A 115012-nucleotide genomic window follows, 5' to 3' on the forward strand; every position below is an offset into this window, starting at 1 on the left:
CGAAGAAGTCGAGGGAGTACAGGCCGATCTTGGCGGCTTCCTGGATCACCGGCCAGGGGGTCTCCTCGCGCTCGTCCCACTCGGCGCCGGCGGGGCGCACGACGGTGGCGGCGAACTCGCGCACCCAGTCGCGGACCTCGCGCAGCTCCCCGCCGATCTCCGGGCAGAAGGCGAAAGCGCTGTCGGCCATTCTCGATAACTCCTCAGGGCGGTCAGGAGCCGATGGGACGGACCGGCTGCCGATGGGGCGCGTCGCCGCGCCCTCGACGTTACCAACGGTAACACCGTCCGCGTGATCCTTCCGCAGGTGGCGGGCGGGCCGCGACAGCGGTGAGGAAGGTTAACCGGAAGGAAACACCGCAGGCGCGGGCCGGACGTGCGGGCGCCCCCGCCGTCCTTCCGGCCGGCGGGGGCGCCCCTGGGCTGTGCGGCGTCAGTCGTCGTCGCTGCCCCAGAACCAGCCGCCGTGGCCGCGCTCACGGTAGGAGGTCTGGGTCTGCGTGTTCAGACGGTCGGAGCGGACCTTCTTGGCCGGGTCCGTACGCCGATCGTTGATCTTGATGACGTCGAAGCCCTTGTTGAAGTCGCTCGCGTAGATGTAGCCGTTGTAGTAGTACGCGGACCAGAACCCGCCGCCGCCCTCGGAGGCCGGGCCGCGCTCGAAGTACCCGATCTCCTTCGGGTGCCTGGAGTCGGTGAAGTCCCAGATCGAGGCGCCGCCCTGGTACCAGGCCTGCACCATGATGTCCTTGCCCTTGACCGGGATCAGCGAGCCGTTGTGCGCGACGCAGTTCTCGGAGTCGGCCTGGTAACGGGGGATCTTGAAGTAGCTCTTGAAGACGAGCTGACCGCGGGTGATGTCGTAGATGGCGTCCGCGCCGTGGGTGGGGCCGACGGCCTCGTTGCAGGTCGCGGCGCCGCCGCCGCCCAGCTCGTCGGTGAAGACCACCTTGGTGCCGGAGTTGTTGAACGTCGCCGAGTGCCAGAACGCGAAGTTGGGGTCGGTGACGCGGGCCGTCACCCTCGGCGCCTCCGGGTTGCGGATGTCGAACAGCACGCCGTCGCCCATGCAGGCGCCCGCGGCGATGCCCTTCTCCGCGTACACGGTGATGTCGTGGCAACCGCTGGTGGGAACCAGCAGACCGGGCTGGGTCTCGTTGCCGCCGTCGGGGAACACGACGGGGGTGGCCACGACCGCGGCGGCGGTCGGGTCGTGCAGCGGCACCTTGACGATCGAGATCTTGTCATGGGGCGGCTGGCAGTCGGGGAAGGTCGGCTGCGGCGAGTACGAGGAGACGTACAGGTAGACGTTTCCGCGCTTCTTGTCCGGCAGCAGCGTGTGGGTGTGCGAACCGCACGCCGTCTCGACCGACTTGATGTACTTCGGGTTGGCCTTGTCGCTGACGTCGAAGATCCGGATGCCCTCCCAGGACGTCTTCTCCGAGGCAGGCTGCGCGACGCTGCTGCAGGAGTCGTTGTTGCGGGAGGAGTCCACGGAGGCGAACACCAGGTCGCCGTAGACGGAGATGTCCATCTGCGAGCCCGGGCAGACGACCGAGCTCACGACGGAGGTCTTCTTCGGGTTCTTGATGTCGTAGATGGAGAAGCCGCCGTAGTTGCCCACGTAGGCGTAGTCACCCTGGAACGCGATGTCGGTGTTGATGGTGGCCGCGATGGCGGCCGGCTTGGGGACGTTCGTCACGTGCTCGACGTTCGGGCTCATGACGATCTGGTCGGTGCCCGGGATGTCCGCTGCCTGAGCGGGCGTCGCCGACAGCATCAACGCCGTCACCGACCCCACCAGGATGAGGAACCGGCTCGCCTGGCCGCCTCTGCGGGGGATGGACAACACTCAGGAACCCTCCTTGGTGCTTACTGCCATAGGAGAACACAGTCGGGCAGATTTTCTCCCAGACCAGAACTGTTAGCTATAGGTCACAATGTCAGCAAAACGTTCCGACATGCCGTCTTTACTCGTACGTCAACGACGAGCTAGGGTGCACGCGCCCAGTGGACATCCCCTAGGAGGTCGGGTGCGCGCCGCGCTCCACGTCGTCATCGCCACGGCCGCCCTCGCCGCGCTGGCGGCCTGCTCGGGGTCGCCGGCGACCCCGTCGGCCCAGTCCACGGCCCCGGTCATCGCCCCGGGAAGGCCCGGCGAGACGGCCAGGACCCTCGGCCCGGACGAGGCCGTCACCGCCGTTCCGAGCCTGTCCGCGAACGCCGCCGACATCCGGTTCATGCAGGACATGGTCGTGCACCACCGCCAGGCGCTGGACATGAGCACGGCGGCGCCCGCACGCGCCGCCTCCGACCAGGTGAAACGGCTGGCCGCGCGGATCTCCGCCACCCAGGGGCCCGAGATCAACGCGATGATCCGGTGGCTGCGGCAGGAGGGCCAGCGCGTCCCCGACCATCACGCCGACCATCACGACATGCCCGGCATGGCGACGCCCGAGCAGCTCACGGAGCTGAGGGCGGCGACCGGCGCGGAGTTCGACCGGCTCTACCTGAAGCTCATGACCGCACACCACATGGGGGCGCTCACCATGGCCGCCGAGGAGATGGAGAAGGGCACCCACGCCATCGCGCAGGAGCTGGCGCAGGACATCTCGGTCACCCAGGCGGCGGAGATCAACCGCATGCGCCGCATCGACGTCACCGGCTGACCACACTGCGTCACCACGTCCGATTATCGGACCTGCCGAATTCGATCACCTGATGCCGGCTTTACACGCCGTCTGATCGCCCCCGGGACGGGGAACGCGCGGGCGGTCGTTACAGTGATCTCGTGGACCTCGCGGCGTTGCCCCACCCCATCGTGCAGGCGCCCCTGGCGGGCGGGCCGTCCACGCCCGCGCTCGCCGCGGCGGTCTCGGCCGCCGGCGGGCTCGGGTTCCTGGCCGCCGGCTACCGCTCCCCCGACGACGTGCGGGCCGACATCGCCGCGGTGCGGGCGCTGACGGCGGCGCCGTTCGGGGTCAACCTCTTCGTCCCCTCGCCGGAACAGGCCGACCCGGCCGCCGTGGACGCCTACGCCGCCCGGCTGGCGGGCGAGGCGGAGCGGCTGGGCGTGCGGCTCGGCGTCCCGGCGGACGACGACGACGCCTGGCGGGCCAAGCTCGCCGTCGTCGCCGAGGAGCGTGTGCCGGTGGTGTCGTTCACCTTCGGGCTGCCCTCGGCCGCGACGATCGCGCGGGCACGCGCGGCCGGGGCCTACGTCCTGGTGACGGTCACCACCCCCGAGGAGGCGTCCGCCGCTCACGAGGCCGGAGCCGACGCGCTGGTGGCTCAGGGCATCGAGGCCGGCGGGCACCGGGGCGGCTTCACCGACGACGCGGGAGACTTCGGGCTGCTGGCGCTCGTGCGGCTGGTGCTGCGCCGCACGCCGCTGCCCGTGGTAGCCGCCGGCGGGATCTCCGACGGCGCCGGCGTGGCCGCGGTGCTCGCGGCCGGGGCGGTGGCCGCGCAGGTCGGCACCGCGTTCCTTCGCACCCCCGAGGCCGGCACGAACGCCCCGCACCGGGCGGCGCTGGCCGCCGGCGACCGGACGGCGGTGACGCGGGCCTTCACCGGCCGGCGGGCGCGCGGGCTGGTCAACCGCTTCCTGGAGGAGCACACCGCCGAGGCGCCGGCGGCCTACCCGCAGGTCCACCAGCTGACGGCCCCGCTGCGGGCGGCGGCCCGCCGGGCGGGCGACGCCGGCTCGATCAACCTGTGGGCCGGGCAGGCGTACCCGCTGGCTGACGAGACGCCCGCCGGAGAGCTGGTCGCGCGGCTCGGCGCGGACGCGCGCCAGGCTCTCGCCGAGACCGCCCGCCGGCTGTCCGGCGGTCACCGGTAGGCGTCGAGTCCCAGCTTCACCGCGACCGCGATGCCGCAGAGCGCCGCCACGACCCGCAGGGTCTGTCCGGGCATGCGGCGGACGATGCCGGGGCCGAGCCAGCCGCCGGCGAGGAAGCCGGTCGCGAGTGGGACGACCACGGCCCACTGCACCGGCCCGAACACCGCGAAGCCGGCCGCGGCGACCAGGTTGGCCAGCGCGGTGAGCACGTTCTTGAAGGCGTTCAACCGGGCCGGCGGCTCGCCGATTGCCGAGGAGAGCAGAGCGAACATCATGAGGCCGCCCGCGGCGCCGAAGTAGCCGACGTAGACGGCGACCGCGGCCACCCCGGCGCGCAGCGCCCGGTCGCCCGCGCTCCTCGGCTGCGCCGGGACCTCGCCGGGCGCGCGTGGGCGCCGGAACAGAGCCAACGAGGCGAGCCCGATGAGCCACGGCACCGCCAGCTCGAAGACCCGCGACGGCGTCAGCAGCAGCAGCGCCGCCCCGGCGGCCCCGCCCAGCACGCTGCCCCCGGCCAGGCGCAGCACCTGGACGCCGTGGCCGGACAGCTCCGGGCGCGAGCCGGCGGCCGCGCCGAGGCCGGAGAACACCAGCGAGACGGTGTTGGTCACGTTCGCGGCGAGCGGCGGCAGCCCGAACGCGAGCAGGGCCGGATAGGAGACGACCGAGGCCAGGCTGACGACCGAGCTGACGACGCCCGCCACGAGCCCGACCCCGATCAGCCCGAGCACCTCGACGACGGTCACGGCGTCGGCGCGGCCGCGCGGGCGGACGCCGTGCGCGCCGGGGAGGGCCCGGTGCCGGAGATCGCCGGGTTTCCGGACGTCAAAGGTGCAGCAGGCTGCCGTGGTGGTCGATGTGGTCGGCGGTGTCGTCGTCGAACCACATGCCGCCGGTCGCAAGGTAGCGGAACCGGTGGACGCCCTGGGGCAGGATGACGGACACGGTGCGGGTGCCGTTGCGGCGGCGGCGCAGCTCGTGGCGGCCGGGGTTCCAGCCGTTGAAGTCGCCGACGACGCTCACGACGCCGTAGGGGTGGTCCAGCGGCAGGGCGAAGGTGACGCGGGTCTTCCTGCCGAACAGGGTGTTGCGCTTGAGCATCGAGAGTTCTCCCGGGGGAAGGGTGGCGGTCCAAGCCTTCCGCAGATCCACCCCTTCCGGGCATATGGACACGCCCGGCGTTACATACTTTTCATCAGCGTTAACCGGCCTGTAGGTATATGCCGCACTGCCGGGGGCTCAGGACGCGGCGTGGCGCTCCAGGAACGTGTAGACGTCGGCCTCGTCCACGCCGGGGAAGGACCCGGGGGGCAGGGCGGCGAGCACGTGGGAGTTGGCGCGGGCCGAGGGCCAGGCGTACCCCTCCCACCGCTGCGTCAGCTCCGTGGGCGGACGGCGGCAGCAGTCGCCGGAGGGGCAGTTCGACTTGGTCCTGGTGGTGGTCTCGCGGCCGCGGAACCAGCGCGACTCCCGGTACGGCACCCCCAGCGTGATCGCGAAGTCGCGCTCGCCGGAGGGGTCGACGTGGGCGACGCAGAAGTAGGTGCCGGTGGGTGAGTCGGAGTACTGGTGGTACACCGAGAAGCGGTCGGGCGAGCGGAACACCTGCCGTCCCGACCAGTGCAGGCACATGCGCTGCCCCTCGATGGCACCCTGCTCGTCGGCGGGGAACACGATGCCGTCGTTCTCGTAGGCCTTGTAGATGATGCCCTCGGCGTCGTTGCGCACGAAGTGGCAGCTCAGGTCGAGGTGGTGGGTGGCCAGATTGGTGAAGCGGTGCGCGGCCATCTCGTAGGAGACGGCGAAGACGTCCCGCAGGTCCTCCACCGACAGAGCGCGGTCCTGCTTGGCCTCCTTGAGGTAGGGGACGGCCGTCGCCTCGGGGATGAGCACCGCGGCGGCGAAGTAGTTGGCCTCGGTGCGCTGGCGCAGGAAGTCGGCGAAGTCGCGGGGCTTGTGGTGGCCGAGCGCCAGGTGCCCGAGGGTCTGCAGCAGGATGGTGCGCGGCGTGTGCATGCCGAGCTGCTCGTGTTTGACGTAGATGCGGCGGTTGCGCAGGTCGGTGATCGACCGCACCGACCGCGGCAGGTCCTGCGCGGTCTGCACGGCGAAGCCGAAGTGGGTGACCAGCGCCTGCACGGTGCCCTGCGACAGCGCGCCGGTGCGGTAGCCGACCGCGGACAGGGCCTCGGCCGCGGCGGCCTCGATCTCGGCGAAGTAGTTGCCCTGCTCGCGCTGCTTGCGGCGCAGCTCGGCGTTGGCCGCCCTGGCCTCCTCGGGTGTCGCCGTGCCCTTGGCCTGGCGGGAGCGCAGCTCCTCGTACAGCCCGAGGATGTGCTCCAGCACGTCGTTCGGGACGCGGGCGGAGACCTTCAGCCGGGGCAGGCCGAGGCCGGCGTAGAGCGGGTCGCGCTGGGCCTCCTCCAGGGCGATCTCCAGCTGGGCCCGGCGGTTGGGGGCCTGCCTGCGCAGCAGCTCCTCGACGGGAACGGCCAGCGCGACGGCGAGCGACTTCAGCAGCGACAGCTTGGGCTCGCGCTTGCCGTTCTCCAGCAGCGACAGCTGGCTGGGCGCCCTCCCCACCCGCTCGCCGAGCTCCGACAACGTGAGCCCGCGCTGCTTGCGCAGGTGCTTCAGGCGCTGGCCGAACGCCAGGAGGTCGAGCTCCTGCGTCAAAGACAGCGGTTCTTCTCCCACCAAGGAGGCCATGAGGCGATCCTAAGCGCAAATTCGACACATCTTCCAGTAGCGCGGCCGCCGGAACGCCGCGCGCCGCGTCCGCCGGACGGGGCGAGGGTTTCCGGCCGGTGCGGCGTGAGCTGGATCACACGAATTGGTCTAGGCCATATAGAAAAGTTTGCATTTCTTCTAGGTGTAATACTGGCGAGTATTCACTTAAGGCGAAAACTATCCCGATTTTTCATGATCCAGGCCTTTGCATATCGCCTGAGGCGGCACAGACTCGAAGCAAGCGCCCAGAGGACGCCAAAGGAGTCAACAAAATGAAAGATCGCCTCAAGGGAGCTGCAGACGAGCTGCGGCAGGAGTGGGAGATCGACCCGCGCTGGTCGAACGTCGAGCGGACCTTCACGGCCGAAGACGTCGTTCGGCTGCGCGGCTCCGTACAGGAGGAGCACACTCTCGCCCGCCTCGGCGCGGAGCGGCTGTGGTCCCTGCTGCACAGCGAGGAGTACGTGCACGCGCTCGGAGCCCTGACCGGCAACCAGGCCGTGCAGCAGGTGAAGGCGGGGCTGAAGGCGATCTACCTGTCGGGCTGGCAGGTCGCCGCGGACGCCAACCTCGGCGGCCAGACCTACCCCGACCAGAGCCTCTACCCGGCCAACTCGGTGCCGGCGGTGGTGCGGCGGATCAACAACGCGCTGCTGCGGGCCGACCAGATCACCTGGTCCGAGGGCGACGGCGGGGCGCCGCACTGGCTGGCGCCGATCGTCGCCGACGCCGAAGCCGGGTTCGGGGGCGTCCTGAACGCCTTCGAGCTGATGAAGGGCATGATCGCGGCCGGTGCCGCCGGCGTGCACTGGGAGGACCAGCTCGCGTCGGAGAAGAAGTGCGGCCACCTCGGCGGCAAGGTGCTGATTCCGACGGGCCAGCACGTCAAGACCCTCAACGCCGCCCGCCTGGCGGCCGACGTGTGCGACGTGCCCTCAGTGATCATCGCGCGGACCGACGCCCAGGCCGCGACGCTGCTGACCAGCGACGTCGACCCGCGCGACCAGCGGTTCACCACCGGTGAGCGCACGGCCGAGGGCTTCTACCGGGTGCGCAACGGCATCGAGGCCTGCATCGCCCGCGGCATCGCCTACGCGCCGTACTCCGACCTGCTGTGGATGGAGACCTCCACGCCCGACCTGGACGTGGCCCGACGCTTCGCCGAGGCGGTCAAGGCCGAGTACCCCGACCAGCTGCTCGCCTACAACTGCTCGCCGTCGTTCAACTGGAAGCAGCACCTGGACGACGCCACGATCGCCAAGTTCCAGCGCGAGCTCGGGCACATGGGCTACCGCTTCCAGTTCATCACCCTGGCGGGCTTCCACTCGCTGAACTACTCGATGTTCGACCTCGCGCGCGGCTACGCCGAGGACGGCATGACGGCGTACGTCGGGCTCCAGGAGGCCGAGTTCGCCGCCGAGTCCCGCGGCTACACCGCGACCCGCCACCAGCGGGAGGTCGGCACCGGGTACTTCGACCTGGTCAGCACGGCCGTGGCGCCGGACTCCTCGACGGTGGCGCTCAAGGGCTCCACCGAGGCCGAGCAGTTCGCCGAGACGCGCTGACACCACGTCCCCGGCGCGGCGCCGGGCACCCCACGAGCCCGCGGGCGCGTCCGGCAACATCCGCTTTGGGCAGCGGCCCCCTCCGGACGCGCCCGCGTTCCACGTCCCCGGCCGGGGGCGTGGAGGGACGCGGCGGGCCCCGGGATCGGCGACGATCGCGGGGCCCGTCCCGTCAGCGGGCTCGTCACCGGCCGGAGCGGTTCACGGACGCCCGGGCGCTCAGGTGATGGGCGTCTCGACGGCCGTGGGGGTGGGGGGCGGCACCGTCGGGGAGGGGGTCTCCTCCCCGTCGCCCCACTCGGGGATCTGGGTGATGCTCACGGTCGGCTTGGGCTTGGTGCGGGTGGGCCGCGGCTCCCCGGTGGGGCACGGCTTCTCCTTGCCCTTCTTGTTGGTGCACGTCTCGGGGCCCTCGGGCGTGGACGGCTGCGTGGGGCGCCTGGTGGGCGACGGGATCGGCGTCTGCCAGGGGCTGCGGCTGGGCGTGCCCTCCGAGGGCTCGCCCGGGCGCGTGGAGCCGGCCGTCGGCGTGGAGGTGTGGGTCAGTCCGGGGGGATGGACGACGCCGCCCGAGCGCCGCGGGCCGGACGCGGCGACGACCGCCCCGCCGGTGCCGGCGTCCGCCCCGGGCGCGGGCGTCTTCTGGAACGGCATCACCACCGGCACGCGCTCCTGCGGGCCGCCGGAGATGGCGTCGATGGTGCCGGCGCCGTTGCCGCCCGCCGCCACGACCGTCACCGCGGCGATCGACACCGTGGCCAGGGCGGCGAAGCCCGCGTGCGAGGCGTGGCCGCGCCGCGCCGCCGACCGTCGGGCGGCCCGGGCCCCGGTGGTGCCCGTGGCGGGCGCGTCGACGACCGCCTCGCCTCCGGAGTCCACCAGCCGCAGGCGCCCCCCGGCCGAGGCCGGGTAGGGCACGGGCACCCAGATCTCCTCAAGGACCGCCGCGACCGCCTGCCGCGGGTCCCAGGAGCGGTCCACGCCGCCGGCGTTCAGCAGCCACGCCAGCAGCGTCGCGGCGTCCGGCCGCTCGTCGGGCTCCTTGGCCAGAGCGGCCGAGACCGGGCCCCACAGCAGTTTGGGCACCGAGGCCAGGCGCGGTTGCTCGACCAGGATGCGCCGGGTCAGCACCTCGGCGTCACCGGTGCCGAACGGGTGGTGGCCGGTCGCCGCGTAGGCGACCAGGCAGCCCCACGCGAACACGTCGGAGGCGGGGATCGCCGGGCCGCCGGTCAGCCGCTCGGGGGCCACCCATCCGGGGCTGCCCATGACCTGGCCGGCCTGCGTGTGGGCGACGGCGGCGTCGACGTCCCTGGCGATGCCGAAGTCGATGACCCTCGGGCCGTCGGGCGACAGCAGCACGTTGCCGGGCTTGAGGTCGCGGTGCACGAGCCCCGCCTCGTGGATCGCCACCAGCGCCGCCGCCGAGCCCAGCGCCACCCCGTACGCCAGGTCGGAGGTGAGCGGGCCGCGCGCCTTGATCACCTGCGAGAGGGACGGCCCGGTGATGTGCTCGGTGACGAGATACGGGCGGTCGCGGTCGGTGCCGTCCTCCAGGACCGGGGCGGTGCAGAACGGGACCACGCGCCGGGAGAAGTCGACCTCCTCGGCGAACCGCGCCCTCAGCGTCGGGTCGGCGAGATGGACCGGGTGCGGCGTCTTGAGCGCGACGAGGCCGCCCCCGGGGCGCTCGGCGAGGTAGACGACCCCCATGCCGCCCGCGCCGAGGCGGCCGAGCAGGAGGTAGCGCCCGATGATGACCGGGTCGCCGACCGTCAGCGGCCGAACCCCTGGAGGCGTCCCGCCGGGGGCGCCCGATCCGCCACGTGCCATCCGGGATGACCTCTCTTCGAGTGGTGCAGCACAGGCCACTGTGGCGCTCCAGAAGGGCATTCGGCGCGTACTAGTTCGAAGTGGCATGGCAGGTAAGGCGACTGATACCAGGAGGTAAGTAACTGCAGTGTCACGTGTGACGTGACGTGGCGGAAGTGACCACGACTCGGACGCCCCTGCCTCGGCGATCCCGCCGTTGACGGACGCGCGACGGGCCGATGACGAATTACGGTCAGGCCCTGCCGGGGCCCCGCGTCGATGACCGGCCCGGTCCGCGAAGCCCTCCGAGTAACGCGCCGTACGGCGGCGCCGGCTTCACCGACCCCCTTCTCACCGACGCGGCGCCGGAGATGGGCACTTCGTGAGCGAGGGAGAGATCCGCGGGCTGGGCGGGGGCGCCCTGGAAGGCGTGCCGGAGGCGTCGTTTCCGGAACGGGGGACGGTTGAACCGCGGGCGGTGGCGCGGAGGAAGGCCCCGCCTGTGCGCCGGCGGGGGCGGGGTTATGGTCAGGCCGCGTCGCTGGCGGCGGGGGCGGGGGCTGCGGCCGGTCGGGTTCCGGTCGTCGCCTCCTCGACGGCGTCGACGAAGCGCTGGATGTGGCGGAAGACGAGCCGGGCCTCGGGGACGACGTCGGCCAGCATGGCGAACACGTGCGGCATGCGGGGCCACTCCTCGTAGGTGACCGCGACGCCGGCCTCGCGGGCGCGCAGGGCGACCCGGCGGCCCTCGTCGCGCAGCACCTCCGTCGAGCCGGTGACGATCATGAGCGGGGGCAGGCCCTCGTAGTCGCCGTAGACGGGCGAGACCAGCGGGTCGCGGCAGTCCAGGCCGGCGGTCCAGCGGCGCGCGAGCCATTCGACCCGGCCGGCGGACAGCATCGGGTCGACCCAGGTGTTGGCCCTGCGCGGCGTGTCGGACAGGTCGGTCCAGGGCGACAGGCAGACGGCGGCGGCGGGCTGCGGCAACCCCCGGTCGCGCAGCGCGAGCAGGGTGGCGAGGGTCAGGTGGCCGCCCGCGGAGTCGCCGGCGAGCACGATGTCCGAGGCGGCGTACCCCTGGTCGAGCAGGCCCTGGTAGGCCTCCAGGGCGTCGTCCAGCGACGCGGCCAGCGGGTGGGTCGGCCCCTGGCGGTAGTCCAGCGCCAGCACCGGGCGCCGGGTGGCCGCCGACAGGCGCCAGGTGATCGGCCGGTGGGTCGCCGGGGAGCAGAAGAAGTAGCCGCCGCCGTGGAAGTAGAGCACCACCTTGCCCTCGTCGACGTCCTGCCCGGCACGCACCCACTCCGCGCCGCACGCCCCCGAGCCTTCCTTGACGATGGACACGGCGTCGGGCACGGGGATGGGAAGCGGCAGCCGCTCCCCCATGGAGACCAGGCGCGCGAACAGCGTGACCGCGACGCCGTGCCGCAGCAGCAGCGCCGACATCGGCTTGGTCGTGCCGCGCAGGAGCGCGTTCAGCGCGGTGGCCTGCCAGCTCATGGGATAGGACGTGGTGACGTCCACGTCGATCTCCTGCTGCATGCGCCGGACCTCCATACCCAGGTCAAGCCGAACCGTGTTCTATCTACCGACGGGTATACCCCGGTTTACACGCGTGTTACATGCTTTGTCGAGGGTAGGGGGAGATATTTGACCTGGTGGGGGGCTTCCAGGGCCCTCCGCAGGGGTTACCCGGAGAAAACAAGAGGCCCGCCGCGAGGGCGGCCGATAGGATGCGGACTCCGCCGTCCTGGAGGTGTCCGACCTTCTCGCTCTATCTGACGATCTTCAGGTACGGCTTCCGCCGCCACGCCGCCTACCGGGCCGCGGCCGTCGCCGGAGCGTTCACCAACACCGTCTTCGGCATCCTGCGCGCCTACGTGCTCATCGCCCTGTGGCAGGCGCGCCCTGGGCTCGCGGGCTACGACGTCGCCGACGCGGTCACCTTCTGCTTCCTCACCCAGGCGTTCATCGGCCCCATGCAGGTGTTCGGCGGCACCCTGGACCTCGCCCAGCGGGTGCGATCCGGCGACATCGCGCTCGACCTGGTGCGCCCGGGGTCGCTGCTGCTCTGGAGCCTCGCCGACGACCTCGGCCGAGCCGCCTACCTGTTCCTCCTCAGGAGCATCCCGCCGACGCTCGTCGGCGCCGTGCTGTTCGGCATCCGCTTCCCGGCGGAGGCGCTCACCTGGGCGGCCTTCGCGCTGTCGGTGGTCATCGGCGTCGTCGTGAGCTTCGGGCTGCGCTACCTGGTCGCGCTGTCGTCCTGCTGGCTCTTCGACGACCTGGGCGTCCAGTCGCTGTCGCTGGTCATGACGACCTTCTTCAGCGGCATGATCCTGCCCCTGGTGATCTTCCCGGGGTGGCTCGGCACGCTGGCGCGCGCGCTCCCGTGGGCGGCCATGGTGCAGGTGCCGGCCGACGTCTTCCTCGGGAAGGCCGACCTCGCCGGCGCGCTGGCCTTCCAGGCGCTGTGGGCGGCGGCGCTGCTCGCGGCGGGCGCCCTCGCCACCCGGGCCGCCCGTCGCAAGGTGGTGATCCAGGGTGGGTGAGCCGTAGATGACCGACCTCGTGCGCACGTACGTCCTGCTGGCCTACACGTGGGTGCGGGCCGCCGCGCAGTACCCCGTGTCACTGGCGATCACGACCGTCGCCGCCTTCCTGGTCACCGCGCTGGACGTGGCGGCCATCGCGGTGATCTTCACGCACACCCGCTCGCTGGCCGGCTTCACCCTGCTGGAGGTCATGTTCCTCTACGGGACGGCCGGCCTGTCGTTCGCCATCGCCGACCTGCTGTTCGGCAACGTCGACCGGCTGAGCCAGCACGTGCGGGCGGGAACCTTCGACGCGATGCTGATCCGGCCCGCGAGCCCTTTCGTCCAGATGGCGGTGGAGCGGTTCGCCTTCCACCGCGTCGGCCGGATCGCCCAGGCGGGCGTCGTGCTCGCGATCGCCCTGCCGGGGCTGGAAGTGCCCTGGCGGCGCGCGTGGATGATCCCGGTGATGGTGGTGTGCGGCATCGTCATCTTCACCGCGCTGTGGACGCTCGGCGGGGCGCTGCAGTTCCTGCTCACCGACGCGCCGGAGGTGGCCAACGCGTTCACCTACGGCGGCGGGCAGCTCACGCAGTACCCGCTGAGCGTGTACGGCGACGACCTGGTGCGGGGCGTCACGTTCATCGTCCCGCTGGCGTTCGTCAACTGGCAGCCGGCGCTGTACGTCCTGGGCCGCCCCGACCCGCTCGGCCTGCCGCACCTGCTGCGTTTCCTGAGCCCGGCGGCCGCCCTCGCCCTGGCCTGCGTCGCGGCGCTCGCGTGGCGGGCCGGGCTGCGCCGTTACCGATCCACCGGGAGCTGACATGATCGAGCTCGACGGCGTCGGCCGTTCGTTCACGGTGCGGCAGGGGCCGCGCTGGCGGCGCCGCGGGGGCCCGCGTGTCGTGCACGCCGTCCGCGACCTGTCGTTCCACGTGGCGGCCGGGGAGTTCGTGGGATACCTGGGGCCCAACGGCGCGGGCAAGTCCACGACGATCAAGATGCTGACCGGCATCCTCGCCCCGACCAGCGGCCGCATCCAGGTGGCCGGGCTCGACCCGTCACGGCGGCGCGCGGTGCTGGCCCGGCGCATCGGCGTGGTGTTCGGGCAGCGGACGACGCTGTGGTGGGACCTGCCGCTGCGCGACAGCTTTCACCTGGTCCGCCACCTTTACAAAGTAGATCGGACTGTGCACGCGGCCCGGCTGGCCGAGCTGTGCGAGGTGCTGGAGCTGGGCGGCTTCCTGGACACGCCGGTCCGGCAGCTCAGCCTGGGCCAGCGCGTGCGCGGCGACATCGCGGCGGCGCTGCTGCACGACCCGGCCGTGCTGGTGCTGGACGAGCCGACGATCGGGCTGGACGTGGTGAGCAAGGCGGCGGTGCGGGAGTTCCTGCGGACGCTGAACGCCGAGCGCGGCACCACGGTGCTGCTGACCACCCACGACCTCGGCGACATCGAGCGGCTCTGCCGCCGGGTCATGCTGATCGACCACGGCCGGCTGGCCTTCGACGGGACCGTCGACGAGCTGCGGGCGACGGCGCCCGGCGAGACGTCCATCGAGGACGTCGTGACCCGCCTCTACACGCGCCCGTCGCCGTCGTGACGGCGCCGGGCGCCGCCCCGGTCAGTAGTAACCGGCGGGCTCGGGGTTCTCCTCGTACTCCTGCTCGCGGCGGCGGCCGCGCGAGGCCCACCGGGACGGCATGAGCACCGGGACGAACAACGCCAGGCCGGCCAGCGCGAAGACGCCCGTGCCGAGCAGGTCCTGCATGCCCCTGCCGGCCTGGACGATCATCGGGTCCAGCGAGGCCCCGGTGGGGGCCAGGCTGAGCGCGCGGCTGACGTCCAGCGCGTAGACCACCGTCCACGCCAGCAGCACCATGGAGGGCACGAACGTGGCCAGCGGCGAGACCCTGCCCGCCAGGACGAGACCCAGCACGAGCCCGGCCACCAGCATGCCGCCGATGCCGACCAGCGCCCGGGTGTCCCGCACGGGGTCGACCGCGTTCGCGGCCCCGCTCGCGACGCTGACCAGACCCCGCGCGGCGTCCTGCGAGGCCCACCCGGCGCCGGCCAGGAGCACCGCCGTCACCACGACGCCGAGCAGCAGCCCGAGAAAGTGCCGCATGGTCACCACCTCGCTCATCGCGCATGTGAAGTGCGGCAAACAGTAGCGACAAAACCCCTATGGCGGCAGATGCCGCCCGGGCACCGTGCTGACGCGGCCGAGACACGGCGGCCCGGCCGTGACACGATGTGGGGCGTCATGAATGCCCGGCTCCCCCTGCGCCTCGTGCGGGCGTCCGCCTTCGCGGTCGTCTGCGTGACGCTGGCCGTGCTCGGGCACCGGGTGGCCGGCGGGGCCGGGCCGCCCGAGTGGGCGACGACGGCCGGCGTCGCCGGGGTGGCGCTCGCGGCGGCCTGCATGGCGGGGCGCGAGCGGTCGCCGCAGACGATCATCGGCTCGCTCGCCGGCGCGCAGGTGGCCCTGCACCAGCTCTTCGACCTGTCCTCGGGGGGCGGCGGCTCGGTCCTGAGCCTGCACCCCGCGCACGCGGAGGGCCTGGGCGCGGGCATCGGCATGATCGTGGCCCACCTCACCGCCACGCTGCTCACCGGCTGGTGGCTGGCCCGGGGCGAGTCGGCCCTGTGGTCGGTGCTGCGCCGGGCGGGCGCACGCGCGGCCGTCCTGCTGCGCCGCCTGCTCGGCGTGCCGGGCGGCGGCGCGGACGGCCCGCGCCGGCCCGGCGCCCTCGTGTTCCGGTGTGACACCCCGCTTCCGGCACGGCGGGAGCTGCGCCATGCCGTCCGCAGGCGCGGCCCTCCACTTCCCGCCGCCTTCTGAAGAACCCGGCCGCGAGCCCCCGCCGACGGGGGCGCTCCTCGCGGCGCCCGGCCCCGCGCGCGTCCCGCCCGGGCCCGGCTCGGACGTTCCCTTTTCGCGGATGAAGTGGAGATCCCCATGTCGTTCAGCTCTGCCGGCCGCCGCGCGGCCGTCGTCCTCGCGGGCGCCCTCGCGCTCACCGCCGGCCTCGCCCTGCCCGCGCTCGCCCACGTCAGCATCAACCCCGGCACCGCCGAGAAGGGCGGCTTCACCAAGGTCGCCTTCCGCGTGCCCAACGAGCGGGACGACGCGTCCACGACCCGGCTCGTCGTCGACTTCCCCAAGGACCACCCGCTGCCGTTCGTGTCGGTGCGGCCCGTCTCGGGGTGGAAGGTCGAGGTGACCGAGAGCAAACTGCCCAAGCCGGTCACGACCGAGTACGGCGAGATCACCGAGGCGGTCACCCGGGTCACGTGGTCGGGCGGGAAGATCGACGCCGGCCAGTTCCAGGAGTTCGAGGTGTCGATGGGCATGATGCCCGACGACACCGACCAGCTCATGTTCCCCGCGGAGCAGACCTACTCCAGCGGGGAGGTCGTGAAGTGGGCCGACCCGCCGAAGGCCGACGGGTCGGAGGCCGAGCACCCGGTGCCGACGCTCAAGCTCGTGGCCCCGGCCGCCGGCGGGGACGCCCACGGCGCCGCTCCCTCCGCCACGCCCACGCTGGCCGTCCAGGCGCAGCCGGCCGGGCACGCCGAGGCCGCCTCCGCCTCCGACGGCACGGCCCGGGTACTCGCGGGCGTCGGCATCGCCGTGGGCCTGGCGGGCGTCGCCGCCGCCGTCGCCGCCCTGCGCCGCGGGCGCGGCGCGCCGCAGGCCTGACCGGTCACCGCCCGGCCGGGGCCCGGGGTGCCGTCACGGCGCCCCGGCCCCGGGGGGCGACGGTCAGCTGGTGATGTCCCGGCTGGTGAAGCGGCCCCAGGCGATCGCGCCGGCGATCAGCGCGTAGGAGGCGAAGGCGAACAGGCCCTGGGTCATCACGTCGGTGGCGACCGGGTCGCGCATGGCGCCGTCGAACGTGCTCCACCAGGTGGTCAGCAGGTACGGCCTGATCGGCTCCAGCTGCGGGATGAGCGAGAAGACCTGGAAGAACACCACACCCACGACGCTTCCCGCGACCGCGCCGATGGGCACCTCGGTCATGGTGGAGACGGCGATGCCGATCGCCCCGAAGGCCGCCATGCCCGCGGCGCAGTAGGCGACGACCAGCAGGAGGCGCAGCAGCCCGTCGAACAGCGGGATCGTCGTGCCCGACAGCAGCGTGACCGGGCCGACCGGGAACAGCGCGAAGCCGGTGACCAGCGCGGCCAGCGCCACCACCGCGCAGGCGGCCAGCGCGAAGACGGCCATGTTGGCGAACTTCACCAGCAGCAGCCGGGTGCGACCGGCCGGAGCAGTGAGCAGGTACCTGAGCGTGCCGCCGCCCGCCTCCCCCGCGATCGACTCGCCGGCGACGACCGCCACCGCCAGCGGGAGCAGGAGCTGGATCAGCATCGACATGGCCACGAAGGTGAGCATCACGCCGTTGCCGGCCACCTGGGTGACGATCGACGGGGTGTCCTCGTCCATGCCGACCACGCGCAGCACGACGCCCATGATCACCGGCACGACGGCCAGCACGACCAGCATCGCGATGTTGCGCGGCCTGCGGAAGGTCAGCCCCAGCTCCGACCGGAGCAACCGCCCCGTCGCCCGCAGCGGCCGGGGCCGCATGGGCTCCGCGAACGGCCCGCCGGCCCCCGCCCAGGCGGCCGTTCCAGCCGCCCGCCCGGCGCCGGCCGGCCTCCCGTCCTGGTCGGCGACGCGCCCGGCGGCCCGCCCGTCCACGAGGCTCCCGGCCCCGCCGGAGACGGTTCCATCCGCCCGCCCGTCGGCCGCGCCGGAGACGGTTCCATCCGCGCGCCCGTCCACGAGGCCCCCGGCCGCGCCGGAGGCGGTCGCACCGGTACGGCCGGAGGGCTTCCCGGCGTCCGGCCGGGCCGAGCCCGCCGAGTCCCGGGTGGTTCTAGCCGTCGACATCGAAGCCCTCCCCTGTCAGGTCCACGAAGACCTCCTCCAGACTCGGCCGCAGCACGGCGAGCCCCCTGACCGCCACGCCCGCGCCGACCAGCTCGGCGCAGACGCGCTCGGGCGGGACGCCGCCGATCTCGGCGGACACCTCGCCGTCGGCGGCGCGTACCCCGGCCAGTTCGAGCCGGTCGAGCACCGCCGCCGCGCGGGCGGCGTGCGGGGTCTCCACGCGAAGGCGGGCGGCGTGCCCCGCCGTCAGCTCGGCGATCGGCCCCTGGGCGACCAGCCGCCCGGCGCGCATCACGCCGATGTGGGAGCACATCTGCGCCACCTCGGCCAGCAGGTGGGAGGACACGAACACCGTGGTGCCGTCGGCCGCGATCTCCTTGATGAGCGACCGCACCTCGCGGGTGCCCTGCGGGTCGAGGCCGTTGGTCGGCTCGTCGAGCACGAGCAGCTCGCGCGGGCCCAGCAGGGTGGCGGCGATGGCCAGCCGCTGGCGCATGCCCAGCGAGTACGCCCGGTACCGCTTGCCGGCCGCGGCGCCGAGCCCCACCCGGTCGAGCGCGGCGCCGACACGCGCGCCCACCGTGCGCGGGTCGGCGAGCGGGTCGGCGGCGTCGTACCGGCGCAGGTTCGCCTCACCCGACAGGTACGGGTAGAAGGCGGGCCCCTCGACCAGGGCTCCCACCTTCGGCAGCGCCTCGGAGAGCCCCGCGGGCATGGGCCGGCCGAGCACCTCGCACGCGCCGCTGGTCGGCTGGACCAGGCCGAGCAGCATGCGGATGGTCGTGGTCTTGCCCGACCCGTTCGGGCCCAGGAAGCCGAAGACCGAGCCGCGCGGCACCGTGAGGTGGAGGTCGTCGACGGCCACCTGGCCGCCGGCGAAGCGCTTGGTGAGCCCGCGCGACAGGATCGACGCCGGCTCCGTCGAGGCCCCGGCCGGGGCGCCCCGAGGGGACGCCGCCTCGGGCGCCCCCTCCCCCGTCATGGTCGTCATCCGCGGCCGGCCGCCTCTGCCAGCGCCTCGGGGGTGACGGCCCCGACCAACAGCCTGCCGTCGTCGGTGAACAGCGCCGACACCAGCTTGGTGCGCAGGACCTTGCCGCTGCCCCACGGGCCGGAGATCTGCTTGGCCGACTTCAGCACGGAGTTCACGAGCCGGCCGGGGTCGGCGGCCTCGCCGTGGCGCCCCCCACCGGCGGGCGACGCGGTCAGCTCGGCCAGGGAGAACGGCAGCTCCGCGACCGTCGTCCAGCCGCTGCCGAAGGTGCGCGGCGCGCCGGCGTGCTTGGCCGCGTGGTCACCCGCGCCCTCGCCCCACGGCGTTGCCCCGGCCTCGGAGGCCGCCGAGCCGAGCTCCTGCGTCTCCACCTTGGCCCCCGCCGGCGGGGTGAAGGCGAAGTTCTCCGGGGCGGGCGTCGAGAACGACACCTGGGTGAAGCCGACCTCGAACGCCGGCTCGGCCGTGCCCTTGGCGTAGACCTGGACGCGCAGCGGCATGTAGTTCTCGCCGTCCAGGGCCACCTTGACCCGCTCGACCAGGGACTTGGCGTCCTTGGGCGCGAGGACGAGCTGGTAGGCGGCGCGTCCGGCGACCGTCTGGCCGTTCTCGACGGTGACGGCGGTGTCCTCGCCGGCGGCCTTGAGCAGCTCGGCGGCCGCCGCGTCCGGGGTCAGCGCCGACGGCAGGGCCGACCGCGCGGTGCCGGGCGTCCCGGCCTCCGGCTTGGCCGGCAGCTTAATGCGGGTGGCGGTGTTCTTCTCGCTGTCCCACAGCCAGGCCTGGCCCTCGCCGTCGGAGATCAGGTCGGTCTCGCTCATCTGGCCGGGCAGCGCGATGCGCAGCCGGTCGTCGCCGCCGTACCAGACCTTGACGGTGTGCGAGCCCGACAGCAGGGACAGCGGCGAGCTGCTGGCCCCCGACGGGATCGGCAGCGCCGGCAGGCCCAGGGAGGCGGTCTCCACCACGGTGCCCGACATGGCGGGCGGGCTGTGCCGCTGCGCGGTCTTGGCGACCTCGGCCAGGAGCTGCTGCGCGGTGCGCTCGGGAAGGGAGGGCTCACCCTGGACGGCGGCGACCACCGGGCCCGCCCCCACCGCGGCGCCCACCACCGCGACGGCGGCGACCGGCACCCCCCACCTCATGGCGCGTGTCCTTCTCGACTGGGTCGGCATGTCACTCCTCAACGTTATGTCCTCGATCTCGACACCATCAGGCTGCCGCGAACCCCCTGTGCCGAAGCTGAGACCGCCTGAGACCGCTCTCAGGCGGGACGCCTCTCAGGCGGGTCTCAGCAGGAGGCAGCAAGATGGGGGGACATGCCGGTCGTGTGAGGAGTCCAGATGCGGGTGCTCGTCGTGGAGGACGAGAGGCGGATGGCCGCCGCGCTGCGCCGCGGGCTGCAGGCGGAGGGCTTCGCCGTCGACCTGGCCCACGACGGCGAGGAGGGGCTGCACCTCGCCAGGGAGGGCGACTACGACGCCGTCGTGCTGGACATCATGCTGCCCAGGCTGTCGGGCTACAACGTGTGCAAGCGGCTGCGGGCCGAGGAGAACTGGGTGCCGATCCTGATGCTGTCGGCCAAGGACGGCGAGTACGACCTCGCCGACGGCCTGGACCTCGGCGCCGACGACTACCTGACCAAGCCCTTCTCGTACGTGGTGCTGGTCGCCCGGCTGCGTGCGCTGCTGCGCCGCGGGGCGCGGCGCCGGCCGGCCGTGCTGCGTTCGGGCGACCTCACCCTGGACCCCGCGAGCCGCGCCGTCGCGCGCGGCGGCGCGGCCATCGAGCTCACCCCGCGCGAGTTCGGCCTCCTGGAGTTCCTGCTGCGCCGTCCCGGCGAGGTGGTGTCCAAGACCGAGATCCTCGAACACGTCTGGGACACCTTCGACACCGACCCCAACATCGTCGAGGTCTACGTCGGCTACCTGCGCCGCAAGATCGACGCCCCGTTCGGCCGCAACGCGCTGCAGACCGTGCGCGGCGCCGGGTACCGGCTGGCGGGCGATGGCGGCTGAGCCCGTGCACGGCCCGCGGACGCCGCTGGCGTGGTGGCGGCGCAAGAGCCTGCGGTTCCGGCTCACCGCCACCGCCTCGGCCGCCCTGGCGGTCGCGCTCGCCGCCGCGGCGTCGCTGCTGGTGAGCGTGCTCGGCAGGGCGCTCATCTCCTCCACCGACGACGTCGCCTACCAGCGGGCCAGGGAGGTGGCGGCCCTCGCCGACGCCGGCCGGCTGTACGACAACTCGGTGGCCGTCTCCGACGGGACGATCGTGCAGGTGCTGGACGCGAGCGGCCGCATCACGCACGTCACCCTGGGCGGGGACCGCCTGGTGCCGCTGCTGAACGCCCGCGAGCGCGCGAGCGCCCCGCCCGACGGCCGCGGCCGGATGGTGGACGGCGACCAGTACGGGATCCCCGGCCCGCTGCGCGTGGTCGTCGTCCGGGCCGACAACGGCCGTACGGTGATCGCCGCGCGGTCGTTCAAGGACGTCGCGGAGAGCCTGTCCACGACCGTCCACATGCTCGCCATCGGCACGCCGCTGCTGCTGGCGCTGCTCGGGGCCGCCGGCTGGATGATCATCGGTCGGACGCTGCGGCCGATCACGGCGCTGCGCCGGGGGGCCGCCGAGATCAGCGGCACCGCGCGGTCGCGGCGGCTGCCGGTGCCCGAGGCCCACGACGAGGTGCGCGAGCTGGCCACCACGCTCAACGACATGCTCACCCGCCTGGAGACGGCCGACGCCTCCCAGCGCGCGCTGGTCTCCGACGCCGCCCACGAGCTGCGCAGCCCGCTGGCGAGCATCCGCCTGCAGCTGGAGGTGGCGCTCGGGCACCCGGAGGGGCAGGAGTGGCGCGAGACCGCCGAGGGCGTCCTGGAGGACACGCTGCGCCTCGCCAGGCTCGCCGAGGGCCTGCTCACGCTCGCGCGGCTGGACGAGCGCCGCGTCCGGGCCCGCCGGGAGCCGGTCGACCTGGGCGAGCTGGCCGCCTCGATGGCCGACCGGTACGACGGCGCGGTGGTCAAGGCGGGCACGGTGGAGCCGGCGGTCGTGGCCGGGGACGCCATGGACCTGCAGCGGGTGCTGGTCAACCTTCTGGACAACGCCGTCCGGCACGCGGACTCGCGGGTCGTCGTCGAGGTGCGCGCGCGGGGGGACGCGGCGGAGGTCACGGTGTCCGACGACGGCCCCGGCATCCCGGCGGCCGACCGCGAGCGGGTGTTCAACCGCTTCACCCGCCTGGACAGCGCACGCAGCCGCGACGAGGGCGGCGCCGGCCTGGGCCTGGCCATCGTGCGGGAGACCGTGCTCGCGCACGGCGGCACCGTCCGCCTGGAGGACGCCGGCCCCGCCGCCGTCCCGCCGTGGGAGACGCCGCCCGGCGCCGCGGCCCCGGGCCCCGCCGGCGGCGCGCCTGAGGAGGGGCGGCGAGCCGCGGGCCCCGGCCTGCGGGCCGTGGTACGGCTCCCGCTCGCCCGCCCCTGACGCCGCGGGGCGACGGCACGGCCTCGCTCCCCCGCCCCTGACCACCGGGCGAGGACCCGGCTTGCACTCCCCGGCCCCGGCCGCCGGCGGGGCCGGGAGACCTCCGGGTTCGTGACCGGGGAGACGCCGTCCCGGCAGGTCACACGCGGGTGCCCCCTATGCCGCCGGACCGCGACCTGAGCATGCCTCATATAACGGGGGTAGAACTGGTAATGTCCCGGCCGTCCTGGTCCGGCACGCCAGGGCCCGCGCCTCGCAGCCGCCATTCCGCCATTCCGCCGTGCCCCCGTCGCCAGGGAGAACCACGTGCTACCCGAGAACGGCCGATCCACCGAGGAGCTCCTGGCCGAGATCAGCCGGCTCCGGCGGGACGACCTCGAGGTGCGCGGCGGCACCGTCACCGCCTACGTCTACGACACCGGCCGGCCGGAGGTGCACGAGGCGGCGGCCCGCGCCTACTTCGAGATGCTCGAGGTGAACACGCTGGACCCGACGGCGTTCCCCAGCGTCGTCGCGATGGAGAAGCAGGTCGTGGGCGCGGTGGCCGAGCTGCTCGGCGGGGGGCCGCACACGCCGGGGATCTTCACCAGCGGCGGCACCGAGTCGATCATGCTGGCCGTGAAGGCCGCCAGGGACGCCCGTCCCGTCGCCGGCACGCCGCGCATGGTGGTGCCGGTGACCGCCCACCCGGCCTTCCACAAGGCGGGCCACTACCTGGGCGTCGAGGTCACGCCCGTTCCGGTGGACCCGGCCACCTTCCAGGCCGACCCCGCCGCGGTCGCCGCGGCGATCACGCCGGACACCGTGCTCGTCGTCGCCTCGGCCCCCTCCTACCCGCAGGGCGTCGTCGACCCGGTGACCGAGATCGCGGCGCTGGCCGCCGGGCGCGGGGTGCTGTGCCACGTGGACGCCTGCGTCGGCGGCTGGCTGCTGCCGTGGCTGGCCGAGGCGGGCGCGGACGTGCCGCCGTTCGACCTGTCGGTGCCGGGCGTGACCTCGATCTCCTGCGACCTGCACAAGTTCGGGTACGCCCCCAAGGGCGCCTCGGTGGTGCTGTTCGCCGACCCGGCGCTGCGGCGGGCCGCCTACTTCGCCTCCGCCGCGTGGCCCGGGTACACGCTGATCAACGCCACCGTGCAGAGCTCGAAGTCGGCCGGGCCGCTCGGCGGCGCCTGGGCGACGCTGAACGCGCTCGGGCGCGACGGCTACATCGCGCTGGCCCGCGACACGTTGAAGGCCACCCGGCGGCTGGTCGAGGGCATCGGCGCGATCCCCGGGCTGCGGGTGCTGGGCGAGCCGGAGTCGTCGCTGGTCGCGTTCGCCGCCGAGGACGCCGAAGAGCTGGACGTGTTCGCGCTGTCGGACGAGGCGCGCGCGCTCGGCTGGTTCCTGCAGCCGCAGCTCTCCTACGCGGGCATCCCGCCGAACCTGCACATCACCGTCACCGGGGTCACCCTGGCGGGCGTGGAGGCCATGCTGGACGCGATCGAGCGGGCCGCGACGGCCGCCAGGGCGCGCGGGCCGGTCCAGATCCCGCAGGGCCTGACCGACCTGCTCGCCTCGGTCGACCTGGACACGCTGGACGACGCGACGTTCGCCGAGCTGGCCGCGTCGGTCGGCGTCGACCTCACCGGCTCGGGCCAGCCCAGGATGGCCATGGTCAACGCGGTGCTGGACGCCCTGCCCGCGGCCACCAGGGAGGCGATCCTGGTCAGGTTCCTGTCGGTCATCTACGGGTGAGGCGGCGCGGGCGAGAGCTCGCCGGGGAGGCCGTCGCGCAGGCGGGCGACCGCGGCCAGGGCGGCCCTGGCCGACGCGGGGTCGTGGACGCGGAACACCCGGGCGCCCTGCCAGGCCGAGACCGCCAGGGTGGCCAGGCTGCCGGGGTGGCGCCGGTCGACCGGGAGGCCGCCGAGGGTCTCGCCGACGAAGTCCTTGTTGGAGACGGCGACGAGGACGGGCCACCCGGTGTCCACCAGCTCGGTGAGCCTGCGGCTGACCTCCAGCGAGTGCCAGGTGTTCTTGCCGAAGTCGTGCGCCGGGTCGACCAGGATCGCGTCCTCGCGCACCCCCGCGCGCACGGCGCGGGCGGCCAGGCCCGTGGTGCGGGCGACGACGTCGGCCACCACGTCGGCGTAGCCGGCGCGGTGCGGCCGGGTGCGGGGCTCGGCGCCGCCGGCGTGCGCGCACACCAGCCCGATGCCGTGCGCGGCCGCGACCTCGGCCAGGGCGGGGTCGTAGCCGCCCCAGGTGTCGTTGAGCAGGTCGGCTCCGGCGCGGGCGACGACGTCGCCGACCTCGGCCCGCCAGGTGTCCACGCTGATCAGCAGCTCGGGGTGGGCCTCGCGCACGGCGGCCACCAGGCCCGCGACCCTGCGGATCTCCTCGCCGGCGTCAACGGCCTCGCCCGGGCCCGCCTTCACCCCGCCGATGTCGACGATGTCGGCCCCGGCGCGCGCGGCGCCGGCCACGGCGGCGAGCGCGGCGCGGAAGCCGTACGTCCTGCCCCGGTCGTAGAAGGAGTCGGGCGTGCGGTTGATCACGGCCATCACGGCGAGATCGCCCGGCCGGAACTCGCGGTCACGCAGGCGCAAGGTATGCATCGCGGCAAGCGTACGCCCGTCGCGCGGGGGCGCGGCCCGGCCGTGGAACGGTCCCGCCCGCGTGCGGCGTCCTCACCTCGACGACGCGCTTCGACCACCGTGGCCGCCTCGCCGGCCAGGGTCGCCCGGGAACGCTCCAAACCGGTCAGACGGCTGTGCCGCTTTCGGCCACGGCGAGAAAGTCCTGCGCCATGCCGGGCAGGCGCCTGCGCGCGTGGACGAGCGCGATGATGCGCCGCAGCGCCGGGTCGAGCGAGCGGACCACCAGCCCGGCCTTCACCGCCTGGTCGGACATGCCGCGATACCACAGCAGCGAGGCCGAGGACGCCCGGATGGCCGTCAGCCAGCCGCCGCGCTCGTCGGTCTCCCCCGCCACCGACGGCCGCACGCCGTAGGTGGCGAAGAGCTGGTCGAACTCCCTGCGCCGGGCGCTGCCCGGAGGAGGCAGGACGAGGCGCATGCCGTTCAGCCGCGTGATCGGGACCACGTCGGGCAGGTCGAGGCCGGGCGGCGAGACCAGGACGATCTCCTGCCGTTCCAGCGGGTGGCTGACGAGATCGGCCGGGACGGGCAGATCGGTCAGGCCCAGATCGGCTCGCTGCTCGCGGATGGCGTTCACGACGCCGTCCCGGCCGTCACATCTGACGATCTGCACCCGTACGCCCGGGTGCTCGGAGACGTAGACGGGCAGGAGACGGCCGGCCAGGCCGGGCTCCAGGCTCGGAGGGGACGCGATGCGCAGCTCGCCTGCGCCGGAGTGCGTCTGCGTGGCGAGGGCCTCGATCTCGTGGACCGCCTCGAGGGCCTCCTTGGCGAGCTTCACGACGCGGCGGCCCTGGGCGGTCACGACGACTCCCCGGCCCGAACGCGCGAAAAGCGTCATGCCGAGCTCGCGTTCCAGATCGCGGATCGCGCGGGAAAGCGCGGGCTGCGCGATGTAAAGCGACCTGGCCGCGTCGGTCATGGTGCGGTGCTCCGCAGTGGCGACCACATAACGGAGCTGCTGCAGATTCATGCACTCGAAGCTAGGGCAGAGGAGTGCGGCGATTCCGGAACATCGCAGAGATCACCTTGGATGATTTCAGAATGTAACCAGATACCGCGACTTCCGTGACTACTGGGAATTGAGTTGTGTTCTGCCCAAAATGGTCGAGAATGTGGATCTTGTGACTGGGGAGTTCTGCTCGGCCTTCTGAGGCCGGGAAGGGGGCGCGCATCATGGGGAGCGACGAACGGCGGCCTCCGCCCCCTCCACCGGGCGGCCGCCACCCTTACGCCCCGCGCCCCGCGGCGCCGCAGCCGCGCCCCCAGGGCTCCGCCCCGCCGCCGGGCGCCGCCCCACCGTACCCGCCGCGCGGCCCGGACCAGCCGCCGCCGGGATACCCCCCGCAGGCCGCACCCGGGGCGCACGGGGCACCCACGCCCGCCCCGCCTCAGCCGCCGTACCCGCCCCGGGGGCCGTACGGCCGGCCGTCGCAGGGGGAGCCTCCGCAGGGGCCCGGACAGCCGCCTCGGGGGCCGTACGGGCAGCCCCCATACGGGCGGCCGCCGTACGGGCGGCCCGCGCCGGCACCTCCCGCCTATCCACCCCAAGGGCCGCCGCACGGGCAGCCCGGGCAGCCCTCGCAGGGACCTCCCGCCTACCCGCCCCAGGGGGCGCCGCACGGGCAGCCCGCGCCGGGACCTCCCGGATACCCGCCTCAGGGGGCACCGCCCGCTGGGCCGTACGGGCCGCCGGGCCACGGACCCGGCCCGGTGGCCGGACCGCCGGGCGGGCGCCCGCACCGGCTGCCGCCCCCGCGAGGGCCGGTGGGGCCGTACGGGCCCCGCGGCGGCCCCGGGCACGCGGGTTGGGCGCCGCCGCGGCGCAAGTCCAGCGCCGGGGTGGTGATCGGCGGCCTTCTCGGCGCGGTCGCCGCCGTGTTCGTGCTGCTGGTGGTCGGCGGCGCGCTGCTCAAGAGCGCCCGGCAACCGCAGCCGCCGTCGCCGGTGGCCATTCCGACGTTCACCTTCCCGACCGACGCGCCGTTCACCCGGGCGCCGGACGACACCACGCGCACCGGCGAGCCGCGCGCCACCCCCGCGCCGTCGGAGGCCCTCACCCGGACCCGCGTGTTCAGGCCGAACACCACCCTGACCCGCAACACCGTCTACACGATCGGCGCGCTGCCGCGCTCGGCCTGCCGCGCCCCCGCGACCGACATCTTCGACAACGCCCGGATGAAGGCGCTGATCCTGCGGACGGGGCAGTGCATGAACCGCACGTGGGGCCCCGTCCTGCGCAAGGCCGGCATCGACTTCGCCCCGCCCGGGTACGCGATCGCGGCGCGCGGCGGCAGGGGCGCGTGCGGCGACTTCCCGCAGCGCGGCAGCATCGTGCCGTACTACTGCCCGCGCAACACGACGATCTACGCCTCCACCTCGGCGATGGCGGGCGGCCGCGGCAACCAGCGCGGGTACGGCGCGCTGTCCACCTGGCACGGGGCGATCATCGGGATGATGTCCCACGAGTACGGGCACCACGTGCAGCATCTGACCGGGCTGTCCAACTCCTGGTGGAGCCGGACGCTGGCGTCGCGTTCGGAGGGCGGCAGGCTGGCGCTGAGCCGGCGGCACGAGCTCCAGGCCAACTGCTTCGGCGGGATGTGGATGAGGGCGGCGGCGGCGAGCTACCCCATCCCGCCCGCCCGGCGCGCCACGCTGTTCAACTTCTTCTCCAACGTGGGCGACTGGCCGGGATACCCGCGCGACCACGGCTCCCCCGCCAACAGCGGCCGGTGGTTCAGGCAGGGGTACCAGCGCGGCACGGCGGCCCAGTGCAACACGTGGCTGGCCTCCTCTTCCAGCACGTCATGACGCCCGAAACCGGCGGCCGTCACCTTCGAACCCTGGCTTGACGGGTGCGCGGCGACCGCCGGACGACAGGCGGGCTTCGGTTATTTGTCACCGTCCCATTGCCCAATATTGGTCTTGAGTCGGCCATGTCCGTGTATGGGGGTTAGAATCCTGGAATTCCGTTAGATCTACGGGGGCCGACGTAGGCGTTCTGCCTGGTGAGCGGCTGGATTGCGACAGGCAAGAGGGAGCGCCCGTGACCACGCCTGGTAACGCGGGGGAGGCGGCTCCGGGGGGCCGCGCGGCCGCTGAGCAGGGCGGCGACGGCCCGCCGCCCCCGACCCGGCCCCGCCGGCGGCCCCCGCGCGCACGGCGCCGTCCCGCCCCGGACCAGCCTCCGGCCGCGGGCCCGACCCCCGACCAGCCTCCGGCCGCGAGCCGGCCCCCGGACCGGCCACCGGCGCCGGACCGGCCACCGGCCACCGCCCGCCCCGCGGCGGCCACCCGGCCGCCGCGTTACGCCACGCCTCCCACCGCCGCCTCCCTCATCGGGTGGACGGCGCTGTCGGCCCTGGTGCCCGGCGCGGCCCACCTGCGGGCCGGGCGCCGCCGGGCCGGGTTCATCCTGCTCGGCGTCTTCGGCGCGCTCATGGTGGGCGCCGCGACGTTCGCGCTGGCCCTGGGGTCCAACCTCGGGCTGGCGGTCAAGGACAGCACGCTGGCCGCCGTGATCGTCGTGGCGTCCGCCGGCGCGCTGGGGTGGTTCACCCTGGTGATCATGTCCTACATCGCGTTGCGGCCCGACCGGCTGCCGCAGACGGGGCAGATCGTCTCCGGCGTGGTCGTCGGGGTGCTGTGCGTGGCCGTGATGGCCCCGTTCGCGGTGACGGCGAGCAGCATGATGACCGTGCGGGAGACCGCCAACGCCGTCTTCCCCTCCGACCCGCACCCGACCGCCGTCCCGGTGCAGCAGGAGGACCCCTGGAACGGCCGCCACCGCGTCAACTTCCTGCTCGTCGGCGGCGACGCCGCGGGCAACCGGACCGGCGTGCGGACCGACAGCATGACCGTGGCCAGCGTGGACGTCAGGACCGGCGACTCGGTGATGTTCGGCCTGCCGCGCAACCTGCAGTACGTCCGCTTCCCCAAGGGCGACCCGCTCGCCGCGCGGTTCCCGAACGGCTTCACCGGCGACTCCGGGCAGGGCCTGCTCAACGAGCTGTGGCAGTACGCCGAGGACCACCTCGGCAAGGGCAAGGGGCCGCAGGAGCTCAAGAGCGCCATCGGCCACACCCTCGGGTTCAAGATCGACTACTACGCCATCGTCGACATGTACGGCTTCGCGGCGCTGATCGACGCGATCGGCGGGCTGCGCATCCGCGTCGAGAGCGACATCAAGTGGGGCGGCGACTTCGGCACCGCCGGCACCATCAAGGCCGGCTACCAGCGGCTCGACGGCGAGCACGTGCTCTGGTACGGCAGGTCGCGGGTGGGCAGCGACGACTTCTCGCGCATGTCGCGGCAGCGGTGCGTCATGGGCGCGCTCCTGGACCAGGCCACGCCCAGCGTCGTGCTCGCCAACTTCGGAAAGATCGCGTCGGCCACCCGGCACATGTTCCGCACGGACATCCCGCGCGATCTGCTGGAGCACCTGGTGCCGCTGGCGCTGAAGGTCAAGGACGCCAGGACGACGAGCCTGCAGTTCGTCCCGCCCGCCGTCTGGCCGGGCGCCGCCGACTGGGCGAAGATCCGCCGCATGACCGACCAGGCGATCCGCGAGTCTACCCGGCCCGAGCGTCGCACCCTGACCGCCGGGGTCGGCGCCACGCCCGGCGCCTCCGTCTCGGGCTCCCCCACCGCCGCGCCGGGCACCACGCCCACCCCGGCCGCCACCGCGCCGGACGGCACCGCCAAGAGCTCCGGCAAGCCCCGGACGCCCACGCCGAACCGGTCGAAGCAGCCCGCCGCCAAGTCCCTCGCCCAGGCCTGCGGCTTCTAGAACCGTCAGGCCCGGCCGGCAGGCCGGCCGTTGAACCTGTCGGCGTGAGACCGGCGGCCGTCCCACCCGCCCGTCAGACCCGGCGGCCGTCAGACCCGGCGCCGTCTCACCCGGCCGTCAGACCCGGCGGCCGGCGGACCCGGCCGTCATTCCCGGCGGCCGGCGGACCGGCCGCGCCCGGACGGGCGGTGCCGTAGGACGGCGCCGCGCTCACGGCGCGGAGACCGCCCGGGCGGTGCGCGGGAGCAGGACGAAGGCGCCCAGGTAGATGAGGGCGGCCGCGACGAGCAGGCCCTGGTAGCCGATCACGAGGGACAGGTACTCCAGGCATCCGCCGAGGATCGCGCCGAGCAGGTTGGCGCCGAAGGCGACGGTGCCGTCGGCGGTCTGCGCGAAGCGCTTGGCGAAGACGACGTTGGCGGCGAAGATCGGCAGGAACGCGACCACCACCGCGCAGACGCCGCGCAGCGGCAGGGGCAGGCCCAGCAGCCATGAGTTGGGCACCAGCGCGGCCAGCACCAGCCCGCCGAACAGGATCGCGTACATGACCGGCAGGGGTGGAGTTCGGAACCTGCGGGTCACCTCCACCGCCGCGAGCACGGCGACCAGCACGCCCGCGAAGACGATGGCGTTCACCACCCAGGTGGTGCCGAACAGCAGGGCGAAGCCGGTGATGCTCTTGGTCTCCAGCAGCAGGAACCCGACGCCGAGCAGGAAGAGGTCGGCGTAGGGGCGCATCCTGCGGAACGGCCCGGCGACCGCCCGTACCGCGATCAGGCTGACCAGCAGGATCAGGCCGAGCGCGATGAGGTACAGGGACGGGATGTCGCGGCCGTGCAGGTACAGGAACGGGCGGTCGTCGACGGCGGGGGGCGGGGTGTCGGCCTGCGCGCCCGCCCACTCGCCGCCGCAGCGCTGCGCGGCGGCGTTCACACCCGCGGTGATCACGGCCTGCCGGCCCGCGCCGACCTCGTCCACGCAGGGACGGTGGCCGAAGGCCGCCTGGGCGGTGGAGGCGAGCCGGTCGACCAGCCACTGCTCGCGGTAGTAGTTGTACATCGAGAACGCCCCGCCCGGCTTGAGGCGGTCGCGCGCGGCGCGCATGGCCTCCTCGGTGAACAGGTAGCTCTCCAGGCGCAGCGAGCTGGCCCCGGACACCAGGGTGAGGGAGTCGGGCAGCGCGAACAGGATGAGGTCGTACTTCTTGCCGGTGGACTCCAGGAAGGCGCGGCCGTCGGTGATGTGGGTGGTGACGCGGGGGTCGCCGTAGGGCCGGTCGGGGTGGTGCAGGGCGCCCAGCTCCCTGAGCCGGGGGTCGATCTCCACCGCGTCCACGTGCTTGGCGCCCTTGGACAGGGCGATCGCCACGTCGGTGCCGCTGCCCGCGCCCACGATCAGCACGTCGTCGAGGGAGGTCACCGCGGCCCGCTCGTACGGCAGCGCGTACTGGCGCTCCCACTGCAGCCGGTTGACCGCGGGGACGGCCTGCTGGTGCGGGATGCCGTTCACCGATATGTCCATGACGGCGACGCCGGCGATCGACAGGTACTTGGAGGTCACCTTGTAGTAGGGCGACCACAGCGCGCCCGCGGTGAGGGTCTCGACCGCGAGGGCGCCCACCACCACCATCGACGGCACCGTCACCAGGGCCAGGTAGCGCACCAGCGAGCGCGGCTGGAGCAGCACCCCGTAGGCGATGGCGGCGACCGCGCCCCAGACGACCGGCGGGGCGCCCGCGAACGACAGCAGCGAGAACAGCGCGATGCCGGTGAGGCTGCCGATGAGGTCGTAGCGGTAGGCCTCCAGCCGGTCGAGCTCGGGGAAGCACCGGCCGACCAGCTCGGCGGGCCCCATCAGCACCAGCGCCGCCGCGGCGAACACGATCGGCAGGATGGCCCAGGCGGGCGGGCCGGTGGTGGACAGGCTGGTGAAGTACAGCACGCCCTCGGTCTCGCGGTTCACCGTCACCGGGAAGAACAGCACGATCAGCACCAGCACGGCCAGCACGATCGGCGAGTAGTAGGGCTGCCTGGCGCTGCGGCCCACCCGGAGGAAGCCCAGCCCGATTCCGAGGAAGGAGCCCAGCAGCACGAAGTTCGTGAAGTAGCTGAGATGGACGATATTCGACCCGGTCCAGCGGATCAGCGCCAGTTCGAGGAAGAGCATGAAGGCGCTGGCGACCACCAGCCTCGGCCGCACCGGGAGACGCTGCTCCTCTCCGCTGCCGGATTCGGGACGTGACGGGGTGTCCACCTTGGCGATCACGGGTCTCAACGTAGCCAAACGCCGACCCCGGCGAAAGCCTTGACGACCTGCCGAATGGAGCGTTGCCACCCGGAAGGGGCGCCAGGCCGCAGAGTCGGCCGGTCAAAGGCGGGCGGACGCGGGCGGACGCCCCGCCGGGCCGATGAAAGCCTCATAGGGGGAAGCGGGCCGAAATTCCTTCGGCATTTCACCCGGCTATCGGGTGAAATGCCGAACGACACGGTGTTTCTGCAGGTAGACGCGGTCGGACGGTATGCAGGAACGTGGTGGCGTCCGGTCGATCCACGTGCCGAGGTGGTGTTCCCATGCGGGTCCTGATCCAGCTCCGCCCCACACCCGACGTCGTCGCCGCGGTGGCGGCCCCCGACCTGGTGGCCACCACCGCCGACGTCACCGACGAGCTTCCCGGGGTGGCGCTCGACCACTCCTTCACCCCCGTCGCGCTCCCCCGGGCCCAGCCCGCCAGCCCCGGCGGCGACCCGCTGTCGCTCAACCAGCCTCTGGTGTTCTCGATGGCGGCGGAGCAGGCCTCGGTCCTGGTGCGGGGGGAGATCTCCGACGACGAGGGCTCGGCGCGCGTGGCCCTGCTGCCCGGCCGCCACCGCGACGTCGTCGGCGTGTACGCCGACCCCGTGATCGAGACCAGCCTCACCTGCGGCGGGTCCCCGCCGGTCGGCACCTGGCGCGACGTCGAGCGCATGCTGTCGGTCCCCGAGCTGCGCGCCGAGGGCTACGACGGCGCGGGCGTCGCGCTCGCCGTCTGCGACACCGGCGTCAACGCCGCCCACGTGGCCGAGGGGCTCGGTCTGGAGGTCGCCGTCGACCGCGAACGGAGCTGGAACCCCGGCGGCGTCTCCGGCGACGCCGGGGAGTTCGACGTCGACCACGGGACGATGTGCGCCTTCGACGCGCTGATCTGCGCCCCCCGCGCCTCGGTGATCGACATCCCCGTCCTGCTGTCGCGGCGGCGGGGCGGCACCGCGATGGACGGCCTGCTCTCGGACGCCGTGGCGGCCTTCGCCCACCTGCGCACCGTGCTGGAGGCGCAGCCGCCCGAGAGCCGGGCGCTGGTCGTCAGCAACAGCTGGGGGTGCTTCTCCCCGCTGTGGGACCTCGCGCCCGGCCAGCCGGGCAACTACTCCGACAACGCGGCCCACCCGTTCAACATCATCGTGGGCAGCCTGGAGCAGGCGGGCGCCGACATCCTGTTCGCCGCCGGCAACTGCGGCACCGAATGCCGAGATCGCCGGTGCGCCTACCCCGACCGGCCGATCGGCGGCGCGAACTCCCACCCGCAGGTGCTGTCGGTCGGCGGCGTCGACACCGACGGCCGGCGGGTGGGCTACTCCTCCAAGGGCCCGGGGCGGCTGAGCGACCGCAAGCCCGACATCTGCTCGTACACGCATTTCTCCGGCTCCAAGGCCTTCGGCGAGGACAAGCCCGACTCCGGCACCTCGGCTGCCTGCCCCGTCGCCGCCGGCCTGGTGGCCGCCGTCCGCACCCGCTGGCCCGCCTCCCTGATCTCCCCCGCCCAGCTCCGCACCCTCCTGCACCGCACCGCCGACGACCGCAGCGACGTGGGCTTCGACTACGAGTACGGCTACGGCGTCACCGACACCGCCGCCCTGCTGTCCGCCCTGAAACGCCGCGCCTCCCGCCTTCCCCTGTGACGCCCCCCGGCCCGGCCGGGGCCCTCGGCCGGAGACCGGAACCCGCCGCGTGGGCAAGCTCGGCCTCCCCCGGCCGGGCGGGCGCGTAGCGTGGTGACATGGTCCTGATCACGGTCCGGCTGCCGGTGGAGGCCACGATGCAGGACGCCCTGCGAACGCTGGGCCTCCACGAGGACGACGTGGACACCGCCTACGGCCTGGTGCCGCTCGACCCCGGCCAGGGCCTGTACGCCCTGCGCGTCACCGAGACCGCCGCCGGCCGCCTCCCCCCGGAGGCGGACGGCCCCTTCTCCGACCCGCCCATCGAGCCCTACGGCCCCCCGCACTGATCGGCCCCGCTCGGGGGCCCGGCCGGTCGTGCGGCGTTCCTCGCGCCGACGCCGGAGACGACGGGACCGGCGGGCCGCGGGCCGGCAAACCGGAGGAGGCGGGGAGGCGGGCCGGTTGGTCCTGCCGGTTCACCCGTCCGGCGGCGGCAGGGCCGGGAGCACCACCGAGAAGGCGGCGCCGTGGCCCGGGGAGGTGCGCAGGTCGATCCGGCCGCCGTGCGCGGCGGCCAGGGAGCGGGCGATGGCGAGGCCGAGGCCTGCGCCCCCGCGTCCCGTCCTGGTGCGCGAGGCGTCCGCGCGGTAGAAGCGGTCGAACACCCGGTGGGCCTGTTCCGGCGTGAGGCCGGGGCCGTGGTCCTCGACCACCAGCACGGCCTCCGCTCCCACGGTGCCCACGCCGATCCGCACGGCGCCGCCGGCCGGGGTGTGGGCGACGACGTTGCCCACCAGGTTGCTCACCACCTGGCGCAGGCGGGCCTCGTCTCCCAGCACCGGCGCCGAGGTGGGCGCGCCGCCCCCGAAGGGGCCGCTCAGCTCGACGGGCCGTTCGGGGGCGAGCGCCCGCAGGTCCAGGCGCGCGTCGGCGGCGAGGGTGCGCAGGTCCATCGGGGCCAGGTCCAGCGGGAGCGACTCGCCGCCCTCGTCCAGCCGGGCGAGCAGCAGCAGGTCCTCCACCAGGCGGGCCAGCCGTCCCGACTCGCTCTCGATGCGGGCCATCGCCACATCGGGGTCGTCCAGGCCGCCCATCCGGTACAGCTCGGAGAAGCCCTTGATGCCGGACAGCGGCGTCCGCAGCTCGTGGCTGACGTCGGCGACGAACCGCCGCAGCCGCGCCTCGGAGTCGGTGCGCGCGGCGAACGCCCGCTCGATCTGGCCGAGCATGCCGTTCAGCGACACCGCCAGCCGCCCGACCTCGGTCTCGGGCGACGCGGCGTCCTGGACCCGCCGGGTGAGGTCGCCGGAGGCGATGGCCGCCGCCGTCTCCTCGATGCGGCGCAGCGGGCGCAGCCCCGCCCTGATCGCGAACCATCCGGCCAGTGTGAGCACGGCGAGCAGGGCGGCGCCGGTGATCACGTAGGCGGTGCGCAGCCTTCCCACGGTTGAGGCGACCGGGGCGAGCGACGCCGCCACGACGACGGAGCTGCCGGGCTCCGGCCGGGGCCCCACGGTGAGCGGCATCCTGTCGCGGACGGCGGCGACCACCCGCCAGGGCTCGGCCCCGTCCCGCGCCGGCGCGTCGAACAGCCGGCGGTCCAGGCGGGTCACGGCCGCCGTGTCGAGCCCGGACAGGACGGGGCCGCCGGAATCCGGGCCTTCGCCGAGGTGGGCCTCCGCCAGCACCTGCCCCCTGGGGGACAGCTGCGCGATGTAGACGTCGGCGATCAGGTCGAGGCCGCCGGTCAGCGCCCGCCCGGAAACACTCTGGGCCCGCAGGTCGGGCGGCAGCACCATGGCCAGCGCGCCGATCGTGCGCAACTGCCGGTCGACCCGCTCGACGAGCGCGCCGCGCAGCAGCCCGACCAGGATGGAGCCGCTCACCAGGAGCCCCGTCGCGAGCAGCGCGCTGGTGATCAGCAGCAGCCGCGCCCGCAGCGACATCCGCCCCCACCCCCGCGCCCGCGCCCGCGCTCGCGCCAGGCGTCCCCTCATCGGCGCGGCTCGCGCAGGACGTAGCCGACGCCGTGGACGGTGTGGATGAGCCTGGGGCCGGTCGCGTCGAGCTTGCGGCGCAGGTAGCTGACGTAGGTGTCGACGATGCTGGCGTCCCCGGCGAAGTCGTACTGCCACACGTCGTCCAGGATGCGGGCCTTGGACACGACCCGCCCGGCGTTGAGCGCGAGGTAGTGCAGGAGGCGGAACTCGGTGGGAGACAGCCGCACCGGCCTGCCGCCGCGCAGCGCCTGGTGGCCTTCGGGGTCCACCTCCAGGTCGCCGACGACGAGGGTGTGCGCGCCGGGGGAACCGGTGCGGCGCAGCACGGCCCGGATTCGGGCGATCAGCTCCTCCAGGTCGAACGGCTTGGTGACATAGTCGTCGCCGCCGAGCGTGAGGCCGGTGACCTTGTCCTTCGGGGAGTCGCGGGCGGTGAGGAACAGGACGGGCACCGGCGGGCGCGACTGCTCACGCAGCCGGCGAACGACCTCGAAGCCGTCCAGGTCGGGCAGCATCACGTCGAGCAGCACCAGGTCGGGCGGCTGGTCGCGGGCCGCCTCGACGGCCTCGGCGCCGGTGGCGGCGGAGGTGACGTCGAAGCCCGCGAACCGCAGCGTCGCCGAGAGCAGCTCCCGCACGGTCGGCTCGTCGTCCACGACCAGCAGCCGCTCCCCCGTGTGCGCGCCCCGGGAGCCGCGCCCCGCCTCGTCCGCCGCCATCCGCTCATCTCCTCCAACTCGACGCCCCTCCGGCACCACCCGACCATCTCCTCGCACCCGACGCCACTCCGGCGCCGCACTCCCCTTCCAAGGCCGCACCGCATCCAGCACCCCTGCTCCGGGTCTTCCGACATCGCGTCCGGCGCCGCCCGTTCGTCTCCCGGAGGCGACGTCATCCAGCCCGTGGCCGTGCCCGGGCCGGCCCGGATCGGCCGGCCAGGCCGCCCAGGAGACCGGCCAGCGCGCCGGCCGTCAGGCCGCACACGACGGCCGTGAGGACGTCGCCGCCCAGCCCGGTGGAGGCGAGCGGCACGGCTCCGCCGAGCAGCCGTACGCCGACCGTCACCGAGCCGCCGGACGCCACCGTGACCAGTGGCAGCAGCACGGCCCACACCAAGGCCATCGCGCCCGCTCCCCATCCTGCCCGGCCTAACGCCTCCGCAGGCCGCATCCGCCGGGCGGCCGTGATCCCCGCGACCAGCAGGACCGCTGCCCCGAGCACCGTGAACGCCGCCATCGGCCACGGCCACGTATCCGGCACGGACATCATGTCCGGTCCTCCCGCGCCGGAGACCCGCCCCGGGCCGCCGGTCCGGCCGGGCTCGCCCGCCGGGGAGCTCGCCCAGGGGACGCCGAGCCCGGCGCCCAGGGCGGCGAGAACCGCGTTCGGCCCGGCCAGCAGGGTCGCCCCCGCGACGACCGGCCGGAGCGTGACCGCCGAGACGACCAGCCCGAGGAGGGTCACCGCGGCCACGAGCCCCAGGACGACGCCGGCCGAGGCGGCGGCGGCCTCCCTCAGCGCGGCCAGTGCGCGCGGGCGCGTGGAGGGCCGGTTCCGGTGGGCCGCGAACAGACCGGCCGCTGCGACCATCGCCGGCACGACGATCGGGGCGACGCCCGGCTCCGCGCGGAACCCTGCCGTCACCTCCTCCAGCACCCGCCCCAGCCCGGCGCCGGAAGGCCCGGCGCCGGGGAGCAACTCCGCCAGGTCGCCTATCGCCACGGTTCCGAGGGCCGCCGCCGACACGGCCGCGACGGCGCCGATCATCGTGCCCGCCGCGGCGGCCGCCCGCACCACCGCCGGGAGCAACGCCCGCCACCGCGCCCCGTCCGGCTGGGCCGGAGCCGCCGGCGCACCCGGCTGCTCCGCCACCGCGAAGCCTGGTGGGCGCGAGCGGCGCGACATCCGGGCAAACAGGACGGCGAGGGTGATCAGGCCCGCGAGGGTGACGCCCAGTAGGACGGTGGAGAGCCGGCCCTCGACCGTGAGGTCCGCCAGGCGACCGAGCTGCCCGGTCCCCGGCAGGCCGGGCAGTCCCGGCCGCGCCCCCGCGGGTGGCGCGAGCGCGGCCTGTCCGGAGACGGTGAGAGCGCCGCCGGTCGCCAGGACGAGCGCGGCGGCCGTGAGAGCGCCCAGCGGGGCCAGCGAGCCCGCCCCCAGCAGGTACAGCCCGGTGGCCGCGACGACGCCCATCGCGGCCACCGCCCCCAGGGCGGCCACCACGCCCCGTCCGGCCTCCCGCACCGGAAACCACCCTGCTCCCGGCCAGGGCGCCGACCGCCCAGGCAGGGACCCGGAGCGCCCGGGCGCGCTCCCGGGCCGGTGACCGCGACCCACCACTCCCGGCCAGGACCTCCACCACCCCGGCCGAGACCCGGAGCGTCCCGGCGAGGATCCGGAGTACCCCGGCGCGCTCCCGGGCCCGCGACCGCGACCCACCACTCCCGGCCAGGACCTCCACCACCCCGGCCGAGACCCGGAGCGTCCCGGCGAGGACCCGGAGTACCCCGGCGCGCTCCCAAGCCGGTGACCGCGACCCGCCGCGCCTGGTGGGGACGTCGGGCCCGGGGGCTCGGCTGGGGGGCGTGGCGACGGCGGCATCAGGCGTCCCGCCCGCGGAAGGCGGCGTAGGCGAGGAGCATCAGGGCGGCGGCGTAGGCGCACAGGACGCCGAAGCCCGGCCACGGGTCGAGCAGGGCGGGATCATGGCGCAGGCTGAGCAGGCGTCCGCCGGCCGTCGTGGGCCAGTACGTCACCACGAACCGAGCCAGCCAGCCGGGGAAGAGCGGCGACATCGCCGGGATCAGCAGGCCCACCATCGTCACGATGGTCAGCGCCCCGGCCGTGGAGCGGACCAGCGTTCCCAGCGCCAATCCGATCAGGCAGAAGGCCGCCACGACCAGCCCGGCCCCGGCGAGCGCCCGCGGCACCCCCGGCTGGCCGAAGGAGTAGGCGGGCACCCCCTGGGCGGCGAGCACGGCCGCGCCGGTGAAGTACACGGCCAGGCCGGCGGCCCAGCCGGCGACCAGCCCCATGGCCGCGCAGACGACCGCCTTGGCCGCCAGGACGCGCCCGCGGCGCGGCACCGTGATCAGGGTGCCCGGCATCGTGCTGGTGGCGTACTCCACGGTCACGGCCCGCAGGCCGAGGTAGCCGGCGACGAGCACGATGAACAGCTGGGCACGGAAGACGGAGGCGAAGGGGTCGAAGGAGGCCCGGTCGGCCGGCGGCAGTTCCCCGTACTCCCTGGCCCCCGCCCCGCCGAACATGGCACCGAACAGCCCGCCGACCGCCACGACGGCGAACAGGGTGATCCAGGTCGACCGCAACGTGCGCGTCTTGCACCACTCGGAGCGCAGCACGTCGCGAAACCCGCTCCGGCGCGCCGCGGCCCTACCGGCTCCCGCTGGGCCGGCGGTCCCGCCCCGCCGCCCGTCGATCCCGTCACTCGCCGCCCCGCCCACCGCTCCGTCCGGGAGCGATGCGGGTTCGCCTGTGCCCGGGGGCCCGGGGTGCGGGGACGCGGGGTGCGGGGGGTTGGTGCGGTGGGTCATCGGGGGGCTCCGTTCGTGGTGCCGTATTCGAGGCTGCCGCCGGTCATGCGCATGAAGGCCTCTTCCAGGGACGGGCGGCGCGGGGTCAGCTCGTGCAGGACGACGCCCTCGGCGGCGGCCAGGCGGCCGACCTGGTCGGCGGCGGCGCCGGTGACGACCAGGGCGTCGCCCTCCCGGCGCACGGCAGCGCCCGAGGCGGTGAGGCGGCGGGCGAACGCGGAGCCGTCCGGGGTGCGGACCAGGACCTCCTCCGCGCCGGCCACCGCGTCGGCGGGGGTGTCGGCGATGAGCCGTCCCCGGCCGAGCACGATGAGGTGGTCGGCGGTGAGCGCCATCTCGGCCATCAGGTGGCTGGAGACCAGCACCGTGCGCCCCTCGGCGGCCAGGCCGCGCATCAGCGTGCGGATCCAGATGATCCCTTCGGGGTCCAGCCCGTTCACCGGCTCGTCGAACAGCAGCACCCCGGGGTCGCCGAGCAGTGCGGCGGCGATGCCGAGCCTGCGGGTCATGCCGAGCGAGAAGCCGCCCACGCGGCGGCGGGCGACGGAGCCGAGGCCGACGGCGTCGAGCACCTCCTCCACCCGGCCACGGGGGATCCCGTTGCTCAGCGCCAGGCAGAGCAGGTGGTCGCGCGCGGTTCTGCGCGGGTGGACCCCGGCCGAGTCCAGCAGGGCGCCGACCGACCGCATCGGCGCGGGCAGGCCGGCGTACCGGCCGCCCAGCACGCGCGCGGTGCCGGCGCTCGGCGCGTCCAGCCCCAGGATGAGGCGCATGGCGGTCGTCTTGCCCGACCCGTTGGGGCCGAGGAAGCCGGTCACCGCGCCCGGCCTGACGTCGAACGTCAGGTCGTCCACCGCCAGAACCGGGCCGTAGCGTTTGCTGAGACCCCTCACCTCGATCATCGGTGCTCCTCTCCGGACATGCGCGAGTCGATGCCGGGAAGGCTGGCGCACCCGGCTGGAGGGCTTCTGGGCGATCCTGTGAGAGCCCTGTGAACCGCCCCCGCCCCCGCGGGCCCGCCCGGCCCGTCCCGCCGCGCCGACCGGCGCGAGCACCCGGTGCGCCCGGCCCGCCCCCGCGCGGTTTCCCAGACGACTCCAAGGTCACGAACGACGGAGACGCGCCCGGCGGCCCGGCGCCACAGAGGACGGTGAGCAGATTCCCGTCAGTGACCTACAAAAGATTGGAAACGGTGTGCAGAATCCAGTAGGTTTCTCGACACGAGCAGGCCAGGCCTCAGGGGGAACGTGTATGGCCGCCGACGCGCCGGCAGCGCTGATAGAGGCTTCGAGCCTGACGAAGGTGTACGAGAGGGGCGGCGGCCGCGCGGGGTTCACGGCCGTCGACGGCATCGACTTCCAGGTGCGCCGCGGCGAGGCCTTCGGGCTGCTCGGCGCCAACGGGGCCGGGAAGTCGTCGACCATGCGCATGATCGCCTGCGTCTCGCCGCTCACCGGGGGCGGGCTGCGCGTCCTCGGCCACGACAGCGTCACCGACGGCCCCGCCATCCGGGCGCGGCTCGGCGTGGTCCCGCAGGACGACACGATCGACGGCGAGCTCACCGTCCGCGAGAACCTGCTCATCTACGGCCGCTACTTCGGGCTGTCGTGGAAGGTGCTGCGCGAGCGCAGCACGCGGCTGCTGGAGTTCACCCGCCTGTCGGACAAGGCCGGCGACTCGGTCTCGACCCTCTCGGGCGGCATGCGGCGCAGGCTCACCATCGCGCGGGCACTCATCAACGAGCCCGAGATCGTGCTGCTCGACGAGCCCACCACCGGCCTCGACCCGCAAGCCCGCCACCTGCTCTGGGAGCGCCTGTTCCAGCTCAAGGAGGACGGCGTGACGCTGCTGCTCACGACGCACTACATGGACGAGGCCGAGCAGCTGTGCGACCGCCTGGTCGTCATGGACGCCGGCAGGATCGTCGCCGAGGGCGCCCCGGCCGAGCTGATCGCCCGCCACACCAGCCGCGAGGTGCTGGAGCTGCGCTTCGACCGGCTGGAGCGGCAGACCATGACCGACAGGTGCCGGGGCCTGGTCGAACACATGGAGGAGCTGCCCGACCGCCTGCTGCTGTCCACCGACGACGGCGAGGAGACGCTCGGCGCGGTGCACCGGCGGGGCGTGCGGCCGGTGACGGCCCTGGTCCGCCGGTCCAGCCTTGAGGACGTCTTCCTCAAGCTCACCGGGCGCTCGCTGCTCGACTGACCACCGGCCACCGCACGCGCGGGGCGGCGGACGTCCTCCGCGAGCCGGCCGACGCCGCTGGACCGACCACCTCACCCCCGGCGCGACTTCGATGACGAGGAGACATGGACACGCTGGTCAGGGCGTTCTCGGCGCCCGCGTTCCGCGAGCTCGGCTACTGGCTGTTCCGATACCGCCGCACCTGGCGCGGGTCGATCGTGATCAGCGTGGTGAACCCGCTGCTCTTCCTGGCCGCCCTCGGCCTGGGGCTGGGCACCCTGGTCGACCGCGACGGCGGCGCCTACCTGCGGGGCGACTCCTACCTGGAGTTCCTCCTGCCGGGCCTGCTGGTCGCCGCCGTCATGCAGACCACGTTCCTGGAGGCGGCCGGCCCGGTCATGCAGGGCGTGCTCGCGCGCGGCAACTACCGCGCCGCCGCCTCGACGCCGCTGTCGCCGGCCGACATCCTGCACGGGCACCTCATGTACTGGACCCTCCGGGCGGTCATGAACGCCACGCTGTTCACGCTCGTGAGCATGCTCTTCGGCGCGGTGGAAGCCTCCAGGATCCCGCTGCTCGTACCGGTCGCGGTGCTGGTCGCGGTCGCGTTCGCCACCCCGGCCGCGGCCTGGTCGGTGACCATGACCCGGCCGTCCCAGATCAACTCGATGTTCCGGTTCGCCATCCTGCCGCTGTACATGTTCTCCGGCACGTTCTTCCCGATCGAGCAGCTGCCGTCCTGGCTCTGGCCGGTGGCGTGGGCGACGCCGCTGTGGCACGGCGTCGACCTCGGCCGCACGGTCGCGCTGGGCACGGCCACGCCGCTCGGCACGCTGGCCCACCTCGGCTACCTGGTCGCGATGGCCGTCGCCGGCCTGCTGCTGGCCCGCCGCAACTACCGTCGCCGGCTGCACGTCTGAGCCGCCGAGAGAAGCCGAGACAAGAGGAGCCTTCGTGACGGCGACGATCGCGGGCGCGCCCGCCGAGATCCCGAGGCGCCCCGGCCATGCCTGGACGATGGTCGAGCGCAACCTGATGATCTACCGCCACACCTGGCCGGTGCTGCTCGCCGAGATCCTGGAGCCGTTGCTCTACCTGCTGGCGTTCGGCGTCGGCATCGGCACGCTCGTCGGCGAGGTGCCCTGGCTGCGCGACACCGCGATCACCTACCCGCAGTTCGTGGCGCCGGCCCTGCTCGCCACCGCCGCGATGAACGGCGCCATGAACGAGACCACGTTCAACATGTACGGCAAGCTCACCACCGACAAGACGTACGAGTCGATCCTCACCACGCCCATGTCGGTCCGCTCGGTGGCCCTGGGCGAGGTGTGCTGGGCGCTCATCCGCGGCACCCTCGTCACCACCGCGTTCCTGGTCGTGGTGAGCGCGCTGGGCCTGGCGCGCCTGCCGGCCGCGCTGCTCGTCGTCCCCAGCGCGCTGCTCATCGGCTTCGCCTTCGCGTCGGCCGGGCTGCTCACGGTCACGTTCCTGCGCGACTGGCAGGACTTCCAGCTCATCCAGCTCGTGATGCTGCCGATGTTCCTGTTCGCCACGACGTTCTTCCCGCTGGAGGTGTACCCGCCCTTCGTCCAGGTGCTGGTGCGGGCTCTGCCGCTCTACCACGGCATCGAGATCGTGCGGGCCTCCTTCCTGGGCACGGGCGGCGCCCACCTGGCCACCGCCGTGGTCTACCTCGCGGTCTTCGGCGCGGTGACCCTCGCCGTCGCCGTACGCCGCCTCGAACGCACCCTGCGCACCTAGGCCCGGCACGATACCGGGAAAGGACAATCACCCCCGGACCGAACAACGGACCACAAATCCACTCGCGTTAGTCGAAAGAAAGACGGCGGGCGAAGTCCTCGAATTCATCGCCCTATATCGCCGGCGAATTCCCGACACGGGAAAACAAGGATCTCCGCGGGTGGAATCGTTCCACTGGAATCCGCTCACCCGCTCCTTCTAGAATGTCGGCCACCGACTTTCAGGCGATCGGACCGGCGATGAGACGTGGTGCGGGTTCCTCACAGTCAGACGCCTACGACGTATTCATCTCCTACAGCCATCGCCGGGACACCGGGCTGGCGGAGGCGTTGCAGTCGGAGCTGCAACGTTTCGCCTGTCCCTGGTACCGACCGAGGGTGCTGCGCGTCTTCCGCGACAAGACGAGCCTTTCGGCCAGCCCCTTCTTATGGCCCATGATCGAGCAGGCCCTCGGCGTGTCCGGCTGGTTCGTGCTCATGGCGTCCACGGCTTCCGCGCAGTCCCCGTGGGTGCGGAAGGAGGTGGACTGGTGGGTGGCCAACCGGTCCCCGGAGCGCATGCTGATCGCCCTCACCGAGGGGACGATCACGTGGGCGGGAGACGACTTCGACTGGCGCCGCACCGATGCGATCCCTCCATCCTTGTCAGGGGTCTTCGCCCACGAACCGCTCTGGATCGATCTGCGCGCACTGCGGCCGCCGGAGGATCCGGGGACGACGCCCGAGCGTCCCCGGTTGGGCGACATCGTGGCGGAGTTCGCCGCTCCCGTGCACGGGGTGCCGAAGGATTCGCTGGTCGGGGAGCACGTCCGGCGCCGGCGACAGACCAAGCGGGTGATCCGGCAGGTGGTCGCCCTGCTCGCCACGCTGGCGCTCATCGCGTCGATCGCCGCCGTGGTGGCCTTCGCGCAGCGCGACGAGGCGATCCGGCAGGCCACGATCGCCACGGCCGGGCGGGCCGGCGCCGAGGCCGAGGCCCTGCTGCCCAGGCAGGTGGACGTCGCGCAGCTCGTGGCCGTGGAGGCGTATCGCATGTGGCCGGACGCGCAGACGCGGTCGGCGCTGTTCGGCGCGGTGACGGCGAGCCCGGCGCTCGTGCGGCACCTGCAGGCCGGTGGTCGCGTCTCGGCCGTCGGCGGTTCCATGGACGGGCGGACCGTCGTCGCGGGGACGCACGACGGGCGGGTGCTGCGCTGGCGGGCGGCGGACGGGGCCAGGACGGCGTCCTTCGAGCTGGCGAAGGCGGTCAGGAGCGTCACCGCCGACCGCACGGGCCGGGTCGTGGCCGCCACCGACGGCACCTCGGTGCTGACCGAGCCTCCCGGACGTCTCCCGAAGACGTGGGGCGGGGCCATCGGGGGCCTCGCCCTGTCGCCGTCCGGGCGGTTCCTGGTCGTGGCCGCCGGAGACAGGCTGACGAGGGTCGAGCTCGCGACGGGCGCGCTACGCGCCACACGCACCCTCGTCACGGCCCTCTCGGTGGCGATGCCCGACGAGACGAAGATCGTGGTGAGCAGCGTGAGCGGGCAGTGGGAGCACTACACCGGCGCGGACCTGCGGCGCGGTCTCAGCTCGCTCCACTCACCCATGGGCGTGCACGGTTATGCCCCCACGCTCGCGAACAACGGCGCCTACCTCACCTTCACCCGCACCTTCGGCGGGCCCCTGCCGATCTACCCCACCAGCGTCGCGTTGTCGATCGCGGACGACTCCGCGCCGCAGGAGGCGCTCTCCCACGGCACCTCACCCCAGGCGATCGCCGTCAGCGACGACGGCGTCCACGCGGCGGTGGCCGACGGGAGCGCGATCTACGTGTCCTCCGTCGAGGCCGGTGTCGAGCAGACCACCCTTCCCGGCAGCGGTGTGGTGATCGACGGAGGACTGCGTTTCCTCGGCGACCGTGACCATCTCGTGTCGGCGTCCGGGCAGTCCGTCGCGCTGTGGGACCTGGATCACGCGGGACGCATCGCGCAACAGGCGGAGGTGCGCCTGACGGGGGCGTGCAGCGGATGCGGTGCGCCGCACACCGAGGTGAGCGCCGACGGCAAGCGCGTGGCCGTGCAGACCGACGGGTCGGCGGGCCTCTTCTCCGTGTACGACTGGGGCCGGCGGACCGGCGACGTCTTCGAGGCGGCCCGGCGGATTCTCGGGTGGAGCGCCGACGGCTCCGGGCTCTTCCTGGCCAACACCGAGAACCGCCTCGAAACGCTCAGCATGCGCGACTCCAGCCGGGCCATGCGGCACACCACCGGGGAGCTGCCGCTCGAGCCGATCGCCGTGTCCAGGGACGGGCGGGATCTGCTGATCCTCGACACGGCCGGGGCGCTGGAGGTCCGCGCGGCCTCGACCGGGTCGCTTCGCCGCCGGATCGAACCCCCGGAAGGGCTGGATGCGGTGCTCCTGCCGGTCGTCGACTTCCAGCGGGGGATCGTCGTGGCCGAAGGCCTCGTCGAGTTCGCGTCACACGCCGTTCTCTACGACCTCACCTCGGGAAAGAGCCGCATCGTGGGGTCCGGGCGCGCGCAGAACATCTCCGTGGGAGCCGGGCACGTCGTCGTCCAGCGTCGCGACGGCGACCTCGAGTTCTGGGACCGGTCGGGCACCCGACTGGAGCGCAGGATCACTCGCGACGCGAGCTTCAGCCCCGACGAGTTGTCCCCGCGAAGCATCCCGGCCGTCGGCGCCGCTTCGCTCGTCCAGCGTACTTCCGACGGCGTGATCGTGATCACCGACCTGACCACGAGAACCGACGTGGGCACCCTGCGACTGCCCGGCGAATGGGTCCAGGCCAAGACCTCGATGAGGCTCACCGACGACGGAACACACCTCGTCACCGCCGCGGACGCCGGCGGCGAGAACGGGTTGCTCGTCCGCTGGGCCCTGACCCCGTCCGCCTGGATCTCAGCCGCCTGCGCCTCCGTCGGACGGGATCTCACCGCCGCCGAATGGCGCCGCTACGTGGGCACCCCGCCCCCCGAGAACCTGTCCTGCGCCCGGTGACCCGCCGTCACAGGGCGGTCCGTGACGGCGGGCGACGACCGTGCGCGCCGGACGGGCGACCCGGTCGAGGCCCGGCGCCCGCCGGCCGGCGCGCCGCCGAGGACGGTCAGCGTGAGTAGTGCTCGACGACGAGCTGCTCGTCGACGGGGATCGCGACCTGCGCGCGCTCGGGCCGGGAGACCAGCGTGAACCGCAGCTCGTCGAGGTTCACGTCGAGATAGGGCGCGGTGATCTCGTCGGCGTAGGTGCCCTCGGCCGCCGCCACGAACGGCTGCGCCTGGCGCGACCTGGGGCGCACGGCGACGGTCTGCCCCGGCTTGACGAGGTAGCTGGGAATGTCCACCTTGCGGCCGTCGACGGTGATGTGCCCGTGGTTGACGTACTGGCGGGCGGCGTAGATGGACGGGGCCAGCCCGGCCCGCAGCACGAGCGAGGCCAGGCGGCTCTCCAGCAGGCTGACCAGCTCGGCGCCCGAGCGTCCGGGCCGGCGCACCGCCAGGTCCCAGTACCGCCTCATCTGCCGCTCCGAGACGTCGTAGTACCAGCGCAGCTTCTGCTTCTCCATCCGCCGCAGGCTGTAGTCGCCGGCGGCGCGGCGGTTGGTCTTGCGGCCGTGCTCGCCGGGCGGGTAGGGCCGGTTCTCGAAGTAGCGGACGGCCTTGCGGGTGAGCGGCACACCCGCCCTCCTGGAAAGTCGCACCTTCGGTCCGGTGTAGCGCATGGCGTTCTCCACGTGGTTAGCTTTACCTTAGTTAGGTAAGCCTAACCTATATTGACGATGCGACGACGAGGAGCCCCGGCCATGCACGTGACCGTCCCACCGATCACCGAACGAGTCCGCAGCCTCGCCGCCACGGCGGTCCCCACCCATGTCTCCCTTGACGGCTCGGCCCACGCGGCCAGGGGCGGGGTGGACGACGCCGGGCGCCCGCTGCTGCTGGTCAAGCCGGGCGACCCCCTGCACGGCGTGCCGGACGCCGACGACGTGGTGGTCACCGTCGACCTCGCCGCCTGCCGCACCCTCGGCGGCGCCGACCAGGCGCGCGGCCTGCTGAAGGTGCACGGGTGGGCGCAGGCCGTGCCGCGTGAGCTGGTGCGCGAGGCGGCCGTGGCGGTGGCCGGCCGGTGCCCGGACGAGGCGCTCTTCGCCGCCGTGGAGGGCGGCCCGGCCGGTTCGCGCCTGTTCCGGGTGGACGTGGGCTACGTGATCTACCTGACCGGCCAGGAGTCGGGCATGCTGGACGCCGAGGACTACCTCGGCGCCGGGCCCGACCCGCTGCTGGACGCCGCCGAGCGCATGCTGGGCCACGTCAACGAGTCCCACCGCGACCAGCTCCAGCACGCCATGCGCGTCCTGCTCGGCCACCCGGTGCCCGACGTCTGGCTGTGGGAGCTCGACCGCTACGGGGCGACCGTCCGCTCGGGGATCGAGGACCCCACGCTCATCCGCCTGCCGTGGCCGTCGCCGGTCGACGGCCCGGCCGAGCTGGAGCGGGCCCTGGCCTGCCTGCTGTGCCCGCACGGGAGCGCGCCGGGCGCCTGACCCGGCTCAGGCCGTCGCGCGCTGCGAAGGGGACGCCATTCCGGCGCCCGCCGGCAGGACGGCGTCGGCGGCGGTGTCGAAGGCCTCGGGGGCCAGGACGTGGTCGATGACCATGAGCGCGCAGCCGGTGATCCCGGCCCCCGGGCCGAGCCGGCTGCGCTCGATGCGCAGGCTGCGCGTGGACAGCGCCGTCGAGCGCCGGTAGACCACCTCGCGCACCGCCGACACCAGCGGCTGGAACGCCTCCGCCACGTCGCCGCCGAGCACCACCACCGCGGGGTTGAGCAGGTTGACCGCGCTCGCCACCACCTCGCCCAGCAGGCGGCCCGCGCGGCGCACGACGGTCATCGTCTCGGCGTCGCCGGCGCGCACCAGCCGCGTGACGTCGGCCAGCGTGAAGACCTCGCGCCCGCGCGCCCGCAGGTCGCGCAGGATCGCGGTGCCGCTGGCCACCGAGTCGACGCAGTCGACGTTGCCGCACCGGCACAGCACGCCGCCGCCGTCGCGGACCGGGATGTGCCCGATCTCCCCGGCCGCGCCGAGCGCGCCGCGCAGGATCTCGCCTCCGGCGATCACGCCGGCGCCGATGCGGGTGGACACCTTGACGAACAGCAGGTCGTCGACGCTGCGGGCGTACGACGCGCGGTACTCCCCCATGGCGATGACGTTGACGTCGTTGTCCACGAAGACGGGCACCGGGTAGCGCTCGGAGATCAGCGGCGGGATGACCACGCCGGTCCAGCTCGCCATCACGCGGGCGCTCTCGGTGCGCCCGGCGGCGAACTCGACGGTCGCGGGGACGCCCATGCCGACCCCGCGGACGGCCGACAGCGGGCGTCCGGCGAGCAGGTCGGCCCAGACGTCCATCAGCAGCGGCAGCACCACGTCGGGGCCGCGCTCGACGTCGATCTCCAGGTCGGTGCGCGCCAGCTCGGCCCCGGCGAGGTCGCACACGGCGATCTGGGTGCGGCTGGCGCCGAGCGAGGCGGCCAGCACGACGCCGCCCGCGGCGTTGAAGCTCAGGCGGGCGGGGGGCCTGCCGCCCGTGGAAGGCCCGTCGGTGTCCTCGGCGATCAGGCCGGCGGAGAGCAGCTCGGTGACCCGCAGCGCCACGGCCGGCCGCGACAGCCCGGTCATCCTGCCGATGTCGGCGCGCGTGAGGGCCTCACCGGTGCGGATGAGGCGCAGGACCTCCCCGCTGCCGGCGACCGTGGACGCTGATCGTCGAACCATCGGCACAGTCAACCACACCCTCTTTTGTAAACCAAAATTCCTAAGTTGCTCACCCCTAATGCCAAAACTGTGGTTGTGCGCCACCATAAGATCCGGCTAGTGTCCGATCTGTCCCCTACTTGGTGAAAAACGGAGTCTCCCCCGTGCCTGAGCCAGCCACCACGCTCGCCCCGCCCTCCCCGTCCGCGCCCGACGACGCCCGCGCGCTCGACGCCCGGGCGGAGCCCGAGGCCACCTCGGAGCGGTCCGCCGCGCCGGCGATCGAGGCGGGGGGCGACGGCGCGCACCTGGCCGACCTCGTCGTGTTCGGCGGCACCGGCGACCTGTCCATGCGCAAGCTGCTCCCCGCGCTGTTCCACGCGGACCGCGACGGGCGGCTGGCCCCGCAGACCCGCGTCATCGCCCTGTCGCGCGGCGCGCTCAGCGACGACGACTTCCGCGACAAGGTGCGGGCGGGGGTGCGGCCGGGGCTCTACCCCGACGACGCCGACGGCTGGGAGCGGTTCCTGGAGCGGCTGCACCACGTCGCCGTCGACGTCGGCGACCCCGGCCACGACGGCTGGGGCTCGATGCGCCGCCTGCTCGCCGGGCGCGACGAGATCGACCGGGTGTTCTACCTGGCCAGCCCCCCGATGACGTTCGGACCGTTCTGCCGCGCGCTGGACACCGCGGGCCTGGTGACGCCCCGCTCGCGTGTGGTGCTGGAGAAGCCGCTCGGACGCGACCTGGCCGGCGCCCAGCAGATCAACGCCGAGGTCGGCGCCATCTTCGACGAGCACCGCGTCTTCCGCATCGACCACTACCTGGGCAAGGAGACCGTCCAGAACCTGCTGGTCCTGCGCTTCGCCAACGCGTTCCTGGAGCCGATCTGGAACTCGTTGTGGATCGACCACGTCCAGATCACCGCGGCCGAGTCGGTCGGCACGCCCGGCCGTCGCGGTTACTACGACCACGCGGGCGCGCTGCGCGACATGGTGCAGAACCACCTGCTCCAGCTCCTGTGCATGGTCGCGATGGAGCCGCCCGCGCGCAACGACCGCGAGTCGATCCGCGACGAGAAGGTCAAGGTCCTGCAGTCGCTGCGCCCCATCACCGGCGGCGAGGCGAGCCGGTTCACCGTGCGCGGCCAGTACGTGGCGGGCGAGGTCGACGACGAGCCGGTGCCCGGCTACCTCGACGAGCCCGACAAGACGCCGCCCACCGAGGCCTCGCGCCGGGTGGAGACGTTCACCGCGATCCGCGCCGAGATCAAGAACTGGCGCTGGGCCGGCGTGCCGTTCTACCTGCGCACCGGCAAGCGGCTGCCCGACCGCCGCTCGGAGATCGTCGTGCAGTTCAAGGACGTGCCGCACTCGATCTTCCCCGGCGGCGGCCCCAACCGCCTGGTGCTGCGGCTGCAGCCGAGCGAGGGCATCGACCTGCACATCATGGCCAAGGAGCCGGGAGCCGGCGAGATCGTGCTGCGCCCGGTGCCGCTCAAGCTGAGCTTCGCCGACACCTTCCGCGCCCGCGTCCCCGAGGCGTACGAGCGGCTGCTGATGGACGTGCTGTCGGGCAACCCCACGCTGTTCATGCGGCGTGACGAGGTCGAGGCCGCCTGGCGGTGGATCGACCCGATCATCGCCGCCTGGGAGGCGAGCGAGGCCCTGCCCGAGCACTACATGGCCGGGACCACCGGGCCGAGCGCCGCTCACGAGCTCCTCGCCCGCAGCGGCCGCGCCTGGCACGAGGAGGACAACGCGTGAACCGCGTCGTCCACGAGGTCACCGAACGTCTCACCGAACGCAGCCGGCGCAGCCGCGCGGCCTACCTGCGGCGGGTCGGCGCCGCGGCGCGTGAGGCCAGGGAACGCGGGCCGGCGCGGGCGAGCCTCGGCTGCGCCAACCTCGCCCACGGCTTCGCCGCCTGCTCCCCCGGCGACAAGCTCGCCCTGCGCGGCAACGAGCGCCCGGGCGTGGCCATCGTCTCGGCCTACAACGACATGCTCTCGGCCCACCAGCCGTACGAGACCTACCCGGCCGTGCTGAAGAAGGCCGTGCGCGAGGCGGGCGGGGTCGCGCAGTTCGCCGGCGGCGTGCCCGCGATGTGCGACGGCGTCACCCAGGGCCGTCCCGGCATGGAGCTGTCGCTCTACAGCCGCGAGGTCATCGCGATGGCGACCGCGATCGCCCTGTCGCACGACATGTTCGACGGGTCGCTGCTGCTGGGCGTCTGCGACAAGATCGTGCCGGGGCTGCTGATCGGCGCGCTGCACTTCGGGCACCTTCCCGCGATCTTCGTGCCCGCCGGGCCGATGCCGTCCGGGCTGCCCAACAAGGTCAAGGCCCGCACCCGCCAGCTCTTCGCCGAGGGCAGGATCGGCCGGGGCGAGATGCTGGACGCGGAGGCCGCCTCCTACCACTCCCCCGGCACCTGCACCTTCTACGGCACCGCCAACTCCAACCAGGTGCTCATGGAGGTCATGGGCCTGCACCTGCCGGGCGCGACGTTCGTCAACCCCGGCACCGAGCTGCGCGAGGGCCTGACCCGCGCGGCCGCCCGCCGCATCGTGGAGATCACCGCGCACGGCGAGGAGTACACCCCGGTCGCCGAGGTGGTGGACGAGAAGGCGCTGGTCAACGCGGCCGTCGCGCTGCTGGCCACCGGCGGGTCCACCAACCACACCATGCACCTGGTCGCCATCGCGGCCGCGGCCGGCGTCGAGCTGCTGTGGGACGACCTCGCCGCGCTGTCCACGGCCGTGCCGCTGCTCACCCGCATGTACCCCAACGGGCAGGCGGACGTGAACCACTTCGAGGCGGCCGGAGGCATGCAGGTGCTGATGGGCGACCTGCTGGACGCCGGGATGCTGCACGAGGACGTGCTGACCGTCGCCGGCCGCGGCCTGGGCCACTACCGCGGCGGGCCGTCGCTCAAGGAGGGCCAGGTCGTCTGGGAGGAGCGCCCGGCCACCAGCGCCGACTGGGACGTGCTGCGCCCGGTCGCCGACCCGTTCTCGGCCGACAGCGGCATCCACATGCTCAGCGGCAACCTCGGCCGCGCGGTCAGCAAGGTCTCCGCGGTCAAGCCCGAGCACCTCGTGATCGAGGCTCCGGCGAAGGTCTTCGACGACCAGGCCGAGCTGCTGGCCGCGTTCGAGGCCGGCGACCTGGACGACCAGGACTTCGTCGCGGTCATCCGCTACCAGGGGCCCAGCGCCAACGGCATGCCCGAGCTGCACAAGCTCACGCCTCCGCTGGCCGTCCTGCTCGACCGCGGCCGGAGCGTCGCGCTGGTCACCGACGGCCGCATGTCCGGCGCCTCGGGCAAGGTGCCCGCAGCCATCCACCTGTCGCCGGAGGCGGCCGACGGCGGCCCGATCGCGCTGGTGCGCGACGGCGACCCGATCCGGCTCGACTCCAAGGCGGGCACGCTGCACCTGCTGGTGCCCGAGGCCGAGCTGGCCCGGCGCACCCCCGGCGGCCGGCCGCTCGGCGACGGCGAGTGGGTCGGCACCGGCCGTGAGCTGTTCGCCGCCTTCCGCCGCGCCGCGGGGCCAGCCGAGCGCGGCGCCGGGATCTTCGCCATCAGCGGCGCGGAGGGCGTCGAGAGCGCGCCGTCCCCGCTCGCCGGCGCCGCGGAGAGCCGCACGTGACCTCACCGGTCCCACCACCCTCCCCGGAGGGTCCCTGGCTCGTCGCCGACATCGGCGGCACCAACGCCCGCTTCGGCCTGGTCGTCGAGCCCGGCGCGCGTCCCGCGGCCGTCGCCGTGCTGCCCGGCGCCGGGCACGTCGGGCTGCCGGACGCCGTGGACGCCTACCTGGCCGGGCACGCGGGCGGGGCGCGCCCGGTCGCGGCCTGCCTGGCGGTCGCCGGGCCGGTCAACGCCGACCTCTACCGGCTCACCAACACCGGGTGGTCGGGCTCGGCGACCGCGCTGGGCATCCCCCATGTGGAGCTGCTCAACGACTTCGAGGCGCTGGCCCTCGCCCTGCCGCACCTGGAGGGCGCCGACCTCGCCTCGCTCGGCGGCCCCGATCCGGCGCCGGACATGGTGAAGGCGGTGCTCGGCCCGGGCACCGGCCTGGGCGTCGCCGGGCTGGTCCCGGCGCGGTCGGGGTGGGTGCCGGTGCCCGGCGAGGGCGGGCACGTCTCGGCACCCGCCGTCACCGACCTGGAGATCGAGGTCATCCGGGCGCTGCGCGCGGACGGCATGTCGTTCGTGGACGCCGAGCACCTGCTGTCGGGGCCGGGCCTGGTGCGGCTGCGCCACGGGCTGGGGCTGGTGGACGGCGTCCGCGTCGAACCGCTCGCCGCGCCGGAGATCGTCGCCCGGGTGGACGACACGCTGTGCGCGCGGACGGTCGACGTGTTCTGTGGCCTATTGGGGAGCTTCGCCGCTAATGTCGCTCTTACGCTGGGAGCGCACGGCGGAGTGTACCTCGGGGGTGGGATCGTGCCGCGGATCGTCCGACGGATCAACGACAGCGACTTCCGGCGCCGGTTCGAGGCCAACCTCGTGCTGTCGGGCTACCTGACCGGGATCGCCACCACGGCGATCGTCGCCGAGCAGCCGGCGCTGACCGGCGCCGCCGCCTGGCTCGCCCAGCGCGTCGCCGACCGCGAGTCCACCCTCACGGCGCCGGGGGCACCGCGGTCCCCGTCGCCGTCCCCGCAGGCAAGGAGTACCGCGAAGTGACCATCCTCGACCTCGCCCCCGTCGTCCCGGTCGTCGTGATCGAGGACGTCGGCACGGCGGTCCCGCTGGCCCGCGCCCTGGTGGCGGGGGGCCTGCCGGTCATCGAGGTGACCCTGCGCACGCCGTGCGCCCTGGACGCCGTGCGCCGGATCGCCGCCGAGGTGCCGGACGCGGTGGTCGGCGCCGGCACGGTGCGCACCCCCGCCGACGTCGAGGCCGCCACCCGGGCGGGCTCCCAGTTCCTGGTCAGCCCGGGCTGCACGCCCAACCTGGTGAACGCGATGGAGGGCAGCGGGCTGCCCTTCCTGCCGGGCGCGGCCACCGCGTCGGAGGTCATGGTGCTGGCCGAGCGCGGCCTGAACGAGCTGAAGTTCTTCCCGGCCGTCCCGGCCGGCGGGATCGCCTACCTCAAGGCCCTGGCCGGGCCGATCCCCGAGGTGCGGTTCTGTCCGACCGGCGGCATCCGGCCGGAGACGGCGCACGAGTTCCTGGCGCTGTCGAACGTCGGCTGCGTCGGCGGCACCTGGCTCACCCCGGCCGACGCGATCGCCTCCGGGGACTTCGGCCGCATCGAGAAGCTGGCCTCCGAGGCGGCCGCACTCCGGCACTAGCCCGACGCGTTTCGCCCGCGCCCCTCCTCCCTCGGACCGCGGGCGATCGCCATGGAGGTCGCCGCGACCCGATGCGACGTTCATGGGACCACGGGGCTCGCGGGCGTCTCACCAGGCGCCCGCGAGCCCGCCTCCGCCGCGGACGGCTCAGCCGGACGTGCGCCGGGAGGCCGCCATCGACAGCGACGGGGCGAGATCCTCCAGGGAACGGCGCTCGGCGTCCACCGCGAACCTCAGCGCGACCGCGCCGGCGAACGCCATCAGCCCCGCGGCGAACAGGTAGCCGTAGAACAGCCCGGCCGGGTCGGGACTGCTCCGGTCGCCGATCAGCGCGCCGAACACCACCGGCCCGAGCGCGCCGAACCCCTGGGCGACCGAGAAGAACAGCGCGATGGCCAGCGCCCTGATCTCCAGCGGGAACAGCTCGCTGACCGTCAGGTAGCCGGAGCTGGCCGCCGCCGAGGCGAAGAAGAAGACGAGCATCCACAGCATCGTCTGGGTGGTGGCGGTGAGCGCCCCGCCGCGGAACAGCCAGGCGGTGACGGCCAGGAGCGCCCCGGCGGCGAAGTACGTCCCGGAGATCATCACGCGGCGGCCGAGGGTGTCGAACAGCGGCCCGAGCAGGAACGGGCCGGCCAGGTTGCCGACGGCGAAGACCAGCAGGTACTTCGACGCGTCCTGCGGGGACACGCCGTAGAAGACGTTCAGCACCAGCACGTAGGTGAAGAAGATGGAGTTGTAGAGGAACGACTGGCTGATCATGAGCGTGACGCCGAGGAAGGTCCGCGACGGGTACTCCCGCAGGACGACCCGCGCCAGCTCCCGGTAGGTCGGCGCGCCGTGCGGGCGCAGCTCGATGGCTTTGCACTCCTCCACGCGCGGCAGCGCGCGGCCGCTCCGGGCGACCGACGCCTCGATCTCGGCCGTCGCCCGTTCGGCCGGCTCCTGACGGCCGTGCGTGACCAGCCAGCGGGGGCTCTCGGGCAGATGGCGGCGCAGGCGCCAGATGAGCAGGCCGATCAACGGCCCGATCAGCAGGCCCACGCGCCAGCCCAGGTCGACCGGAAGCAGGTCGGGGTCGAGCAGGACGTACGTGCTCGCCGTGCCGATGATGGCGCCCAGCCAGTAGGTGCCGCTGACCGCCAGGTCGACCCGGCCCCGGTAGCGGGAGGGGATCAGCTCGTCGATCGCCGAGTGGACGGCCGCGTACTCCCCGCCGATTCCGGCCCCGGCGAAGAACCGGAACACCAGCAGGAACGCCAGGTTCGGCGAGAACGCCGTGATGCCGTTGGCCACCAGGTACAGCGCCAGCGTCAGGATGAACAAACGACGCCGCCCGAACCGGTCGGAGAGCCGCCCGAACACCAGCGCCCCCGCCACCTCGCCGGCGAGGTAGACGCTGGCCGTCAGCCCCACCTCGACGGTCGTCAGCCCGAGCGTCTCGCGCTCCCGCAGCACCGACCCGACCGCGCTGGCGATCGTGATCTCCATGCCGTCCAGCACCCACGCCACACCCAGCGCGACCACCAGCTTCGTGTGGAACCCCGACCACGGCAGCCGATCCAGCCGCGCCGGGATCAGACTCCGGACGACGCCCCCCATGGTCACCCAGCGTAGCGATCATGACGGTCGAGCCGTCCGGATCACGCCGGGGGCGCGCGGTGCGGCGCGGCCGTGCCGCACCGGCCTCCGGTGACGCGCCTGCCGATCGCGACGGGGAGAGCGGCGGTCGGTCACCGGGATCCGGTGATACCGCGGTGAAACCCGGGAGGGCGACAGTGAGCGCGCGGGAGGCCGGATTCCCTCCCACTCCTCCCCCGCCGCCGATGCGGCCGCGTCGAAAGGAATCGAATGCCCTCCCCGAAAAGGCACCGGTCATCCCGATCTCTCCTGTACCGCGCGTGTTCCGTCATGGCCATGCTGGGCACGATCGCCGTGACGGCGTGGATCTCACCGGTCACGGCCCACGCCGACGACCCGCAGGCCGCCGCAGGCCCCCGCCCGCTGTTCCAGCTCCCCTTCCCGTGCGGCGAATCATGGCTGCTGCAGACGTACCCCGGGCACGACGACTACGACATCGACATGACCGCCACCTCCGGCGGCAGCCGCGGGCGGGCGATCGTGGCGGCCTACGGCGGCACCGTCGTCTCCCGTGGCTACGAGGAGGACGGCGGCGGCAACTACCTGCGCATCGACCACGGCGACGGCTGGCAGACGCGCTACCTGCACATGATCGAGCCGGCGTCGGTCTCGCTCGGCGAGAGCGTGTCCATCGGGCAGCAGATCGGCAGGGTCGGCACCACGGGTGACTCCTCCGGCGACCACCTGCACTTCGAGCAGCTGCGGGACGGCTCGAAGGTGGAGTCGTGGTTCGACGGGAAGCCCTCCGGCATCACCACCGACGGATCCCCGGAGGGGGAGCCCCAGTCCGGCCCGGTGACCCTGGTCAGCAAGAACTGCGACGGCCGGCAGGGATCGGCGAGCCCGCTCCTGGCCTACGACGCCGGCACCACGACCGTGATGTACCGCTGGGGTTCCACCGGGACGGCCTTCCGCAACCTCTCCACCGCGACCCACGAGTCCTTCGACCTGGACAACGTCGGTGGCCGCGTCGCCGCCGGCGACGTCAACGGCGACGGCAGGGACGACACCGTCATGGCCCACCAGAACGCCGACGGCACCTTCTCCTTCAAGGTCCTGCTGCACGGCACCATCGCGCCGGTCAACTGGTACACCTCCGGCCCGTTCGACCTCACCCCGGTCGGCAACCGGCTCATCGTGGGCGACTTCGACGGCAACGGCAGGGCCGAGCCGATCCTGGCCTACGACAGCGGCACCGCGACCATCCTGTACCGCTGGTTCTCCACCGGAGCCTCCTTCAGCAGCCTCAGCACCGCCACCTACACCAACGACCTCGACAACGTCGCCGAGCGCGTGGCCGCCGGGGACGTCGACGGCGACGGCAAGGACGACACCGTCATGGCCCACCGGAACCCCGACGGCACCTTCTCGTTCAAGGTCTTCAGCAGAGGCACCAACGCGCCCGCGAACTGGTACACCTCCGGCCCGTTCAACCTCGCCCCGGTCGGCAACCGGCTCGTAGTCGGCGACTGGAACGGCAACGGCACGGCCGAGCCGATCCTGGCCTACGACAGCGGCACCGCGACCATCCTGTACCGCTGGTTCTCCACCGGAGCCTCCTTCAGCAGCCTCAGCACCGCCACCTACACCAACGACCTCGACAACGTCGCCGAGCGCGTAGCGGCCGGGGACGTCGACGGCGACGGCAAGGACGACACCGTCATGGCCCACCAGAACGCCGACGACACGTTCACCTACAAGGTCTTCGCCGGCGGCACCGGCGCACCCGCGAACTGGTACACCTCCGGCCCGTTCAACCTGGCCCCCGTCGGGAGCCGGTTGCTGCTGGGCAGATGGCTGTGACCCGAGGCGGATGACGCCCGCCCGCCCCGAGCGGTCTTCAGGAACCGCTCGGGGACGGGGCGGCGTCGCGCATGGACAGGCTGGGCGCCAGGTCCTCCAGGGAGCGGCGCTCGGCGTTCACCGCGAAGAACCAGGCGATGACGCCGGCGCCGACCATCATGGCGGCGGCGAGCAGGTAGCCGTAGAACAGGCCGGTGGGGTCGGGGTTCGCCTCGTCGCCGATGAGCGCGCCGAACAGCAGCGGGCCGAGCGCGCCGAAGCCCTGGGCGACGGAGAAGAACACCGCGATGGCCAGGGCGCGGATCTCCAGCGGGAACAGCTCGCTGACCGTCAGGTAGCCGGAGCTGGCCGCCGCCGAGGCGATGAAGAAGATCACCGACCACAGCAGGGCGAGGGTGGTGGCGGTGAGGACCCCCTCGTTGAACAGCCATCCGGTGACGGCCAGCAGGAGGCCGGAGCTCACGTAGGTGCTGGAGATCATCACCCGGCGCCCGACCGTGTCGAACAGCGGGCCGAGGATGAAGGGGCCCGCGAGGTTGCCGACCGCGAAGGCCAGCAGGAACTTGGAGGCGTCGCTGGCCGACACCCCGTAGAAGGTGTTCAGGATGATGACGTAGGTGAAGAAGATCGCGTTGTAGAGGAACGACTGGCTGATCATCATCGAGGCGCCGAGGATCGTGCGCTTGGGGTACTCCTTGAGCAGCACCCGCACGATCTCGCGGTACGACGGGGCGCCGTGCGGGCGCATCTCCATGGCCTTGCTCTCGTCGACCTGCGGCAGCCGGACGCCGCTCGCCTCGACGGCCGCCTCGACCTGCTCGACGGCCCGCTCGGCCTCCTCGTGCCGGCCGTGCATGAGCAGCCAGCGCGGGCTCTCGGGCAGGTGACGGCGCAGCACCCAGACCAGCGCGCCCAGCACGGGGCCGATCAGCAGGCCCAGGCGCCAGCCGAGGTCGACCGGCAGGATGTCGGGGTTGAGCAGGATATAGGTGCTCGCCGTGCCGATGATGGCGCCCAGCCAGTAGGTGCCGCTGACCGCCAGGTCGACCCGGCCCCGGTAGCGGGAGGGGATCAGCTCGTCGATCGCCGAGTGGATGGCCGCGTACTCGCCGCCGATTCCGGCCCCGGCGAAGAACCGGAACACCAGCAGGAACGCCAGGTTCGGGGAGAACGCCGTGATGCCGTTGGCCACCAGGTACAGCGCCAGCGTCAGGATGAACAAACGACGCCGCCCGAACCGGTCGGAGAGCCGTCCGAACACCAGGGCGCCGGCGACCTGGCCGATCAGGTAGACGGTGGCGGTGAGGCCGACCTGGACGGCGGAGAGGCTGAGCGTCTCCCGCTCCTGCAGCACCGAGCCGACCGCGCTGGCGATCGTGATCTCCATGCCGTCCAGCACCCACGCCACACCCAGCGCGAGCACCAGCTTGGTGTGGAACCCCGACCACGGCAGCCGGTCCAACCGCGCCGGCACCAGCGTCCGCACAGTGTTCTCCATCGCGACCCGCCTTGCGCTCGCCTCCAGCCCGCCCGGACCGGCCCAGCCGTACCGAGCGGGCACCCGGCCAACGCCCCTTCCCGACCGGCACCCCTCCTAACTGGCAGATCATGACAAGTGCGATCGAGCCGGGCGCCCCCGTGTCGGCAGCGGGCCGGCGTGCGGCCGGGCGGCGCGCTCGCCCCGCACGGCGGATGGTCGCGGCGATGCCGGGCGCGTCCACGCGGACCGCGCGCACGGCCGGTGACGAACGCGTCAGCGCGGGCCGTGTGCGCGACCGGCGCCGGGCGCGTCAGAGGGGCCGTGGGCCCGGCCGAGCAGGGTGTCCTCGTCGGCGGGGTTCTCGTGGGTGCCCTCGGAGGTGCACGCGTGGGCGCCGGAGACGGCGCCGAGCCGCGCGCACTCCTCGGGCGGCAGGCCGCGCAGCCGGCCGTAGAGGAACGCCGAGACGAACGCGTCGCCCGCGCCGTCGCTGTCCCTCACCGGGCCGGGCAGCGGGGCGGCCCGGACGTGCCGGACCTCGTCCGCGCCCTCGGCGAGCAGGTAGGACCCGGCGGCGCCGGCCGTGCAGACGACCAGCGAGGCGCGCCCGCGCGCGATGACGTCGCGCATCACGCGGGAGGGGTCGCCGAGCCCGGCCGACGACAGGAACACCAGGTCGGCGGAGTAGGCGAAGTCCCTGTGGTAGTCGTTCTCGCCGTCCCAGTCGTGCAGGTCGGTGGAGGTCGGCACGCCGAGCGCGCGCAGCTCAGGGAGCAGGTGGCGGGAGAAGTCGGTGATCGAGACGTGGACGTGCCGCGCGCCGCGGATCGCCGGGCGGTACAGCTCCTCGGGCAGCCGCTGCCCGGCGGCGGCGCGCGGGTCGAACAGCGAGGTGCGCCTGCCGTCCGGGCCGACGAGCAGCACGCTGCGCCGCGTGCCCTCCGGCACCACCGCCCACCCGAACTCGACCCCCCGCGCGGCCAGGTGGTCGCGGACGAGCGCCCCCTGCGGGTCGTCGCCGATCAGGTCGACGAGCTTCACCCGCAGCCCGAGCGCGTGACACCCGAGCGCCACCCCACTGCCGGTGTTCCCGATGCGGTCGACCACCGGCGGCACCACATGGGTGTCCGCGTACGGCAGCGGCAGTGCCGGCACGTACACGGTGGTGTCGACCCCAGAGCCCCCGACCACCACGACGTCGTACACCACACGGTCATCCCGGTTCACGGCGTCCTTGCTATCACACGCGCGCCGATGGAGCTCAGGCGCGCGGCGTACGGGCGGCGAGCCACTGCTCGCGGGTGACGGCGTACTCGACCTCCCCGAGGTCGCTGCCGGGAAGCGGTTCGTCCCACTCCAGGTGGAAGGTGCGGACGTAGCGCAGCCCGACGGACGTCATCGTCGCCCGCGAGGCGGTGTTGACGGCCATGGTCTCGGCGAAGACGCGGTCGAGGCCGAGGTCCTCGAACCCGTGGCGGACCAGCTCTCTGGCGCCCTCACTGGCGAGCCCGCGCCGCCAGTGCCGCCGCAGCAGCCGGTACCCCAGCTCCGCCTGCCCCTCCACCGGGCCCTGGTCGGCCCGCTCCGGCGACTCCAGGATCCACCACCCGACGAACTCCCCGCCGACGAGCCCCGCCCAGAACCCGAGCCCCGGCACCCGCCCCGCCGCCGCGAGCCGCCGCCGGTGAGAGCCCTCCACCTCCTCCCGGGTGCGGGCCCGCCCGTCGCCGAGGTAGCGCATGACCTCCGGGTCGGCGTCGAGCTCGACCTCCCCCTCCAGGTGGTCGTCCGACAGCGGGACGAGCGTGATCCGGCCGGTCGTCAACGTCTTCTGAGCCATGGCCGCATTCTGCCTGGCGCTCCCCGACCGGCTCATCCCTATTTCCGCCCGGGCCGCCCATCCCGCCCACTCCGCCTGTTCCGCCTGTTCCGCCCGCCGCCGGGGTCGTCCGCGCACGACCCGCACGGCCGCGATCGGGCCCACCGGCGCGTGACGCCGATGGCCGAGGGTTCCGGACCGCCCGCGAGGTCCCGTCACGGCGTCAGCCCTTGCCCGTCTTCGGCCGTATTCAAGATGCTGGGTTCATGGACTTCACGAGCACCCCACGCAACCGCGACCTCCTGGTGGCGTCCAGGCAGGTCGCGGGCGCACTCGGCTTCACGGCGGCCGACGTGACCGAGCTCGCCGTCAGCATGGGCGGCGAGGGCCGCGGCGGCTGGTCCACCGCCGAGCTGCTGCTGGTCGCCCTCGCCGAGCTCACCCGGCGCGACCCCGGCCGTCGTGACCTGGTCGGCGCCGCCGAGGCCGGCGACATCCTGGGCGTCACCGGCGGCGACCTCCACCGGCTGGCCGAGCGTCCCGGCTTCCCCGAGCCCCGCTACGTCCTGGCCGCGGGCAAGCTGTGGGCCCGGTCGGACATCGTCGCCTTCAACGCACGCAAGGACCGCCGCCCGGGGTCCGCCTGAACCGCCGCGCAGAAGCGCTCCGGCGCGCGGGCGATGTACGTTTCATGCGGCCGGTCGTGGGCCTCGTCCCAGGGGTCTCGTATCGTCCCTGGTCAGCGGGGAAGAGAGGGGTCAGGACGGCCTGGTGTCGCCTCCCCGGACGCAAGGCGCGGGTGCGGGCCTGGTTGTGACGGCGGGCGAGCGGATACCGTCCGGTCGGAACGTCAGGGCAAGGAACCCGCCTGGTCGGTGTCGTACTCCGCTCGCATCCGGGCGGGATGCGACCGGGCCGGGCGTGTCGCGTGCCCGGACGCGCTCCGGTCCCGGGGAACCCCTGTCCTCCGGACCTCGACGAAGCCCCTTCACTGGAGCCGACATGCCAGGAAAACGCTGGGCAGCCCCCGTGCTGCTCGCCTTGTCCCTGCCACTGCTCGCCCCCGCGCTCACTCCACCGGCCGTCGCGGCGTCATCCTCATCGGCCCCGGCCGCGTCTTCGTCCGTCGCCGGCAGCGGCGCACGGGCGTCGCGGGCCGCCGCCCTGCCGCCGCTGGAAGAGATCAACACGGTCACCACCCAGGTCGCCTCCGGGTTGCGGCGCCCCGTCGCCATCGCCGCGCCCGACGACGGGACGAACAGGCTGTTCATCGTCGAGAAGCGCGGCACCGTGCGCGTCTACCACCCGACCACCGGGCTCGGGCAGACGATCATCGACGTCACGGCGTCGGTGGACGAGTCCGACAACGAGCGCGGCCTGCTCGGCATCGCCCTGGCGCCCGACTTCGCCAGGAGCCAGGTGCTCTACCTGGCCTACACCGCGCTGCCGGACGGCGCGGTGACCCTGGGCCGCTACCGGATGAGCACCGGGACCCTGGAGCCGCTGCTCTCCCAGGAGCACTCCCAGTTCGGCAACCACAACGGCACCCAGATCGCCTTCGGCAACGACGGCTACCTGTACATGAGCATCGGCGACGGCGGCGGCGCCGGAGACCCCTTCAAGTCAGGGCAGCGACTGGACACCCTGCTGGGCAAGATCCTGCGCGTCGACGTGAACCGCAAGTGCGGCACCCTGGCCTACTGCGTCCCCCAGAACAACCCGTTCGTCGGCGTCGCGAACGCCCGGCCGGAGATCTGGATGTACGGCGGACGCAACCCCTGGCGCTTCTCCATCGACCGCGCGGACGGCTCGATGTGGATCGGCGACGTCGGCCAGGGCAGGTGGGAGGAGATCAACCACGTCAAGACCGGGCGGCAGGCGGGCGCGAACCTCGGCTGGTCGTGCTACGAGGGGTTCGAGGTCTTCGACCAGGCCCAGTGCCGGTCCGGCGTCACGTACACCAAGCCGGTCTTCACGTACTCGCCGTACACCGGCGGCTGCGCGGTCACCGGCGGAGAGGTGTACCGCGGCGCGCAGTACGCCAACCTGGTCGGCGGCACCTACATCGCCACCGACTACTGCTCCTCCGACGTGTGGGCGCTGCGTGAGGACGGCCGGGGCGGCTACCTCAAGGCCCAGATCGGCGAGATGCCCACGCAGGTCACCGCGTTCGCGCACACCCCCGCCGGCGAGCTCTACGTCGTCAACGACCTTCCGGGCGGGCTGCACCGGGTGGCGTTCGAGCGGTCCGCGCCGACCTGCCGGGTCAAGGTCGTCACGCAGGGCTGGGGCCGCGGCATGACCGTGGACCTCACCATCACCAACACCGGCACCGCGCCGGTCGACGGCTGGACGCTTACCTTCACCCTGGCCCTGGGCCAGACCGTCACCTCGGACTGGAACACCGACCTCACCCAGGGCAGCAACGTCGTCACCGCCTCCAACGCCACGCACAACGGCGCCATCGCCCCCGGCGCCAGCGTCACCATGGGCTACCTGGTCAGCCACACGGGCGACGCGGCACTTCCGAGCATGTTCGCCCTCAACGGAGACACCTGCTCCATAGGCGCCTGACCGGCGAAGCGCCGTTCCGACCAGAGAACCCTCCGGCCCGGCCCCGAACGTGCCGGCCGGAGGGCCGCGGCCGGCCGGAGGACTGGAGAGCGCCGCCTCATCACCACTCGTCCCGGATACCCGGTGCCCCACGGCGCTCCGCTGTGGGATCATGCGCTCGTCGTCCTGTCGACACCGGGCCGGTCTCCGACCCGCAGCGACCGAGTGAATCGCGGGGACCGGGATGCGAAGCTCGATGAGGCGCCGCCGTGTCATCGCCTGGACGGCCGGGGGCGTCGCCGTGCTGCTCGTGCTGGCGGCCGGGGTGGTGTGGAGTGCCGCGCGCTTCGACGGGCGGCGCGTGGCGATGGCGGGGCTGCCGTTCGATCTGGTGATCCAGCCGGGAGTCACCGGGCCGGAGGTCCGCGCCGTCGAGGACGGCCTGCGGCTGGCCGACCGCCACCTGCGATCCGCCCTTGGCCAGGGGGTGCGCGAGCGGGTGGAGGTACGGCTCGCGCGTGGCCAGGGGTGCCGGTGGCGGACCTCCGCCGACGGCCCGAGCACCGCCTGGGCCGAGCCCCGGCTGATGTGCGTGAACACCCTGTCACCCGGATGGCGCGAGGCGATGACCGCGGGCACCGGACAGGCGCAGGACGTGATCGCCCACGAGCACGTCCACAACCTCCAGGGCCAGGTGGGTTGTTTCCGCGCCGCCGACGACCACGAATGGCTATGGCTGTTCGAGGGGATGGCCGTCCATCTCGCCTACCGGGCGATGGTCGACGGCGGGCGGTGGCGCGAGGAGGACGAGATCGGCAGGATCCGCTCCTGGGGCGCCGACGACCCCTCGCTCGGCCCGCTGTCCGGTTTCGAACGCACGGGCGCCGGCCTCGGCGATCCGGCGTACGCGCTGTTCCACCTGGCTGTCCGCTCCCTGGCCCGCGGCCCGAACGGCACCCCCGCGCTCCTGGACTTCTGCCGCGCGACCGCCCAGGGCCGCCCCTGGCGCACCGCGTTCGCCGACGCGTTCGGAATCACGCTGGACACCTTCTACACCAAGTTCGAGCAGCTACGCCGCGGCACGATCTGACGGCCCAGAACCTGTTTCTCAGATCTCCTGACAGTGGGCGTCAGTTTCGTGACGCTCCGTGCATGGGTCGTGGTGATCTGACGAATGCGGAGTGGGAGCGGCTGAAGCCGCTGTATCGCGCGCGCCACGATGCAATCTGCCATCGAAGTTCGTCCGCCGCCTTGAGACGATCGGTCTGTGAGCAGGCAGAGCGGGCCGGCTCGCTCCAGAGCCTGTTCGCGGCTGTCGTGCAAGGCCTTGTCGCCGCTTCCGGTCAGCCGCGTCTCGGGAGTCTTTCGCCAGTGGATACCCAGGACGAGGGCAAGCACGTTCCCGCCGACGATCGTCAGCGTCGCTCCGCTGAAGTGCAGGGGAAGCGTGCCGTTCTGCTGTGCCTGCAGGGAACCGTGGAAGGTTCCGACAAGGATGTAGCCGATCATGGTCACGATTGATCGTGGGTGCGCGGGTGATGCTGATGTCGGTTTCTCCGGGATGATGTGGTCGGGCTCGTCGACGATCCGTCAGCGGCCGAGGGTGCTGCTGGTGGCGGGGTGCAGGCCCTGGTCGAGAAAGTTGATCATCCAGGTGAAGCTGTCGTCGACGGATGCGTCGATCTGGAACCCGCCTGCCGCTTCCAGGGTCGAGAACCCGTGCAGGGCGCTGCGGAGCATCCGCAGGGCGTGAATCTCCTGGCCGGAGTCCAGGTGGTAGCCGCGCAGCATGGCCGCCCAGGAGGCGACCACCCGCTCGACGGCGGGGATGAGCGGGTCGTCGGGTCCGGTCGGGCGGGCAGCATTGGCGGCCGCGTACCGGCCGGGGTGTTCCTGCACGTAGGTCCGCATCGCTTGGGCGCCGGCGGCGAGGGCATCGCTGCCGGCCCGACCCTGGATGGCGTCGCGAATGGCGTCAGCGAACTCGGCCATGGACACGATGGCGATGCGGTGGGCCAGATCGGCCTGGCTGGTGACGTGTTTGTAGAGCGCGGGGGTCTTGACTCCGAGCCGTTCGGCGAGCATGCCCATGCTGAGGTTCTCGAAGCCGATCTCGTCGATCAGGGCGGCGCCGGCCTCGGTGACCGACAGCGGGGTGAGCCGGGCCCTAGGCATTCGTCAGGGTCCTGTCGAGGAAAGGCCGGGCCAGCGCGAGGACTTGATCCGGCGCCTGGACGTGTGCGTAGTGACCGGCACCCTCAATGACGGCGAGCTCGCCGAGGCCCCTGGGCAGATCGGCGATGATCTTCTCGCCCTCGGCGCGGGGGTCGGCCCAGTCGGGGTCGAGGCTGCCCTCGATGACCAGGACCGGGCAGGTGACGTTGGCCAGCTGCGCGCCGGCGTCGGTCGGGCTGGTCTTGCACATGGCCTGCAGAACCTTCATCCGGCCGGGCTCCGTCAGCTTCGCCTCGATACGCGTCAGTTCGGCGTCCCAGTCGGCGGGCTTGACCGGATAGGCCGCATCGAGGTACTTCTTCCAGCTCGCCAGACTTCCCAGGACCATGACCCGCGCCATCTGGCTGTAACCGGTCCGGAAGCGCTTCACCCTCATCAGCCCGCCAAGATCGAGGGGTTGTACGCGGGTGAACGGCGCCAGCTCGATGATGCCGTTGATCAGATCGGGCGCGGTGGCTGCCGCGATGGTGGCCGCGCCGCCGCTGATCGACTGGCCGATGATCACGGCGGGGCCGCCGAGGTGGCGCACGACGGCGATGAGGTCGCCGGCGATGTCGGTGCGGCTGTAGCCGTCCCAGCCCAGGCTGGAGTCGCCGCAGCCGCGGATGTCGACGTTGGCGACCCGGTACCCGGCGTCGGCCAGGGCCGGAGCCAGGAAACGGTAGGAGTGCCGACTGTCGCCGATACCGTGCGCCAGGACGACGAGAGGGCCCCGCCCGGACACCTCATAGGCGAGGTTGTTACCGGCGATGCTCAAGTACTCGGTCATGACGACCTCCACAAGATTGGTTAACGGCACTATCTGTAGGTTAACGCCATTAACTACGTGCGTCAAGCGATCTTCTCGACGGCTCCTCACCGCGGCCTGGCGCTCGACCCGTCATCGACCACGCCGGATCCGGTGCCACGGATTGGGCCGGCCGTCCTCGTCGGCGGCCGGACAGCATCAGCGCCGACAAGGCCTACAGCTATCGCGAAACCCGGCGCTACCTGCGCAGGCGTAAGATCTCGCACACCATTGCCGAGCCTCGTGATCAGCGGGCCAACCGCCGTAGACGCGGCTCTGCCGGGGGCCCGCCTTCGCACGCTTCATCGACGGACATCGACGGACATCGACCACATCGGGCTGAAGCCCCTAAAGAAGCACAGCCAGAGCCGGAGCGTCCCTGGGGCGCGCAGGCGAGGACCATGTCCGAAGGCGCGCCACGATCTCGTACCGGCCGGGTAGGTAAGGGTCAGCGATTGACGAGGGGGCCGGAGCCGGTGCTGCCTCTTACCACCAGTTCGGGTTGGAAGATCAGCTCGGCGTTCTTGGGGGCGGCGCCGTCGATCTCCTCCAGGAGGGTCTGGACGGCCGCGACGGCCATGGGGCCGATGGGCTTGCGGACGGTGGTGAGCGGGGGGTCGGTGAAGGCGATGAGCGGGGAGTCGTCGAAGCCGACGACCGAGACGTCGCCGGGGACGGCCAGGCCCCGCTCGCGGGCGGCGCGGATCACGCCCAGGGCCATGAGGTCGCTGGCGCACACCACGCCGGTGCAGCCGCGCTCGATGAGCGCGGCCCCGGCGGCCTGGCCGCCCTCGACGCTGAACAGCGAGTGCTGGATGAGCGGCTCGCAGTCGGAGACGCCGAGCAGGTGGGCCATCGCCTGGGTGAAGCCCTCGATCTTGCGGATGACCGGGACGAAACGCCGCTGCCCGAGGGCCAGGCCGATGCGCTGGTGGCCGAGGTCGACCAGGTGCTGCACCGCCAGGCGGGCCGCCATGCGGTCGTCGGGCGAGATGAACGGCGCCTCGATGTGCTCGCTGTACCCGTCGACCAGCACGATCGGCAGGCCCCGGTCGGTGAGCCGGGTGTAGCGGTCCATGCGGGCGGTGGTGTCGGCGTGCAGGCCGGAGACGAAGATGATGCCGCTGACGTCGCGTTCGAGCAGCAGCTCGGTGAACTCGTCCTCCGGGGCGCCGCCCGGGCTCTGCGTGCACAGCACGGGCGTGTAGCCGTGCTGGGTCAGCGACTTCTCGATGGCCTGGGCGAACGCCGGGAAGATGGGGTTGTCCAGCTCGGGCGTCACCAGGCCGATCAGGCCGTTGCTGCGCTGCCGCAGCCGCTGCGGGCGCTCGTACCCCATGAGGTCGAGGGCGGTGAGCACGAGCTGGCGCGTGCTCGCCGACACGCCCGTCTTGCCGTTCAGCACCCGGCTGACCGTCGCCTCGCTCACGCCCGCCTGTGCGGCGATGTCGGAGAGTCGGGCGTTTCCGTTCACGCTGGGTACTTTACGCACGCCCGGCCGCCCACCACGCCGCGGAGTCGGCGGCGAGCACGACGCTCCGTCCCCTTTGGGCGACGGGGGCGCTGGCGAGCAGGAGGTCTCCCGGGCGGGGCAGCTCGACCGGCTCGCCGGTCATGTTGACCGTGCAGACGAAGTCCTCGCCCCGGCCGAACACCAGCGTGCCCGGCGGGGAGCCGTGCCACCGCATCGTCCCGTCGCCGAGCGCGGCGTGCCCGCGCCGCAGGCGCAGCGCCGCCCGGTACAGCGAGAGCGTCGAGCCGGGGTCGCCGGCCTGCGCCTCGACGGTGAGCGGCGCCCAGGAGCGCGGCATCGGCAGCCAGGTGTCCGCGACGCCCGGCGGGCCGAACCCGAACGGCGGCTCGGCGTGCGCCCACGGGATCGGCACCCGGCACCCGTCGCGGCCGTCGCCGGGGGCGCGCAGCCGCTGCGGGTCCCGGCACACCTCGTCGGGCAGGTCGAGCACCTCCGGCAGGCCCAGCTCCTCCCCCTGGTAGACGTAGGCCGAGCCCGGCAGTGCGAGCATGAGCAGGGCCGCCGCCCTGGCCCGGCGCACGCCGGCCTCGCCGCCGCCGTACCGGGTCACGTGCCGCTTGACGTCGTGGTTGGACAGCACCCACGTCGACGGCGCGCCGACCGGGCTGACGGTCGCGATCGACTCGTCGATCACGACGCGCATCACGGCCGCGTCCCACGGCGCCTTCAGGAAGTGGAAGTTGAACGCCTGGTGCAACTCGTCGGGCCGCACGTAGCGGGCCAGGCGCTCCTGCGTCGGCGCCCACGCCTCGGCGACGCCGATGCGCTCGCCCTCGTAGGAGTCCAGCAGGCGCCGCCAGCCGCGGTGGATCTCGTGCACGCCCTCCTGGTCGAAGTACGGCAGCACCGCGGTGCCGAGCAGCTCGACCTGCCCGGCCGTGCCGATGTCGGGCAGCCCTGGGGCCTTGACCATCCCGTGGGCCACGTCGACGCGGAAGCCGTCGACGCCCAGGTCCAGCCAGAACCGCAGGATGGCCGTGAACTCCTCGTGCACCTCCGGGGAGTCCCAGTTGAGGTCGGGCTGGCGGTGGTCGAACAGGTGCAGGTACCACTCGCCGTCGGGCAGGCGGGTCCAGGCCGGCCCGCCGAAGACCGACTCCCAGTCGTTGGGCGGCAGCTCTCCCGACGCGCCGCGTCCGGGGCGGAAGATGTACCGCCCGCGCTCGGGCGCGCCGGGGCCGGCCTGGACTGCGGCGGCGAACCAGGCGTGCCGGTCGGAGGTGTGGTTGGGCACCACGTCGATGATGACCCTCATGCCGTACGCGTGCGCGTCGTCGATCAGCGCGCGCGCGTCGGCCAGGGTGCCGAAGACCGGGTCGACGTCCCGGTAGTCGGCGACGTCGTACCCGAAGTCGGCCATCGGGGAGGTGTAGAACGGCGTGAGCCACACCGCGTCCACGCCCAGGTCGGCCAGGTAGCCGAGCCGGCCCCGCGCCCCCACCAGGTCGCCCACGCCGTCACCGTCGCCGTCGGCGAAGCTGCGCACGTACACCTGGTAGATCACCGCGTCGCGCCACCAGCGGGTGGCCGCCTTCGGCTGGTGTGCTTCGTGTACCACCTCTGTCATAAGGTCTCCCCCGATTGTCGGAAATATCGGAACAGATACCACGGCGGCGTTACGACTTCGTGGCGCCGGCGGTCAGGCCGGTGACGAGATGGCGCTGGACGAGCAGGAACACCACGGCCGCCGGGACGGCGATCAGCACCGACGACGCGGTGAGCAGGCCCCATTCGGCCTTGTGCTGGCCGACGAACTGCCCGAGCCCCACGGCCAGCGTGTACTTGTCGTCGCCGGTCATGAACGCGGTCGCGTACGCCACCTCGGCCCACGCGGTGATGAAGGAGTAGAACCCGGCGACGGCCAGCCCGGGCTTGGACAGCGGCAGGATCAGCCGCCAGAACGTGCCGAAGTGGGTCAGCCCGTCGACGCGGCCCGCCTCGTCGATCTCGGTCGGGATCGTGTCGAAGTAGCCCTTCATCATCCAGGCGCAGAACGGCACGGTCGAGGTGAGGTAGGCGATCACCAGGCCGGGGAACTGGTTGATCAGCCCCAGGCCGGCCAGCAGGTTGTAGATGGGGACGATCAGGATGGCCACCGGGAACATCTGCGTGATCAGCAGCATCCACATGACCGAGCGGAAGCCCGGGAAGCGCATGCGGCTGACCGCGTACCCCGTGCTGGCGGACATGACCACGCCGATCACCGTGGTCAGCGCCGCCACGATGAGCGAGTTGGCCAGCCAGCGCGGGAAGCCCGTCTCGCCGAGCACCTGCACGTAGTTGGCCAGGGTCGGGCTGTCGAAGAGCGTGACGGTGCTGGACTGCCAGGCGTCCCTCGGCTTGAGGGAGGTCAGGATCAGCCAGGCCACGGGGAAGACGGCCACCAGGCTCGCCACGATCAGCGCGCCGTGCAGGGCGATCGACCCGCCCGGCCCCCGGGTGCCGCGCCCCTTCACCGGCGGCGCCGCGACGTCGCTCACCATGCCTCCCCCTGTCTGCGCAGCGCGCGGCGGTAGCCGACCGCCAGGATGACGAGCAGCGCGAGGATGAGCACTCCCCACGCGGCCGATCCCGAGTAGTTCCTGATGCCTTCGAACGCCTGCCGGTAGGCGTAGGTGACGAGGATCTCGCTGGACCCGCCGGGGCCGCCCCGCGTGACCAGGTAGATCACCGGGAACTGGTTGAAGGTCCAGATGGTGCCGAGCAGGATCACGGTGCTGGCCACCGGCCGCAGCCCCGGCAGCGTGATGTGCCGGAACTTGTCCCAGGGCGTGGCGCCGTCCACCTCGGCCGCCTCGTACTGCTCCCTGGGGATGGCCTGCAGGCCGCCCAGGATCGCCAGCATCATGAACGGGACGCCCAGCCAGACGTTCACCGTGATCACCGACACCTTGGCCCACAGCGGGTCGTCCAGCCAGCTCACCCCGGGCAGGCCCACGGCGCGCAGCATGGCGTTGACCACGCCGTACTCGCCGTTGAGCAGGTAGCGCCAGATGAACGCCGAGACGAACGCCGGCACCGCCCACGGAAGCACCAGCATCAGCCGGTAGGCCGAGCGGAACCGCAGCGGCCGGTTGAGCATCAGGGCGAGCCCGAGGCCGATGCCGTAGTGCAGCGCCACGCACACCACGGTCCAGACGACCGTCCAGCCGAGCCGGGACAGGAACTCGGCGGAGGTGACGATGGCGGTGTAGTTGGACAGCCCGACGAACTCGTAGGTCGAGGGGATGACGTTCATGCCGATCGTGCGGCCCATGTTGGCCTCGGTCGCGTCGGTGAGCGACAGGTAGACCCCGCGCACCAGCGGGTATCCGACCAGCACCAGCGTGACGATCACCACGGGCGCGCACATCGCCCAGGCGTACCAGTGGCGGGCCAGGACGGAGCCGCCGCCCCGCCCGCCCTTAGGCCGGCGGGCACGGCCGCGGGCGGGAGCGCCCGCGGCCGACCCGTCGACGACCTGCGTCGTCATGGGTTACAGGCTCCAGCCCTTGAGCAGGCCCTGGTAGGCCTTCGCCACGTTCTGCAGCACCGGCTCGGCGGCGTTCTCGCCGGTGGCCATCTGCTGGTAGCCCTCCAGCAGCGGCTGGAAGAGCTGGCCGCCCTCGGGGATCCAGGGGCGCTCGACGGCCGCGGCCATCGGCTCCTTCCAGCGGGCCACCATGTCGTTGGCCTTGGCCTCGGGCAGGTCGTAGGCGGACGGGCGGGCCGGCAGGAGGCCGAGCTTGCCTGCGACCTTGGCCTGGGTCTCGGCGGAGGCCATGAACTTGACGAACAGATAGGAGGCGTCGAGGTTCTTGGACCCGGCGTAGACGGCGTAGTCGTGGCCGCCGGTCGGCGACCCGGCCTTGGCCGACCCGGCCGGAACCGGCGCGATGCCGAAGTTGTCGGGGTCGTCCTTGAACGCCTTGCCGTCGAGGTTGCTGGTGTTCGACCACGGCCCGTTGAAGATCATGGCCGCCTTGCCCTCCTTGAAGGCGGTCTCGGCGTTGGTGTAACTGTCCTGGATGGCGGGCTTGGGCGCGGCCCCGGACTTGATCAGGTCTTCGACGACCTTGACGCCGGCGACGGACTGCGGCGACGCGACGGTGATCTTCTTGGTGTTCACGTCGAGCAGGTCGCCGCCCTCGCCGTAGATGAACGGCAGCAGGAAGTAGGCGTCCACGTTCAGCGCGAGGCCCTCGGCGCCGGCCTTGGACTTCACGTCCAGGGCGACCTGCTTGAGCTCCTCGAAGGTCTTCGGCGGGGCGTCGTGCCCGGCCTTCTTCAGCAGCTCCTTGTTGTAGAGGAGGCCGAGGGTGTCGGTGACCTGCGGGATGGCGTAGGTCTTGCCGTCGTACTTGCCGCTGCCGAGCGGGCTGGGCAGGAAGTCCTCGGGGGCGTCGAGCGCCTGGGTGCCGTCGAGCGGGGCGAGGTAGCCCAGGGACGCGAACTCCGCGACCCAGCCGACCTCGGCGCGCAGCACGTCGGGGGCGCCCGAACCGCTCTGCGCGGCCGTCTTGAACTTGTTCTGCGCGTCGGCGAAGGGGACGTTGACGTAGTTCACCGTGATCTTCGGGTACTTCGCCTGGAACTCCTTGACGAGCTCCTGGAAGGCCGGCCCCTCGTTGGTGGCGTCGGAGGTGTCCCACCAGGTGACCTGGCCGGAGACGTCCGCGGCGTTGGCACTGCCGGCCGGGGCCGACGGCTGGGTCGCGGTGTCCTCGCCGCCACAGGCGGAGACCGCCAGCGCCAGTGCCGCGGCTGCCGCCACGGCCGATATGCGTCGCCGCATGTTCTGCACTCCTTGTTCACGCTTCTTGCCCAGTGGTTCGGCGCGGGCCGCTCCGCGTCCCCCGATGCAGGCGGCGTCGCCGGGGTACGCGGAACGTAACAGCTACGTGAACACTCGTGAAAGACCTTTCGGAAACTTTCTGCAAACTGTGACACGGCGGACCTCACCAGGCTGCGCCCGCCCCCGCGCGGCGGCATCCGGGGGCCGGAGACGCGGCTCCGGCGGACCCCCGGCGACGGCTGCCCAGCGTCGTAGTTGCGCCTGTTTTGACGTTTGCGAACAGGCAACAGTCAAGTAACCACCAGATGAGCGATTTCTAACGCTATGTATGGACACGGTGGCCCGGTACGCGATGTACTACCTCATCAATCACAATGACGGCTGCATCCGGGCGCTGCCGCCCGGGAGGAGCGAGTGACGATGAGTACCGTCGTTCTCGACAGCGTGACGAAGGTGTACCCGGGGGGGCACCTCGCGGTCGACCGCCTGAGCCTGCGCGCCGAAGAGGGCGAACTGCTGGTTCTGCTCGGCCCGTCAGGCTGCGGGAAATCCACCCTGCTGCGGATGATAGCGGGGCTTGAGGACATCACCGCTGGTGACCTCTATCTCGACGGCCGGATCGCCAACGACCTCGCCCCTCGCGACCGCGACGTCGCCATGGTCTTCCAGAACGGCGCCCTCTACCCGCACCGCACCGTCCGGGGCAACATCTCCTTCCCCCTGGAGATCGCCAAGGCCGACCCCGCCATGGTGAAGGAGCGTGTGGTCGAGCTCTCCCGCGCGCTGCACATCGACGAGACCCTGGACCGCCGGCCTGGAACGCTCTCCGGCGGCCAGCGCCAGCGCGTCGCGATGGGCCGCGCGATCGTCAGGCAGCCGTCGCTGTTCCTCATGGACGAGCCGCTGTCCAACCTCGACGCCGGCATGCGCACCGAGTTGAGGATGGAGATCTCGTCGCTGGTGCGCGCCCTCGGGGTGACCACCATCTACGTGACGCACGACCAGGTCGAGGCGCTGACCCTCGCCGACCGCATCGCGATCCTCAACCGCGGCATCCTGCAGGACGTGGGCACGCCTGGCCAGATCTACAACGACCCCGCGACCGCGTTCGTGGCGGCGTTCCTCAGCTCGCAGCAGCTCAACCTGCTCTCGGCGACCGTGCGGACCCCGCAGAACCAGTACATACTGCTTGACTTCGGGCTGCACCAGATCACGATGCCGTGGACCGATCCCCGGGCCTACGCGCTGTCGCAGCACACCGGGCGCCAGATCATCATCGGCATCCGCCCCGACGGCCTCACCCCCATCCCCGAAGGCGTCGACGGGCCGCACTTCGCCGGCCGGGTGCGTGCGCTGGAGTACCACGGCCACGAATGGCTGGCCTACCTGGAGGTCGGCATCCCCGCGGTCACCGCGCCCGAGCCGGCCCCGCGCGCCGAGGCCAACGGGCACGCCGTCAACGGCAACGGGCACGCCGGGCCGTCCGGGCGCGTGCGGTCGATGGTGCGGCGCCTCATCGCCGGCGGCGAGGAGCCGGTCGCGGCCGAGCCGCCCCCCGTGCCAGGCAGCGGCACCCACCGGCGGGCCGACCTGGTCGTCCGCCTGGGCTCGCGGCCGGTCTGGCGCGCCGGCGAGCACGGCCGCGTGGCCGTCGACCTCAGCCGCCTGATGCTGTTCACCCAGCAGGGCGACCGGATCGACCCGCCCCGCCGTTAGAGCCCCGCGCCCCGAACGGGCTCAGGCGACGGTGCGGTCGTCGTCGACGGTCGCCAGCAGGGACACGATCTCCACGACGCGCGCCACCTTGTCCATCTCGACCTGGTGGAACGGCGCCCCCTCGGTGCGGGCGACCACCAGGTGCAGGCCGGCCGTCTTGACCGGCAGGCTCAGCAGGTGCAGCGCCCCCTCGCTGAACGCGGCCGGGCGCAGCGGGGTCAGGTCGGGCATCTCGTCCATGCCGGGCGCCTGCCAGCTCCCGTGCACCACCTCGCCGGTCGCGGAGTCGACGGCCACCGCCCACTGGGCGCTCACCAGGTCGGGCACGGCGTCGACGAGCGTGACGAAGGCCCGTCCGGCGTCGGTGACGACGTGCCCGAGCAGGTCGTAGTCGGGGCTCGTGCCGGGCACCTCCCTGGTCGGCCAGGCGCCCTCGACCCGCACGCCGGGCACCACCGAGAGCCGTTCGCGCAGCTCCTCGGCCGCGAACCCGCCCGGCCAGGACACGGTGAAGTCGTCCACGGCCCGGCCGCCCTCCCGTTCGAGCACCGTCACCTGGAGGATGTCGGCGCCGAGCACGCCGAACGCCCGGGCCACCTGGCCCAGCACGCCAGGACGGTCGGGAAGCGAAACCCGTACTCGCAGCACCATCTTCACCACCTCCATATCACCGAGCCAGACCCCTTTTTTATACCGGCCGACCTCGTGCTCCTCTCCACCGGACCACGCCCCACAGCGTTGCCGATAGAGGTTTCGACCATGTAGCAGAAATATGTCCGGATCAAAGCCAGCTCAGTGTTGATACGCGCCGGCGTCCGGATTGCCGCTCCGCGCGACCGGCCGCCCGGCGGCGTCGTAGGCCAGCCCGGCTCCGCCGTACCAGGAGGGGCCCAGGGGCACCCCGCGCCCGATCGCGGGCGAGCCGGCCCCGAGCCGCAGGTCGCGAGCGCTCCGGAACCGCGGGTCGGCCAGCACGGATCGGCGCCCGAGCCGGAAGCCGCCCTTGCCGCCCTCGTAGACCCCGCCGGCGTCGTCGATGCCCGAGCCGTCCTCGAAGCCGACGCGGCCGCCCACGCTCACGATGTTGTTGCGCAGCCTCAGCACGCGCGCCGAGCAGCCGTCGGCGCAGGAGAAGCCGATGGTCCTCCTCGCCCTCAGGCGCACCGAGTTGTGCACGGCGACCGTGCCGTGCACCGGCCCGACCGAGTGGCCGGCGCCGCGGGTGATGAGGAAGGACCCCCGGGGGCGCGAGGAGGTCACCACGTTGCTGGCGAACAGGTTGCCGTGGGCGGTCCGGCCGGGCGCGTGGCCCAGTTCGGCGAAGGTCTCGTTGTCGCGCGCGATGTTGTGGGTCACCACGTTGCGGTCGCCGTCGTAGACCTCGACGGCCGCCCCGTCGGCCACGTAGTCGCGGCTGCGCGCGTAGCTGCCGATGATCCGGTTGCCGACGACCCGGTTGTCGTCGCCGTTGAGCAGCACCCCGAAGGCGCCGGAGTCGTTGTCCGGCGCGTCGTCGTTCACGCTCATGCGGTCGTTGCCGACCATCTGGCTGTTGCGGATGACGTTGCGCGCGCCGCGCTCGGTCACCCACACGCCGGTCACGTTCCCGTCGGCGTACACGTCCCACAGGTCGTTGTGGCGGCCGTCGAGGCGGAAGCCCGCCCACCCGCACCGGCTGGCCCGCACCCCCGCCACGTGCCAGTGCGAGCCGTCGATCGCCACGCAGGCCTCCTCGCCCCCGCTGAACCTCGGCCGGGGACCGATCCCGTACGCGCCGACCCTGATCGGCCGCGCGGCCGTGCCCGAGCCGTCCAGCGTGAGCGTGCCGCGCCACCGGCCGCCGCGCCGGAACAGCACGGCGTCCCCCGGACGCAGGCGCGCGGCCTCCACCCGGCCGAGCGAGCGCCACGCCGTGCCCGGGGAGGTGCCCGGCGCGTCGTCGTCGCCCTCGCGCGCGTCGACGTGGTACGTCCTGCCGGCGAAGCGGGGCAGGGCGCCGGCCGTCGCGGCCACGAGCCCGGCGGGGAGGGCGCCCGTCGCGGCCGCCTCCGGCGCGGCCCGCACCGTCTCCTGGCCGCCGAGCAGCAGCAGGCAGATCAGCGACGCCGGCAGACCCGCTCGCAACGCGTTTGGCGCCATGGTTCCCACACTCGTCCCAACGGGGTTAGACCGGTCCAAAAGATCAGTGCCGCTCACGCTAGCGGTCCGGCGTTCCAGCCGGGAGACCCTAATCGCGGACGACCGTGGCGGAGGGTCCGCCTCGCCGGAAGTTAGACCTTGCCGACACTGGGCCGCGTGAGTTTGCGATGCCTTGACCAGCTCTTTCCCGCCACCCGGATCTTGGCGGCGGCGCTCGCGAGTAGCCTTTGCCAATGTCCCTCCGATGGGCGGCCGCGTGGCCCAGATCCATCCGCGGACAGGTCGCCGTTCTCACCCTCCTGTTGGCGACCCTCTTCCTCGTCCCCCTCGGCCTCGCGGCCGACATGGTGATCAGGAACACCGTCGCCCACACGCTGTGGCAGGAGACCAGGGTCGCCGCCGCCCGTGTCGTCGGCGCCTACCGCGAGTCCACCCTCCGCAACCCCATCGCCCCCCGCCCGGGGGGCGCCGACCTGATCCAGGTGACCGGGCCGGACGGCCGCCTGCTCGCGTCCACGCCGAAGGCCGAGCGGCTGCCCGTGCTCGACGGCGGCAAGCCCGCCCCCAACCGCAGCCGGGACTACGTGACCTGCCCGCGCTCGCCCACCGAGTGCTTCCACGTGACCGCGATCGCCACCAGCAACGCCCCCGGCGCGCCCGTGGTCTACGCCGCCGAGCCGACCCCGGCCCTGCTGACCACCCGCGCCCTGGACGTGGCGCTCGGGCTGCACGTCGTGGCGCTGGCGGCGCTGCTGGGCTGGCTCGCGTGGAAGGTCGCCCACCGCGCGCTGCAGACGGTCAACCACATCCAGGCGCAGCTCGCCCACATCACCGTCAGCGACCTGTCGGCCCGCGTCAGGGAGCCCTCCGGCGACAACGAGATCGCCCACCTGGCCAGGACCGTCAACAGCACGCTGGCCCGCCTGGAGCACTCGGTGGAGCAGCAGCGCCGCTTCGCCGCCGACGCCTCCCACGAGCTGCGCACCCCCATCGCCGGGCTGCGCGCCCAGCTTGAGGAGGCGCGGCTGCATCCCCAGCACGTCGAGCTGGACACCCTGGTGGAGGGCGCCCTGCGCGACACCGACCGGCTGGAGGTCATCGTCACCGACCTGCTGTTCATGGCGCGGCTCGGGTCGAGCGGCCCGGCGGTGCAGGAGAGCGTCGATCTCGCCGACCTGGTGACCGCGCAGGCCAGGTGCTGCCCGCCGCGTGTGCCGGTCACCACCGACCTGGAGGAGGACGTGGTCGTGCTGGGCGTGCGCACCCAGCTCGCCCGGGTGGTCGACAACCTGCTCGGCAACGCCCAGCGGCACGCCGAGACGGCCATCACCGTGCGGCTGCGCGCCCACAAGGGCGAGGCCGTCCTGTCGGTCACCAACGACGGAGACCGCATCGCCGAGGAGGACCGCGAGCGGGTCTTCCACCGCTTCACCCGCCTGGACGCCTCCCGCAGCCGGGAGCTCGGCGGAACCGGCCTGGGGCTCGCCATCGCCCGCGACGTGGCCATCGCCCACGGCGGGACGCTGCACGTGGAGGACGTATCGGAAGGAACCAGGTTCGTCCTGCGCCTTCCCGTGGTCGAATGAGGCGTCCCCAAGTGTTAATGGGAGCTACGTCAGGCGTTCATCGGAGACCCCCCATGCTGGAGACGGCCGCTCGTTAGCGTGCGTGACACCCTCCGAGCGCCCCTGGCGAGCGCTCGTCGTTTCCGCATATCACAGGGAGTCATCTTGCGAGTCCTGGCCGTCGTCCCCGCCCGTGGCGGCTCTGTGGGCGTCCCGCTCAAGAACCTGGCGAAGGTGGGCGGCACGCCCCTCGTGGCCCGCGCGGTGGGCGCCTGCCGGGAGGCCGAGCTCGTCGACGAGGTCGTCGTCAGCACCGACCACCAGGGCATCGCCGCCACGGCGGCCCAGGCGGGCGCGCGGGTCGTCGACCGTCCCGCCGAGCTGAGCGGCTCGGCCGCCTCCAGCGAGTCGGCGCTGATCCACGCGCTCGGGCAGCTCGGCGCCGACCCCGAGGTCGTGGTGCTGGTGCAGTGCACCAGCGCCTTCATCGACCCGGCCGACCTGGACGCCGCGATCGCCAAGGTCCTCGACGGCACCGCCGACGTGGTGTTCTCCGGGCTGGAGACCCACGAGTTCGTGTGGGCGCCGCGCGACGGCGGCGTCGGCGGGGTCAACCACGACCCGGCCCACCGGCCGCGCCGCCAGGACCGCGACCCCGAGTACCGCGAGACCGGCGCGTTCTACGCGATCCGCGCCGCGGGCCTGCGCGAGCACGGCCACCGGTTCTTCGGCACCGTCGCCGTCCAGCCCGTCCCGGCCGGGCACGCCGTGGAGGTCGACACCCCCGACGACCTGGAGATCGTCCGGGCGCTGGCGCCCGTGGTCGACCGGCCCGGCCCGGTGGACGTCGACGCCGTGGTCACCGACTTCGACGGCGTGCACACCGACGACCACGTCTTCGTCGACCAGGACGGCCACGAGACCGTGGCGGTCAGCCGCTCCGACGGCCTGGGCGTCGACCTGCTCAAGCGGTCGGGCGTGAAGGTGCTGGTGCTGTCCACCGAGCGCAACCCGGTCGTCTCCGCCCGCGCTCGCAAGCTGGGCGTGCCGGTGCTGCAGGGCCAGTCGGCCAAGCACGTCGCCCTGGGCGAGTGGATGACCGCCGAGGGGCTCGACCCGGCCCGTGTAGCCTACCTCGGCAACGACGTCAACGACCTCGGCTGCATGGACCTGGTCGGCTGGCCCGCCGCCGTCCCCGGCGCCGACCCGCGCGTCCTGGCCGCCGCCCGTGTCGTGCTCACCCGCCCCGGCGGCTCGGGCGCCGTGCGCGAGCTGTGCGACCGCGTGCTGGCCGCCCGGCCCGCCGTGGACCTCTCCCCGGTGCCCCCCGTCCCCGCGCCGGCGCCGCCCGCCCCGGTGCTGAGGGCCGTCCCGGTCGCGGAGGCCGCCCCCGCCCCCGCGGAGTCGCCCGCCGCGGCCGTGTGGATCGGCGAGTCGCCGGTCGGTCCCGGGCATCCGGTGTACATGATCGGCGAGATCGGCATCAACCACAACGGCGACCTCGACATCGCTCGCCGCCTCATCGACGTGGCGGCCGACGCCGGCTGCCAGGCGGTGAAGTTCCAGAAGCGCACCCCCGAGATCGCCGTGCCGGTCCACCAGCGCGACCAGATGCGCCAGACCCCGTGGGGCGAGATGACCTACCTGGAGTACAAGTACCGGGTGGAGTTCGGCGCCGACGAGTACTCCCAGATCGCCAAGTACTGCGCCGAGCGCGGCGTCGACTGGTTCGCCTCGCCGTGGGACGTCCCGTCGGTCGACTTCCTGGAGGACATGGGCGTCGTCTGCCACAAGGTCGCCTCCGCCAGCGTCACCGACCGCGAGCTGCTGCGCAGGCTGGCCGCCACCGGCAAGCCGATCATCCTGTCGACCGGGATGTCGACGCTGGAGGAGATCGACGCCGCCGTGGAGATCCTCGGCACCGATAGGCTCGTGATGATGCACGCCACGTCCACCTACCCGCTCCCCCCCGAAGAGGCCAACCTGCGCGCCATCGTGACCCTCCGGGAGCGGTACGGCGTGCCGGTCGGCTACTCCGGTCACGAGCGCGGCCTGCAGATCTCGCTGGCCGCGGTCACCCTGGGCGCGGTCACCGTGGAGCGGCACATCACCCTGGACCGCACGATGTGGGGCTCCGACCACGCCGCCTCCCTGGAGCCGAACGGGTTGGAGCACCTGGTCCGCGACATCCGGATCATCGAGTCGGCGCTCGGCGACGGCGTCAAGCGGGTCTTCCCGGGCGAAGAGGCCCCCAAGGCCCGCCTGCGCCGCGTCACCGACTGACCACACCGTCAAGGAGACCCGAACAGTGACCCATGCTCGGGAGCGCCGGTGACCACGCTGTCGGTCGTGGTGCCGGTGCGGGACGCCGACCCGTTCATCGCCGACGCCCTCACCTCCCTGGTGCGCAACGCCCGGCCCGACTTCGAGTTCATCGTGGTCGACGACGGGTCGGCCGACCAGACCCCGCAGATCATCGACGACTTCCGCGGGCGCCTGCCCGGCCTGTCCGTGCTGCGCAACAGCACCCCGGCCGGGCTGGCGGACGCGCGCAACGCCGGCCTCGCCGCGGCGTCCGGCCGCTACGTCACCTTCCTCGACGGCGACGACTGGCTGGCGCGCGGCTACCTGGCCGATCTGGTGGACGCAGCGGAGACGCTGGGCTGCGACTTCGTCCGGGTCGACCACGTGCAGGTGGAGGGGCGCAAGCGCGTCACCCACCGGGCGCCGGAGGCCCGGCGCGGCGTGGTGCTGCGCCCCCGCGACCACATCGTGCCCGTCCGCGCCAAGACGATGGTCGACTACCCGTACGCCTGGGCGGGCGTCTACCGGCGCGAGCTGGGCGATCTTCTCGCCTTCCCCGGCCACCTGCACACCGCCGAGGACCGCCCGTGGATCTGGCGCCTGCACCGCGAGGCGCGCTCGTTCGCGGTGGTCTCCCTGGCCGGGGTGTTCTACCGGCGGCTGGTGCCCACCTCGCTCACCCAGATCGGAGACGAACGGCAGCTCCACTTCTTCGACGCCTTCGAGCTGGTGCTCAAGCAGGTCGAGGAGGAGCCCGATCTGCGGCCGAAGGCGGTGCGCACCTTCTGCGCGCTGCTGGCGCACCACCTGGAGCTGGCCGGCCGCTTCTCCCCCGACCTGCGGGCCCGCTTCACCGCCCGCGCGCAGGACGCCCTGGCGGGCCTGACGCCCGGCGAGATCGCCGCGGCCGGCCTGGAGGCCGACCGCCTCCAGCTGCTGCGTCCCCTGCTCCCCCGGCACCACGCAGAGTCCCAGGAGCGCTTCCCATGACCCAGGTCTTCTACAGCTCCACGCTCTTCGGGGCGATGACCCTCGCCGCGGCCGTCGACGCCGGCAGGTTCGGCGCCCGCACCGGGCGCCGCGTTCTGCTGGTGTCCAACAACGCCGCGATCCCGGAGATCACGCCGTCCCTGGACGAGACGGCGGGCTTCGAGGCGATCCGGCCGCGCTTCGACGAGGTGTGGTCCTACAACGACATCGTGGCGCCGCTGCACCCCTCCGACTGGAGGGCGCGGGTCATCGAGGTGCCCATGCTCTCGCGCATGCTGCGGGCGCACCTGAGGCTCGCCGACGGCCCGGCCGAGCTGATCGTGGAGTCCATCGCGGTGCCCCCGGCCAGGACCCTGGCCGGCCTGATCCGCGACTGCCCGATCACGGTGTACTCCGACGGGCTGATGAGCTACGGGCCGACGCGCGACCCGCTGCCACTGGAGATCTCCGGGCGGATCACCCGGCTGCTCCACCTCGACCTGGTGCCCGAGCTGACGCCGCTGCTGCTGCGGGAGGCCGGCGTCGCGCCCGACCCGCTGCCGGACGCCGCCTTCCACCGGGTGCTCGCCGACATCCCGGCACCCGAGGACCTCGAAGGGGACGCCGTCATCCTCGGCCAGTACCTGTCGGCCCTGGACATCGTCACCGCCGAGGAGGAGGAGCGGCTGCACGCCGACATGCTCGCCGCGGTCGCCGCCCGCGGGCACACCAAGGTGCTGTTCAAGCCGCATCCGGCGGCCGGGCACCGCCATTCCCTGCGGATGCGGGCCGCGGCCGCCGAGCTGGGCGTCGAGCTGCACGTGGCGGGCGAGACGGTGCCGGCCGAGGTCTGCTTCAAGGCGCTGCGCCCGAAGCTGGTCGTCGGCTGCTTCTCCACCGCGCTGGTCACCGCGCACCGCCTGTTCGGGCTGCCGATCGCCACGATGGGCTGCGACGTCGTCCTCGAACGGCTCGCGCCGTACGAGAACAGCAACCGCGTCCCGGTCACGATCGTCGACGCGACCGTGCCCCGTCTCTCCCCCGACGGCACGATCACCGAGCCGCCGGCCGCCGACGTGCCCGCGCTGGTGGAGGCGGTGGGCTTCTGCATGCAGAGCGAGCACTACCCCGAGCTTCGCGACGCGGCCGCCGCCTATATCGAGACCCACGGCGCCCAGGCGCGCTACTTCAAGAACCGGCGCCTGGCGTCGGTGGGGCTGGTGCCGGCGCCCGAGCCGCCGACCACGGCCTCCCGGGCGCTGGGCCGGCTCCGCCGCGTCCTGGCCCGCTGACCCCGACGCCCCCGGGCGCCCGGCCGGGGGGGCCGGGCGCCCGGGGGCGTCTCGTCGCGGCCCGCCGGACCGTGCCCGTCACGCGCCGTGGCCCACCCGGCCCACGCCGACGGGCACAGGCCGTCACGGCGTGGGGCGGGCTCCGTCCGCGCCGGACGCCGCCTCGTCCCCCGGCGCGCGGCCGTCTCGTGGGTCAGCCGAGGGCCTTGAGGTAGCGGCGCACCCGGCGGCGGGCGCGGTAGCCGGCCCTGAGCACGTTCGGCGGCACCTCGACGCGCATGCGGGCGCGGCGGCGGGCGGCCACGTGGGCGGGGCCGTCCAGCAGCGGGCGCGCGGGGGGCAGCCCGCCGGTGTGCGACCGCTCCACCAGCGCGGCGAGCCGGCCGGTCCAGTCGCTCAGGGCGGGGTCGTGGAAGTAGTTGGCGTCGCACCAGGCGGCCGTGGGCTGACGGAACTCCCCGCGCGCGAGGTCGTCGAGGGTGCCGAGGCACCCGCTGTCCTCGAACACCAGGTTGATCATCTCGGCGCTGACCCCGAAGTCGGACAGCACCAGCAGCGGCACCCGCCCGGCGATGGCCTCCAGGGCGGCCGTGGAGCTGACCGTCACGAACGCCGACGCCCTCGCCAGGTGCTCGTGCATGGGCCCGGCGGCGAAGCGGACGGCGCCGGGGCGCACGGCGCCGGTCTCCACCAGCGAGCGCCACAGCCGCTCGTAGTGGTGGCGCTCGTTGTGGGTCTGGCGCTCGGACTCCAGGGCGCGCAGCTTCACCACGACGTCGAGGTCGGGGCGGGCGTCGGCGAGGGCCGCGAGGGCGAGCAGGATGCTCTCACGCTCCTCACGGCGCCTGGGCACCTTCGCCTGCGTCGCGAAGATCACCCGGTCGGCGGCGGGCGAGGCGAGCGGCGCCATGCCCTCGGCCGGCACCACCGCGCCGGGCACGACGTCGCCGGCCGCGCGGCCGGGCACGACCGCTGCCGGCACGACCACGCCGGGCACCGCGGCTGCCCCGGCGGCCGTCGCGCCCGGTGCGGGGGCCTGGCCGGCGGGCACGGTGGGCACGACCGCGCCGGACGCCGCGGCGGCCGTCACCCCCGGCGCGGGGCCCGGCCCGGTGGGAGCGGCGGGCGGCAACGGCGCGGGCGCGGCCGGCCGGGCGGCGCCGTGGTCGAGGTAGGGCAGGCGGGCCAGGCCCACGGAGCCCGCGGCGCCCAGCTCCTTGCCGATGCGGCCGAACTCCTCGACCTCCTTGCCGCTGTGCACGACGAAGAGGTCGCAGGCGCCGCGGAAGAGCCAGGCCTTCTCGGTGGCGGGGATGGAGATGCCCGGCAGGCCCGAGACGAACACCGGGCGCGGGACCAGCCCGGCCAGCACCTCGCTCACCAGCACGTCGACGACCGGCCCCGTGCAGGCGACGAGGACGGCGTCGGGCCGGGTGCGCTCGGCGATGCGGCGCAGGGCCCGGGCCGACACCACCACGGGCGGCTCGTGCGCCCCGGCCCGGGTGCCGCTGACGGCGGCGGCCACCTGGGCGGGCGACGGCAGGATCGGCGTGCGGACCACGGTGAGCGTCGACGACCACCCGGACGGGAGTTGGTCCAGCAGGCCCGCCGCCCACTTCAGGTAGGAGTCTGAGTCGGCGACGGCGAGAACCCGGGTCAAGGGGAAGACCTTTCGTGCGCGAACATCTGCAGGTGTGTACGGAGCGACACGCTGGCCGAGGGCGTCCACCAGTCGTCGGGGACGTCGACGGTCTCGACGGGGACGCCGCGCGCCGACAGCAGCACGCGCAGCGAGGTGACCGCCGTGGACGGGAGGCTCAGCACACGCTGCCCGGGACGCAGGTCGCGGAGGGTCATCTCGACCGGCACCCCGCCGTCGTACACCGTAACACCGGGATGGTCGCGCACGGCGGCGAGATCACCGGGGTCCTCGCGCCGGTGCGGGTAGTAGGCCAGCGGGCCCTGGAGGGCGAACAGCCATGACAGGTAGCGGTCGCGGTGGATCAGGCCGTTGCGCACCAGGGACGTGCCCAGCACGACGGTGTTCTCGGCCGGGCGGGGGTGGGCCAGGGAGGGCTGGGACCGCAGCCACGCGAAGTCGTGGGTCACCAGCTCGGCGCCGAGCGCCCGCACCTCCTTGGCGAGGTCGGCCGGCACGGGCAGCGCGGTGAAGATCGTCAGCCGGCCCGCGCGGGCGGCGGCCCGCAGCCGGACCCCGGCGGCCGCGCCGAGCACGCGCCGCCCGAGGCCGGACTCGGCCCTGGCGCGCAGCAGCGGCGTGCCCCCCTTGGCGACCAGGAGCTCCAGCAGCCGGATCGTGGCCAGGCCGTCGTCCACGACGACCAGGCGCGAGGGGGCGGAGGTCAGCGAGGTGAGCTGCATCCGGCCGGAGAAGGCGTCGCCGAGCACCCAGTCGGCGTGGCGTCCCGGGCGGGGCATGCCGTCCTCGGCGGTCTCCATCATCAGGCCCTCGGGCAGGTCGAGGGAGGCCAGCTCTCTGCGCGTCACGCGCAGCGCCGGCAGCTTGGCGCGGGTCACCACCCGGGTGGCCGGCCCGACCACCTGGGCGTACCGCGCCTCCACGGCGCAGAGCAGTTGGAGGGGGGACTCCACCCACGCGACGGCCGACCCCTGCTCCCGCACGCGGCTTCGACCGATCCTCTCCACGCCGGGTATTGACACGTTCACGACGCAAGCAACATAACGGCGGGGCCCTACGACCGCGGTAACGCCCGATGAACAGCGGACAACAGTCGATCATCCATGGCGTGCCTCCCCCGCTCGGCGTCCCGTCGGCGTCCTGGTCGGCGCCCCGCGCGGGGCGGGACGCGGCCGCCGCCTGGACGCTCCGGGGACGCGGGCGCCGCCCTCCGGTCTGAGCCCGGCGTCGGCGGTCAAGGGGTTACGTACCCCGTTTCACGAAGTTTTGTGGTCACGCATCGAGCGCCGCGACATTCGCGGCGCAATTGCGCTGCAAAAGGTGCTTTTCTCCACCCATCCTACCTTCTCGACTTTCGGCGACAGGGGGTGCCGGGGAGGCGGAGAAACACCGCCCATGGTGCCAGCCTTCCGGGTCGCGCGACGGACGTACCGCCGGATTCACCCGCGTGCACGGCCTTTCCGAGTCGGCGACCCGCCGGTCACGGGGCCCGGCCGGGGCTCGGGCGACCCTCCGACAGCCCGGCGACCTGCGGATTCTCCCCGACCAGCCGCGACTTCCCGCGATTCCCTTCGGGAAAAGCGGATTCGACGCGCGCCATCCCGATTCGATAACGCCGGTTCACCGCATGGAAATGCATCGGGTGAGGTCACCTGCCGTATCTGCACCGCGGACGAAAGATCACCGGCGCCCGCGTGCACCCACGCTCGCGACCATCGGACGACACGCGAACACCCTCCCGGACCGGTCCCGACGGTATTCATGAGCGACCCTCGGCTTTACCTTGACGAGCCTCGGTTAGGCCCGGTGATTTGTCGTGTTTGCATCTCTTTGTCCCATGGATTACCATAAGTGGATTCCCGGCACTACAACTGCCTACCTGGGCGGTCTGCACGTGCCGTGGAGATTGCCAGAGCGCACGACCGGTCCGCCGCGGAGAGCCTCTCCCGCCGATGTGCGCCACCGTCGAGTCCGCTTCGCGCGGAGCCGGGGACCCATCTCTCCTGGGGTGAATCGGGGCGCCACCCATACGGGCGCACCGTAGGGCGACTTCCACGCCCGAACCCGTCAGCTAACCCGGTAGGCGGCTTGGAAGAAGGAGTCTTCCCCTTGTCAATGTTCCTACATCGGCTTCTGGATGCCCCGAAGAACCACCTCAAGGCCGGCGTCGTCGGCGGTCTGATCCTCGCCCAGGTGGCGACCGGCGCCACCATGGCGTACGCGTCCGACCTCCCGCGCGACCCGATCACCGCGGCCGCGGCCGCGGAGGCCCCGGCCACCACCGCCCGGCAGGTCAGCGCGAACGAGGTCCTGCGCCTCGCGGAGAGCCAGGTGGGCGTCAGCGAGAACGCCTACGGCGGCGGCACCAAGTTCCACCAGTGGTACATGAGCACAGAGCGCGCCCACGAGACCGTGGCGCGGGACGGCGGCTCGATCGCCGGGTTCGCCAACGCTCCCTGGTGCGACATGTTCGTCTCCTGGGTCGGCCACCAGCTGGGCATCGAGGACACGATGGGCGCGGACGCCTACACGGTGGCCCACGCCAAGTGGTTCGCCTCCCAGAACCGCTGGGGCGCCGTTCCCAAGCCGGGGGCGGTCGTGTTCTTCGACTGGAGCGGCGCCAAGAGCGTGGACGGCATCGACCACGTCGGCTTCGTCGTCCAGGACAACGGCGACGGCACGATCAAGACCGTCGAGGGCAACACCGGCAACGGCAAGGTCGAGGTCCGCGAGCGTCCCACCTACCAGGTCACCGGCTACGGATACCCCGCCTACGCCGCCTGACCGCGCAACCACGGCGGGCGCCTCGCCACCTCCTCGGAAGACGCCCGCCCTCCCCGCCGCCGTGCGGCCGAATGCCCGCACCGGCCGCACGGCGGCACTGTGTATGGACGGTTTTGGGCGGACTATCCCGACACTGGATGGGAGCGCTCCCAAGACCATCATTGGTGCTTTTGCCACTGATCGTCCCATTTATCGCGCCTAACGCCCCCAGGAGTAACAGTTAGGTTTCAGCATATTGACGCCAGCATTGCCGATCGGGGACTCTTCGTGGGAGCGCTCCCAAACCTCGTCCGCCGGGATCATCCCCTGCGGATCCGACAGAGGGATCCAGCACATCGCGGGGCCCGACTGTCGGGGCCGGCCCTCGATGCATCTCCCACCACCTGAGAGGGGTCCGGAATGATAGGAAATATGCGCCGCGGCAAGATGCTCGCGGTCGCATCGGTGATGACAGCCGCACTGGCCGTCAGCGCCGCTTGTGGATCAGGCGACACCGGGGGCCAGACCGGCGGCTCCTCTGCCGCGGCGCCTGAGAAGATCACCCTCACGCTGCAGACCTTCGGCGGCGGCACCAACTTCGGCTACAAGGCGGCCGTCGAGAAGTGGAACGCCGAGCACCCGAACGTGCAGGTCAAGTACAACAACCTGACCGACAGCTTCGAGAACGTCTATTGGCCGCAGATGCTGCAGTGGTTGCAGTCGGGCACCGGCGCGGGCGACGTGGTGGGCATCGACGAGGGTGGCATGGGCCTGGCCAAGGCCCGTCCGCAGTTCTTCACCGACCTGGGCCAGTACGGCCTGCAGAGCCGCCAGGCCGACTTCCCCGCCTGGAAGTGGGAGAACGGCCTGAACGCTGAGGGCAAGCTGTTCGCCCTCGGCACCGACGTGGGCGGCATGAGCATCTGCTACCGCACCGACCTGTTCAAGAAGGCCGGCCTGCCCACCGACCGCGACGAGGTCTCCAAGCTCTGGGCCACCTGGGACGACTTCATCAAGGCCGGCCAGGACTTCCAGTCGAAGGTCAAGGACGCCAAGTTCGTCGACAGCGTGAACACCATCTACAACGTGGTGCTGTCGCAGGAGGCCGCCAAGAACGGCAACGTCACGTACTTCGACAAGGACCAGCAGCTCATCGCCGACAAGAACCCGGCGGTGAAGACGGCCTTCGACTTCACGCAGAAGATCAGCCAGGCGGGGCTCACCGCGAAGCTGCAGAACTTCACCGACCCGTGGAACACCGGCTTCGTCAAGTCGCAGTTCGCGACCCTGGGCTGCCCGGGCTGGATGCTCGGCGTGGTGTCCGGCACCGCCGGCGAGGAGTTCAAGGGCAAGTGGGACGTCGCGACCGTGCCCGGCGGCGGCGGCAACTGGGGCGGCTCCTGGCTCGCCGTGCCCAAGCAGTCCAAGCACCCGAAGGAGGCCGCCGAGCTGGCCAGCTACCTGACGAGCCCGGAGGCCCAGCTCATGGCGTTCAAGGAGGGCGGCAACCTGCCGAGCACGATCCCCGCGCAGGACAGCCCCGACCTGAAGAGCGCGACCAACGAGTACTTCAACAACGCGCCGATCGGCGAGATCTTCGGCCCGTCGATCAAGTCGCTGCAGCCCACCTTCCTCGGTGAGAAGCACGCGCAGGTGAAGGCCGCGGTGGAGCAGGTCGTCATCGGCATGGACCAGGGCGCGGTGCCCTACGGCCAGGCCTGGCAGCGGTTCGGCGAGGTGGGCCAGAAGGCGGCGGGCTGACCGGTCCCCCCGATCGTCACCGGTCCGCCGCCCGGACTCCCGGCGGACCGGTGACCTTCCGTTCGAGCGGGGGCGGCACGCCGCCCCCGCTCCGACCGCGAAAGGACGCCTCCATGAGCGTCAACCTCCACAGCCAGCGGGCGGACCCGGTACCGCCGCCCCGGCTCCGGCCGGGGCGGCACCACGCCGGGCCACAGCGCCGGTTCCTCTCCCAGTTCGACATCCGGGCCACCCCGTACCTCCTCATCTCGCCGTACTTCTTGCTGTTCGCCGTGTTCGGCCTGTTCCCGCTGGTCTTCACGCTGTGGGTCTCGCTGCACGACTACGAGCTGGCCGGGGGCGACGCCGCCTTCACGGGCCTGGAGAACTACGCCAACCTGCTGACCGACGCCTCCTTCTGGAACGCGGTGGTCAACACCGTCGGCATCTTCGTCCTGGCGACCGTGCCGCAGCTCGTCCTGGCCCTGATGCTCGCCAACGCCCTGAACAAGCGGCTGCGCGGGCGGCTGTTCTTCCGCCTCGGCGTGCTGATCCCGCTGGTGACCTCCGTGGTCGCGGTGGCCATCGTCTTCACCCAGCTCTTCGGCCGTGACTTCGGCATGGTCAACTGGCTGCTCGGGTTCTTCGGCGTGGAGAACATCAACTGGCAGAACGCCAAGTGGTCCTCCTGGATCGCCATCGCGACCATGGTCGACTGGCGGTGGACCGGCTACAACGCGATCATCTACCTCGCCGGCATGCAGACGATCCCCCGCGACCTGTACGAGGCCGCGTCCATCGACGGGGCGAGCTCCCGCCGGCAGTTCTGGAGCATCACGCTCCCGATGATCCGCCCGACCATCATCTTCACGGTCTTCGTCTCCACCATCGGCGGCCTGACGTTGTTCGCCGAACCGGTGATGTTCGGCAGCAACCGGATGGAGGGCGGCAGCACCGGCCAGTTCCAGACGATCGCGATGTACATCGTCAAAGAAGGCTTCAGGGACTTCGACTACGGCTACGCCGCGGCGGCCGCGTGGCTGCTGTTCATCCTGATCCTCGTCGGCGTCGCGATCAACTACACGTTCATCCGCCGGATCGGGGGCAACCAGTGACCGCGCTCACACAGAGGAGGCCGGTGAGCGGCGGCCGCCGCAGGAGCAGGCGCGACCCGTTCGTGGCCACGCCGCTGACCAAGGTCGCCCTCCTCGCGACGGTCATCCTGTCGATCTTCCCGATCTACTGGATGGTCATCATCGCGTCGCGCACCAACTCCGACGCCGTGGACGTGCCGCCGCCGCTGCTGCCCGGAGGCAACCTGGGCGAGAACATCCAGCGGGTGCTCGCCACCGAGGACGCCCACTTCCTGCAGGGCATGCTGAACTCGCTCATCGTGACCTCGTCGGTGACGATCTCGGTGGTCCTCATCTCGACGTTCGCGGGCTTCGCCTTCGCCCGGCTGCACTTCCGCGGCCGGAACCTGCTGCTCGGCTCGATCCTGCTCACCATGATGGTGCCCCTGCAGCAGATGGGCATCGTCCCGCTCTACCAGCTCATGGTGGAGCTGGGCTGGGTCGGGACGCTCAAGGCCGTCATCCTGCCGTACCTGCTCAACGGGTTCGGCGTGTTCCTGATGACCCAGTACACCCGCCAGGCGGTGCCCGAGGAACTGGTCGAGGCCGCCCGCGTGGACGGCGCGTCGACGATGCGCATCTGGTGGAACGTGATCCTGCCCGCCGTACGCCCCGGCATGGCCGTGCTGGCACTGCAGACCTTCATGCTCAACTGGAACGAGTTCCTGTGGCCGCTGATCGTCCTGACGCCGGAGAACCCGACGGTGCAGGTCTCGATCAGCTTCCTCACCGCGGCCCACGCCACGGACTACGTCCTGATCTTCACCGGCACAGCACTCTCCGTACTGCCCCTCATTTTCGTTTTCGTCGCGTTCGGCCGGCAGATCGTCGGCGGACTCATGGAAGGTGCGGTCAAAGCGTGACCACGCAGCAGACTCAACACCAGACCGGCGCACTGGCGTTCCCCACCGGGTTCGTGTGGGGCGCCGCCACCTCGGCGTACCAGATCGAAGGCGCCACCGGCGTCGACGGGCGAGGCACGTCGATCTGGGACACGTTCGTCCGGCAGCCGGGCCGCGTCCTCAACGGAGAGAACGCCGACGTCGCCATCGACCACTACAACCGCTTCCGCGACGACGTCGCGGTCATGGCCGACCTCGGCCTGACCGCGTACCGGTTCTCGGTGTCCTGGCCGCGGATCATGCCCGACGGCGCCGGGCGGGTGAACCAGGCCGGCCTGGACTTCTACCGGCGCCTGGTGGACGAGCTGCTCGCCCGCGGCGTCGAGCCGTGGCTGACCCTCTACCACTGGGACCTGCCGCAGGCCCTGGAGGACCTCGGCGGGTGGCCCGCACGGGACACGTCGAAGCGCTTCGCCGACTTCGCGGCCTGCGTCCACCAGGCCCTCGGCGACCGCGTGCGCAACTGGAGCACGGTCAACGAGCCCTGGTGCGCCGCCTTCCTCGGGTACTCCTCGGGCGAGCACGCGCCGGGACGGCGCGAGCCCGCGGCCTCGGTGCGGGCCGCCCACCACCTCAACCTCGCCCACGGCCTGGCCGTCCAGGCCCTGCGGGCCCAGAGCGAGACCGCCCGCATCGGCGGCTCGGTCAACCTGTACGCCGTCACCCCGGCCAGCGAGGACCCCGCCGACCTGGACGCGGCCCGCCGCATCGACGGCCTGCAGAACCGGTTCTTCCTGGACGCCCTGCTCAAGGGCGTCTACCCGGAGGACGTGCTCGACGATCTGCGCGAGGTCACCGCGATCGACTTCATCGAGGACGGCGACATGGCGACCATCGCGACGCCGTTCGACACGCTGATGGTCAACTACTACAGCCGTTTCACCGTGTCGGGGAAGCCGGGCGGCGCCGCGTCGGCCGCCGCCGCGCCCACCGGCGCCGGGTCGCCGTGGCCGGGCAGCGAGCACGTGTCGTTCGTCAACGGCGGCCGCCCCGTGACCTCGATGGGCTGGGAGATCGACGACAGCGGGCTGCTGGAGGTGCTCCAGCGGGTCGACCGCGACTACCCCGGGATCCCGCTGGTCATCTCCGAGAACGGCGCGGCCTTCGAGGACGTCGTCAAGGACGGCGAGATCGACGACGCCGAGCGCCTGGCCTACATCGAGGCGCACCTGCGCACCTGCCACACGGCCATCGAGGCGGGCATACCGCTGCAGGGTTACTTCGCCTGGTCTCTGATGGACAATTTCGAGTGGGCGTGGGGTTACGGCAAGAGGTTCGGGCTGGTTTACGTCGACTATCCCACCCAGCGCCGGATCCCCAAGGCCAGCGCCCGCTGGTACGCCGAAGCCATACGCAGAGGTGGCCTCCGCGGTCCGGCAGAATAATGCCAAACCTCAGGAGGGGGCACTAGTCATGAACGGGGACCGCCGCTCGGGAGCGCGACCGACCCTTGAGGCGGTGGCCGCCCGGGCCGGCGTCGGCCGCGGCACGGTGTCACGCGTCATCAACGGCTCGCCGAAGGTGAGCGAGAAGGCGCGTGAGGCCGTGCGGCAGGCGATCGACGAGCTCGGCTACGTGCCCAACCGGGCGGCGCGCACCCTGGTCACCAGGCGCACCGACACGATCGCGCTGGTCGTGTCGGAGTCGGAGCAGCGCATCTTCGACGAGCCGTTCTTCGCGGGCATCATCCGCGGCATCGGCTCCTCGCTGTCGGAGACCGGGCTGCAGCTCATCCTCGCGATGGCCCAGTCGCGTGACGAGCACGACCGCCTGGAGCTCTACCTCACCGGGCAGCACGTCGACGGCGTCCTGCTGATCTCGCTGCACGGCGCCGACCCGCTGCCCGGCCGGCTGGAGGAGATGGGAGTGCCCACCGTCCTCGGCGGCCGTCCCGTCGGCTTCACGCCGTACAGCTACGTCGACATGGACAACCGGGCCGGCGCCCGGCAGGCGGTGAAGTACCTGCTGGGCAAGGGCCGCCGGCAGATCGCCACCATCGCCGGCTCGCAGGACATGGGCGTGGGCGTCGACCGCCTCGCCGGCTACCGCGACGCGCTGCTCGCCACCGGCATGCCCGAGCTGGTGGCGTACGGCGACTTCAGCGAGGCCAGCGGCGCCGCGGCGATGGGGCGGCTGCTCGACGAGCACCCCATCCTGGACGCCGTCTTCACCGCGTCCGACCCGATGGCGATCGGGGCGATGCGCGTGCTCAAGGAGCGCGGCGCCTCCATCCCCGGCGACGTCGCCGTGATCGGCTTCGACGACTCCGCGACCGCCGCCCACACCACGCCTCCGCTGACCAGCGTCCACCAGCCCACCGAGGACATGGGCCGCCAGATGGCCCAGCTCCTGGTCTCCCGCATCAACGGCGAGCGCCTGGAGCAGCCGGTCGTGATCCTCGACACCCACCTGGTCGAGCGGGGCTCCGCCTGAGGCGCGGCCCCTTGCGACCACTCCCCCAGGAGACCACCGTGGCCGACCCGCTCTTCCCCGCCGACTTCGTCTGGGGGGCGGCGACCTCCGCCTACCAGATCGAAGGCGCCACCGCCGAGGACGGGCGCGGCCCGTCGGTGTGGGACACCTTCTGCGCCGTCCCCGGCAACGTCAAGGACGGCGCCACCGGCGACGGGGCCGTCGAGCACTACCACCGCTCCGCCGAGGACCTCGACGTGATGGCGTCGCTCGGGCTGGACGCCTACCGCTTCTCCATCGCCTGGCCGCGCGTCCAGCCCGACGGCGCGGGCCGTCCCGACCAGCGCGGGCTCGACTTCTACCGCCGCCTGGCCGACGGCCTCGGCGAGCGCGGCATCGCCCCGATGGCCACGCTGTTCCACTGGGACCTCCCCCAGCGGCTGCAGGACAAGGGCGGCTGGGAGAACCGCGACACCGCCGAGCGGTTCGCCGACTACGCCGAGATCGTCTTCGACGCCCTGGACATCCGCGACTGGCTGACCGTCAACGAGCCCAAGACCGTCGTGGAGTGCGGCTACCGTTCGGGCGTGCACGCGCCCGGCGTCCAGGACGACGGGCGTGCCTTCGTCGCCCTGCACCACCTGCTGCTCGCCCACGGGCGCGCCTCGCGGGTGCTGCACGACCGGCACCCGGGGCGGCGCATCGGCCCCGCGCTGAACCTTCACCCCGCCTACCCCGCCGACGACGCCCCCGGCACGGCCGAGGCGGTGCGCCACAAGGACGGCCTGGAGAACCGCCTCTACCTCGACCCCGTCTTCCGGGGCGCCTACCCCGAGGACACGCTGGCGTGGATCGCCGAGCGCAGCCCGATGCCGTCCTTCATCCGGGACGGCGACCTGGCGGCGATCAGCGAGCCGATCGACCTGCTGGGCGTGCAGTACTACACCTCCCACTTCGTCGACGCCGCCGGTGAGCGCGTGCTCAAGCACCCGACGGCGCAGCTGGAGTGGCTGGAGATCTTCCCCGGCGGTCTGTACGACCTCCTGGTCCGCCTGAAGCGCGACTACCCCGCCGTGCCGCTCTACGTCACCGAGAACGGCGTCCCCGCCCCCGACGAGGTGGCCCCGGACGGCCGCGTCCACGACACCGCCCGCGTCACCTTCCTGCGCGACCACCTGACCGCCGTGCACGCCGCCCTCTCGGAGGGCGTCCCGGTCGAGGGTTACTTCGTCTGGTCGCTGCTGGACAACTTCGAATGGGCCGAGGGCTACGACCCCCGCTTCGGCATCGTCCACGTCGACTACGAGACCCAGAAGCGCACCCTCAAGGACAGCGCCCTCTGGTACCGCGACGTCGTCGCCACCGGCCGCCTCACCTAGGGCCGGCCGCGCCTGCCGGGGAAAGCCGGCACCACCCCCACGGCAGCCACCCACACCCCCTCGCCCGAGTTCCGCCCGTCGGCGCCGGAGGCGGCGGCAGAGGCACCGCCAGGCTCAGCCCTTGGGCGCCTCCGGGGCGGCGGTGGTCAGGGGGTGGGGAGGCGGTGGGTGAGATCGGATTCCAGGGCGGCGGGGTCGCGGGTGCGGAAGGCGATGTGGCCGTCGGGGCGGATGACGTAGGCGGCGGGGCGCCGGGAGGCGTCGTAGCGCCTGTGGAGGACGCCTCCGGGGTCGGGCAGGACGGGCGTGCCGTCCGCGGGGCCGTCGGTGGTGACGGCCCGGGCGATCAGGCGGGGGCCGTGGCGCTCCTCCAGGCGGCGGGCGCGGGACGGGGTGGCGGCGGCTCCGAACAGGAGCACGGTGTGGTGGGGGCCGCGCAGCACGTCGTACAGGCGGCGATCGCCCGGGAGCGGGGCGTCCCAGGCCCGTGAACCGGGCTCCGGGCCGCCGCTCCAGCGCCCCGACTGCCCGGACAGCGGGCTGCCGGGATACTTGATCTTGAGCTGGGAGATCAGGCCGACGGCCAGGCGCTGGACCGCGGGCCGGTCGAGCAGCTTCGGCAGCACGTTGGGGACGAACCGTGTGCGCACCTGCCTGGCCGTCCAGGAGTCGGCGATCACGACGCCGAAGGCGCGGTCGGTCGTGCGCAGCAGCGCCTCCCCCACCGGCCGCCGCTCGGCGTGGTAGGTGTCGAGCAGCTCCTCGCCCCCCAGGGCCAGCTTCCAGGCCAGGTTGTAGGCGTCCTGGATGCCGGTGTTCATCCCCTGCCCGCCCACCGGGCTGTGGATGTGGGCGGCGTCGCCCGCCAGGAAGGCCCGCCCGGCCCGGTAGCGCGGCACGCCGCGCCGGTGCAGCCGGTAGCGGGACACCCACGCCGTGTCGATCACCTTCGCCGGAACCGGGACCCGCTCGTCGAGCATGCGCTGGAAGTCGGCCATCGTCGGGTCGCCCTCCCCCGCCGGGACGTCGCCGAACACGCGGAAGCGGCGCTTGCCCGGCATCGACCAGGCGGCGAACAGCCCCTCGCCCGGGAAGACGTACAGCTCGCCGTCGGGCAGGTCCCAGTCGAGGCGGGCGTCGGCCATGATGAACTCGCGCTCGTAAGTGACCCCGTCGAACGGGATGCCCGCCGACCGGCGCACGGCGCTGTGCGCCCCGTCGCAGCCGACGATCCAGCGCGCCTCGGCCGGCTCCTCGCGCCCGTCGGCGCGGCGCAGCGTGGCCGTCACCCCCTCGCCGGTCTCCCGGTACGACTCCAGCCCGAGGCCGCGCTCCACGCGCACGCCGAGCCCCTCCAGGTTGGCGGCGAGCAGCGCCTCGGTGCGGTCCTGCGAGAGCATCAGCGGCCGGGGGTAGCGGGTGTCCAGCTCGGGCAGGGCCGACAGGTCGGCGCCGAGGTTCATGTGCGCCGACCTGCCGCCGGAGAAGACCCCGGTGAACCCGTCGACCAGGCGCCCCTCGGCGATCGCCGCGTCGGCGACGCCGAGGTCGTCGAGGATCTCCAGGGTGCGCGACTGGACCACCAGCGCGCGCGACGTCCGCGCCGGCTCGGGAGCCCGGTCGACGATACGCACGTCGAGGCCGTGCCGCCGCAGCTCCCCCGCCATCGTCAGCCCGGTGGGGCCGGCCCCCACCACCAGCACATCAGTTGTCATGCCTCCAGACTAATTCATCATCCGATGAAATAGAAGGGGCCGACATCGGCCGGCCGATCCGCGATCTAGGGTGGGAGGCCGGCGGCGGGAGGCACGCGTGCGGACGTTCTATCCGGAGATCGAGCCCTACGAGACGGGCGTGCTGGACGTCGGAGACGGCCAGCGCCTCTACTGGGAACTGTGCGGCGACCCGCGGGGCAAGCCGGCGGTGTTCCTGCACGGCGGGCCCGGCGGAGGCTGCCTGCCGGCCCACCGGCGGCTGTTCGACCCCGAGGCGTACCGCGTGCTGCTGTTCGACCAGCGCGGGTGCGGCCGGAGCACCCCGCGCGCGGGCGCGGGCGGCGCGAGCCTGTCGGCCAACACCACCTGGCACCTGGTGCGCGACATCGAGCGGCTGCGGGTGGCGTCCGGCGTGGAGCGGTGGACGGTGCTGGGCGGGTCGTGGGGCACCACGCTGGGGCTGGCGTACGCCCAGAGCCACCCAGAGCGGGTCAGCGAGCTGATCCTGCGGGGGGTGTGCATGTTCCGCCCCCGGGAGCTGCGGTGGGTCTACCAGGTCGGCGGCCCCGGGCTGTTCCCCGACGCCTGGGAGGCCCTGGTGGCGCCGATCCCCGAGCACGAGCGCGGCGACCTGGTGGCCGCCTACCACCGCAGGGTGAACGACCCCGACCCCGCGGTGCGCGCCGAGGCGGCCCTCGCCTGGAGCGTCTGGGAGGGCTCGACGGCCGCCCTGCTGCCGAGGCCCGACCTGGTGGCCATGCACGCCCGCGCCGACGTGGCGCTCGGCTTCGCGCGCATCGAGCTGCACTACCTGCGCAACCACGCCTTCCTCGCCGAGGACCAGCTCCTGCGGGACGCGGGCAGGCTGCGCGACGTCCCCGGCGTGATCGTCCAGGGCCGGTACGACATGTGCACGCCGCCCTTCACCGCCTGGGAGCTGCACCGCGCCTGGCCGCGGGCCGACTTCGTGATGGTCGAGGGCGCCGGCCACGCCGGCGACGAGCCCGCGACCCTGCACCACGTCATCGAGGCCACCGACCGCTTCCGGCCCTGACCGAAATCGGTCACGGCCCGTGTCCCCGGTCCTCCCGCGCACGGGCGGGCCGGGCACCGCCCGCGCCCGGCCTCCGGGAAACGTACATGCGGGCCGGGCCGGGCGCCCGGTCCGCGAGGACCGGCAAAACGCGGAATGACCTGCGCGGTCGTCGCGCGGGCGACGGCGGCCCGCGGCGGGCGGGCGAGTGGCCGTGGTTGACGCCCCGACCGGCACCCCTTACCTTGTGGCCGTTAATGGGAGCGCTCCCACTCCCCCACCGGCACGGCGGCCGGATTTTGGCCGCCTGACGGGGACGTGGATGATGGAGGCGCGCCCGCCCTGGCCGCCCGGATCCGGCGTCCGCGCGTCGATGAGAGGACATCTCCCGTGCCACAGCTCGTTGTCCGCGGTGGAGGCTTCCACGCCGAGATAACCAAGGCGGGAGCGGCCCTGCGCGTGCTCAGGCACGGCGACCGCGACCTGGTGACGAGCTGGCCGCAGGACGGCCCCATCCCGTACTACAGCGGCACCCTGCTGGCCCCCTGGCCCAACCGCCTCGCCCGCGGGCGCTACACCTTCGGGGGCCGGTCCCTGTCGGTGCCGATCAACGAGCCCGAGCGCGGCCACGCCCTGCACGGCCTGGTCGCGTTCGCCCCCTGGCAGCTCGCCGAGGAGGGCCCGGGGTTCGCGGGCCTCGCGCACACCGTCGAGCCGTCGCCCGGCTACCCGTTCCGCCTGGCGATGCGGGTGCGCTACACCCTCAACGCCCAGGGGCTCACCACCACGCTCACGGCCGAGAACACCGGCGACGAGCCGGCGCCTTACGGGTGCGGCCCCCACCCGTGGCTGCTCGCCGGCGACGGCCCCAAGGAGGGCTGGCGGCTCGAACTGCCCGCCGGCCGCGTCCTGCTCACCGACGAGGTGCTGCTCCCCCGCGAGCTCACCGACGTCCAGGGCACCCCGTACGACTTCCGCGCCGAGCGCCCGATCGGCGACACCGTCCTGGACGAGGCGTTCACCGGCCTGACCCCGGCCGCGGACGGCGTCACCCGGGTGCGCGTGCTCGGCGCCGAGGGCGGCGTGCAGATCGCGTGGGACGCCTCGGCGATGCCGTGGGTCCAGGTGTGCACGGGCACGGGCTTCGGCCATCCCGGCCTGGCCGTCGAGCCGATGACCTGCCCTCCGGACGCCTTCAACTCCGGCACCGACCTCATCGTGCTCGGTCCAGGCGAGAAGCACGAAGCCGCCTGGACCATCTCCCCCCTCTGAGGACCCGGCGCCGGAAGCACCCGGCCGGGCTGTCAAGGCCCCCACCAGACCCCGACCACCCGTGACCCCGGCCCGGTTCGCCACGGCCCGGCCCGGGCAGTCCCGACGAGCCGAAGCGAAGTGACATGGAGAGCAGGACGAAGCGCCGGCTGCCGGCGGCCCAGATCGACGCGCTGATCGGCGGCACGCTGGGCGCCGGCGTCGTGTCCTCGGAGGAGCTCACCGACGGGTTCGCCAACGCCGTCTGGCGGCTGGTGCTCGACGACGGCCGGCGGGTGGTGCTGAAGGTCGCCCCGCCGCCCGACATCGACCTGCTGCGCTACGAGCGCGACCTGCTGCGCACCGAGGCGCTGGTGTACCACCTGGCCGGCCCCGCCGGGCTGCCGCTCCCCCGACTGCTGCACTCGGGCTTCGACGACCCCGAGCTGGGCGGCGACTACCTGATCATGGCCGAGCTGGACGGCGTCCCGTGGAATCGGGCCGAGTCCCTCGGCGAGGCCGACGACGCGGCGCTGCGGCGCGAGCTGGGCGGGCACCTGGCCGCCCTGCACGCCATCCCCGGCGAGGGCGTCTTCGGCTACCCGATCGCGGGCCTGACCGGCCCGACCTGGCGTGAGGCGTTCATCGTGATGACCGGCGCCCTGCTGGACGACGCCGTGCGCTACGCCATCCCGCTGCCCTGCTCGCAGGTGGAGGTGGCGGGCGCCGTCCACGGCAACGCGCGGGCGCTGGAGGAGGTCACGACACCCTCGCTGGTGCACTTCGACGTGTGGCCCGGCAACGTGTTCCTGTCACTGACCCCCGGGGAGCCGCCGCGCATCCAGGCGCTGATCGACCACGAACGGGCCTTCTGGGGCGACCCGCTGGCCGACTTCATCACCCCGACCCTCTTCGGCGAGCTGAGCGAGGACGATCCGCTCGTGGCGGGCTACCGGGAGGCGGGCGGCACGCTCGTCCTGACGCCCGAGGCGAGGGTGAGGGAGGAGCTCTACCGCATCTACCTGAACCTCATCCTGCTGGTGGAGAACGGGCCGCGGCAGTATCCGGCGAAGTACTACACCCGGATCCGCGACCAGGCGACCGCCGGTCTCACGAAGAGCCTGGCCCTGCTCAGGGGGTGACGGGACCGCGCCCGGCCGAAGCGGACGCGGCGCGCGCAGCGGTGGCCCACCGGCCGGGACAGGCGGCGGCGGACGGGCAGAGCCGCCCAGGGACCAGGTCCCCAGGCGGCCGCGCACGTCCTGCCGCCGGCTCGCGCCGGCGTGTCACACACCGCTGTCACGCCGGGGGTTGCCCGCGACGAGCTGGTCGGTGGCCGGCTGCCGGTCCGCGGCCGGCCTGCCGCCCGCGACGACCGGCTCGGCCGAGGCGGGGGCGGCGGTGCGGTCGGGCACGCCGTCGCCGTCACGGTCGGGCACGTTGGCGTGCTTGCCCGCGGGGGTCTCCGCCGTGGCGGCGCTCTCCTTCTCCAGCTTGCGCTCCAGCCGGCGCTTCTCCTCCTCCAGGCGCGCGACGCGGTCGCGCGTCTCGGCGCGGGCCGCGACGGCCTTCTTCCGGCGGACGCCCGCCCGGCGCATGCCGCCGGTGAGCATCATCAGGCCGATCAGGAAGACCGCGGCGGTGGCCGCCCCGGCGAGGAAGAGCTCCAGGTTGGTGAGCTGGAGCGTACGGTCCAGGACCGTGATCGACGCCGTAACGCCGCCGGTCTCGTCGTTCGCCACCGCGATAAGGCCCGCGCCGGCGAGCACGATCAAAAGCAGGCCCAGCACAATCATGTGACCTCAACTCCACGTCGCCTCGATGCCGGCCCCGGGGAGGGGGCCGACCTCCGACTGCCCAGGAGGGCCCCCCTTATTCCTACTCGGGCCCGTGTGGGTAGGCCGATGGAAGAGGTCCTTTCATCCGGGGGATCCATGCGATAAATTCAACGGGTGATGAATATGTCGAACACATGCGTGATCGCCGGAGGCGGCCCCGCCGGGGCCGTGCTCGCGCTGCTGATGGCCCGCGCCGGCGTCGAGGTCACGCTGCTGGAGAAGCACGACGACTTCCTGCGCGACTTCCGCGGCGACACCCTGCATCCGTCGACGCTCCAGGTGCTGGACGAGCTGGGGCTGGCCGGGGAGCTGCAGGCCCTGCCGCACCGCAAGGCGTACGGCATGCAGATCATGACCGACGACGGCGTCGTGCCGCTGGCCTCGTTCGCCGGGCTGCGGCACAAGTACCCCTACATCGCCTTCGTGCCGCAGTGGGAGTTCCTCGACCTGGTCACCCGTGCCGCGAGCCGGTATCCCAACTTCCGGCTGCTCATGGGCGCCGAGGTGGTGGGGCTGATCCGCGAGGGCGGCGCGGCCCGCGGCGTCCGCTACCGCGACGCGGACGGCGAGCACGAGCTGCGCGCCACGCTCACCGTCGGCGCCGACGGGCGCCACTCCGACGTCCGGCGGGCGGCGGGGCTGACGCCCGTGGAGCGGGGCGCCCCCATGGACGTCGTCTGGTTCCGGGTGCCCGCCCTGCCGGGCGACGGGGAGGAGCCGTTCCTGCGCCTGTCCGCCGGCCGCCTCATGGTCGCGATCCCCCGCGGCACCTACTGGCAGCTCGCCTACGTCATCCCCAAGGACGGCTTCGACCGGCTCCGCGAGGACGGCATCGAGTCGCTGCGCGCGTCCGTCGGCCGACTGCTGCCCTTCCTGGCCGGCCGCATGGAGGAGCTGGCGGGCTTCGATGAGGTCGGCGTGCTGCGCGTCGCGCTGAACCGGGTGCGCCGCTGGCACCGCCCGGGGCTGCTGCTGATCGGCGACGCCGCCCACGCGATGTCCCCGATCTTCGGGGTCGGCATCAACCTGGCCATCCAGGACGCGGTGGCCGCCGCCAACCTGCTCGCCGGGCCCCTGAGCGCCGGGCGGGCGCCCGAGTCGCTGCTGCACCGGGTGCAGCGCCGCCGCGCCCTGCCGACGGTGATCACCCAGTTCGCCCAGCGCGTCGTGCAGGACCGCCTGATCCGCCCGGCGCTCCAGGGCGCGGCCCGCCCCGTGCGCTTCCCGGCCGACCCGTCACGCCTGCTGGTCGTCGGGCCGGTCGTCCGCCGGTTCATCGGCCTGGGGGTGCTTCCCGAGCACGTCCGCTCCCCCGCGACCACCCCGCCGCGCCCGGTCGCCGGCACCCCCGGATGAGAGGCCTTTCTCACTCTGTGGACGGCGACTCGGCCGGGGAGGGGTCGGTGTCATAGCCTCTTAGCGTGAGCGCCGAACCTATCGACCTGGATTCCTGGCGGAGCCTGCCCGCGGCACAGCAGCCCGACTGGCCCGACTCCGCCGCTCTCGGGCGGGTGGTGGCCGAGCTGGGCACCCTGCCGCCGCTGGTGTTCGCCGGCGAGTGCGACGACCTCAAGGCCCGCATGGCCTCCGTGGCGAGGGGCGAGGCCTTCGTCCTGCAGGGCGGCGACTGCGCCGAGACCTTCGCCGGGGCGACCGCCGACAACGTCCGCGACAAGCTGAAGACGCTGTTGCAGATGGCCATCGTGCTCACCTACGCCGGGCGCGTCCCGGTCGTCAAGATCGGCCGGCTGGCGGGGCAGTTCGCCAAGCCGCGTTCGAAGGGCACCGAGGTCCGGGGCGGGGTCGAGCTCCCGGCCTACCGGGGCGACATGGTGAACGGCTTCGACTTCACCCCCGAGTCGCGCACCCCCGACCCCGCGCGGCTGCTGCGGGCCTACCACTCCTCGGCGGTCACGCTCAACCTCGCCCGGGCCTTCACCAAGGGCGGCTACGCCGACCTGCGCCAGGTGCACGCCTGGAACCAGGACTTCGTGGCCGAGTCGCCGGCGGGCCGCCGCTACGAGCAGCTCGCCCGCGAGATCGACCAGGCGCTGGCGTTCATGCACGCCTGCCGCGCCGATCCCGAGGAGTTCCACTCCGTGGAGTTCTACTCCTCGCACGAGGCGCTGATCCTCGACTACGACCGGGCCCTCACGCGCGTAGACTCGCGCACCGGCCTGCCGTACGACGTGTCGGCCCACATGGTGTGGATCGGCGAGCGCACCCGGCAGCTCGACGGCGCCCACGTGGAGTTCTTCAGCCGCATCCGCAACCCCATCGGCGTCAAGCTCGGGCCGACCACCTCCCCCGAGGAGGCCCTCGCGCTGATCGACAAGCTCAACCCGGCCAACGAGGCCGGCCGGCTGACGTTCATCGCGCGCATGGGCGCCACCCGGGTGCGCGACGCGCTGCCCACGCTGGTCGAGAAGGTCAGGGCGAGCGGCGCGCAGGTCGCCTGGATCTGCGACCCCATGCACGGCAACACCTTCGAGGCGCCGAGCGGCCACAAGACCCGCAGGCTCGACGACGTGCTCGACGAGGTGGCGGGCTTCTTCGAGGTGCACCGCGCGCTGGGCACCCACCCGGGCGGCATCCACATCGAGTTCACCGGCGACGACGTCACCGAGTGCGTCGGCGGCGGCCACCCCATCGTCGAGACCGACCTGGCGCTGAGGTACGAGACCGCCTGCGACCCGCGGTTGAACCGTGGACAGTCGCTCGACCTGGCGTTCCGGGTGGCCGAGCTGTACCGCTCGTCCTGACCCCGAGTCGCGGCTCCTCGCCCTGACGCGGGCGCCGTGCCGTCCGTCCTGACCGCGCGGGCCGTCCGGCCGCGAAACGTGCAGGGGCCCTCCCGTCGTACGGGAGGGCCCCTGTCGTCGTTCCGGAACCGGCCGGGCCGTGTCATCGGCACACAGGCTCACGCCTGAAGCCCCGCCCGCGGTCTGCCCGCCGGCGGGGTGGGGTCGCCACCGGGCGCGTCAGGGCCTGCGGCCGTCCTCCGGGCCCTCGGCGCGGCCCGCGTCGATGTCGTCGGAGATCTCCTTGCGTACGGCCTCCATGTCGAGCTCGCGGACCTGGCGGATCAGGTCCTCCAGGGCGGGCTCGGGCAGGGCGCCCGGCTGGGCGAAGACGACGATGCCGTCGCGGATCGCCATGACGGTCGGGATGGAGGTGATGTCGAAGCCCTCGGCGAGCGCCCGCTCGGCCTCGGTGTCGATCTTGCCGAAGGTGATGTCCTCGTGCTTCTGCGAAGCCTTCTCGAAGACCGGCCCGAAGACGCGGCAGGGCCCGCACCAGGAAGCCCAGAAGTCGAGCAGCACAATCCCCTGGTCGGCGATCTCGTTGAAGTTCTTGTCGGTCACCGCGATGGTCGCCACTGGTGGTCCTCGTCTCATTTCTCGTCGGTTCCGGCAGGCATAACCAACGGCCCGGCGCGCTCATTCCTGGTCTCACCGGCCAGGGCGGGCCCTCCGGGTGCCGTCCGGTCACGGGGCGCCACCGGCGGCGGCGTCCCGCACCAGGATCTCAAGCGATCGGAGTCCGCGGGCTCCCGGCGGGACGGAGCCCGGCCGGGGCCGAAGGAGCGGGAACCGGGGCGGGCGCACGGCCGTCGCGCCCGGAGGGGCCCCCGGCGGGCGCGCCCGGACTCGCCGCGGCACGCGGCGACGATTTCCGCCCGATTGTTTGGGTGGCGTTCTGGGGGATTTCCCTGACGGGGAATTCGAGCCCGGGAAGTAGCTTCCTCGGTGTGCGAGCGATTCGCTCCACGATTCGGAAAAGGGCTCACCGGCGGCCCTGGGCGCCATAACGGCGTGCGAAAGCCGATTCATCCGCAGGCGCACTTCCCTTCGGGGTGTGCGATGGAAGGGAAATCCCATGTCACATCTGTCACGCAAGGTCCGGCGCGCTGTGGGCATCCTGGCCGTGCTCGCCGCGTCGACCGCCCCGGTCCTGTCCGCCGCCGTCCCGGCGAACGCGGCGGCCGCGGGGGCGCTGCGCATCACGAAGATCGACTGTATCGAGCGGAGCGACCTGTTCGGCGCCGACAATCCGTACTTCCTTGTGTTCATCGGAAACCCGGGAAATCCCGACCTCGACACCACGGTAGAGGTCGATCCCGGTATCAGCACCGATTCCGGCCACACGTACATCGCGAACACGGTCATCTCGAACTCGGCGCAGGCCGGGGCGCTCACCATCAGCGTGATGCTCGATCAGGACGACGCCAAGGATCTGACGGCACAGGAGATCCAGTGGATTGGTAACAACATGCACAACGCCTGGCAGATCTATTTCTGGAAGTCCAAGAGCGAGAGGATCGCCGGCCTGCGGAGCGTCCTGCGGTCCACCGTCGACTCCTATCTCGTCAACGACGACATCCTGGGCGACAGCTACGCCACCGTGGTGGCGGGCCAGACCGCGGTGATGCCGTTCACCGACGACGGCGGCGACTACAAGGTCTACTACGGTGACGCCCCGGTGAGCTGACGCCCGGCCGGGCCGGTCGGCGCCGATCGCGGCGTGGACCCCCGCGCGACGTGACGAGACCTCCGCGGGCCGGGCGGCCCGCGGAGGTCTCGTCACGTCGTGAGGTCGAGCTCGCGAGCTACTTCAGGTCGAGCCCGAAGAGCACGGGATCGTGGTCGGAGGAGCGGAACGGGCCGGGAGAGTACAGCGACGGCGGGTTGAACTCGGTGTTGTAGTCCAGGAACCGGCCCTCGTCGGCGTTGATGTGCCAGATCGTCGCGTCGGTGACCCGCTTGAGCAGCTTCTTGCCGACCATGGCGTGGTCCAGCTCGCCGGACAGGCCGCCGAAGACGTAGCTGTAACGGTCGTTCCTGGGGACGAACTTCTTGGTGACGCTGGTCAGGCCGCCGGCCTCCAGGGTGTCGATCGGGTCCTCCTCGCCATAGGCGTTGAGGTCGCCGAGCACCACCGGGTTGGAAAGGCCGAGGGTGTCGATCAGGCCGAGGACGGCCTGGGCCTGGCGGACGCGCTCGGGGTTGAAGCAGCTCTGGCCGTCACCCTGGTCGGCCTCGGGCCCGGTGGCGCCGTCACAGCCCTTCGACTTGAAGTGGTTGACGATCATGGTGAAGGCGGTGCCGTCGCCGCCCTTGACCCGCTGGAACGTCTGGATCAGCGGCGGCCTGCGGAACACCGGGTCGGTGGAGGAGCGCGTCGCGCCGACCGGCTTGAGCACGGCGGGCTTGTAGATGAGCGCCACCTGGATGGCGTCGGTGCCGGGCACCGGCGAGACGACGCCCTTGTACGTGCCGGCGCCGACCTCGGCGTTCAGCGCGTCCACGAGGGCGTTCAGCGCCGTGGCGCCGTTGTTCTCGACCTCCATCAGGCCCACCACGTCGGCGTTCAGGCCCTTGAGCGCCGCGACGAGCTTGGGGAGCTGCCGGTCGCGCTCGGCGGCGGTGGTGGCGCCGCGCGAGCCCAGGGTGGTGAACCAGTTGAGGGTGTTGAAGCCGGCCACCTGGACGTCGCCGCCGACCTTCTCGGGCTTGGCGCGGCGCGGCTCGCCGGTCTTCAGCGCGACCTGCTTGGTGGGCTGGATCCGGTAGAGGTCGAAACCGTAGGTCAGCACGCCGGTCAGGCCGGTGACGCCGTCACCCACCCGCACGGTGGTGGACCCGGCCGTGCGGTACGGCAGGACCGGCGGGTTCTGCACGCTGGAGGCGTCGTCGAGCAGGATCTGGCGGCGCTGGTTCAGGGCCGGGTCGACGTTCTGGCGGTCGGTGGGCTGGAAGAGCCGGCCCTCCGACGACAGGGTGAGCTCGCCGAAGCGCGCCAGGTTGTAGACCTCCGAGACGGTCAGCTGCTCGGGGAAGGTGACCAGGACGCCCTCCAGCGGCTCGTAGCTCGCGCCGGAGGCGATCGGCAGCTTCACCGTCCTGGGCTTGATCGTGCCGGTCCCGCACACCTCCACGGAGGTCACCGAGGCCAGCTCGGTGAGGCCGTTGAACTCCGTGACGGTGCCGTCGACGCGCACCTTGTCGCCGGTCTCGACGGGCGTGCTCGAGAAGACGAAGACCGCGTCGGAGGTGGCCGGGTCGGCGTCGGGGGTCGGGTCCTGGACGTAGAAGCCGCTGAGGCCGCCGGCGGCCTGGAAGTCGCCGGTCACGACGCCTTCGACGCGCACGGCGGTGCCGGCCAGGGGGCTGGCCGCGCCGCTTCCCTGCACCTGGGCGATCTGGTGGGTCGCCGCGGCCTCACACGGCTCCGCCGTGGGCGTGGGCGTCGGGGTGGGCGTCGGCGTCACGGTCGGGGTCACGGTCGGGGTGGCCGTGGGGGTGGGGGTGCCGTCGCAGGGCGCGGCGGGGGTGGCGGAGTTGCGCGGCGCGGGCGCGCCCGCGGAGAAGTCCGCGGCGTTGGCGTCGGTGTCCGCGCATCCGCCGCCGGCCCGCAGCGCCGAGGTGGTGTTGGTGAGGGCGGGCGCCGCGGCGCCCTCGGAGAAGTTCGCGGCGCCGTAGCCGACCAGATCGGCCACGAGCGCGAGCTGCTCGGGCGTGCAGGCCGTCGATCCGCCGTTGCAGGCGAGACCGTCGGCCGACTCGACCAGGGCCACCTTGCCCGCGGTGGCGCTGAGGGCCAGGGCGCCCGTGGTGTCGGGCGCCGGCAGCGGCTCGCTCGGCGTCGTCCCGGCCCCGAGCTGCACCAGGTGGTACCGGCCGGGCGCGAGCGTGCCGGACAGGTCGACCTTGTTCGCGGCGAAGTGCCCGGTGCCGCTCGCGCTGGCGTACTGGACGGACCAGCCGGCCAGGGAGACCTCCGAGCCGCTGCGGTTGAACAGCTCGACGAAGTCGTTGGTGAACGGGGCGCCGGAGTTGCCTCCGCCCCCGTAGACCTGGCTGATCACGACGGTCCCGGGGGCGGCCGAGGCCGGGGACGAGGAGACGGCGGCGCCGGCGACGGCCACGCCGACGGCGACTAGGGCGGCGAACGCCCGGGATAGAGCACGCATGACCGGGAGCGTAAGCGTCCGAAAGTTTTATATCTCGTACTAGAACTAGATAGAAGGTGAATTAAGGCAACCTTGACGGTTCGTGTCGATTAGCGACAGGACGGCTTGGCACCCTATGACCTAGCGAGACGCGGAAACCCGGCACCCGTTGCGACAGTCTGTCACCATTCCGTCACGATTTAGCGTCTCGTTGGCTGATAATGGGTATTCCTTTGCCATGGCCTCCTCGGCGAACCCCCCGCCCTTGGACGTCGGCTGGCGCACCTGCGGCGCCTCGCCCGCGTGCCCGGGCGTCGCGCACGACCCGCACGGGCGCTGCATGGCGCACCTGACGGCGGCCGAGCTGGAACAGGTCCTCGGCGGCCTGGCCCCCGGGCGGGGCGTCGACCTGCGCGGCACGACCGTCGGGGCGGAGCTGCTCGCCCGTGTCCTGGACGCTACCGGGCGCCGGCCGGGCCGGGCGAGGTTCGACCACGCCGTCTTCACCGGCGAGGCCCGGTTCGGCGAGGCGGTCTTCGCCGGGGACGCGACCTTCGACCACGCCCGGTTCGACCGCCTGGCCTCGTTCTTCGGCGCCGAGTTCGCGCGCAACGCCTCCTTCCGCGGGGCCCGGTTCTGCCGCGAGCTGTCCCTGCACGGCGCGCGCGTGCTGGGGCACGGCGCCTTCGACCACACGCACATGGGCGGCGACGCGCTCTTCGGCGAGGCGCGGTTCGGCAGGGACGCGTCGTTCCACGCGGCCCGCTTCCACGGGTTCACCGCCTTCGACCGCGCCGTGTTCGGCGGCGACGCGGGCTTTCGCGGCGCGTGCTTCCACCGGACGGTCTCCTACCGCGGGACGGCGTTCGCCGGGGCCGCGGGGTTCGAGGGGGCGCGCTTCCACGGCCCCGCGTTCCTCACCCAGGTGCGGGGCGGCCGGAGCCTCACGCTGTCGGGCGTGCGCGCCTCGGCCCCGCTGGAGCTGGAGGCGTCGGGCTGCCCCGTCGACCTGGGCGGGGCCCGGATCACCGGCCGGTTCACCGCGCGCCTGGCCGTGACCTTCCCGGCCGTGCACGGGCCGGTGGCCGGCGCGGGCTGCCCCCTCGGCCGTCCACGAGGCGGAGGCCGGCGCGGGCTGACCCCTCCCGGCCGTCGCGCCCGTGGCGCCCGCGCGGGTGAGCCGCCTGCCACCTGGAACGGCCTGGGTTCGGCTCTGCCGGGCGCGCCGGGCGATGCGGAGGGGGCCTTCCAGGGTCGGCTCAGGGTTCCCCCGGATTCCGGACCGCCCTGGGCCGCAGCGACAATGGACGCGGCCCTCCACCACGGGCGGGCGGCGGGCGTGAACTGGGGAGCGCATGGGTGTCATCGACGACTACGTGAGCACGCTCGCCCATGCGCTCCACGGCCCCGCCAGGGTCCGGCGCGACATGCTCGCCGAGGCCCGCGACAGCCTGTCGGACGCCGCCGAGGCCCACCTCGCCGAGGGGCTGGAGCCCGCGGCGGCCGAGCGCCGGGCGGTCGCGGAGTTCGGGACGGTCGGCGAGATCGCCCCGGGCTACCAGGAGGAGCTCACCGTCCAGCAGGGCCGCAGGACGGCCGCCACCGTGTTCATCGCCGTGCCGCTGATGACGGCCATGTGGAGCGTGATCTGGTGGGTCTTCCCCGACGCCCCGCCGGGGACCATGGACACCAGCCCCGGGTGGTTCGGCCCGCTCTCGCGCTTCCTCGACTGGTTCCAGCTCGCCATGGGCGTCTTCGGCGCCCTCGCCCTGGTCGCCCTGGGCGGCCGCGCGCGGCGCGTCGTCCGGCGCCCCGAGCTGGTGACGCGGGTGCTCGGCATCGCGTTGTGGATCCAGATGCCGATGGTCGTGGGCATGTCGATCATGCTGACCGCCCAGGGCGCCTGGAACCTGTCCGGCTTCGAGCACTACCCGCCCGGCACCGTGGCGACCATCCTCAGCTACCTGATCGCGGCCTGGCTGCTGTACAACGCCACGCGCTGCCTCACCGTCTGCCGCCGCGTCTCCTCCCCCGCGCCGCCGGCCCGCGCCTCCTTTCACGACCTGACCGTCTGACCCGGGGCCTCACCGGGACGCACCGGCCCCCGGGGCGCTGACGAACGCGCCGCTGGAGCCGCCCTCTCCCGGCGAGACGTCACGGGGAGGCGGCCGGGCGCCGTTCAGGCGTCGTGCTGGGGCCGGGGGGACAGAACGGCGCCGATGGCGGAGGTGAACTCCTGCCAGGCCGAGCGTTCCCCGGCCAGGGCGGCGCGCCCCGACGCGGTGAGGCGGTAGGTGCGGCGCTTGCGGCCGCCGACCGTCGCCCACGCGCTCGTGAGGTGACCGACCCGCTCCAACCGGCGCAGGGCGGGATAGACGGTTCCGGTCGGCACGCTGAGGGCGCCGCCGCTGCGCTGCTGCAGCGCCTCGATGATCGCGTACCCGTGCAGGGGCTCGTGCTCCAGGACGGAGAGCAGCAACGCGTCCATGTGTCCGCGCAGAGCGTCGGTGTTCACCGTTGCAGCCTATCCAGATTCCACATGTCGCCAGTCTACATGTAGGCTCTCTATATGTAGGCAGGCATGACAAGTGTGAAAGAGGAGCCATGGACGTGCTCGACCTGGCCCGGCTTCAGTTCGCGGTGACGGGAAGCCTGCACTTCCTGTTCGTGGTGCTGACCCTGGGCCTGGCCCCCCTCGTGGCGATCATGCAGACGCGGCACCTGATCAGCGGCAAGCCGGTGTTCGAGCGGATGACGCGCTTCTGGGGGCAGATCTATGTCATCAACTACGCGCTCGGGATCTTCACCGGCCTGGTCATGGAGTTCCAGTTCGGGCTGAGCTGGAGCGGGCTGACGCACTTCGCCGGCGACGTGTTCGGCGCGCCGCTCGCCCTGGAGACGCTCGGCGCGTTCTTCCTGGAGTCCACCTTCCTCGGCCTGTGGATCTTCGGCTGGAACCGGCTGCCCCCCAGGCTCCACCTGGCGTGCATCTGGCTGGTGACGCTCACCGCGTACGCCAGCGCGTACTGGATCATGGTGGCCAACTCGTTCCTCCAGCACCCGGCCGGCGCCGCGCGGCAGGGCGACCACCTGGCGCTCACCGACTTCGGCGCCCTGCTGCTCAACCCCAGCCTCGTGATGGCGGTCCCGCACGTCATCGGGGCCGCGCTGTTCACCGGCAGCTTCGTGATGATCGGCGCCAGCGCCTGGCACCTGTTCCGGCGCACCCCCGAGCAGGAGTTCTTCCGCCGGTCGCTGCGCACCGGCGTGGTCTGGGGGGCCGTCGGCACCACGCTCACCGTCGGCTTCGGGTACGCCCAGTTCGGCGTCGTCGGCCCCATCCAGCCGGAGAAATTCGACGATCCCCTGGCCGGGGGCGCGCTCGGCTTCATGATCCTGATCGGCCAGCTACTCCAGCTCGTGACGGTGTTCGCGCTGCTGCCGCTGCTCTTCCGCGACCTGCTGGCCCGCTTCCGGTGGCTGCACCCCGTGCTGATGATCATGACGCCGCTGCCGTTCGTGGCGGCCATCCTCGGATGGCTGGCGCGCGAGGTCGGGCGCCAGCCGTGGCTGGTGTACGGCGAGCTGAGCGTGGCCGACGCCATGTCCCCCGGCCTGACGCCTGGCATGATCACGTTCTCCTTCGTCGCGTTCGTCGGCGTGCTCGGCATGCTCGCGGTCGTCGACTACCTGCTCATCGCCCGTGCGGTGCGGCGCGGCCCCGGCCAGGTGGCCCTCGGCGCACGCGGTGACGCCGACCACGCCCCCGCCCCCGCGCTCGCGCTCTGACGACCCCGCAAGGAGCTCCCCTCATGGAGATCATCTGGCTCGCGGTGTTCGCCGCGCTGCTGATCGGCTACTTCGCCCTGGAAGGGTTCGACATCGGGGTGGGCATGCTGCTCCCGGTGCTGAGCCGCGCCAGTGAACGCGCCGGCGAGCCCGGCACGCCCCAGGCGCACCGCGACCGCCTGGTCGCGGCCGTCGCGCCCTTCGTCCTTGCCAACGAGGTGTGGCTGGTGGCCGTCGCCGGCGCGCTGATCGGCGTCTACCCCTCGCTGGAGGGCGAGGTGCTGCACGGCCTCTACCCGGTGGTGGTCGCGCTGCTGGTGTCCTGGGTCATGCGCGACGCGGGCCTGTGGTTCCGGCGCAGGCTGGACGGCGCCCGGTGGCGGGCCTTCTGGGACGCGGCGCTGTGCGCGGCGTCCTGGGGCCTCGCCCTGACCTGGGGCGTGGCGCTGGCGTCGGTGGTGCGAGGGCTGCCCGCCAACCCCTTCGACGCGCTCGGCCTGCTGTACGGGGCGGTGGTCGCGGCGGCGCTGGCCGTGCACGGCCGTGCCTTCGCCGCCTGGCGGCTGTCGGGCGCCGACGAGCCCGGCACCGGGCGCCGCCTGGCGCTGACGGCCGCGCTGGCCGCCCTGCCGGTCGCCGTCCCGCTGGCCGTAGTCGCGCCGACACTGCTCGACCACAGCGCGTCACCCGCGGCGCTGAATGTGCTCAGTATCATGGCGCTTCCCGTCCTCCCCATCGTCCTCGCGGCGCAAGTATGGGTATGGAGGACCTTCGGCCCCGCCCGGGACCCGAAGACCGCCGCCCGCCTGCCGTCCTTCTTCTGACCATCGGCGGGCCTCCCGCCCCGGCCGGGGTCGGGAGCCCGCCTGCGACCTGCCGTCCTTCACTCCGGCCCCGGCGGGACCGGAGCCACCGTCCGCCTCTTCGAGGACTTCGGGGAACGATGCACAAGGATCTCCTGCGCTTGGCGCGGGCCGAACGCACGGTCCGCGGCCACCTGCTGGTCTGCGTCACCGCGGCCGTGCTCGCAGGGCTGCTGGTGCTGGTGCAGGCGGAGCTGCTCGCCGGGGTGCTGTCCGGCGCCTTCGCCACCGCGGCGCTGCTCCCGCTGGCCGCGGTGGTCGCGGCCCGGGCGCTGCTGGGCCTGCTGCAGGGCGTCGCCGCCGGGCGCACGGCCGGCGCGCTGAAGTCGGCGCTGCGGGGCCTGCTGCTCGGGCGGCTGCGCGACCTCGGGCCCGCCCGGTTGAGCGCGCACCGGTCGGGCGAGCTGGTGACGCTGGCGGGCCGGGGCCTGGACGCGCTCGACCCGTACGTGACCGGCTACCTGCCCGCCGTCGCCGTGGCCGCCGTGGTGCCGTTCGCGGTGCTGGTGCGGCTGTTCACGGCCGACCTCGCCACCGCCGTGATCGTGCTGCTGACGCTCCCGCTGATCCCGGTGTTCGGCGCCCTGGTGGGCTGGCAGACCAAGGCCGTCACCGAGCGGCAGTGGCGGGCCCTGTCGCTGCTCGGCGGCCACTTCCTCGACGTCGTCCGCGGCCTGCCGACGCTCCGGGCCTTCGGCCGCGCGCGCCACCAGGCCGAGGTGATCCACCAGGTCGCCGGCGCGCACCGCGCCGCCACCATGCGCACGCTGCGGGTCGCGTTCCTGTCGTCCCTGGTCCTGGAGCTGGTCGCCTCCCTGTCCCTGGCCCTCGTCGCCGTCCCCGTGGGCCTGCGCCTCCTCTCGGGCTCCCTGGACCTGCACACCGCCCTGCTCGTCCTGCTCCTGGCCCCCGAGGCGTACATCCCCCTGCGCGCCATGGGCGCCCGGTTCCACGCCGCCATGGAAGGCGTGGCCGCCGCCGACCAGACCTTCACCGTCCTGCGCCCCGACCCCGAGACCACCGACCCGGACGCCCTCCAGCCCGGCGCTCCCACCCTCCAGCCCGTCGCCCCCGCCCTCCTGTCCAGCGTCCCGGCCGCCAAGCCCGGCGTCCCCGCCCTCCAACCCAGCGCTCCCCCCCTGTCCGCGGCGAGCACCGGGCCCCGGCTTCCGGCCGGCGACGGAGCCCCGGACGGCGACGCCCCTTCCTCCGCACCCGACGCCGCCTCTCGGCCCCCGACCCGAAAGGGCCGCCTCGCCCGGACCCCCTCGGCGGCCCGCCAGATCCCGGCCGACGGCGGCACGCCGCCCCCCGCGCTCGCCGTCGCCCGGTTCGTGACCGGCGGCGACGCGGGCGGCGGGGACGCCGTCCGTTCTCCCGGCGTGCCGGAGATCCGGCTGGAGGAGGTGACGGTGCGCTATCCCGGCAGGCGGGACGCCGCGCTCGACGGCGTCTCGCTGGTGATCGCGCCCGGGGAGCGGGTCGCGCTGGTGGGCGAGAGCGGCGCGGGCAAGAGCACCCTGCTGCACCTGCTGCTCGGTTTCGTCACCCCGGCGCGCGGCCGGGTGCTGGCCGGCGGCGTCGACCTGGCCGACCTGGACCTCGACGCGTGGCGGCGGCGGCTCGCGTTCGTCCCGCAGCGGCCGCACCTGTTCGCCGCCTCGGTCGCCGAGAACATCCGCCTCGGCTCCCCCGCCTCCCCGGCGCAGGTCGCGGCCGCCGCCGCGTCGGCGCACGCCGCCGAGTTCGTCGAGGCCCTCCCCGAGGGCTACGACACCGCCATCGGGGAACGCGGCGCCAACCTGTCGGCGGGCCAGCGCCAGCGCATCGCGCTCGCCCGGGCCTTCTGCCGTCCCGGCGCCGAGGTCCTGCTGCTCGACGAGCCCACCGCCCGCCTGGACGGCCGCAGCGAGGCCGCCGTCATCGAGGCCACCCGCGCGCTGGCCCACGACCGGACCGCCATCGTCGTCGCCCACCGCCCCGCCATGATCGACCTCGCCGACCGCGTCATCCGCCTGGAGGCCGGCCGCGTCACCGCCGAAACCCGCCCCACCACGGGGGCCACCCGATGAACCACCTCCGAGCGGACACCGAGGGCGGTCGCGAGCCCGCACCCCGTCCGACCCCGCCGCCTGCCGCCGCCGGGAGGGGCACGATGATCGGCCTCCGGCCTACGACGGAGCAGAACGGGCGGCCGTCGACGTCGGGAGGCGCGTGGTGAACGTTCTTCGGCTCGCGCCCGGCATGGGCAGGCGGCTGCTCGTCGCGGTGGCGGCGGGGGCCGCGGCGGAGCTGGCGGCGGTGGGGCTCATCGGGGCGGCGGCGTGGCTGATCACGCGGGCTGCCCAGCAGCCCTCGCTGGCGGCGCTGAGCGTGGCGATCGTCGCGGTGCGCGCGTTCGCGACCACCCGGGGGCTGTTCCGGTACGGCGAGCGGCTGGCCGGGCACGAGGTGGCCCTGCGCGCCCAGGCGTCGGCACGCGAGCGGCTGTACGAGGCCCTCGTCCCGGCGGGACCGCTGGGCAGGCGCGGGGCCGACCTGCTGAGCCGGATGGTCGACGACACCGACGCCGTGCAGGACCTGCTCGTCCGCTGCCTGCTGCCCGCCGCCGCCGCGGCCGTCACCGCCGCCGCTGCGATCGCCGTGGGAGCCTTCCTGCTGCCGGCCGCGGCGCTGGTGCTGCTCGCGGGCCTGCTGGTGGCCGGGGTGGTGCTGCCCGCCTGCACGGCCGCCGCGGCGCGGCGCCGTTCGACCAGGCTCGCCCCCGCCCGCGCCGAGCTCGCCGCCGGCGTGGCCGACCTGGTGCACGGCGCCGCCGACCTGGCCGCCTACGGCGCGACCGAGCGGGCGCTGGAGGCCGCCGCCCGGGCGGACGCGCGGCTGGCGGCGCTGGAGCGGCGCCAGACCCGGGCGAACGCCGCCGCCCTGGCGCTCGGCACGCTGGTCCAGGGCCTCACCGTCGCCGCGATCGTGCTGGTCGCCCAGGCGGCCGGCATCGGCCAGGTGGCCACCGCCGTGCTGGCGCTGACCGCGCTGGTCTCCTTCGAGCCGGTACTGCCGCTGGCCGCCGCCGGCGAGCGACTCGCCGGGGTCATGGCGGCGCTGCGCAGGCTGCGCGAGATCCGCGCCACCCCGCCCGCCGTCCCCGGGCCCGCGACCCCGGCGGCCCCGCCGGAGGGG

Annotated in this window: 94 protein-coding genes, 1 pseudogene and 1 riboswitch (2 of these 96 only partly in view); of the genes and pseudogenes, 52 read left to right on the forward strand and 43 right to left on the reverse strand. The window is 73.1% G+C overall.

Annotated elements, in window-relative coordinates; all coding sequences use genetic code 11:
* Both PYR91_RS29035 and PYR91_RS29040 read right to left on the reverse strand, forming a co-directional pair.
* Positions 1–190, reverse strand: partial view of an acyl-CoA dehydrogenase family protein gene (locus PYR91_RS29035; RefSeq protein ID WP_279784864.1) — the beginning only. Its footprint begins 1037 nt before the window's first position; the window shows 190 of its 1227 coding nt (coding positions 1–190); it begins with the start codon at positions 188–190; its stop codon lies beyond the left edge, outside the window.
* Positions 191–433: 243 nt separating this feature from the next.
* On the reverse strand, positions 434–1849 hold the full coding sequence (locus PYR91_RS29040; RefSeq protein WP_279785111.1) for a hypothetical protein: 1416 nt from the start codon (positions 1847–1849) through the stop codon (positions 434–436).
* A gap of 184 nt (positions 1850–2033) precedes the next feature.
* On the opposite strand from PYR91_RS29040, the gene PYR91_RS29045 reads away from it, so the two are divergent.
* The gene (locus PYR91_RS29045) at positions 2034–2669 is read left to right on the forward strand and encodes a DUF305 domain-containing protein (protein ID WP_279784866.1); all 636 of its coding nucleotides are present in this window, start codon (positions 2034–2036) and stop codon (positions 2667–2669) included.
* Positions 2670–2791: 122 nt separating this feature from the next.
* Positions 2792–3844, forward strand: a complete 1053-nt coding sequence (locus PYR91_RS29050) for a nitronate monooxygenase (RefSeq protein WP_279784868.1) — start codon at positions 2792–2794, stop codon at positions 3842–3844.
* Here PYR91_RS29050 and PYR91_RS29055 read toward each other — a convergent pair.
* From PYR91_RS29055 to PYR91_RS29065, 3 genes are all read right to left on the reverse strand, one after another.
* Positions 3835–4590 (reverse strand): sulfite exporter TauE/SafE family protein, encoded by a 756-nt coding sequence (locus PYR91_RS29055; RefSeq protein ID WP_279784870.1) that lies wholly within the window; start codon positions 4588–4590, stop codon positions 3835–3837. The genes PYR91_RS29050 and PYR91_RS29055 overlap by 10 nt on opposite strands.
* 79 nt (positions 4591–4669) lie before the next feature.
* Positions 4670–4945, reverse strand: a complete 276-nt coding sequence (locus tag PYR91_RS29060; protein WP_279784872.1) for an isoamylase early set domain-containing protein — start codon at positions 4943–4945, stop codon at positions 4670–4672.
* A gap of 138 nt (positions 4946–5083) precedes the next feature.
* Entirely contained in the window at positions 5084–6520 is a 1437-nt protein-coding gene (locus tag PYR91_RS29065; protein WP_279785114.1) for an XRE family transcriptional regulator, read from the reverse strand.
* A gap of 326 nt (positions 6521–6846) precedes the next feature.
* Here PYR91_RS29065 and aceA point away from each other — a divergent pair, with 326 nt between their 5' ends.
* Entirely contained in the window at positions 6847–8139 is a 1293-nt protein-coding gene (gene aceA / locus PYR91_RS29070; RefSeq protein WP_279784874.1) for an isocitrate lyase, read from the forward strand.
* Positions 8140–8358: 219 nt separating this feature from the next.
* Here the strand turns inward: aceA and PYR91_RS29075 are convergent, their stop codons facing one another.
* Positions 8359–9972 (reverse strand): serine/threonine-protein kinase, encoded by a 1614-nt coding sequence (locus tag PYR91_RS29075; RefSeq protein WP_279784876.1) that lies wholly within the window; start codon positions 9970–9972, stop codon positions 8359–8361.
* A 507-nt stretch (positions 9973–10479) separates the two neighbouring features.
* Positions 10480–11493 carry an alpha/beta hydrolase gene (locus tag PYR91_RS29080; RefSeq protein WP_279784877.1) on the reverse strand — a complete coding sequence of 338 codons (1014 nt, stop codon included), beginning with the start codon at positions 11491–11493 and terminating at the stop codon, positions 10480–10482.
* Between the two features lie 191 nt (positions 11494–11684).
* Between PYR91_RS29080 and PYR91_RS29085 the strand changes: the two genes are divergently transcribed.
* The 3 genes from PYR91_RS29085 to PYR91_RS29095 are packed head-to-tail and all read left to right on the forward strand — an operon-like array spanning position 11685 to position 14089.
* On the forward strand, positions 11685–12503 hold the full coding sequence (locus PYR91_RS29085) for an ABC-2 family transporter protein (protein WP_279784879.1): 819 nt from the start codon (positions 11685–11687) through the stop codon (positions 12501–12503).
* 7 nt (positions 12504–12510) lie between these two features.
* Positions 12511–13308, forward strand: a complete 798-nt coding sequence (locus PYR91_RS29090; protein ID WP_279784881.1) for an ABC-2 family transporter protein — start codon at positions 12511–12513, stop codon at positions 13306–13308.
* 1 nt (position 13309) lies between these two features.
* A complete protein-coding gene (locus PYR91_RS29095) occupies positions 13310–14089 on the forward strand; it encodes an ATP-binding cassette domain-containing protein (protein ID WP_279784883.1) in 780 nt (259 codons plus the stop codon).
* A gap of 21 nt (positions 14090–14110) precedes the next feature.
* Here the strand turns inward: PYR91_RS29095 and PYR91_RS29100 are convergent, their stop codons facing one another.
* Positions 14111–14614 carry a hypothetical protein gene (locus PYR91_RS29100; RefSeq protein ID WP_279784885.1) on the reverse strand — a complete coding sequence of 168 codons (504 nt, stop codon included), beginning with the start codon at positions 14612–14614 and terminating at the stop codon, positions 14111–14113.
* 138 nt (positions 14615–14752) lie between these two features.
* Between PYR91_RS29100 and PYR91_RS29105 the strand changes: the two genes are divergently transcribed.
* Positions 14753–15331 carry an MFS transporter gene (locus PYR91_RS29105; protein WP_279784887.1) on the forward strand — a complete coding sequence of 193 codons (579 nt, stop codon included), beginning with the start codon at positions 14753–14755 and terminating at the stop codon, positions 15329–15331.
* A 117-nt stretch (positions 15332–15448) separates the two neighbouring features.
* A complete protein-coding gene (locus PYR91_RS29110; RefSeq protein ID WP_279784889.1) occupies positions 15449–16192 on the forward strand; it encodes a YcnI family protein in 744 nt (247 codons plus the stop codon).
* A gap of 63 nt (positions 16193–16255) precedes the next feature.
* Here PYR91_RS29110 and PYR91_RS29115 read toward each other — a convergent pair whose 3' ends face one another.
* The 3 genes from PYR91_RS29115 to PYR91_RS29125 are packed head-to-tail and all read right to left on the reverse strand — an operon-like array spanning position 16256 to position 19528.
* The gene (locus PYR91_RS29115; RefSeq protein WP_279784891.1) at positions 16256–17389 is read right to left on the reverse strand and encodes an ABC transporter permease subunit; all 1134 of its coding nucleotides are present in this window, start codon (positions 17387–17389) and stop codon (positions 16256–16258) included.
* Positions 17376–18380, reverse strand: coding sequence for an ABC transporter ATP-binding protein (locus PYR91_RS29120; RefSeq protein ID WP_279784893.1), 1005 nt, complete (start codon positions 18378–18380; stop codon positions 17376–17378). Before PYR91_RS29120 ends, PYR91_RS29115 begins: the two co-directional genes overlap by 14 nt.
* A complete protein-coding gene (locus PYR91_RS29125) occupies positions 18377–19528 on the reverse strand; it encodes a DUF2092 domain-containing protein (protein WP_279784894.1) in 1152 nt (383 codons plus the stop codon). The genes PYR91_RS29120 and PYR91_RS29125 overlap by 4 nt, the downstream gene beginning before the upstream one ends.
* A gap of 198 nt (positions 19529–19726) precedes the next feature.
* Here PYR91_RS29125 and PYR91_RS29130 point away from each other — a divergent pair, with 198 nt between their 5' ends.
* The 3 genes from PYR91_RS29130 (at position 19727) to PYR91_RS29140 (ending at position 23609) form a co-directional block, all read left to right on the forward strand.
* Entirely contained in the window at positions 19727–20401 is a 675-nt protein-coding gene (locus PYR91_RS29130) for a response regulator transcription factor (RefSeq protein ID WP_279784896.1), read from the forward strand.
* Positions 20391–21869 (forward strand): ATP-binding protein, encoded by a 1479-nt coding sequence (locus PYR91_RS29135; protein WP_279784898.1) that lies wholly within the window; start codon positions 20391–20393, stop codon positions 21867–21869. Before PYR91_RS29130 ends, PYR91_RS29135 begins: the two co-directional genes overlap by 11 nt.
* Positions 21870–22175: 306 nt before the next feature.
* Complete coding sequence (locus tag PYR91_RS29140; protein WP_279784900.1) at positions 22176–23609, forward strand: aspartate aminotransferase family protein; 1434 nt, start codon at positions 22176–22178, stop codon at positions 23607–23609.
* On the opposite strand, the gene folP is transcribed toward PYR91_RS29140, so the two are convergent.
* Together folP and PYR91_RS29150 are read right to left on the reverse strand one after the other, a co-directional pair.
* Entirely contained in the window at positions 23600–24472 is an 873-nt protein-coding gene (gene folP / locus PYR91_RS29145) for a dihydropteroate synthase (RefSeq protein ID WP_279784902.1), read from the reverse strand. The two genes, PYR91_RS29140 and folP, sit on opposite strands and share 10 nt — an antisense overlap.
* 145 nt (positions 24473–24617) lie before the next feature.
* On the reverse strand, positions 24618–25487 hold the full coding sequence (locus PYR91_RS29150) for a LysR family transcriptional regulator (protein WP_279784904.1): 870 nt from the start codon (positions 25485–25487) through the stop codon (positions 24618–24620).
* Between the two features lie 740 nt (positions 25488–26227).
* Here PYR91_RS29150 and PYR91_RS29155 point away from each other — a divergent pair.
* Together PYR91_RS29155 and PYR91_RS29160 are read left to right on the forward strand one after the other, a co-directional pair.
* Positions 26228–27328: a neutral zinc metallopeptidase gene (locus PYR91_RS29155; RefSeq protein ID WP_279784905.1), complete on the forward strand. Its 1101-nt coding sequence runs from the start codon at positions 26228–26230 to the stop codon at positions 27326–27328.
* Positions 27329–27563: 235 nt separating this feature from the next.
* Entirely contained in the window at positions 27564–29306 is a 1743-nt protein-coding gene (locus PYR91_RS29160) for an LCP family protein (protein ID WP_279784907.1), read from the forward strand.
* 210 nt (positions 29307–29516) lie between these two features.
* Here PYR91_RS29160 and PYR91_RS29165 read toward each other — a convergent pair whose 3' ends face one another.
* Positions 29517–31571 (reverse strand): spermidine synthase, encoded by a 2055-nt coding sequence (locus PYR91_RS29165; protein ID WP_279784909.1) that lies wholly within the window; start codon positions 31569–31571, stop codon positions 29517–29519.
* Between the two features lie 305 nt (positions 31572–31876).
* On the opposite strand from PYR91_RS29165, the gene PYR91_RS29170 reads away from it, so the two are divergent.
* Entirely contained in the window at positions 31877–33241 is a 1365-nt protein-coding gene (locus tag PYR91_RS29170; RefSeq protein ID WP_279784911.1) for a S8 family serine peptidase, read from the forward strand.
* Positions 33242–33339: 98 nt separating this feature from the next.
* Positions 33340–33570 (forward strand): hypothetical protein, encoded by a 231-nt coding sequence (locus PYR91_RS29175; RefSeq protein ID WP_279784913.1) that lies wholly within the window; start codon positions 33340–33342, stop codon positions 33568–33570.
* Between the two features lie 129 nt (positions 33571–33699).
* On the opposite strand, the gene PYR91_RS29180 is transcribed toward PYR91_RS29175, so the two are convergent.
* From PYR91_RS29180 to PYR91_RS29200, 5 genes are all read right to left on the reverse strand, one after another.
* Positions 33700–35169, reverse strand: coding sequence for a HAMP domain-containing sensor histidine kinase (locus tag PYR91_RS29180; protein ID WP_279784915.1), 1470 nt, complete (start codon positions 35167–35169; stop codon positions 33700–33702).
* A gap of 47 nt (positions 35170–35216) precedes the next feature.
* Positions 35217–35942 carry a response regulator transcription factor gene (locus PYR91_RS29185; RefSeq protein ID WP_279784917.1) on the reverse strand — a complete coding sequence of 242 codons (726 nt, stop codon included), beginning with the start codon at positions 35940–35942 and terminating at the stop codon, positions 35217–35219.
* 172 nt (positions 35943–36114) lie between these two features.
* A complete protein-coding gene (locus PYR91_RS29190) occupies positions 36115–37467 on the reverse strand; it encodes a hypothetical protein (protein WP_279784919.1) in 1353 nt (450 codons plus the stop codon).
* 356 nt (positions 37468–37823) lie between these two features.
* The gene (locus PYR91_RS29195; protein ID WP_279784921.1) at positions 37824–38585 is read right to left on the reverse strand and encodes an ABC transporter permease subunit; all 762 of its coding nucleotides are present in this window, start codon (positions 38583–38585) and stop codon (positions 37824–37826) included.
* A 188-nt stretch (positions 38586–38773) separates the two neighbouring features.
* Positions 38774–39679, reverse strand: a complete 906-nt coding sequence (locus PYR91_RS29200; protein ID WP_279784923.1) for an ATP-binding cassette domain-containing protein — start codon at positions 39677–39679, stop codon at positions 38774–38776.
* Positions 39680–40079: 400 nt separating this feature from the next.
* Here PYR91_RS29200 and PYR91_RS29205 point away from each other — a divergent pair, with 400 nt between their 5' ends.
* From PYR91_RS29205 to PYR91_RS29220, 4 genes are all read left to right on the forward strand, one after another.
* On the forward strand, positions 40080–40985 hold the full coding sequence (locus tag PYR91_RS29205) for an ATP-binding cassette domain-containing protein (protein WP_279784924.1): 906 nt from the start codon (positions 40080–40082) through the stop codon (positions 40983–40985).
* A gap of 104 nt (positions 40986–41089) precedes the next feature.
* The gene (locus tag PYR91_RS29210) at positions 41090–41884 is read left to right on the forward strand and encodes an ABC transporter permease (protein WP_279784926.1); all 795 of its coding nucleotides are present in this window, start codon (positions 41090–41092) and stop codon (positions 41882–41884) included.
* A gap of 34 nt (positions 41885–41918) precedes the next feature.
* Positions 41919–42725 (forward strand): ABC transporter permease, encoded by an 807-nt coding sequence (locus tag PYR91_RS29215; RefSeq protein WP_279784928.1) that lies wholly within the window; start codon positions 41919–41921, stop codon positions 42723–42725.
* Between the two features lie 239 nt (positions 42726–42964).
* Positions 42965–45724 (forward strand): TIR domain-containing protein, encoded by a 2760-nt coding sequence (locus tag PYR91_RS29220; RefSeq protein ID WP_279784930.1) that lies wholly within the window; start codon positions 42965–42967, stop codon positions 45722–45724.
* 106 nt (positions 45725–45830) lie between these two features.
* On the opposite strand, the gene rpsD is transcribed toward PYR91_RS29220, so the two are convergent.
* Positions 45831–46445, reverse strand: coding sequence for a 30S ribosomal protein S4 (rpsD, locus tag PYR91_RS29225; RefSeq protein WP_279784932.1), 615 nt, complete (start codon positions 46443–46445; stop codon positions 45831–45833).
* Between the two features lie 81 nt (positions 46446–46526).
* Between rpsD and PYR91_RS29230 the strand changes: the two genes are divergently transcribed.
* Complete coding sequence (locus PYR91_RS29230; protein WP_279784934.1) at positions 46527–47267, forward strand: DUF2470 domain-containing protein; 741 nt, start codon at positions 46527–46529, stop codon at positions 47265–47267.
* Positions 47268–47273: 6 nt separating this feature from the next.
* On the opposite strand, the gene PYR91_RS29235 is transcribed toward PYR91_RS29230, so the two are convergent.
* Positions 47274–48500, reverse strand: coding sequence for an ROK family transcriptional regulator (locus tag PYR91_RS29235; RefSeq protein WP_279784936.1), 1227 nt, complete (start codon positions 48498–48500; stop codon positions 47274–47276).
* Positions 48501–48760: 260 nt separating this feature from the next.
* On the opposite strand from PYR91_RS29235, the gene zwf reads away from it, so the two are divergent.
* From zwf to eda, 4 genes are read left to right on the forward strand one after another with little or no spacing between them, the layout of a single operon-like run.
* Positions 48761–50245 carry a glucose-6-phosphate dehydrogenase gene (zwf, locus tag PYR91_RS29240; protein ID WP_279785116.1) on the forward strand — a complete coding sequence of 495 codons (1485 nt, stop codon included), beginning with the start codon at positions 48761–48763 and terminating at the stop codon, positions 50243–50245.
* Positions 50242–52134, forward strand: coding sequence for a phosphogluconate dehydratase (gene edd / locus PYR91_RS29245; protein ID WP_279784937.1), 1893 nt, complete (start codon positions 50242–50244; stop codon positions 52132–52134). The genes zwf and edd overlap by 4 nt, the downstream gene beginning before the upstream one ends.
* Positions 52131–53180, forward strand: coding sequence for a glucokinase (locus tag PYR91_RS29250; protein WP_279784939.1), 1050 nt, complete (start codon positions 52131–52133; stop codon positions 53178–53180). The genes edd and PYR91_RS29250 overlap by 4 nt, the downstream gene beginning before the upstream one ends.
* Positions 53177–53791: a bifunctional 4-hydroxy-2-oxoglutarate aldolase/2-dehydro-3-deoxy-phosphogluconate aldolase gene (eda, locus tag PYR91_RS29255; RefSeq protein ID WP_279784941.1), complete on the forward strand. Its 615-nt coding sequence runs from the start codon at positions 53177–53179 to the stop codon at positions 53789–53791. The genes PYR91_RS29250 and eda overlap by 4 nt, the downstream gene beginning before the upstream one ends.
* 147 nt (positions 53792–53938) lie before the next feature.
* Here eda and PYR91_RS29260 read toward each other — a convergent pair whose 3' ends face one another.
* Positions 53939–55393 (reverse strand): MFS transporter, encoded by a 1455-nt coding sequence (locus PYR91_RS29260; protein WP_279784943.1) that lies wholly within the window; start codon positions 55391–55393, stop codon positions 53939–53941.
* A 315-nt stretch (positions 55394–55708) separates the two neighbouring features.
* On the opposite strand from PYR91_RS29260, the gene PYR91_RS29265 reads away from it, so the two are divergent.
* A complete protein-coding gene (locus PYR91_RS29265; RefSeq protein ID WP_279784945.1) occupies positions 55709–57235 on the forward strand; it encodes a peptidoglycan DD-metalloendopeptidase family protein in 1527 nt (508 codons plus the stop codon).
* 37 nt (positions 57236–57272) lie between these two features.
* Here the strand turns inward: PYR91_RS29265 and PYR91_RS29270 are convergent, their stop codons facing one another.
* The 3 genes from PYR91_RS29270 to PYR91_RS29280 form a co-directional block, all read right to left on the reverse strand.
* The gene (locus PYR91_RS29270; RefSeq protein WP_279784947.1) at positions 57273–58733 is read right to left on the reverse strand and encodes an MFS transporter; all 1461 of its coding nucleotides are present in this window, start codon (positions 58731–58733) and stop codon (positions 57273–57275) included.
* A gap of 255 nt (positions 58734–58988) precedes the next feature.
* Complete coding sequence (locus PYR91_RS29275) at positions 58989–59942, reverse strand: carbohydrate kinase family protein (RefSeq protein ID WP_279784949.1); 954 nt, start codon at positions 59940–59942, stop codon at positions 58989–58991.
* A 34-nt stretch (positions 59943–59976) separates the two neighbouring features.
* Positions 59977–60555: a GNAT family N-acetyltransferase gene (locus tag PYR91_RS29280; protein WP_279784950.1), complete on the reverse strand. Its 579-nt coding sequence runs from the start codon at positions 60553–60555 to the stop codon at positions 59977–59979.
* 245 nt (positions 60556–60800) lie between these two features.
* Between PYR91_RS29280 and PYR91_RS29285 the strand changes: the two genes are divergently transcribed.
* The 3 genes from PYR91_RS29285 to PYR91_RS29295 all read left to right on the forward strand — a co-directional run bounded on the left by PYR91_RS29285 (position 60801) and on the right by PYR91_RS29295 (position 64177).
* Entirely contained in the window at positions 60801–61181 is a 381-nt protein-coding gene (locus tag PYR91_RS29285; RefSeq protein ID WP_279784952.1) for a hypothetical protein, read from the forward strand.
* Between the two features lie 355 nt (positions 61182–61536).
* The gene (locus tag PYR91_RS29290) at positions 61537–63108 is read left to right on the forward strand and encodes a PQQ-dependent sugar dehydrogenase (RefSeq protein WP_279784954.1); all 1572 of its coding nucleotides are present in this window, start codon (positions 61537–61539) and stop codon (positions 63106–63108) included.
* A 235-nt stretch (positions 63109–63343) separates the two neighbouring features.
* Positions 63344–64177, forward strand: coding sequence for a hypothetical protein (locus tag PYR91_RS29295; RefSeq protein WP_279784956.1), 834 nt, complete (start codon positions 63344–63346; stop codon positions 64175–64177).
* Here the strand turns inward: PYR91_RS29295 and PYR91_RS29300 are convergent.
* From PYR91_RS29300 to PYR91_RS29310, 3 genes are all read right to left on the reverse strand, one after another.
* Positions 64138–64596 (reverse strand): hypothetical protein, encoded by a 459-nt coding sequence (locus PYR91_RS29300; RefSeq protein ID WP_279784958.1) that lies wholly within the window; start codon positions 64594–64596, stop codon positions 64138–64140. The genes PYR91_RS29295 and PYR91_RS29300 overlap by 40 nt on opposite strands.
* An 81-nt stretch (positions 64597–64677) precedes the next feature.
* Positions 64678–65262: a TetR/AcrR family transcriptional regulator gene (locus PYR91_RS29305; protein ID WP_279784960.1), complete on the reverse strand. Its 585-nt coding sequence runs from the start codon at positions 65260–65262 to the stop codon at positions 64678–64680.
* Positions 65255–66103, reverse strand: a complete 849-nt coding sequence (locus tag PYR91_RS29310; RefSeq protein ID WP_279784962.1) for an alpha/beta hydrolase — start codon at positions 66101–66103, stop codon at positions 65255–65257. The genes PYR91_RS29305 and PYR91_RS29310 overlap by 8 nt, the downstream gene beginning before the upstream one ends.
* Before the next feature lie 137 nt (positions 66104–66240).
* Here PYR91_RS29310 and PYR91_RS29315 point away from each other — a divergent pair.
* A pseudogene (locus PYR91_RS29315) lies at positions 66241–66330 on the forward strand (IS5/IS1182 family transposase); the annotation flags it as partial.
* Positions 66331–66557: 227 nt separating this feature from the next.
* Here the strand turns inward: PYR91_RS29315 and PYR91_RS29320 are convergent.
* The 5 genes from PYR91_RS29320 to PYR91_RS29340 are packed head-to-tail and all read right to left on the reverse strand — an operon-like array spanning position 66558 to position 72417.
* Positions 66558–67583 (reverse strand): LacI family DNA-binding transcriptional regulator, encoded by a 1026-nt coding sequence (locus PYR91_RS29320; RefSeq protein ID WP_279784964.1) that lies wholly within the window; start codon positions 67581–67583, stop codon positions 66558–66560.
* A 10-nt stretch (positions 67584–67593) separates the two neighbouring features.
* Positions 67594–69210, reverse strand: a complete 1617-nt coding sequence (locus PYR91_RS29325) for an alpha-amylase family glycosyl hydrolase (RefSeq protein ID WP_279784966.1) — start codon at positions 69208–69210, stop codon at positions 67594–67596.
* Positions 69211–69259: 49 nt separating this feature from the next.
* Positions 69260–70123, reverse strand: coding sequence for a carbohydrate ABC transporter permease (locus PYR91_RS29330; protein ID WP_279784968.1), 864 nt, complete (start codon positions 70121–70123; stop codon positions 69260–69262).
* Complete coding sequence (locus tag PYR91_RS29335; protein WP_279784970.1) at positions 70120–71115, reverse strand: sugar ABC transporter permease; 996 nt, start codon at positions 71113–71115, stop codon at positions 70120–70122. Before PYR91_RS29335 ends, PYR91_RS29330 begins: the two co-directional genes overlap by 4 nt.
* Positions 71116–71118: 3 nt before the next feature.
* Positions 71119–72417, reverse strand: coding sequence for an extracellular solute-binding protein (locus tag PYR91_RS29340; protein ID WP_279784972.1), 1299 nt, complete (start codon positions 72415–72417; stop codon positions 71119–71121).
* Positions 72418–72837: 420 nt separating this feature from the next.
* Here PYR91_RS29340 and PYR91_RS29345 point away from each other — a divergent pair, with 420 nt between their 5' ends.
* Entirely contained in the window at positions 72838–74133 is a 1296-nt protein-coding gene (locus tag PYR91_RS29345; protein ID WP_279784974.1) for an ATP-binding cassette domain-containing protein, read from the forward strand.
* 21 nt (positions 74134–74154) lie between these two features.
* On the opposite strand, the gene PYR91_RS29350 is transcribed toward PYR91_RS29345, so the two are convergent.
* Both PYR91_RS29350 and PYR91_RS29355 read right to left on the reverse strand, forming a co-directional pair.
* Positions 74155–74784 (reverse strand): amino acid-binding protein, encoded by a 630-nt coding sequence (locus tag PYR91_RS29350; RefSeq protein ID WP_279784976.1) that lies wholly within the window; start codon positions 74782–74784, stop codon positions 74155–74157.
* Between the two features lie 141 nt (positions 74785–74925).
* A complete protein-coding gene (locus PYR91_RS29355) occupies positions 74926–76272 on the reverse strand; it encodes a right-handed parallel beta-helix repeat-containing protein (protein ID WP_279784978.1) in 1347 nt (448 codons plus the stop codon).
* Positions 76273–76505: 233 nt separating this feature from the next.
* Here PYR91_RS29355 and PYR91_RS29360 point away from each other — a divergent pair, with 233 nt between their 5' ends.
* From PYR91_RS29360 to PYR91_RS29375, 4 genes are all read left to right on the forward strand, one after another.
* The gene (locus PYR91_RS29360; RefSeq protein ID WP_279784980.1) at positions 76506–77858 is read left to right on the forward strand and encodes a HAMP domain-containing sensor histidine kinase; all 1353 of its coding nucleotides are present in this window, start codon (positions 76506–76508) and stop codon (positions 77856–77858) included.
* A gap of 144 nt (positions 77859–78002) precedes the next feature.
* Positions 78003–80120: an N-acetylneuraminate synthase family protein gene (locus PYR91_RS29365; RefSeq protein WP_279784982.1), complete on the forward strand. Its 2118-nt coding sequence runs from the start codon at positions 78003–78005 to the stop codon at positions 80118–80120.
* A 48-nt stretch (positions 80121–80168) separates the two neighbouring features.
* Entirely contained in the window at positions 80169–81131 is a 963-nt protein-coding gene (locus PYR91_RS29370) for a glycosyltransferase family 2 protein (RefSeq protein ID WP_279784984.1), read from the forward strand.
* Entirely contained in the window at positions 81128–82402 is a 1275-nt protein-coding gene (locus PYR91_RS29375; RefSeq protein ID WP_279784986.1) for a polysialyltransferase family glycosyltransferase, read from the forward strand. The genes PYR91_RS29370 and PYR91_RS29375 overlap by 4 nt, the downstream gene beginning before the upstream one ends.
* A 193-nt stretch (positions 82403–82595) precedes the next feature.
* Here the strand turns inward: PYR91_RS29375 and PYR91_RS29380 are convergent, their stop codons facing one another.
* Positions 82596–84062, reverse strand: a complete 1467-nt coding sequence (locus PYR91_RS29380) for a DUF6716 putative glycosyltransferase (protein ID WP_279784988.1) — start codon at positions 84060–84062, stop codon at positions 82596–82598.
* Positions 84059–85045: a hypothetical protein gene (locus PYR91_RS29385; RefSeq protein WP_279784990.1), complete on the reverse strand. Its 987-nt coding sequence runs from the start codon at positions 85043–85045 to the stop codon at positions 84059–84061. Before PYR91_RS29385 ends, PYR91_RS29380 begins: the two co-directional genes overlap by 4 nt.
* 970 nt (positions 85046–86015) lie before the next feature.
* Positions 86016–86162, forward strand: a riboswitch (cyclic di-AMP (ydaO/yuaA leader).
* A 15-nt stretch (positions 86163–86177) separates the two neighbouring features.
* On the opposite strand from PYR91_RS29385, the gene PYR91_RS29390 reads away from it, so the two are divergent.
* The 7 genes from PYR91_RS29390 (at position 86178) to PYR91_RS29420 (ending at position 94391) form a co-directional block, all read left to right on the forward strand.
* A complete protein-coding gene (locus PYR91_RS29390; RefSeq protein WP_279784992.1) occupies positions 86178–86846 on the forward strand; it encodes a CHAP domain-containing protein in 669 nt (222 codons plus the stop codon).
* A gap of 411 nt (positions 86847–87257) precedes the next feature.
* Complete coding sequence (locus tag PYR91_RS29395) at positions 87258–88586, forward strand: extracellular solute-binding protein (protein WP_279784994.1); 1329 nt, start codon at positions 87258–87260, stop codon at positions 88584–88586.
* 113 nt (positions 88587–88699) lie between these two features.
* A complete protein-coding gene (locus PYR91_RS29400; RefSeq protein ID WP_279784996.1) occupies positions 88700–89680 on the forward strand; it encodes a sugar ABC transporter permease in 981 nt (326 codons plus the stop codon).
* A gap of 23 nt (positions 89681–89703) precedes the next feature.
* Positions 89704–90561, forward strand: coding sequence for a carbohydrate ABC transporter permease (locus tag PYR91_RS29405; RefSeq protein ID WP_279784998.1), 858 nt, complete (start codon positions 89704–89706; stop codon positions 90559–90561).
* Entirely contained in the window at positions 90558–91985 is a 1428-nt protein-coding gene (locus tag PYR91_RS29410; protein WP_279785000.1) for a GH1 family beta-glucosidase, read from the forward strand. Before PYR91_RS29405 ends, PYR91_RS29410 begins: the two co-directional genes overlap by 4 nt.
* A 28-nt stretch (positions 91986–92013) precedes the next feature.
* Positions 92014–93033, forward strand: coding sequence for a LacI family DNA-binding transcriptional regulator (locus PYR91_RS29415; protein WP_279785002.1), 1020 nt, complete (start codon positions 92014–92016; stop codon positions 93031–93033).
* 38 nt (positions 93034–93071) lie between these two features.
* Entirely contained in the window at positions 93072–94391 is a 1320-nt protein-coding gene (locus PYR91_RS29420) for a GH1 family beta-glucosidase (protein WP_279785004.1), read from the forward strand.
* A 146-nt stretch (positions 94392–94537) separates the two neighbouring features.
* Here the strand turns inward: PYR91_RS29420 and PYR91_RS29425 are convergent, their stop codons facing one another.
* Positions 94538–96106 (reverse strand): FAD-dependent monooxygenase, encoded by a 1569-nt coding sequence (locus PYR91_RS29425; protein ID WP_279785006.1) that lies wholly within the window; start codon positions 96104–96106, stop codon positions 94538–94540.
* A gap of 97 nt (positions 96107–96203) precedes the next feature.
* On the opposite strand from PYR91_RS29425, the gene pip reads away from it, so the two are divergent.
* The 3 genes from pip to PYR91_RS29440 all read left to right on the forward strand — a co-directional run bounded on the left by pip (position 96204) and on the right by PYR91_RS29440 (position 99532).
* Entirely contained in the window at positions 96204–97160 is a 957-nt protein-coding gene (pip, locus tag PYR91_RS29430) for a prolyl aminopeptidase (protein ID WP_279785008.1), read from the forward strand.
* Between the two features lie 369 nt (positions 97161–97529).
* Positions 97530–98411: an aldose 1-epimerase family protein gene (locus PYR91_RS29435; RefSeq protein WP_279785011.1), complete on the forward strand. Its 882-nt coding sequence runs from the start codon at positions 97530–97532 to the stop codon at positions 98409–98411.
* A gap of 125 nt (positions 98412–98536) precedes the next feature.
* Positions 98537–99532, forward strand: coding sequence for a phosphotransferase (locus tag PYR91_RS29440; RefSeq protein WP_279785013.1), 996 nt, complete (start codon positions 98537–98539; stop codon positions 99530–99532).
* Between the two features lie 144 nt (positions 99533–99676).
* Here the strand turns inward: PYR91_RS29440 and PYR91_RS29445 are convergent, their stop codons facing one another.
* Positions 99677–100186, reverse strand: coding sequence for a hypothetical protein (locus tag PYR91_RS29445; RefSeq protein WP_279785016.1), 510 nt, complete (start codon positions 100184–100186; stop codon positions 99677–99679).
* Positions 100187–100351: 165 nt separating this feature from the next.
* On the opposite strand from PYR91_RS29445, the gene PYR91_RS29450 reads away from it, so the two are divergent.
* Entirely contained in the window at positions 100352–101584 is a 1233-nt protein-coding gene (locus PYR91_RS29450) for an FAD-dependent oxidoreductase (protein WP_279785018.1), read from the forward strand.
* Between the two features lie 65 nt (positions 101585–101649).
* The gene (locus PYR91_RS29455) at positions 101650–102990 is read left to right on the forward strand and encodes a 3-deoxy-7-phosphoheptulonate synthase class II (protein ID WP_279785020.1); all 1341 of its coding nucleotides are present in this window, start codon (positions 101650–101652) and stop codon (positions 102988–102990) included.
* 219 nt (positions 102991–103209) lie between these two features.
* Here PYR91_RS29455 and trxA read toward each other — a convergent pair whose 3' ends face one another.
* Positions 103210–103626 carry a thioredoxin gene (gene trxA / locus PYR91_RS29460; RefSeq protein ID WP_347943639.1) on the reverse strand — a complete coding sequence of 139 codons (417 nt, stop codon included), beginning with the start codon at positions 103624–103626 and terminating at the stop codon, positions 103210–103212.
* A gap of 514 nt (positions 103627–104140) precedes the next feature.
* On the opposite strand from trxA, the gene PYR91_RS29465 reads away from it, so the two are divergent.
* Entirely contained in the window at positions 104141–104719 is a 579-nt protein-coding gene (locus PYR91_RS29465; protein WP_279785024.1) for a hypothetical protein, read from the forward strand.
* 118 nt (positions 104720–104837) lie between these two features.
* On the opposite strand, the gene PYR91_RS29470 is transcribed toward PYR91_RS29465, so the two are convergent.
* Positions 104838–107201, reverse strand: a complete 2364-nt coding sequence (locus PYR91_RS29470; RefSeq protein WP_279785026.1) for an ExeM/NucH family extracellular endonuclease — start codon at positions 107199–107201, stop codon at positions 104838–104840.
* Positions 107202–107373: 172 nt separating this feature from the next.
* Positions 107374–108018 (reverse strand): hypothetical protein, encoded by a 645-nt coding sequence (locus tag PYR91_RS29475; protein ID WP_279785028.1) that lies wholly within the window; start codon positions 108016–108018, stop codon positions 107374–107376.
* A gap of 517 nt (positions 108019–108535) precedes the next feature.
* On the opposite strand from PYR91_RS29475, the gene PYR91_RS29480 reads away from it, so the two are divergent.
* On the forward strand, positions 108536–109255 hold the full coding sequence (locus PYR91_RS29480; protein WP_279785030.1) for a permease prefix domain 1-containing protein: 720 nt from the start codon (positions 108536–108538) through the stop codon (positions 109253–109255).
* Between the two features lie 104 nt (positions 109256–109359).
* On the opposite strand, the gene PYR91_RS29485 is transcribed toward PYR91_RS29480, so the two are convergent.
* Positions 109360–109695, reverse strand: a complete 336-nt coding sequence (locus tag PYR91_RS29485) for a helix-turn-helix transcriptional regulator (protein WP_279785032.1) — start codon at positions 109693–109695, stop codon at positions 109360–109362.
* A gap of 89 nt (positions 109696–109784) precedes the next feature.
* Here PYR91_RS29485 and PYR91_RS29490 point away from each other — a divergent pair, with 89 nt between their 5' ends.
* The 4 genes from PYR91_RS29490 to cydC all read left to right on the forward strand — a co-directional run.
* Positions 109785–110969, forward strand: a complete 1185-nt coding sequence (locus PYR91_RS29490; RefSeq protein ID WP_279785035.1) for a cytochrome ubiquinol oxidase subunit I — start codon at positions 109785–109787, stop codon at positions 110967–110969.
* Between the two features lie 23 nt (positions 110970–110992).
* Positions 110993–111793: a cytochrome d ubiquinol oxidase subunit II gene (locus PYR91_RS29495; RefSeq protein WP_279785037.1), complete on the forward strand. Its 801-nt coding sequence runs from the start codon at positions 110993–110995 to the stop codon at positions 111791–111793.
* 119 nt (positions 111794–111912) lie between these two features.
* Positions 111913–113904, forward strand: coding sequence for an ATP-binding cassette domain-containing protein (locus PYR91_RS29500; protein ID WP_279785039.1), 1992 nt, complete (start codon positions 111913–111915; stop codon positions 113902–113904).
* Between the two features lie 145 nt (positions 113905–114049).
* A protein-coding gene (gene cydC, locus PYR91_RS29505; RefSeq protein ID WP_279785041.1) for a thiol reductant ABC exporter subunit CydC crosses the window boundary here: on the forward strand, positions 114050–115012 show its 5' portion. It continues 738 nt past the right edge of the window; the window shows 963 of its 1701 coding nt (coding positions 1–963); its start codon is at positions 114050–114052; the stop codon falls past the right edge of the window.

This window comes from Sphaerisporangium sp. TRM90804, assembly GCF_029846175.1.
In the GTDB taxonomy this organism is placed as follows: Bacteria; Actinomycetota; Actinomycetes; order Streptosporangiales; family Streptosporangiaceae; genus Sphaerisporangium.

Bases quoted from the DNA above. Each gene is read 5' to 3' on its own strand.
- PYR91_RS29060 (WP_279784872.1), bottom strand. From the start codon at position 4,945: ATGCTCAAGCGCAACACCCTGTTCGGCAGGAAGACCCGCGTCACCTTC.
- aceA (WP_279784874.1), top strand. From the start codon at position 6,847: ATGAAAGATCGCCTCAAGGGAGCTGCAGACGAGCTGCGGCAGGAGTGG.
- PYR91_RS29075 (WP_279784876.1), bottom strand. From the start codon at position 9,972: ATGGCACGTGGCGGATCGGGCGCCCCCGGCGGGACGCCTCCAGGGGTT.
- PYR91_RS29080 (WP_279784877.1), bottom strand. From the start codon at position 11,493: ATGCAGCAGGAGATCGACGTGGACGTCACCACGTCCTATCCCATGAGC.
- PYR91_RS29085 (WP_279784879.1), top strand. From the start codon at position 11,685: ATGCGGACTCCGCCGTCCTGGAGGTGTCCGACCTTCTCGCTCTATCTG.
- PYR91_RS29090 (WP_279784881.1), top strand. From the start codon at position 12,511: ATGACCGACCTCGTGCGCACGTACGTCCTGCTGGCCTACACGTGGGTG.
- PYR91_RS29095 (WP_279784883.1), top strand. From the start codon at position 13,310: ATGATCGAGCTCGACGGCGTCGGCCGTTCGTTCACGGTGCGGCAGGGG.
- PYR91_RS29100 (WP_279784885.1), bottom strand. From the start codon at position 14,614: ATGCGGCACTTTCTCGGGCTGCTGCTCGGCGTCGTGGTGACGGCGGTG.
- PYR91_RS29105 (WP_279784887.1), top strand. From the start codon at position 14,753: ATGAATGCCCGGCTCCCCCTGCGCCTCGTGCGGGCGTCCGCCTTCGCG.
- PYR91_RS29110 (WP_279784889.1), top strand. From the start codon at position 15,449: ATGTCGTTCAGCTCTGCCGGCCGCCGCGCGGCCGTCGTCCTCGCGGGC.
- PYR91_RS29115 (WP_279784891.1), bottom strand. From the start codon at position 17,389: ATGTCGACGGCTAGAACCACCCGGGACTCGGCGGGCTCGGCCCGGCCG.
- PYR91_RS29120 (WP_279784893.1), bottom strand. From the start codon at position 18,380: ATGACGACCATGACGGGGGAGGGGGCGCCCGAGGCGGCGTCCCCTCGG.
- PYR91_RS29125 (WP_279784894.1), bottom strand. From the start codon at position 19,528: ATGAGGTGGGGGGTGCCGGTCGCCGCCGTCGCGGTGGTGGGCGCCGCG.
- PYR91_RS29130 (WP_279784896.1), top strand. From the start codon at position 19,727: ATGCGGGTGCTCGTCGTGGAGGACGAGAGGCGGATGGCCGCCGCGCTG.
- PYR91_RS29135 (WP_279784898.1), top strand. From the start codon at position 20,391: ATGGCGGCTGAGCCCGTGCACGGCCCGCGGACGCCGCTGGCGTGGTGG.
- folP (WP_279784902.1), bottom strand. From the start codon at position 24,472: ATGCATACCTTGCGCCTGCGTGACCGCGAGTTCCGGCCGGGCGATCTC.
- PYR91_RS29150 (WP_279784904.1), bottom strand. From the start codon at position 25,487: ATGAATCTGCAGCAGCTCCGTTATGTGGTCGCCACTGCGGAGCACCGC.
- PYR91_RS29170 (WP_279784911.1), top strand. From the start codon at position 31,877: ATGCGGGTCCTGATCCAGCTCCGCCCCACACCCGACGTCGTCGCCGCG.
- PYR91_RS29175 (WP_279784913.1), top strand. From the start codon at position 33,340: ATGGTCCTGATCACGGTCCGGCTGCCGGTGGAGGCCACGATGCAGGAC.
- PYR91_RS29180 (WP_279784915.1), bottom strand. From the start codon at position 35,169: ATGTCGCTGCGGGCGCGGCTGCTGCTGATCACCAGCGCGCTGCTCGCG.
- PYR91_RS29185 (WP_279784917.1), bottom strand. From the start codon at position 35,942: ATGGCGGCGGACGAGGCGGGGCGCGGCTCCCGGGGCGCGCACACGGGG.
- PYR91_RS29200 (WP_279784923.1), bottom strand. From the start codon at position 39,679: ATGATCGAGGTGAGGGGTCTCAGCAAACGCTACGGCCCGGTTCTGGCG.
- PYR91_RS29210 (WP_279784926.1), top strand. From the start codon at position 41,090: ATGGACACGCTGGTCAGGGCGTTCTCGGCGCCCGCGTTCCGCGAGCTC.
- PYR91_RS29220 (WP_279784930.1), top strand. From the start codon at position 42,965: ATGAGACGTGGTGCGGGTTCCTCACAGTCAGACGCCTACGACGTATTC.
- rpsD (WP_279784932.1), bottom strand. From the start codon at position 46,445: ATGCGCTACACCGGACCGAAGGTGCGACTTTCCAGGAGGGCGGGTGTG.
- PYR91_RS29230 (WP_279784934.1), top strand. From the start codon at position 46,527: ATGCACGTGACCGTCCCACCGATCACCGAACGAGTCCGCAGCCTCGCC.
- PYR91_RS29235 (WP_279784936.1), bottom strand. From the start codon at position 48,500: ATGGTTCGACGATCAGCGTCCACGGTCGCCGGCAGCGGGGAGGTCCTG.
- PYR91_RS29260 (WP_279784943.1), bottom strand. From the start codon at position 55,393: ATGGGGGGCGTCGTCCGGAGTCTGATCCCGGCGCGGCTGGATCGGCTG.
- PYR91_RS29265 (WP_279784945.1), top strand. From the start codon at position 55,709: ATGCTGGGCACGATCGCCGTGACGGCGTGGATCTCACCGGTCACGGCC.
- PYR91_RS29270 (WP_279784947.1), bottom strand. From the start codon at position 58,733: ATGGAGAACACTGTGCGGACGCTGGTGCCGGCGCGGTTGGACCGGCTG.
- PYR91_RS29280 (WP_279784950.1), bottom strand. From the start codon at position 60,555: ATGGCTCAGAAGACGTTGACGACCGGCCGGATCACGCTCGTCCCGCTG.
- PYR91_RS29285 (WP_279784952.1), top strand. From the start codon at position 60,801: ATGGACTTCACGAGCACCCCACGCAACCGCGACCTCCTGGTGGCGTCC.
- PYR91_RS29290 (WP_279784954.1), top strand. From the start codon at position 61,537: ATGCCAGGAAAACGCTGGGCAGCCCCCGTGCTGCTCGCCTTGTCCCTG.
- PYR91_RS29295 (WP_279784956.1), top strand. From the start codon at position 63,344: ATGAGGCGCCGCCGTGTCATCGCCTGGACGGCCGGGGGCGTCGCCGTG.
- PYR91_RS29300 (WP_279784958.1), bottom strand. From the start codon at position 64,596: ATGATCGGCTACATCCTTGTCGGAACCTTCCACGGTTCCCTGCAGGCA.
- PYR91_RS29305 (WP_279784960.1), bottom strand. From the start codon at position 65,262: ATGCCTAGGGCCCGGCTCACCCCGCTGTCGGTCACCGAGGCCGGCGCC.
- PYR91_RS29325 (WP_279784966.1), bottom strand. From the start codon at position 69,210: ATGACAGAGGTGGTACACGAAGCACACCAGCCGAAGGCGGCCACCCGC.
- PYR91_RS29335 (WP_279784970.1), bottom strand. From the start codon at position 71,115: ATGACGACGCAGGTCGTCGACGGGTCGGCCGCGGGCGCTCCCGCCCGC.
- PYR91_RS29340 (WP_279784972.1), bottom strand. From the start codon at position 72,417: ATGCGGCGACGCATATCGGCCGTGGCGGCAGCCGCGGCACTGGCGCTG.
- PYR91_RS29345 (WP_279784974.1), top strand. From the start codon at position 72,838: ATGAGTACCGTCGTTCTCGACAGCGTGACGAAGGTGTACCCGGGGGGG.
- PYR91_RS29350 (WP_279784976.1), bottom strand. From the start codon at position 74,784: ATGGTGCTGCGAGTACGGGTTTCGCTTCCCGACCGTCCTGGCGTGCTG.
- PYR91_RS29355 (WP_279784978.1), bottom strand. From the start codon at position 76,272: ATGGCGCCAAACGCGTTGCGAGCGGGTCTGCCGGCGTCGCTGATCTGC.
- PYR91_RS29360 (WP_279784980.1), top strand. From the start codon at position 76,506: ATGTCCCTCCGATGGGCGGCCGCGTGGCCCAGATCCATCCGCGGACAG.
- PYR91_RS29375 (WP_279784986.1), top strand. From the start codon at position 81,128: ATGACCCAGGTCTTCTACAGCTCCACGCTCTTCGGGGCGATGACCCTC.
- PYR91_RS29390 (WP_279784992.1), top strand. From the start codon at position 86,178: ATGTTCCTACATCGGCTTCTGGATGCCCCGAAGAACCACCTCAAGGCC.
- PYR91_RS29395 (WP_279784994.1), top strand. From the start codon at position 87,258: ATGCGCCGCGGCAAGATGCTCGCGGTCGCATCGGTGATGACAGCCGCA.
- PYR91_RS29400 (WP_279784996.1), top strand. From the start codon at position 88,700: ATGAGCGTCAACCTCCACAGCCAGCGGGCGGACCCGGTACCGCCGCCC.
- PYR91_RS29415 (WP_279785002.1), top strand. From the start codon at position 92,014: ATGAACGGGGACCGCCGCTCGGGAGCGCGACCGACCCTTGAGGCGGTG.
- PYR91_RS29425 (WP_279785006.1), bottom strand. From the start codon at position 96,106: ATGACAACTGATGTGCTGGTGGTGGGGGCCGGCCCCACCGGGCTGACG.
- PYR91_RS29440 (WP_279785013.1), top strand. From the start codon at position 98,537: ATGGAGAGCAGGACGAAGCGCCGGCTGCCGGCGGCCCAGATCGACGCG.
- PYR91_RS29445 (WP_279785016.1), bottom strand. From the start codon at position 100,186: ATGATTGTGCTGGGCCTGCTTTTGATCGTGCTCGCCGGCGCGGGCCTT.
- PYR91_RS29450 (WP_279785018.1), top strand. From the start codon at position 100,352: ATGTCGAACACATGCGTGATCGCCGGAGGCGGCCCCGCCGGGGCCGTG.
- trxA (WP_347943639.1), bottom strand. From the start codon at position 103,626: ATGAGACGAGGACCACCAGTGGCGACCATCGCGGTGACCGACAAGAAC.
- PYR91_RS29470 (WP_279785026.1), bottom strand. From the start codon at position 107,201: ATGCGTGCTCTATCCCGGGCGTTCGCCGCCCTAGTCGCCGTCGGCGTG.
- PYR91_RS29480 (WP_279785030.1), top strand. From the start codon at position 108,536: ATGGGTGTCATCGACGACTACGTGAGCACGCTCGCCCATGCGCTCCAC.
- PYR91_RS29490 (WP_279785035.1), top strand. From the start codon at position 109,785: ATGGACGTGCTCGACCTGGCCCGGCTTCAGTTCGCGGTGACGGGAAGC.
- PYR91_RS29495 (WP_279785037.1), top strand. From the start codon at position 110,993: ATGGAGATCATCTGGCTCGCGGTGTTCGCCGCGCTGCTGATCGGCTAC.
- PYR91_RS29500 (WP_279785039.1), top strand. From the start codon at position 111,913: ATGCACAAGGATCTCCTGCGCTTGGCGCGGGCCGAACGCACGGTCCGC.